81 protein-coding genes, 1 tRNA gene and 1 pseudogene are annotated in these 88,095 nt (G+C 43.2%); 45 read left to right on the top strand and 38 right to left on the bottom strand.

The annotated features are described in order from the left end of the window. Nucleotides 1-747 precede the first annotated feature (747 nt). Nucleotides 748-1,863 carry a sensor domain-containing diguanylate cyclase gene (locus RMY16_RS15060; protein WP_322737021.1) on the top strand — a complete coding sequence of 372 codons (1,116 nt, stop codon included), beginning with the start codon at nt 748-750 and terminating at the stop codon, nt 1,861-1,863. A 74-nt stretch (nt 1,864-1,937) separates the two neighbouring features. Here RMY16_RS15060 and RMY16_RS15055 read toward each other — a convergent pair whose 3' ends face one another. Together RMY16_RS15055 and RMY16_RS15050 are read right to left on the bottom strand one after the other, a co-directional pair. Then, nucleotides 1,938-2,528 carry a thioredoxin family protein gene (locus tag RMY16_RS15055; protein ID WP_322737020.1) on the bottom strand — a complete coding sequence of 197 codons (591 nt, stop codon included), beginning with the start codon at nt 2,526-2,528 and terminating at the stop codon, nt 1,938-1,940. Between the two features lie 226 nt (nt 2,529-2,754). Continuing rightward, nucleotides 2,755-4,674, bottom strand: coding sequence for an acetate--CoA ligase family protein (locus tag RMY16_RS15050; RefSeq protein ID WP_322737019.1), 1,920 nt, complete (start codon nt 4,672-4,674; stop codon nt 2,755-2,757). Nucleotides 4,675-5,004: 330 nt separating this feature from the next. Here RMY16_RS15050 and RMY16_RS15045 point away from each other — a divergent pair, with 330 nt between their 5' ends. Then, nucleotides 5,005-5,208, top strand: coding sequence for a hypothetical protein (locus RMY16_RS15045; protein WP_322666665.1), 204 nt, complete (start codon nt 5,005-5,007; stop codon nt 5,206-5,208). Between the two features lie 402 nt (nt 5,209-5,610). Then, nucleotides 5,611-6,465, top strand: a complete 855-nt coding sequence (locus tag RMY16_RS15040; RefSeq protein WP_322737018.1) for a cyanophycinase — start codon at nt 5,611-5,613, stop codon at nt 6,463-6,465. A gap of 275 nt (nt 6,466-6,740) precedes the next feature. On the opposite strand, the gene RMY16_RS15035 is transcribed toward RMY16_RS15040, so the two are convergent. After that, nucleotides 6,741-7,658 carry a M23 family metallopeptidase gene (locus tag RMY16_RS15035; RefSeq protein ID WP_322737017.1) on the bottom strand — a complete coding sequence of 306 codons (918 nt, stop codon included), beginning with the start codon at nt 7,656-7,658 and terminating at the stop codon, nt 6,741-6,743. Nucleotides 7,659-7,792: 134 nt separating this feature from the next. Here RMY16_RS15035 and RMY16_RS15030 point away from each other — a divergent pair, with 134 nt between their 5' ends. Then, nucleotides 7,793-8,461, top strand: coding sequence for a glutathione S-transferase family protein (locus tag RMY16_RS15030; RefSeq protein ID WP_322737016.1), 669 nt, complete (start codon nt 7,793-7,795; stop codon nt 8,459-8,461). 320 nt (nt 8,462-8,781) lie between these two features. Here RMY16_RS15030 and RMY16_RS15025 read toward each other — a convergent pair whose 3' ends face one another. The 7 genes from RMY16_RS15025 to RMY16_RS14995 form a co-directional block, all read right to left on the bottom strand. Next, nucleotides 8,782-9,789 (bottom strand): phycobilisome rod-core linker polypeptide, encoded by a 1,008-nt coding sequence (locus RMY16_RS15025; RefSeq protein ID WP_322737015.1) that lies wholly within the window; start codon nt 9,787-9,789, stop codon nt 8,782-8,784. 550 nt (nt 9,790-10,339) lie between these two features. Further along, nucleotides 10,340-10,678, bottom strand: a complete 339-nt coding sequence (locus RMY16_RS15020) for a CpeR family transcriptional regulator (RefSeq protein ID WP_099102916.1) — start codon at nt 10,676-10,678, stop codon at nt 10,340-10,342. Then, complete coding sequence (locus RMY16_RS15015; RefSeq protein ID WP_322682891.1) at nt 10,672-11,301, bottom strand: chromophore lyase CpcT/CpeT; 630 nt, start codon at nt 11,299-11,301, stop codon at nt 10,672-10,674. The genes RMY16_RS15020 and RMY16_RS15015 overlap by 7 nt, the downstream gene beginning before the upstream one ends. 122 nt (nt 11,302-11,423) lie before the next feature. After that, nucleotides 11,424-11,960 (bottom strand): phycobiliprotein lyase, encoded by a 537-nt coding sequence (locus RMY16_RS15010; protein ID WP_322737014.1) that lies wholly within the window; start codon nt 11,958-11,960, stop codon nt 11,424-11,426. 266 nt (nt 11,961-12,226) lie between these two features. Continuing rightward, nucleotides 12,227-12,985 carry a phycobilisome rod-core linker polypeptide gene (locus RMY16_RS15005; protein ID WP_322666651.1) on the bottom strand — a complete coding sequence of 253 codons (759 nt, stop codon included), beginning with the start codon at nt 12,983-12,985 and terminating at the stop codon, nt 12,227-12,229. A 476-nt stretch (nt 12,986-13,461) separates the two neighbouring features. Continuing rightward, the gene (locus RMY16_RS15000) at nt 13,462-14,325 is read right to left on the bottom strand and encodes a phycobilisome linker polypeptide (RefSeq protein ID WP_322737012.1); all 864 of its coding nucleotides are present in this window, start codon (nt 14,323-14,325) and stop codon (nt 13,462-13,464) included. Nucleotides 14,326-14,770: 445 nt separating this feature from the next. Further along, on the bottom strand, nt 14,771-15,352 hold the full coding sequence (locus tag RMY16_RS14995; RefSeq protein WP_322737011.1) for a phycobilisome protein: 582 nt from the start codon (nt 15,350-15,352) through the stop codon (nt 14,771-14,773). 236 nt (nt 15,353-15,588) lie between these two features. Between RMY16_RS14995 and RMY16_RS14990 the strand changes: the two genes are divergently transcribed. Both RMY16_RS14990 and RMY16_RS14985 read left to right on the top strand, forming a co-directional pair. Next, on the top strand, nt 15,589-16,251 hold the full coding sequence (locus tag RMY16_RS14990) for a HEAT repeat domain-containing protein (protein ID WP_322737010.1): 663 nt from the start codon (nt 15,589-15,591) through the stop codon (nt 16,249-16,251). A gap of 151 nt (nt 16,252-16,402) precedes the next feature. Beyond that, nucleotides 16,403-16,603: a hypothetical protein gene (locus RMY16_RS14985; RefSeq protein WP_292753803.1), complete on the top strand. Its 201-nt coding sequence runs from the start codon at nt 16,403-16,405 to the stop codon at nt 16,601-16,603. 89 nt (nt 16,604-16,692) lie between these two features. On the opposite strand, the gene RMY16_RS14980 is transcribed toward RMY16_RS14985, so the two are convergent. Beyond that, entirely contained in the window at nt 16,693-17,541 is an 849-nt protein-coding gene (locus RMY16_RS14980; protein WP_322737009.1) for a pentapeptide repeat-containing protein, read from the bottom strand. Nucleotides 17,542-17,656: 115 nt separating this feature from the next. Here RMY16_RS14980 and RMY16_RS14975 point away from each other — a divergent pair, with 115 nt between their 5' ends. The 4 genes from RMY16_RS14975 (at nt 17,657) to RMY16_RS14960 (ending at nt 21,404) form a co-directional block, all read left to right on the top strand. Then, entirely contained in the window at nt 17,657-18,235 is a 579-nt protein-coding gene (locus RMY16_RS14975) for a phycobiliprotein lyase (protein WP_322737008.1), read from the top strand. Nucleotides 18,236-18,412: 177 nt separating this feature from the next. Beyond that, complete coding sequence (locus RMY16_RS14970) at nt 18,413-19,147, top strand: 15,16-dihydrobiliverdin:ferredoxin oxidoreductase (protein WP_194042363.1); 735 nt, start codon at nt 18,413-18,415, stop codon at nt 19,145-19,147. Nucleotides 19,148-19,152: 5 nt separating this feature from the next. Then, entirely contained in the window at nt 19,153-19,896 is a 744-nt protein-coding gene (locus RMY16_RS14965) for a phycoerythrobilin:ferredoxin oxidoreductase (protein WP_322666679.1), read from the top strand. Between the two features lie 242 nt (nt 19,897-20,138). Next, nucleotides 20,139-21,404 (top strand): M20 family metallopeptidase, encoded by a 1,266-nt coding sequence (locus tag RMY16_RS14960; RefSeq protein ID WP_322737007.1) that lies wholly within the window; start codon nt 20,139-20,141, stop codon nt 21,402-21,404. A 116-nt stretch (nt 21,405-21,520) separates the two neighbouring features. Here the strand turns inward: RMY16_RS14960 and RMY16_RS14955 are convergent, their stop codons facing one another. Both RMY16_RS14955 and RMY16_RS14950 read right to left on the bottom strand, forming a co-directional pair. Beyond that, the gene (locus RMY16_RS14955; RefSeq protein WP_322737006.1) at nt 21,521-23,068 is read right to left on the bottom strand and encodes a HAMP domain-containing sensor histidine kinase; all 1,548 of its coding nucleotides are present in this window, start codon (nt 23,066-23,068) and stop codon (nt 21,521-21,523) included. A 198-nt stretch (nt 23,069-23,266) separates the two neighbouring features. Then, nucleotides 23,267-24,982, bottom strand: a complete 1,716-nt coding sequence (locus tag RMY16_RS14950; RefSeq protein ID WP_322737005.1) for an ATP-binding protein — start codon at nt 24,980-24,982, stop codon at nt 23,267-23,269. Nucleotides 24,983-26,015: 1,033 nt separating this feature from the next. Between RMY16_RS14950 and RMY16_RS14945 the strand changes: the two genes are divergently transcribed. The 3 genes from RMY16_RS14945 to RMY16_RS14935 all read left to right on the top strand — a co-directional run bounded on the left by RMY16_RS14945 (nt 26,016) and on the right by RMY16_RS14935 (nt 30,241). Then, the gene (locus RMY16_RS14945; protein WP_322737004.1) at nt 26,016-26,834 is read left to right on the top strand and encodes an SDR family oxidoreductase; all 819 of its coding nucleotides are present in this window, start codon (nt 26,016-26,018) and stop codon (nt 26,832-26,834) included. Between the two features lie 571 nt (nt 26,835-27,405). Further along, the gene (gene dnaK, locus RMY16_RS14940) at nt 27,406-29,325 is read left to right on the top strand and encodes a molecular chaperone DnaK (protein ID WP_322666626.1); all 1,920 of its coding nucleotides are present in this window, start codon (nt 27,406-27,408) and stop codon (nt 29,323-29,325) included. A 214-nt stretch (nt 29,326-29,539) separates the two neighbouring features. Beyond that, complete coding sequence (locus RMY16_RS14935) at nt 29,540-30,241, top strand: acetoacetate decarboxylase family protein (RefSeq protein WP_322737003.1); 702 nt, start codon at nt 29,540-29,542, stop codon at nt 30,239-30,241. Nucleotides 30,242-30,494: 253 nt separating this feature from the next. Here RMY16_RS14935 and RMY16_RS14930 read toward each other — a convergent pair whose 3' ends face one another. Further along, on the bottom strand, nt 30,495-32,375 hold the full coding sequence (locus tag RMY16_RS14930) for an ABC transporter ATP-binding protein (RefSeq protein ID WP_322737002.1): 1,881 nt from the start codon (nt 32,373-32,375) through the stop codon (nt 30,495-30,497). A gap of 722 nt (nt 32,376-33,097) precedes the next feature. Here RMY16_RS14930 and RMY16_RS14925 point away from each other — a divergent pair. Both RMY16_RS14925 and RMY16_RS14920 read left to right on the top strand, forming a co-directional pair. Continuing rightward, nucleotides 33,098-34,120, top strand: coding sequence for a tetratricopeptide repeat protein (locus RMY16_RS14925; protein ID WP_322737001.1), 1,023 nt, complete (start codon nt 33,098-33,100; stop codon nt 34,118-34,120). Nucleotides 34,121-34,451: 331 nt separating this feature from the next. After that, complete coding sequence (locus RMY16_RS14920) at nt 34,452-35,489, top strand: NAD(P)-dependent alcohol dehydrogenase (RefSeq protein WP_322737000.1); 1,038 nt, start codon at nt 34,452-34,454, stop codon at nt 35,487-35,489. A gap of 71 nt (nt 35,490-35,560) precedes the next feature. Here the strand turns inward: RMY16_RS14920 and RMY16_RS14915 are convergent, their stop codons facing one another. From RMY16_RS14915 to RMY16_RS14905, 3 genes are all read right to left on the bottom strand, one after another. Next, nucleotides 35,561-36,232: a glutathione S-transferase family protein gene (locus tag RMY16_RS14915; protein ID WP_322736999.1), complete on the bottom strand. Its 672-nt coding sequence runs from the start codon at nt 36,230-36,232 to the stop codon at nt 35,561-35,563. Nucleotides 36,233-36,434: 202 nt separating this feature from the next. Continuing rightward, complete coding sequence (locus RMY16_RS14910; protein WP_322736998.1) at nt 36,435-37,562, bottom strand: aryl-sulfate sulfotransferase; 1,128 nt, start codon at nt 37,560-37,562, stop codon at nt 36,435-36,437. Between the two features lie 159 nt (nt 37,563-37,721). Then, on the bottom strand, nt 37,722-38,759 hold the full coding sequence (locus RMY16_RS14905; RefSeq protein ID WP_322736997.1) for an NADP(H)-dependent aldo-keto reductase: 1,038 nt from the start codon (nt 38,757-38,759) through the stop codon (nt 37,722-37,724). A 951-nt stretch (nt 38,760-39,710) separates the two neighbouring features. Between RMY16_RS14905 and RMY16_RS14900 the strand changes: the two genes are divergently transcribed. The 5 genes from RMY16_RS14900 to RMY16_RS14880 all read left to right on the top strand — a co-directional run bounded on the left by RMY16_RS14900 (nt 39,711) and on the right by RMY16_RS14880 (nt 43,643). Continuing rightward, nucleotides 39,711-40,448: a Crp/Fnr family transcriptional regulator gene (locus RMY16_RS14900; protein ID WP_322736996.1), complete on the top strand. Its 738-nt coding sequence runs from the start codon at nt 39,711-39,713 to the stop codon at nt 40,446-40,448. 189 nt (nt 40,449-40,637) lie between these two features. Next, the gene (locus RMY16_RS14895; protein ID WP_322736994.1) at nt 40,638-41,384 is read left to right on the top strand and encodes a Crp/Fnr family transcriptional regulator; all 747 of its coding nucleotides are present in this window, start codon (nt 40,638-40,640) and stop codon (nt 41,382-41,384) included. Nucleotides 41,385-41,464: 80 nt separating this feature from the next. After that, a complete protein-coding gene (locus RMY16_RS14890; RefSeq protein ID WP_322736993.1) occupies nt 41,465-42,175 on the top strand; it encodes a Crp/Fnr family transcriptional regulator in 711 nt (236 codons plus the stop codon). A gap of 195 nt (nt 42,176-42,370) precedes the next feature. Beyond that, nucleotides 42,371-42,781 (top strand): response regulator, encoded by a 411-nt coding sequence (locus tag RMY16_RS14885; protein ID WP_322736992.1) that lies wholly within the window; start codon nt 42,371-42,373, stop codon nt 42,779-42,781. Nucleotides 42,782-43,052: 271 nt separating this feature from the next. Next, nucleotides 43,053-43,643, top strand: a complete 591-nt coding sequence (locus tag RMY16_RS14880; protein ID WP_322736991.1) for a peptidoglycan-binding protein — start codon at nt 43,053-43,055, stop codon at nt 43,641-43,643. A 121-nt stretch (nt 43,644-43,764) separates the two neighbouring features. Here the strand turns inward: RMY16_RS14880 and wecB are convergent, their stop codons facing one another. From wecB to RMY16_RS14840, 7 genes are all read right to left on the bottom strand, one after another. Beyond that, entirely contained in the window at nt 43,765-44,877 is a 1,113-nt protein-coding gene (gene wecB / locus RMY16_RS14875) for a non-hydrolyzing UDP-N-acetylglucosamine 2-epimerase (protein ID WP_322736990.1), read from the bottom strand. A 703-nt stretch (nt 44,878-45,580) separates the two neighbouring features. After that, a complete protein-coding gene (locus RMY16_RS14865) occupies nt 45,581-45,838 on the bottom strand; it encodes a hypothetical protein (protein WP_322736989.1) in 258 nt (85 codons plus the stop codon). Further along, complete coding sequence (locus RMY16_RS14860; protein ID WP_322736988.1) at nt 45,792-46,007, bottom strand: hypothetical protein; 216 nt, start codon at nt 46,005-46,007, stop codon at nt 45,792-45,794. The genes RMY16_RS14865 and RMY16_RS14860 overlap by 47 nt, the downstream gene beginning before the upstream one ends. Then, a complete protein-coding gene (locus tag RMY16_RS14855; protein ID WP_322737023.1) occupies nt 46,000-46,725 on the bottom strand; it encodes an AAA-like domain-containing protein in 726 nt (241 codons plus the stop codon). Before RMY16_RS14855 ends, RMY16_RS14860 begins: the two co-directional genes overlap by 8 nt. 50 nt (nt 46,726-46,775) lie before the next feature. Next, the gene (locus RMY16_RS14850) at nt 46,776-46,907 is read right to left on the bottom strand and encodes an AAA-like domain-containing protein (protein ID WP_322736987.1); all 132 of its coding nucleotides are present in this window, start codon (nt 46,905-46,907) and stop codon (nt 46,776-46,778) included. A gap of 162 nt (nt 46,908-47,069) precedes the next feature. After that, nucleotides 47,070-47,630, bottom strand: a complete 561-nt coding sequence (locus RMY16_RS14845; RefSeq protein WP_322736986.1) for a hypothetical protein — start codon at nt 47,628-47,630, stop codon at nt 47,070-47,072. Nucleotides 47,631-47,729: 99 nt separating this feature from the next. Beyond that, nucleotides 47,730-48,296 (bottom strand): DUF6658 family protein, encoded by a 567-nt coding sequence (locus RMY16_RS14840; RefSeq protein ID WP_322736985.1) that lies wholly within the window; start codon nt 48,294-48,296, stop codon nt 47,730-47,732. 342 nt (nt 48,297-48,638) lie between these two features. Here RMY16_RS14840 and RMY16_RS14835 point away from each other — a divergent pair, with 342 nt between their 5' ends. Further along, complete coding sequence (locus tag RMY16_RS14835) at nt 48,639-49,559, top strand: lysylphosphatidylglycerol synthase domain-containing protein (RefSeq protein ID WP_322736984.1); 921 nt, start codon at nt 48,639-48,641, stop codon at nt 49,557-49,559. 12 nt (nt 49,560-49,571) lie between these two features. Here the strand turns inward: RMY16_RS14835 and RMY16_RS14830 are convergent, their stop codons facing one another. Continuing rightward, nucleotides 49,572-50,891 carry a hypothetical protein gene (locus tag RMY16_RS14830; RefSeq protein ID WP_322736983.1) on the bottom strand — a complete coding sequence of 440 codons (1,320 nt, stop codon included), beginning with the start codon at nt 50,889-50,891 and terminating at the stop codon, nt 49,572-49,574. 340 nt (nt 50,892-51,231) lie between these two features. On the opposite strand from RMY16_RS14830, the gene RMY16_RS14825 reads away from it, so the two are divergent. Continuing rightward, on the top strand, nt 51,232-51,471 hold the full coding sequence (locus tag RMY16_RS14825; RefSeq protein WP_322736982.1) for a hypothetical protein: 240 nt from the start codon (nt 51,232-51,234) through the stop codon (nt 51,469-51,471). Between the two features lie 99 nt (nt 51,472-51,570). On the opposite strand, the gene RMY16_RS14820 is transcribed toward RMY16_RS14825, so the two are convergent. After that, nucleotides 51,571-52,554: an AraC family transcriptional regulator gene (locus RMY16_RS14820; protein WP_322736981.1), complete on the bottom strand. Its 984-nt coding sequence runs from the start codon at nt 52,552-52,554 to the stop codon at nt 51,571-51,573. Nucleotides 52,555-52,638: 84 nt separating this feature from the next. On the opposite strand from RMY16_RS14820, the gene RMY16_RS14815 reads away from it, so the two are divergent. The 9 genes and pseudogenes from RMY16_RS14815 to RMY16_RS14780 all read left to right on the top strand — a co-directional run bounded on the left by RMY16_RS14815 (nt 52,639) and on the right by RMY16_RS14780 (nt 59,768). Next, complete coding sequence (locus RMY16_RS14815) at nt 52,639-52,782, top strand: hypothetical protein (protein WP_322736980.1); 144 nt, start codon at nt 52,639-52,641, stop codon at nt 52,780-52,782. A gap of 37 nt (nt 52,783-52,819) precedes the next feature. After that, nucleotides 52,820-53,245, top strand: coding sequence for a cupin domain-containing protein (locus tag RMY16_RS14810; protein WP_322736979.1), 426 nt, complete (start codon nt 52,820-52,822; stop codon nt 53,243-53,245). A 57-nt stretch (nt 53,246-53,302) separates the two neighbouring features. Further along, a pseudogene (locus RMY16_RS14805) lies at nt 53,303-53,849 on the top strand (SDR family oxidoreductase). Next, nucleotides 53,827-54,063, top strand: coding sequence for a hypothetical protein (locus tag RMY16_RS14800; protein ID WP_322736978.1), 237 nt, complete (start codon nt 53,827-53,829; stop codon nt 54,061-54,063). Before RMY16_RS14805 ends, RMY16_RS14800 begins: the two are co-directional and overlap by 23 nt. Nucleotides 54,064-54,074: 11 nt before the next feature. Beyond that, nucleotides 54,075-55,124, top strand: a complete 1,050-nt coding sequence (locus RMY16_RS14795) for an NAD(P)-dependent alcohol dehydrogenase (protein ID WP_322736977.1) — start codon at nt 54,075-54,077, stop codon at nt 55,122-55,124. 220 nt (nt 55,125-55,344) lie between these two features. Further along, nucleotides 55,345-55,605 (top strand): carboxymuconolactone decarboxylase family protein, encoded by a 261-nt coding sequence (locus tag RMY16_RS33040; protein WP_416211672.1) that lies wholly within the window; start codon nt 55,345-55,347, stop codon nt 55,603-55,605. A gap of 112 nt (nt 55,606-55,717) precedes the next feature. Beyond that, nucleotides 55,718-56,536 carry a 2Fe-2S iron-sulfur cluster-binding protein gene (locus tag RMY16_RS14790; protein WP_322736976.1) on the top strand — a complete coding sequence of 273 codons (819 nt, stop codon included), beginning with the start codon at nt 55,718-55,720 and terminating at the stop codon, nt 56,534-56,536. Continuing rightward, on the top strand, nt 56,523-57,515 hold the full coding sequence (locus RMY16_RS14785) for a xanthine dehydrogenase family protein subunit M (RefSeq protein ID WP_322736975.1): 993 nt from the start codon (nt 56,523-56,525) through the stop codon (nt 57,513-57,515). Before RMY16_RS14790 ends, RMY16_RS14785 begins: the two co-directional genes overlap by 14 nt. Nucleotides 57,516-57,533: 18 nt before the next feature. Beyond that, nucleotides 57,534-59,768 (top strand): xanthine dehydrogenase family protein molybdopterin-binding subunit, encoded by a 2,235-nt coding sequence (locus tag RMY16_RS14780; RefSeq protein WP_322736974.1) that lies wholly within the window; start codon nt 57,534-57,536, stop codon nt 59,766-59,768. Nucleotides 59,769-60,449: 681 nt separating this feature from the next. On the opposite strand, the gene RMY16_RS14775 is transcribed toward RMY16_RS14780, so the two are convergent. Next, complete coding sequence (locus RMY16_RS14775) at nt 60,450-60,653, bottom strand: hypothetical protein (protein WP_322669246.1); 204 nt, start codon at nt 60,651-60,653, stop codon at nt 60,450-60,452. Nucleotides 60,654-60,781: 128 nt separating this feature from the next. On the opposite strand from RMY16_RS14775, the gene ndhL reads away from it, so the two are divergent. The 4 genes from ndhL (at nt 60,782) to RMY16_RS14755 (ending at nt 63,177) form a co-directional block, all read left to right on the top strand. Further along, the gene (gene ndhL / locus RMY16_RS14770) at nt 60,782-60,994 is read left to right on the top strand and encodes an NAD(P)H-quinone oxidoreductase subunit L (RefSeq protein ID WP_181930688.1); all 213 of its coding nucleotides are present in this window, start codon (nt 60,782-60,784) and stop codon (nt 60,992-60,994) included. A gap of 24 nt (nt 60,995-61,018) precedes the next feature. Next, the gene (locus tag RMY16_RS14765; protein WP_322669247.1) at nt 61,019-61,330 is read left to right on the top strand and encodes a DUF3007 family protein; all 312 of its coding nucleotides are present in this window, start codon (nt 61,019-61,021) and stop codon (nt 61,328-61,330) included. A 114-nt stretch (nt 61,331-61,444) separates the two neighbouring features. Next, a complete protein-coding gene (gene trpA, locus RMY16_RS14760) occupies nt 61,445-62,272 on the top strand; it encodes a tryptophan synthase subunit alpha (RefSeq protein WP_322736973.1) in 828 nt (275 codons plus the stop codon). Nucleotides 62,273-62,508: 236 nt separating this feature from the next. After that, complete coding sequence (locus tag RMY16_RS14755; protein WP_322736972.1) at nt 62,509-63,177, top strand: heterocyst differentiation related protein; 669 nt, start codon at nt 62,509-62,511, stop codon at nt 63,175-63,177. Between the two features lie 571 nt (nt 63,178-63,748). Here RMY16_RS14755 and RMY16_RS14750 read toward each other — a convergent pair. Further along, the gene (locus RMY16_RS14750; RefSeq protein WP_322736971.1) at nt 63,749-65,677 is read right to left on the bottom strand and encodes a serine/threonine protein kinase; all 1,929 of its coding nucleotides are present in this window, start codon (nt 65,675-65,677) and stop codon (nt 63,749-63,751) included. Nucleotides 65,678-65,840: 163 nt separating this feature from the next. Between RMY16_RS14750 and RMY16_RS14745 the strand changes: the two genes are divergently transcribed. Beyond that, nucleotides 65,841-66,329 (top strand): hypothetical protein, encoded by a 489-nt coding sequence (locus RMY16_RS14745; protein ID WP_322736970.1) that lies wholly within the window; start codon nt 65,841-65,843, stop codon nt 66,327-66,329. 108 nt (nt 66,330-66,437) lie between these two features. On the opposite strand, the gene RMY16_RS14740 is transcribed toward RMY16_RS14745, so the two are convergent. After that, nucleotides 66,438-68,687: a dynamin family protein gene (locus tag RMY16_RS14740; protein ID WP_322736969.1), complete on the bottom strand. Its 2,250-nt coding sequence runs from the start codon at nt 68,685-68,687 to the stop codon at nt 66,438-66,440. A 274-nt stretch (nt 68,688-68,961) separates the two neighbouring features. Between RMY16_RS14740 and RMY16_RS14735 the strand changes: the two genes are divergently transcribed. Both RMY16_RS14735 and RMY16_RS14730 read left to right on the top strand, forming a co-directional pair. Then, nucleotides 68,962-69,126 (top strand): hypothetical protein, encoded by a 165-nt coding sequence (locus RMY16_RS14735; RefSeq protein ID WP_322666019.1) that lies wholly within the window; start codon nt 68,962-68,964, stop codon nt 69,124-69,126. A gap of 262 nt (nt 69,127-69,388) precedes the next feature. After that, complete coding sequence (locus RMY16_RS14730; RefSeq protein ID WP_322736968.1) at nt 69,389-70,384, top strand: folate-binding protein; 996 nt, start codon at nt 69,389-69,391, stop codon at nt 70,382-70,384. A gap of 5 nt (nt 70,385-70,389) precedes the next feature. Here the strand turns inward: RMY16_RS14730 and RMY16_RS14725 are convergent, their stop codons facing one another. The 4 genes from RMY16_RS14725 to RMY16_RS14710 form a co-directional block, all read right to left on the bottom strand. Beyond that, nucleotides 70,390-71,319, bottom strand: coding sequence for a DUF5331 domain-containing protein (locus RMY16_RS14725; RefSeq protein WP_322736967.1), 930 nt, complete (start codon nt 71,317-71,319; stop codon nt 70,390-70,392). A gap of 48 nt (nt 71,320-71,367) precedes the next feature. Further along, the gene (locus tag RMY16_RS14720; RefSeq protein WP_322666125.1) at nt 71,368-71,706 is read right to left on the bottom strand and encodes a (2Fe-2S) ferredoxin domain-containing protein; all 339 of its coding nucleotides are present in this window, start codon (nt 71,704-71,706) and stop codon (nt 71,368-71,370) included. An 80-nt stretch (nt 71,707-71,786) separates the two neighbouring features. Beyond that, on the bottom strand, nt 71,787-72,761 hold the full coding sequence (locus tag RMY16_RS14715) for a cysteine synthase A (protein WP_322666025.1): 975 nt from the start codon (nt 72,759-72,761) through the stop codon (nt 71,787-71,789). A gap of 147 nt (nt 72,762-72,908) precedes the next feature. Beyond that, the gene (locus RMY16_RS14710; RefSeq protein WP_322736966.1) at nt 72,909-73,871 is read right to left on the bottom strand and encodes a hypothetical protein; all 963 of its coding nucleotides are present in this window, start codon (nt 73,869-73,871) and stop codon (nt 72,909-72,911) included. A gap of 320 nt (nt 73,872-74,191) precedes the next feature. Here RMY16_RS14710 and mnmA point away from each other — a divergent pair, with 320 nt between their 5' ends. Continuing rightward, nucleotides 74,192-75,247 (top strand): tRNA 2-thiouridine(34) synthase MnmA, encoded by a 1,056-nt coding sequence (gene mnmA / locus RMY16_RS14705; protein ID WP_322737022.1) that lies wholly within the window; start codon nt 74,192-74,194, stop codon nt 75,245-75,247. A 403-nt stretch (nt 75,248-75,650) separates the two neighbouring features. On the opposite strand, the gene RMY16_RS14700 is transcribed toward mnmA, so the two are convergent. From RMY16_RS14700 to RMY16_RS14690, 3 genes are all read right to left on the bottom strand, one after another. Next, nucleotides 75,651-75,986, bottom strand: coding sequence for a type II toxin-antitoxin system RelE/ParE family toxin (locus RMY16_RS14700; protein WP_322736964.1), 336 nt, complete (start codon nt 75,984-75,986; stop codon nt 75,651-75,653). A 5-nt stretch (nt 75,987-75,991) separates the two neighbouring features. After that, entirely contained in the window at nt 75,992-76,255 is a 264-nt protein-coding gene (locus tag RMY16_RS14695) for a type II toxin-antitoxin system ParD family antitoxin (RefSeq protein ID WP_322736963.1), read from the bottom strand. Nucleotides 76,256-76,435: 180 nt separating this feature from the next. Then, entirely contained in the window at nt 76,436-76,663 is a 228-nt protein-coding gene (locus RMY16_RS14690) for a hypothetical protein (RefSeq protein ID WP_322736962.1), read from the bottom strand. A gap of 190 nt (nt 76,664-76,853) precedes the next feature. Here RMY16_RS14690 and sat point away from each other — a divergent pair, with 190 nt between their 5' ends. After that, nucleotides 76,854-78,032 carry a sulfate adenylyltransferase gene (gene sat, locus RMY16_RS14685; protein ID WP_322736961.1) on the top strand — a complete coding sequence of 393 codons (1,179 nt, stop codon included), beginning with the start codon at nt 76,854-76,856 and terminating at the stop codon, nt 78,030-78,032. Between the two features lie 183 nt (nt 78,033-78,215). After that, entirely contained in the window at nt 78,216-80,324 is a 2,109-nt protein-coding gene (locus RMY16_RS14680; RefSeq protein WP_322736960.1) for a caspase family protein, read from the top strand. Between the two features lie 184 nt (nt 80,325-80,508). Here the strand turns inward: RMY16_RS14680 and hisC are convergent, their stop codons facing one another. Further along, a complete protein-coding gene (gene hisC, locus RMY16_RS14675) occupies nt 80,509-81,558 on the bottom strand; it encodes a histidinol-phosphate transaminase (protein ID WP_322736959.1) in 1,050 nt (349 codons plus the stop codon). Nucleotides 81,559-81,721: 163 nt separating this feature from the next. Here hisC and RMY16_RS14670 point away from each other — a divergent pair, with 163 nt between their 5' ends. Beyond that, entirely contained in the window at nt 81,722-82,486 is a 765-nt protein-coding gene (locus RMY16_RS14670; protein WP_322666041.1) for a methyltransferase domain-containing protein, read from the top strand. A gap of 123 nt (nt 82,487-82,609) precedes the next feature. On the opposite strand, the gene RMY16_RS14665 is transcribed toward RMY16_RS14670, so the two are convergent. After that, nucleotides 82,610-82,682, bottom strand: a tRNA-Ala gene (locus RMY16_RS14665). An 855-nt stretch (nt 82,683-83,537) separates the two neighbouring features. Between RMY16_RS14665 and RMY16_RS14660 the strand changes: the two genes are divergently transcribed. From RMY16_RS14660 to RMY16_RS14650, 3 genes are all read left to right on the top strand, one after another. Further along, complete coding sequence (locus RMY16_RS14660; RefSeq protein ID WP_322736958.1) at nt 83,538-83,918, top strand: hypothetical protein; 381 nt, start codon at nt 83,538-83,540, stop codon at nt 83,916-83,918. A 7-nt stretch (nt 83,919-83,925) separates the two neighbouring features. Continuing rightward, complete coding sequence (locus RMY16_RS14655) at nt 83,926-84,846, top strand: hypothetical protein (protein WP_322736957.1); 921 nt, start codon at nt 83,926-83,928, stop codon at nt 84,844-84,846. Between the two features lie 127 nt (nt 84,847-84,973). Next, nucleotides 84,974-88,095: caspase family protein (locus tag RMY16_RS14650; protein ID WP_322736955.1), on the top strand; the 3,122-nt coding region annotated here is incomplete at its 3' end.

The raw sequence follows: 88,095 nt of genomic DNA, 5'->3' as shown, positions 1-88,095 counted from the left end.
TTCAATAAACGACTACCCGAATTCAATAAACGACCACCCGAATTCAATAAACGACCACCCGAATTCAATATATTTATTGCATAAATTCTCAAAACCTCACCTGAAACCTGATTTACTAAGGTTTTAGCTTTAGTTTTACCCCACTCAACCATCACTGCGATTAAGTAGGTAATCTTTGGAATTTAAGAAGAAATTCGGCTTGTGTGTACACGATAGCCTTTATAAAGGGAGGTTTAGGGTGAGGTAAAATCCCAGTTAATCAGTTATTTCAGACTTGTCTGTACACCGTAGCCGTATGTATTGGGTAGGGGTGCAATGACTGTGGATAATCATAACTAATTACCCGGACTTGATATGTATTATCTCTGCATAGATATGCTGAGATGAGCAAAAGTGTGCTGCAAAGTTAAGCGATCGCTCAAGCAAATTATGAGAAGAAGTTCCCCTAATCGGTTTCTAACTCTCGGAACTTATGTAGATATAAACAAATTAGTGGTATCAAAAACATTAATCCATGATTAAGAACTCTAACAATATAATAAGTTTTGATAATTTTTAGCTAATATTGATATTTTTTAAGTCCGCTTTGGGCAAAAGACCTTGTAAGTATCTAGATACTTAGGGAATTTGCACAGGGAAAGTTAGGGTGACATGAACAACAGAGCAAACCAAAGGCATGAAGCGCATCATGTAATAGAATATTTCTGTATATTCAACCGAATGTTGATTTTTGTTGCAGAGATGTTAATGTCACGCAGTCTTGTTGCTGGAGAGGTAATGCTGCGGCTGTTCCAAAATTTACAATGTCCCAGACTTTCCTGCCTAAAGCTTAGACACTCATCGGTGAAAACTCAAGCTATTCCTCTACCTGACAATGAAGCAGAAAGGCTCAAAGCGCTGGCGAACTACAACATTCTAGATACCCTACCCGAACAAGCATTTGATGACCTAACTGCGATCGCTGCCTACATTTGTAAGACTCCAATTGCTTTAATTAGCTTAATTGATAGCGATCGCCAATGGTTTAAATCTAAGGTTGGACTAAAAAGTAGCGAAACACCCAGAGATGGGTCTTTTTGCTCCCACGCCATTCTTCAACCAGAGGATATATTGGTGGTTCCCAACGCCATTAAAGACGATCGCTTTAATAACAATCCCTTAGTCAAAGGTAATCTCAAAATTCGTTTTTATGCTGGTGTCCCTCTAATTACGCCTGATGGTTTTCCAATTGGGACGTTGTGTGTTCTAGATACTATTCCTCATCACCTAAGTTATCAGCAGTTAGATGCACTGCGCCGCCTAAGTCGTCAGGCGATCGCTCAAATAGAACTCATTCAGGAAGTTCGCAACCGCAAACAAGCAGAGATCGAAGGAAGACAGTTATTGGTGACTGATGAACTAACAGGTTTGTATAACCGACGTGGTTTCTTCCTAATGGCTACACAGCAGTTGAAAATTGCTCACCGCATAAAAGTGTTTTGCTGGGTTATGTTCATTGATTTAGATGGACTAAAACAGATTAACGACACCCTCGGTCATGACATGGGAGATGCCTTGATTATTGATGCTGCTCGATTACTTAAGCAAACTTTTCGGAACTCAGATATTATTGCCCGCTTAGGTGGGGACGAGTTCATTGTTTTCATCTCTAGCTACTTTAAGGACGCTGATAGTATCCAAGCGCGTCTACAAACAAATATCATCAACTTTAATCAACAGCAAAACTGTAGGTATAAACTTTCGATGAGTATCGGCATAGAGCGTTACTCACCAGAAAGTAATATGTCACTAGAACAACTAATCGCCAAGTCTGACGAATTAATGTATGCTCAAAAGCGGCTCAAGCGGCAATCTCTTACATAGAATATCCCATTACACAACAGTCTTTAACTACGAATTACGAATTACGAATTACGAATTACGAATTACGAATTATTTTAATTTACCACCTGGCTGCCATGACTGCGGGGATCATCTTGATTCGCCGTTGGTGCTACTGGGGCTGAAAACTTAGAAACTTTACCGCTAGCTTGAGCATAAGGGAGAGGCGAAGCAGTAACCAAAGCTTCTAAATTGCTAGCCATAATCGTCCGGGGTTGATCGCCAATTGCTTGGGCGATGGTTTCCCCTTGCTGACTCAAAAATACAAAATGGGGAATTCCGTCTACCCGATATCTCAGCATTTCCGGCAGCCACTTGGTATTATCTACATTCAGCATGACAAAATTCATCTTGTCAGCATACTCTGTTTCTAGTTGAGTGATATCTGGTGCCATTTTTTGACAGACAGTACACCAATCTGCATAAAACTCTACTAGAGATGGTTTGCCGTTGCTGATTGCTACTTCTAAAGGTGTGGAAGTCTCGCTCAACTTGGCTAGAGTTGCCGAGGTTGTTTCAGTTCGCAATCCTAAAACGAGGGAAACACTAAGTGCGATCGCTACCATTACAATTAAGAAATTTCTCAGACGCTTCCCGAATGTGGCTTCGGGTTTTTCGGGAGAATTAACAGGTGAATCAGTACTCATAACAAAATTATTAATACTTATTAAGCCATTTCTTCTTTAGTTTAGCCGACTCCAGCCACTCTTTAATTTCTCCAGCTTTGGAAGCTTGAACTAGGAATTGGGCATGGGGCACAAAAGGCAGAGATGCGGAGGGGCAGAGCAAAAAGAAAGACTTACAGTTACTTCTCCCCTGCTCCCCTGCTCCTCGGTCACTGAGCGTAGCCGAAGTGAAATCCTGCTCCCCTATTTACTTAACTTCCAAAATCGCTCCAGTTTCCTTCAAATAAACCCGCGTAAATGGTTCATCTTCACCCAAAGTATAGTCTTCAATTAACCCTTTGCGACGAATAGAAATATCGTTGCCTTTTCTAATCACCACAGTCGAACTATCGAAAACATTCCGCACCAAAATCATCTCAGTTTCGGTAGGATTATCCAAAACTACAATATTACTATGCTGGTAAAATATGCCCTGTTCTTCGAGGATCTCTTCAGAATACTCAGCAATCAGCAAATCAAGTTTGGGATGACGCAGCAAAGTTTGGACATTACTGTTGTAATCTTTGCTTAATACTTTTTTCGAGCGATTCACAAAAACCCCATCACGACAAACAGCACCTATTGTCCAGTTGGGATGTTGCAAAAGGATATGGTCAATCGTCGCTTGCAGTTCTTCAACTGAGATTTTGTTGAAGGTAATAATTGGTATCCTGGCATCTGTACCCGACTCAAAAAAGGTTTCTAAAATATGAGAAGGCACATCAACACTTTCACCAACAGAAGGTTTAAGATGCATTAAAACGCCTGGTGCAGCATTGATTTCCAAGATGGCAAAGTTACTAGACTTCCAAGATTCTGCAAGACTTTTGGTAATGACATCAATTCCCAGACAAGTCAGTTGGAAATGTTGGGCAATATCTTGTGCCAAGATAATATTGTCATCATGAACTGTCGGGGTTGCATCGATACTCATACCTCCGGCTGAAAGATTGGCAACTTTACGCAGGTAGACAGTGCGTCCTTTCTCAATCACGCTGTCTAATGATAAACGCTGTTCGTCTAGGTAGAGTTCCATCGCTTCATCAATCTGAATTTTACTCATCGGCGAAGTTGGCGTATCTAAACGTGCAGGTTTGCGGTTTTCTTCGCGAATTAACTCTGCAAGCGTTAAATACCCATCACCTACAACCGATGCTGGACGGCGTTCTGTGGCGGCGACGAATCGACCATTGACACACAACAAACGAAAATCCGATCCTGTAATGCTTTTCTCAACAATTATTCGAGTTTGCTGATTTTCGGGAATCGCTGCCACTGAGCGATTATAAGCAGATATCAGTTCTTTTGAGTCTTGCACATCAGCCGTAACGCCAATTCCTTTGTGACCTACCACTGGCTTAACTGCCACTGGGTAGCCAATTTCTCTTGCTGCTGCCAAGGCTTCTTTTTCAGAAAAGACAATACTGCCTTCAGGCACTGGAAAACCTAAGGTTTTCAAAAATGCCTTACAATCATCCTTGCGGGTAGTAAACTCTGAATCTAGATGGCTATCACAGTTAAATGTTGTTGCTACCCCCCGCACATGTTTTTTTCCTAAGCCGTACTGCATCAATCCTTCTTCCCACAAATAAAAGGCGGGAATACCTTTCTCGTAGGCTGTTCGCAATAGGGCGTAAACTGTAGGACCACCGTAGACAGATGCGCGAAATCTATCTTGTAACTTCACCAGCTGTTCATCAAAGGCAAAATCTTCGTCTTGGGTAATGGCTTCAAACCAATCCCAAACAAAGTAAACTACCTCTCTAGATGTGCGTTCATGTAGTGATTGGACGCTAATTCGCGTGAGATTTGGATATGGCTTCACACTCCAGCGGTTAAGGTGTAAATCCATGTCCAATTTTCCGACTTCGGACACAACTTGGGCAAATAGATGGGCATAAGATTCGTAGGTTTGATCGCGAAAATTTGGATAGCGATCGCCAATCTTGGCAATATAATCTTCAATGGGTAAAGGTTCTCTAGAGTCAATTGGAGTAAAATCAAATACTAGCGCCCCTACATCTAAATAAGGGTTAGGGCCAAGGTAATGCTTGAAGTTGAAAATATCGAATACATCTGTTCTTCTAGCATTAATGCGGACTAATTCACTGCTTTTTTGTAGAACCATTGATTACGAACCTTCGGCTAAACACCCTGAAATTTTTTAATGCTGAATTCTGGTTACTCAGACTTATTGATTGTAGATTGGCTCATGTTAATTTTGGAGAGTGATGGCTTTGCCACTGAGCTAATCCGAACCCAACTTAACTCTATTACTAAGCATTTTTAACTATCTAAAGGCATAATTAAATCCCCAATCTTCTGCCAGGAATCAAGAACAGTCAATTCATCCTCATGAATAATCAAAGATATAACCTTTGAAAGGTGCAACACTTATCCAAAAATTGTATAAGTAAATATGAGGCATTAAAAAGACAGTATAAAAAGACAGCAAAGTATGAATAACACACAAGCTGCTCTAAGAGATGAAATTCGAGAACTAGCTGACGAAGCTTTTCACCAAAAGCTCATTTCTGGACATGGAGATGGCGCAGACGTGAATGAGTATCAAATCGTCTACCAAGGCAAACCCAGGCATCTCCCGCTAGAACAAGCACGTTTTTTCTTAACTAACTTGCTTTACAGAAGTCGGGTTCATTAGGACTTGTCATCATAGATATAAATCCCATCTAGCTAGAGTCAATAGCAATTACTCACATCACACAAGAAACTCCAATAGACCATTAGCAATATAGCAAAAAATGCCTTTAGAAGTATTTTCTAGAGGCAGTTGATGTTGTAGATTTTATTTAGTAACAGGAAAATTAGATAATGTTTCAGAAAAGTATTTTGGTCTAATTGCGATATCTAACGACAAGCTGCTTCTCTACGTTCGTGCAGCGTGTCGTAGACAGACGGTTTGCGTAACTTGCTTCCCCGTAGGGGTATGCGTCTACGCAAATGTTAACCCTACTTTTATCAAGTAATCTATCAAAGGGATGATTTGATACATTGAATTGTCATGTTTTAGTGAAATTTATTAACTCAAATCCAGGGGAGCATCATGGTAGAAAGTAATATCAAAAAGCAATTGGTAATTATTGGGGGAGCCGAAGATAAAGAGGGAGATTCTGTAATTTTGCGGGACTTTGTACGACGCGCTGGAGGTACAAAGGCGTATATTGTAATTATGACAGCAGCCACAGAACTACCAAGAGAAGTGGGAGAAAATTATATCAGAGTGTTTGAGCGCCTGGGAGCCGAAACTGTTCGCATCATTGATACAGAAACCCGTGAAGATGCATCTTCATCTACCGCACTGGAAGCTATTAGTAAAGCAACTGGGGTATTTTTTACAGGGGGAGATCAAGCTCGTATTACCAGTATCCTCAAGGACACCGAAATCGATGTGGCAATTCACCAGCGCTTTTCTGAAGGTGTAGTTATCGCAGGCACAAGTGCCGGAGCTGCTGTGATGCCAGACGTAATGATTGTGGAAGGCGACTCAGAAACACATCCTCGGATTGAAACTGTCGATATGGGCCCAGGTATGGGATTTTTACCAGGGGTAGTAATCGACCAGCATTTTTCCCAACGGGGACGCTTGGGACGTTTAATATCAGCTTTGGTACTACAGCCTGCTGTCTTGGGATTTGGTATTGACGAAAATACCGCTATGGTAGTGATAGATAACCAAATTGAAGTAATTGGTGAAGGTGCGGTTACGATTGTTGATGAATCAGAAGCTACATATAACAATGTGGACGAAATTTTGAAGGATGAGTCTTTGGCGATTTGTGGAGCAAAGCTTCATATTTTGCCACACGGCTTCAAATTTGACCTGAAAACTCGTCAGCCTATCCTAAATAATGGCTCTGTACCAAATGGCTCTCAATCACTTGCTTCAATTAACACTTAATTTTTAGCAAGTGTATTTAAACTGAAAGTTTTATTGAACAGAATTCAGGAGTCAGAATTCTGAATTCTGCATTCTTCATTCTTCTTCAACTAATTGCTGTAATACCCCCTGTCTGAACCTTTGATAGACAGGGGATATTAAAGCGGTTCAAAACCTGAATTTAAGCGAAATAAAGTCTGCGTAGTAGTTAAGTTTTTAACAATCTGGTATAGAAAAGAGTAATATTTAAAATAACCTAAAATAACCATCTTCACCAAAGTAAAGTAGAAAGAGTATCAAGGCGATTTCGTTAAACTATAAAAACTGTCAGAACGAATCTGAATGCCATTTCGCCAAACTTCAACTTTTTGTGGAGTGACTAAATAATAAAAACTCCCATTATCTGCTCGATATCTGTCTTTACCAATATTTAAAGCTACTATCTTTATAGGCTTGCTTGGGGCTTGCTTCAATTGCCCAATATAAAATAATTGACCATTTTCTTCACAGACTTTTACACGAGAGCTTATAGTCTCACCTTCAATAAGACTAATTCCATTACATTTCGTATCAGTACTTATAGGTACAAAATCTATAGGAATTGGCTGCTGTGAGGGTAAAACTTGATTTGCTACTGGGAGCGACGAAACTGGGCGGTTCTGGTTATCCACTTGCTGAATTTTAGAACCGGAGCCAACACTTGCAGTTACGGATGTCAACAAACGAAGGGGGTCAACTGCTATTCGACCATTTGGATGAACTTCAAAGTGCAGATGAGGTGCTGTACTATTGCCTGTAGATCCCATCTCGGCAATCATTTGACCTTGAATGACCTGTTGACCCTTGCTCACCAACAAACGGCGATTGTGGCCATAGATAGTAGTGCTGCCGTCGAGATGTTTAATAGTTATGGCATTTCCTAATCCCCAATTATCCCAACCTGCTTTGACAACTGTACCGGATGCAGCAGCAACAACAGGAGTTCCAGACGCTCCTGCAATATCAATTCCTTCATGTTGATATTTGCGGAAGCCCTGAGAAATAAACCCTTGAGTTGGCCAGATTAAGTTAGAAGTAGGGATAGGAGTTTGCCCAACTGGGGAATCGTCTGCCAATTGTGTTAAGGCAGATGTAGGTGTACTTAATACAGCGCTTAAGGATATTAACCCAACTAATCCATAAGTACGGTATCGATAAATTCTCGCTTTTTTCATAAGTTAGTAAGTCTATTAGAACAATAATTCAGACACTTTCTGATTATTTGTTGTTTCAAGCTTACTCAGAAAATATCAGGAAATCTTTAGTGACTGGAGTTTAGACTAAAGCAGAACTGAAAGGAGAAATCACCATGACCCTGACAATGACACCCACTATTACCGCCTTTGAACGGTCGCCTGATGGCGGTAAGGGACTGGCGCGTGATATGCGCGTTCGCTGGGCGCTTGAAGAAGTAGGCCAACCTTACAACGTTCGTCTTGTTTCGTTCAGTGAGATGAAGCAACCCGCGCACCGTGCGCTTCATCCTTTCGGGCAAATTCCAACCTATGAGGAAGGTGATCTCGTCCTGTTCGAGTCGGGGGCGATCGTGTTCCATATCGCGGAGCGTCATATAGGGCTGTTGCCAGACGATGCGAATAGTCGAGCGCGAGCGATCGCATGGATGTTTGCCGCACTTAATACGATGGAGCCGCCAATCGTTGATCGGGAAATCGCCACGTACTTAGAGCGTGATCAGACCTGGTACGAGCAGCGCCTGTGTGTCGTTGAAGGTCGCATCCGTAACCGGCTCTTAGAACTTTCCAGTCACCTTGGAGATGCCGACTGGCTCAATGGCGCATTCAGCGCAGGCGACCTGATGATGGTGGAAGTGCTGCTCAGATTGAAAGACTCGGGTATGGTGGACGACTATCCAAATCTTTCTACCTATGTCGCCCGTGGCGAAGCGCGGCCCGCCTTCAAGCGTGCTTTCGCCGCTCAATTAGCGGTTTTCACTCTTCAGCAACCGACTGAGGAATGAAAAGCCGTTAGGCAGTATTTTTAGATACTTTCTTGGGCTTGGTAAAGGCTTTTTAACAATGGGATAATGAGTTCGTGGCACTCTAGGTCTACCAGGAGTCCAACCAGGGGACTTTCCTCGCTTGTTTGGGGTCAGATGCAGGTGTTCCAATCCGAGACTTATTAAACCTGAAGAACCCCACCCCGTTAAAGCTACGCTTTGTCTTCCTGTCCTGCAAGCAACTTCTCGAATTAGGGTTAAAGTAGTTTATTTGTTCGTAGTGAAAAAATGCGTGAGTTAAACTTGCCTAACCCAGCCGATAAAACTAAACATTAGAGAAATTAGCCATTAAAAACGCGACTGCGCCACTTATTCAACCGAGCTTCCCCAATTGTGGCAGACCGCCGAGCATCAGCAATTTGCTCTTGCAAAGCTGCAATCTGTTTTTCTTGGGCGTCAGCTTGCTGTTGCAAAGATGTGTATTCACCTGTGCTAGTGGGCAAACTAGAAGACTGCCAACTACTACTAAATTTTGTTGTCCCAATGTTGGCAAATGGTCGTAAGTCTGCTAATTGTTCTTGCAAAGTTGCAATCTGGCTTTCTTGCTCTTGAATCTTTTGTCGCAAGCTTTCCTCGGCTGCTGTGGAAGCTGCAATAAAGGTATTAACTGGAGCAGCAGTTTCTGGCTTGGGCTTGAATATTTCAGCCAGCAATGCACTAATATCCGTGAGTTTCTGTCTACCGTAAGGAGCGTTGGTAATTAGCGATCGCACCAGTTGAGGTTCATTATTAGTTGCTAAGTTTTTATCACTGCTAGAGTTGCTCCGTAACAATTGTAACATATTGGTAAATTCCAATATCTTTTTGCCCGTTTGAGTTTTATAACCCCGGTAATATGGTACTATGTTCTCGCCAAAGGCATCTAGATACTCGTCGCTATCAAGATAAGAATCAATATCCGCTTCAAAACCTTTCTCATCTAGAATGTTGCTGTGATGTATCGTCTCGGAGTAGTCATCGGGAGCGCGTCCGAGTAGGTGCTTGAAGTTAAGTTCAATTGCTCGGTAACGGTAAACGTTATCAAAAAATCTGGAGCGATATAACTCTGATTTGGCAACTTGACGCACAAACTCACGCACATCGATTATACCTTGCTTGAGTTGGGATTCTGGAACTACGAGCCGCTCACTTTCCATGATGTAAGCATTACCCAACACTTGCCGATAAACTGCCCGAATTACAATTTCAATGTCATCAACTGAAGCAGTATTCCACAGTTCGATCGGTTCTGTTTGGGGCAATGCTTGATATTGGCGTCGTCTGGTTTCTTCGTCTAAGAAGGTCTGCATAGTTGGATTAGTGTGGGTAGAAGTGACTAATTTTGGAAACTAAGAATAAACCTGAAGGGCGTTGTATTAAGGGGATATTTGAGATGATTTGTCACAAAAAATATAAATCAAAGCACCTAACACACCCAATACGGTTTGGTTAAGGGGGAAAGGGTAAAAGGAAAAGGGTAAATTCAAACATACACCTCTTTACCCCTTACCTTTTCCCAAACCACAAGGAAGGTTAAGAATGCTTATCCCAACCTTATTGCTAAAACACCTCTCGATAACATGGTGCGTTAGGCTAAAGTCATAACACACCCTACTTAAGATTTACTAATTACTGGTTATTGATATTAATTTATCAACTTTTTGGGATTTTTTTAGTTACATTTTCTAACAAACTTAGACGGCTAATTACTAATAACTAACAGCTAATCACGATGAGAAATTAGCAATTAGACATTAACAATTAGCCGTCAACCCTCTTGGGGAGTATTTAAAATTCAAAACTTAATTTTGAATTGGAGTATAAACGCCTGTCAAAAGAATTTCTACAGGATAGTAACTCTCAAGCACGCTCATCAAATCTAGTGTAGAAACCACCGTATTTGATCCAGTATTGTTTCAAAGTATGATGAGGTGTATGTAAACTAGCTTTTGCCTGATATAAAATTACTTGGCGATGATCGCCCATCCAGATTTTATTAACTGGGTCAACGGATATTACTGTCCCTCCTAAAGATGCAACGCACTCAGAAAATCTCTCAATCGTTGTATATTCTAATGTCTCGAATATAAAAAAGTTACCCGAACATATCAAGTGGCGGCTGCGAATCCAGCAGCGCATCTTTTTTTCAGCCAGTGGAGGCAACATTTTGGTTTTAACAGATTCAAGCTGAATCAACATAATGCGCTCACCGCACGTAATTCATCAGCAAAACTTTCCCGTTTTTCAAATTGTAATGGGCCAGCAGTAGATCCCCATATTTGCTCGTGGGTTTCAATATCCATACCTTTATCTAGACTTATCCAAGTACGCTCAGTTATTTCTACTTCGCTGACAAGATATGTCTGGCATCCATTGCGTTTAATCAGACATTGATTGCCTGGTTCCACACTACCTCGAAACATTTCACCTTCTCGTTGGAAAACCATTGAACAGTGATAACGCCGTTCGATGCTTTCTGGAGTGATGGTTTTGAGGATATCTAATTCACGAGCTGCGCCTGCATAAAGCATCTGATCTTTCAAGCTGTAATTTTCGATATAAATGCGATCGCCCAAATCAACTAGTCGATGTACTCCTTGACGATAGGGTGTCCATAAATCGTGGTCATAAGCTTGTTCAGAATAGAAACCGATACCAGAAAAAAATTCAATCGGTAAAGGACGAAAATAAATGTGAATGTGGGCGTAAAGTTGCGGATTTGCAAAAGATTGCTTGTAGTTGCTAAAATCTCCTGCCATCCAACAGGCTAAGGTGAGCAAATCGCTAGCGTTGGTGCTAGATTCGCTGGGCGCTATCGTCACGTCGCTTCGCTCCAAATTCAAAATTCAAAACTTGTACTGAGCTTGTCGAAGTATTCACACATTACAATCCCCATAAATAAATTAGGAGCTTGTATCCTTATTATGTTTTAACCTGATATTTGCTAGTTGATTGAACTTGACAAAGAGCGAATCTCTGAAGAAAAGGAAGCTGTTGTCACGCCTTTCCCATCACTGGTTTTAATCGTCGCTACCCGAAATCGGAGATTTGGGTTAGCAAACCAAATTCGCTCCTCAGCAGCAGCAAGTTCATACTGTGTTAACAGGGTAAAAATACCATCATTGCTCAGATGATATTTAGCCACTGCTGGAATTGTTTCAGCGTACCCCTTGTCCCGCAGGAGTTTTCCTCTAGAAGGATTTTCGACATCGGGAATTGGTACTAGTACAGTACTGCCAGAGATTGGTTTATCGTCCCAATCTGACTCACCTTCCCAAGTCATCCGAAAAGGGTGGGTGATACTACTGGGTTCAGTGTCATACAATTGACAGATTGCTACCACTGCTGGATCGTTGGTGGATAGAGACTCAATGTCAATGTTAGATAATACCTCTTCAAAGTGGGCGAATGCTAAATGATGAGCGCTACGCTGCGATCGCCATCGTCCAATTGAAAGTTCAAAAAATTCAGTAATTTCCATTAGAAAAGCGATTTTAAAAAAGTAGCTTAAAATCCAAGAGATATCTTGGTAAAAAAGAAAGTTATTCTCCTAGTCTATATGTTAGCCTCCTTGACTACAACTGAATTTGGGAGTGCTGAGTGTCGAGTGCTGAGTGTCGAGTGCTGAGTGCTGAGTTAGGAGTTAGGAGTACAGACGCGATTAATCGCGTCTGTACAAGAGTTAGAAGTTAGGAGTTTTCTTTTGTCCGCTTGTCTCCTTGTCCCTACTCCCTTACTTAGACAAATCTAAGCAACTTCAGTGATACTGATAATTTTGCCGCCTGTGCGATGAATGTTTTGCACTTGTCCAGACAGTTGGTTGTAGTTAACTACGTATTCCAGATTGCCCAGACGAGTACGGAGATTACCTGCACCTTTGACAGCTTTAATCAAAAAGCGTTTGTCGGTGCTGCTGACACTAGAACCAGCCGCGGGAGCTTTGATGGATGTGGGTAAATTGGAACCGATATCACCAATCAGTTTGGCTTTGCGATCGCTATCGCTGCTAGCGAATCCTCTGACTAAGCTAAAGGTGCGGTTAAAGGTAACATTCTTAATTCCGACTTGGGAGCTGGTGCTGCGAACATAGGGAACAATATTCTCGCCAAAATTCTGCTGATATTCGTTGCTATCGATATAGGATTCGATCTCAGCATCATAACCCTGTTCGTTATAGATACGCACGTGTTCGGAAATTTCTGCTTGATCGGCAGGAGGACGCCCTAGCAGGTGTTTGAAGTTCAGTTCAATGAACCGATACTGAGAAGAAGAGTTGAAAAACAGGGATTGATAAAGTTCTGATTTTGCAACTATGTTGACGAATTCGCGGACGCTGATTTTGCGATCGCGCAATTGCGATTCAGCAGTCGCTAGTCGCTCACTTGACAACAAGTGAGCATTACCCAAAACCTGTTTGTAAACTGCCCGAATCAGTGTTTGTAATTCACTTTCGCTGGTGTTCGGACGGAGTTCAACAGTAGGTGAATCAATAGCCCAAAGTGACATTGAAGTATCTCCTGAAAAACGCTAATTAAATTAAATTTCCGAGCATCCTACCCCTTGTAAAGGTAGAATTTCCCATCAGTTGTCAGTTATTTTTGCTACTGACTAGCTTTTGTAAAACTTTAGTTTGTGAAAGTGTGTTAAATGTCTTCGTATATCACAACTGACGGCGGAATTGGTCAAACCCCAGATTAGCGATCGCTTTGGCTAACTGTTGCTCAATCAGGATTTACGCAAAAAATAGCCGAAAATCATTCTTTTCAGGTAAGGGCAATTTTATGTAGACGCATACTTCCAGGTGGAAGCTAGCTACGCGGAGTGTCTCGCTCAGAAGCGACTTTCCGCAAGGTATTGCCCTTGAACGCGTTTAGTTTTGCGTAAATCCCAGAACGAGTAACACTAGGGATTGAAAGATTAGAGACTGAGTACAGCGGAATTATTTCCCAATTGCTAATCACTAAATCCCCAATTTCTATTCTTTAGTTGACAGGGGTAATACTGGCGATCGCACCGCCCTGCTTGTGAATCCGCTGATACTCTTGTGAAAGCTTATTGTATGGCACGAAAAAGACTTGGTTACTGCGGCGAAACTTGGAAATGCTATTTACCACATTTGCCTTGTAACCAGTGACTTCAATCCGGTATACCTTACCATCATCACCAGATCCCACACCTTGACGAGTGCGAGGAGTAGATGTTGGGTTGCGAAATGCAGCACCCTTGCTGGCTGGTGAAACCACAGGGGTAGGCGTGTTTTGAATTAGCAGACTGTTTAATTTTGGTTGTTTGCCAGCTAAGTCACCTTTCAAGCTGCTGCTAGAGGAACCACGTACCAGTTGGAACAAGTGGGTAAATTGAACCAAACCCTGGATAGCTTCGGTTTTGTAGCCTCGAATATAAGGCACAATGTTTTCCCCAAAAGTTTCTTGGTATTCGTCGCTGTCTAGATAAGAATCAATCTCACCCTCAAAGCCTTTTGTATCCAGAATAGTGCTGTGTATACGCGTTTCTTCTAGATCCAATGGCGCACGGCCAAGGAAATGTCTGAAATTTAATTCAATCGCCCGATAGCGAGGGGTGCTATCAAAAAACCGCGAACGGTAAAGTTCCGACTTCCCGACTTGACGCACAAACCCGCGAACACTAATTTCACCCCGTTTGAGTTGGGATTCAGCAACGGAAAGTCTCTCACTGTCCATTACATAAGCATTTCCTAGAACTTGCTTGTAGACAGCTCTAATTACGGTTTCAACTTCCTCATTAGAGCGACTTGGCCACAGATCAATGGGATCGGTGTCTTCAAACAGAGCGACCCCTAATCGTGATGCTGGTCCAAAAGTCATTCAAACTATCTCCCAGTTAACAACTAAATTTTATGAGAAGGATATTCAGCAGATGTTAAAAAACTTTACATCATAGTGACAAAGTAGGGGACATAGAGACTTTAAATCCTTATTAGTCGTGATGATTTTAAGTTTTTGCATCGTTTGCCTTTACACATTGTGATACGATGCCGAAACCATATTTATTAAAATTTATTAAGTTAGATAATACTTTAGAAAAAATTTAGCTTTTTTTAGTATTTGATTTGCAATTGGGATGCAAATGATGGTGTTGTGCCATTCCCTTGAGCCAAAGTATTAATAATGCTGATTCACCCAAGTTTATCTCAATAACTGGGCATGAATAAATTCAACTATATTACGCAATGTAAAATTAATTAAGATTGTCTTTTAGCAAGAGTTTCAACCCTGAATAGCAACCTTTAATTATTCATGCCCAGTTAATTTATCGAATTTGGAAAGTAGCCAATTGACTGATTAAATGGTCAAAATAGGGAGCAAGAATTTGCTGGCGCTCGGCTTGGCAGCGTTTCAAACTCGCAGTCTTGATGCTTTTTAAGCCTAAAATCATTGCATCCAATGGAACTTGTAATTCCTGATAGAGCAAATTCATATAATGCAGCCCTGTGGGGCTTGTATATTTAGTGTGGCCACCTGCTATGCCATAGGTAATACAGCGAAGAAAATGCCAAAAATCTCGCCAGCAAGCTTGGGCACGTTCAGGTGGATAAAGACTGCCTCCAGGCTGGATAATTTCGGGATAAGTTGCCAACACTTGTTCTCTAGATTCATCAACGATTTCGGCGGCGCGATCGCGTAACAATTGAGCAACAGGAATCAACTCAGAATTATCGGGTGACAAGGTTTTAATCTGCAATAAATCTTCATCGCTTAAGTAGCGAAAAGCATCATCCGCAGCTTGAAATATAGCGATCGCTGCTTTTGGATGAGACTGTTCCCACTCAGTAAAGCTGACAATTCTAGCTTTAGCGATTAATTCTTTAACGGTTTCGCTTAATTGAGTCATTGATTTAGGGGATAGGGCATGGGGAATGGGGCATTGGGGTGGGGAGCAGGGGAGCAGAGGAGCAAGGGAGCAGGGGAGAAGTTGCAGTAAGTTTTACCCCTCTGTTTCTCTGCCCCTTTGCATCTCTGCCTTTTGTACCCAATGCCCTATGCCCATGATTCAATCTTCTTAGAATGCGATCGCCATTTGGTGACATCTGTAAAATAAAGTAAAGAATAGCTGTACCAAATGCACTTATGGAAATCCATAAAATCCAAGCTGAATTGAAGAACCCAGATTTTCATCATCGTTTGAAGGCGATCGCTGCTCTCAATGATTATGAATCAGAAGTTGCAGTTCCTCTGCTCACAAGTAAACTTCGTGACTCAGAATTTCTAGTGCGTTCTTTTGTGGCTAGGGGTTTGGGTAATCAACAATCAGCGGAATCTTTTGCAGCTTTGATGCAAATTATGAAATTTGATGATACTCCCAACGTGCGGGCGGAGGCGGCAAATTCTTTATCGCTATTTGGCAGAGTCGCAGTTTCTCATCTAGTTTTGGCATATTATCAGGATGACCACTGGCTAGTTAGACGGAGCATTTTGGCTGCGATCGCTGAAATGGATTGCCCTGAAGAACTATTTGATATATGCGTTCAGGGTTTAAAAGATGAAGATTTCACTGTTCAGGAATCTTCTGTTGATGCACTTGGCTTACTGGCTTATTCTAGTCAACATGCTGCCGCATTATCCCAAATACTAACGTTGGTGAATGATGAATCTTGGCGGATGCGCGTGCGAGTTAGCTATGCTCTGAAACGATTTGATGAACCGGAAGCCAAAGCAGCCCTGAATCAACTCAGACAGGATGAAGATCACCGAGTTGTCGGCGCCGCTTTAGAAGACCTGTTGCCACAATAGCAGTGTGGGTTTGTCTGCAATGCAATATTGTGAGAAAACTTATTAGATAAATAGTAAATATTTCATTTTACCTTAAATTTGACCAAAATATCCGGTTAATCTGCCAAAATCTGGAATAAAAGATCAACTTTTTCGAGATGAGGAGGCATTTGTGACTGATATACAAACTGGTCAAATGACTTGGCGATTACCAGGTTCCTCAGAATGTGCCTTACATTTGCGGCATAATGCTTCGGAACCTTGGCGATCGTATAAAGAATTTCCCCAATATGTTCTACCCGATCCACCCGGTTTTTCCGAAGGATACGCGACATTTTTAGCACTTCTAAAAAAGAACTGGCAATCATTATGAAGAGTGCAGAGTTAAAAGTGATGAGTGCCTATAAATTACTTTTTAATTCCTACTCACAACTCAGCACTCGTTACTCAGCACTGTATTGGTCAAGCATTCAAACTTTCACGAGTTGTTGTGCGGGTATAGGCGTTCCAAACATCGAGTTCTGAATGTGGACGACTGGAAAGCATGGCTTTAGTTGCTTCTGTGAGTCCTTGAGCAAGAGTAAAATCTGCCCCAGCAATACTTTGAAGATGCTCCATCTCTGCATCACTGAGATCGGTTGCTCGCAGGTCTGTATCCCGCAAATCGGCTCCTGTCAATCGAGCATTCCGTAAGCAAGCCCCTGTCAAATAAGCTTTTGTCAAATCGGCACCACTCAAAGAAGCACCTTGCAAATTGGCTCCTGTCAAATCAGCGCCACTCAGGTAGGCTCCACGCAGATTAGTACCTTGTAAATCTGCATTTCGTAAAGAAGCTGTATTCAGAAAAGCACCATTAAGATTAGCGCCCGGCCCTACCGCTCCCGAAGTTTTGTAGTTATATTCTTCGGGCCATTTCGTTTGTGAATCATAACGTGCTACTTGGAGTTTGGCTCCCTCCAAATTTGCGCCACTGAGATTTGCTTGTTGGAGGTCAGCACGGTTTAAATAGGCTCCCTGCAAATTAGCCCCACTCAAATCGGCTCCTTGCAGATTAGCGCCTCGCAAATCTGCCCCACTCAAATCGAGATTACTTAATACCACCTTGCTCAGGTCGGCTCCTAATAGCTTGGCTTTACTCAAGTTAGCTTGTCGGAAATCGATTTCCTTTAGATTGAATTGGTACAAATCTATCGAATCCACAGGGATTCCGGCTTTCAGGGCTGTTAAAATTTCTGGAGTTGGACTAAGGCGTTCGGCAAAGCCGTTGCCGTAGGCATCGCTAGTAATAAGTTGAATTTCACTATTTGTCATCAGCTGATTAAAATATCACTTTTGGAGTTATTCTACACTTTAGCTAAATCGGGACTTCATCTCATCACTCAGTATTAATAACGCCAAAATTTGATAAAACGAGGTTTCAAAACAGATGCATATAATACCGCCTTTGACAATGATCGACTTCTTCCGTAAAAGTGAAGGTACATGGTTTACAGAACGTGCCGTTCATCATTTTGACTCGGCGGCCGATGAGTCGGGGGAGTCAAATTTGATTATAAAAGTCATGGAAAAGGACGATCCAAAAGTCCAAGAAGTTTGTAAAGCCCAAGGGATAGATCCTAGTAAAGCAACAAGCGGTGCTAGCTTTGCATGGCAAGCTAACCTAGATACCAGGCTACCAAATACCGATAATGCTGCGATTTTGGTTGATGTTCCCGACGAAACGAGGCGTTCTGGAAAACTGATTCGCAACCAAGGCTATGTTGAGAGTATTCCAGTTGTGAGCCGATATCGGTTTGCTGATGATGGAGTGCTGACGATTGATACTGACTATGACAACAATCAAGGTCAGGAACGTTGTTGGTTTGTTACGGATGATTTTCGTGTCAGAGTCAGTACAGTACGAATGATGAACGGAATCAACTTGATGACTTATTGTTCCGAGCGTCGCTGTGTTTCCCAAGAAGTCTTAGAGCAAATGATTAGTCGCAATCATGCTAGGCGTTAGTGCGGAGCAGGGGAGCAGGGGAGCAGGGGAGCAGTTGTAGTAAGTTTTTCCCCTCTGCCCCTTTGCCTCTTTCCCATACCCAATTCCCCATTAAGGAATGTTGCTTTGTTTCTCATAAATGAGACGTGCATGATTGCCATAACTTATTTTCATGCAAGGGTTAACAAATCATGCTCCATGTATAAACCTTTCCTGGAATTTTTAGAAAAAGAGCTATTTCAGCGGTTTGATTTACAAAGTAGGGTCATTCCCCCTGGTTTGGAATTCAAAGTTAGCGATCGCGGCAGAAACCCAGCAACTATTCGCAGTTGGTGTTACCAATCTCAAGAGTTGCGGAAAATTCGCTATACCTACATTGATGCCGGGGAAAGCGCTCAAATTTTTAACAGCGTGATTTATCCCAGTCATCACTACGATTTACCTCTGTTAGGGATTGATTTTTTATCCTTTGGGAAAGTCAAAAACCTGATTGTGCTTGATTTCCAGCCTTTGTTTCAGGATGAAGATTATCAAAAAAAATATATAGTTCCGCTGAAATCTCTGCATGATAAATACCCGGATTTGGCGCAAAACTTAGAAATGAAGTTTTACGATGCCAACCAGTATTTTTCTAAATACCTATTGTTTGCCAAAACCGACCCGGAAACAGTGGCAACACGAGTTTTTGAAGCTTTTCAGGATTATTTAAACTTGTATTGGCAAATGTTAGCAGATGCCAAACCGCTCCAAGACCCTGAAGATATCCAGCGGATTGTCAAAGCCCAAAAAGACTATGACCAATATAGTGCAGACCGTGATCCCGCATCTGGTTTGTTTAGCAGTTACTTTGGTCATGAATGGGCAGAACGCTTTCTCCATGAATTCTTATTTGAAGATGCTGTTCCCCTAGCAGTCGGTGCCGGCAAAAGATGACCGAAGTGACGCTTTATCAACCATTTCTCGATTATGCGATCGCCTATATGCGATCGCGTTTGGATTTACAGCCCTATCCTATCCCCACTGGATTTGAGTCCAAGAGTGCTGTTGTGGGCAAGGGAAAGAATCAGGAAGAGGTTGTCACCACCAGTTATGCCTTTCAAACTTCAAAATTGCGGCAAATTCGGGCAGCTCACGTACAGGGTGGCAATTCGCTGCAAGTATTGAATTTTGTGATTTTTCCTCGCCTCAACTACGATTTGCCCTTTTTTGGGGCAGATTTAGTGACATTGCCAGGAGGACATCTAATTGCTTTGGATATGCAGCCCCTATTTCGGGATGATTCAGCATATCAGGCGAAATATACCGAACCAATTTTGCCCATTTTCCACGCCCACCAGCAACATTTGTCTTGGGGAGGAGATTTTCCCGAAGAAGCACAGCCATTTTTCTCTCCCGCTTTTCTGTGGACTCGTCCTCAAGAAACGTCTGTAGTAGAAACTCAGGTGTTTGCCGCTTTCAAAGACTATTTGAAAGCTTATCTCGATTTCGTAGAACAGGCAGAACCTGTAACAGATTCACAAAATTTAGTAGCCATTGAGCAAGCCCAACTACGATACCTGCGATATCGGGCTGAAAAAGACCCAGCGCGAGGAATGTTTAAACGCTTCTATGGTGCCGAATGGACTGAGGAGTATATCCACGGCTTTTTATTTGACCTAGAGAGAAAATTAACAACTATATAATTAGAGGCTCTTTGACTGCACTCAGTGCTGAGTACCTCGTTACTGAAGACTCATCCAAGTCACGTTAAACTAGGAAAATAATCTCAGTTATACCAATTCAAAAAATTTTTGCGACATGATCCGCTGACGCGCACCTTTCCCGATGCCTTGGAACGGATTGGGGAGGAATGTTATCTATATGTTATGTGTTGCATTCGTTTTCAAATTGGTATTAGCTGTACTTAAACTAGTTTGGCTTCATAATGGTTTCCACCTTTCCCAATCCCTCTTCTGTTGATCTATCTCGCATCCGACTTTCGATCCGCTCATTGCAACCGCAATTAGTAGAGTGGCGGCGACGATTGCATCAACAACCAGAGTTGGGTTTTCAAGAAAAACTGACTGCTGAGTTTGTATCAAAAAAGCTGCAAGAATGGGGAATTGAGCATCAAACTGGCATTGCCCACACTGGCATTGTTGCCACCATCAAAGGCAACAAACTTCCTGACTCCCATTCGGCTACGCTCACGGCAAGCCGACTTCCGACTCCGCAAGTTTTAGCGATTCGTGCGGATATGGATGCTTTGCCAATCCAAGAACTCAACGAAGTGCCGTACAAATCGCAGCATGATGGAGTGATGCACGCTTGTGGACATGATGGACATACAGCGATCGCTTTAGGTACAGCTTATTATCTCCAGCAGCATCGCCAAGACTTCTCTGGTGTTGTAAAAATTATCTTTCAGCCAGCGGAAGAATCACCAGGAGGCGCAAAACCAATGATTGAAGCTGGAGTTTTGAAAAATCCTGATGTTGAAGCGATTATTGGTTTGCACTTATGGAATAATTTGCCTTTAGGAACAGTGGGTGTGCGTGCTGGTGCATTGATGGCAGCTGTGGAATGCTTTAACTGCACAATTTTGGGTAAAGGTGGACATGGCGCACTACCTCATCAAACTGTTGACTCCGTTGTTGTTGCTGCTCAAATCGTCAATGCTTTGCAAACCATTGTCGCTCGGAATGTTAATCCCATTGATTCAGCAGTAGTGACAGTGGGAGAACTTCACGCTGGAACCAAACGCAATGTAATTGCTGATACAGCGAGAATGAGTGCTACTGTCAGGTATTTTAATCCTAGTTTGAAAGGCTTTTTTAACCAGCGCGTCGAGCAGATTATTGCTGGAATTTGTCAGAGTCATGGTGCAAATTATGACTTAGAATATTGGTCACTTTATCCACCAGTAATTAATGATATTAAAATAGCAGAACTAGTGCGATCTGTAGCAGAAGAAGTGGTAGAAACTCCTGTGGGTATTGTGCCAGAATGCCAAACTATGGCTGCTGAGGATATGTCATTCTTCTTAGAAGAGGTTCCTGGTTGTTATTTCTTTCTCGGTTCTGCTAATCCCGCGAAAGACTTAGCATATCCTCATCATCATCCCCGGTTTGATTTTGACGAAACCGCCTTGGCAATGGGTGTGGAAATATTTGTTAGATGCGTGGAAAAGTACTTTGTTTCATCTCATTAGTCATTAGTCATTAGTCATTAGTCCGTTGTAGTCACAAATGACAAAGGACAAAGGACAAATGACCAAGGACGACCATAATAAAAATGTTCGCAATCTCATTTAGGATGGCTATATCTCTAATTCGTGACTATCGGTTTCTGTTTATTGCTTTCTAAAGGTAGGAAAATCGTCATCACTTCCCCATAGTGTGGACGCTGGCGCACAATTAGTTTGCCACCGATCGCCTGAAACAAATGCTTGGTTGCAGCGATATTCAAACTAATCGTACCTGTTTCTGGTTGAAACATCAACAGTTGACCGAGAGCCTTGCGGATTGGTGGTGTTGCAGGTATGGCGGCTTTATTTGAATCTTTGCACCTTAATTGCGGCGATAATTGTAACTTCAGTTGATCTCCAGCGGGGATAACTTGTACTTGAATATGGCTACCAGCCGGTAAGCTGCGAGTAAAGTTTTCCATCAAACCAGTGAGAACCCGATCCAACATGGTGGGATTGCTTACCACTGTCGGTAATTGCTGGGGTAAAACAACATTCAAAGTTAAGTTACGCCGATGCGCTGCTTGTTCCCAACGGGGAATGCTCTGCTGCAACACTTGATCTAAAGACATCGGTGTGAGTTGAGTTTTTGACGATTTTGCTGAGGCAGTAGTTTCTAGTTCTGCGGCCTTAAACAGCAATTCCATACGGTCAATTTGCTCTGTACACTCGTGATCGATAATTTTTAAGCGATTGATCGCGCTAGCATCTAAGTCTCGCCGCTTCAACAGCAGACGAGTCATGGTGCGAATAGTTGTTAAAGGTGTGCGGACTTCGTGAGCAAAAGCTTGGAGCAATTCTACATCAGGATTTGAGGATTGGACATTGGGCATCACTTCGGCTTTGCTCAGGGTAAGTGGACATTGAGCATTGGGGAAAACTTTTCTCCCCTGCTCCCCTGCTCCTCTGCTCCCCCGGTTACTGAGCGCAGTCGAAGTATGCTCTCCTGCTTCTTCCCCAGTCCCTAATAAAGAGTCTCTATTCTCTTCTGGTTCTGTTAATTCCTGAAGCAATAACTGACTAAAGTGAATCATCATACGGTAGTCTGGTGCTACCGGAGAATACTGTTCTACTAATGCGTCCAAGCGCGCGAAAAATTCTGGATTAGCCAGCATTACCCGTGCCCCTAGCGATCGCCAAGCCTGCTGCACTATCTCTGGCTCAAAAGAAAATGAAAAAGTTTTTTTACCGTCTTTGTGGGTTGCTAAAATTAGTACTAATCTGAATTTATCTGTAAAAACCAAGCAAAACTGTTCTGCTCCGAGCGGATCGGCAGGTAGTAAAGGAAGTACTGATTCATTGGGAGCAATATCTTCATTGATAGACGCAATTGCACCTGGCATCTGAAATGGCATCAGCGCCAAAGGGTTAAATGGTTTTGCTGTAAAAGTTACTGTTTGTAAACTTTGAGTCAATTTTGGTTGACTAAACAAGGGTGCTGGTGCAGCTAAAACTAATCCTTGGGTTGTGTCAACTGAAGGGTCTGCTAAAGTATTTAATAGCAAATGTTCTGTCGCTGCGAGGCTGATTCGCCACTGCTGCTCTGCTTTAGCAGGTGAACATTCTGCCACACTTGATTGATTTTGGGCCAAGATTTCGCTCAGGCTTGGCAATATCCATTGGTACACAGGCTTTCACCCCTTAATTCAAGAGCGACTAACAGCGTCTAGGTTAGACATTTCACTACTATCTAAGAGGTTATAGCTATTTGTATACTGATGACAGTGGTAGAACCGAACAATTCAGGGGCAATTACCCTCTAACTGCAATGTCTACGACGGGCTATGCTTACGCACTTAGAGGTTGAAAAACATTGGCACTGACTTTTACCGATAGGCGTGGCGATCGCCAATTAATAATTGTGCTGGTTTCCCTACTCGAATTGGGATTGTAATTACAAACTCTGCACCTTGTCCCGGTGATGAAATACATTGCAAAGATCCACCATGCTTGTCAGTAATTATCTGGTAACTTATTGATAAACCCATACCAGTTCCCTTCCCAACTGGTTTCGTGGTAAAAAAAGGGTCAAATAAACGCAACTGGATTTCTTTTGGGATTCCTATCCCATTATCAGCAATCCGAATAATTACATTTTCATTTACCTGTTCAGAAGAAATGCTAATCAAGGGATTTGGACAAAGTTCTTTTTGGAAACAATCTTCTAAGGCATCGATCGCATTTGCCAAGATGTTCATAAATACCTGATTCATTTGCCCTGCAAAACACTGGATTTGAGGTATTTCACCATATTCTTTAATCACTTTAATTTCAGGGCGATTATTTTGTAGTTTCAGACGGTGTTGCAAAATTAATAGAGTACTGTCGATTCCTTCATGGAGATCAGCCGTTTTGAACTCAGCTTCATCCAAACGAGAGAAAATTCGGAGACTGAGAACAATTTCCCGAATGCGTTTAGCTCCCATCTTCATTGAGGTTAACATCTTAGGCAAATCTTCTATTAGGTACTCAATATCTGCTTCTTCGTTAGCATTTTTAATTTCTGGCTCTGGGTTGGGATAATGATTTTGATAAAGCTTAATTAACAGCAGCAGTTGTTGAGTGTAATCATCAGTATGTTGCAGATTGCCGTAGATAAAATTAACTGGATTGTTGATTTCATGGGCAACTCCTGCTACTAGTTGACCCAGACTCGACATTTTTTCAGATTGAATTAATTGGATTTGGGTTTTTTGCAGGTCTTTCAGAGCTTGCTGAAGTTCTGCTTCTGTCTGCTGACGCTCAACAATCTCGTCTCGTAATTGTTCGTTGGCATTGACCAACTCATCTCTGGAATGTTGCAAATCGTCCGCCATTTTGTTGAACGAGGTAGCTAACTCGCCAATCTCATCCTGGGAGCAAATATTAACTCTGGTATCCAGCTTACCTTCAGTCAGATTTACCACTGCTTGCTGGAGTTGTTTAATCGGTTTTGAAATGCTTCTAGAGATCAAATAGCCTAGTAATAGTGCCAGTATGCCACATACCAAACTGATAACTGACGTAGCAACAATATTTTTTTTGGCTGTTGCTAGGGCAACTTCATAAAGCGGTGTATATTCTAAAATTACTGCACCAACTGTTTCACCCTTGGCTGTCTTAAAAGGAACAGCAATCAATCGAATCCCATTTGGGTACTCAGGACTGAACTCAATATATATTCTTGGTATACCATCTTGAATAGTTTTCCCAACTTCATTATTGCGATCGCGATCTAATCGCGTACCAATGTCTTCTGGAACTACATCTGCCAGAATGATTTTATTGCGGTCTACAATCTCCAGAGCGTGCTGACGTTTCTTGTGTAGCGAGATAACATGGTCTTGCAATTCCGCTAACATCTTATCTCGCGATCCGATTTCGTGGTATTCATCAAGTTCATGACTTACGAAATATGCCACTAGTCCAGCAACTTCTTCAGCCTCTTGTTGAGCAATATACTTAGCTATTTTCAATTGTTGATGGGCATTAATCGCACCAGTAATTACTGAGAGAGTCGCTATTCCTAGAATTCCCGAAATTAATTTCTGACTAATTTTCATCCCTTGCTCGAAACCTCAAGTACTGGCTACTGCGCTAATTCAGTTCTAGGGAATTTGCCCTTTTCCTAAAATTCCCAGATGTGTGCCTGAAAGCTACAGAGTCAACAGCCATTAGCCAAATCTTTAATCTGGTTCCTTTTTGATGATGTGGATTACCGATAGCGTACCCCTGCGGCGAAACGACGCGTAGCGTCTTTGACAGGAGAAGCGGGAACGCACTAAAGGTAGCCTTATCCAGTACAATCTTGTCACCTTCAGAACTATTGAAGTCAGTAATAGTATCAACACCAACAACAGTAGACATATCCGCAAATTAGCAAATGTATGCTAGGAATAGGTTTTAACCATTATTTGGGGCTGGCGATCGCTGACAATAGTTTGACGATAGAATCAGGGTTTCAAGGCGAAGAGTCACATTTTTCTCAAAATTTTTATCCCAAATACAATTAAATATATTTAATTTTAAATAGCTCTTTTTAACTATTAAAACATAATAAAAATACCTAGTTAATTCGTAGGTCTTTCTATAGGCTGTTCTGCGCTATCTACAATTAATTTGTATTCTAATAAACCTCTTGCATAAGTCGAATAAACCCCCTTTATCCCCCCGATATATTGGCGGTAAACTTGAAGTCTTGCCCCCTCCCCTTCACAAGCTACGGTGTACACACAAGTCAAATTACCTCCCTCAATCCCCCCGATGCATTGGGGGGAAGCCGGAAATCTAATTCCCTCCCCAATACATACGGGGAGGGTTAGGGTGGGGTAAAAACCAGATTCGTAAACGACTCCAGACTTGTGTGTACACCGTAGCCTTCACAAGGGGAGGGTTGGGGAGGGGTGATTCAAGGATTTTTGCAAAAGACTCCATGAGCTACGCTCACAAGGAACAATGAAAATGTCTTTTCCTCCTGCCTCCTGCCTCCTGCCTTCTGCCTTATTTTCAAGGCAGGTCTAATAATGATTGGCACAGCCTTTCGTAGACATCGTATTTTTTAGGTAGATTAGCAATAGACTATCTCAAGGGCACTTTATGACTTCTTTTGATTCAGCTAAAGATTTGGTACTAGTTGCTGGTGCTACAGGTGGAGTCGGGCAATTAGTAGTAGGCAAGTTACTCGAAAAGGGTTTAAAAGTTCGTGTTCTGACACGCAATGCCGCAAAAGCTGAAGAGATGTTTAACCAAAAAGTAGAAATTGCCGTTGGTGATATCCGCCAGCCAGCTACACTGCCAGCTGCAATGCCAGGTGTTACCCACATCATAAATTGTACTGGAACTACTGCCTTTCCCTCTGCGCGATGGGAGTTTGACGAAACCCCGAACTTGATTGAATGGGGAATTATTTTCCTTAATCCCAAATCTAGTGAAGCAAAAGCAAAGAATAGTCCAGCAAAAATCGATGCTCAAGGTACCAGAAACCTAGTAGCAGCAGCACCCCAGAATTTGAAGCGATTCGTTTTCGTCTCTTCTTGTGGAATTCTCCGTAAAAATCAGTTTCCTTTTAGTATTCTTAATGGTTTTGGCGTGTTGGATGCCAAACAAAAAGGCGAAGAGTCCATTATTAATTCCGGATTACCCTACACCATTATCCGCCCAGGACGCCTCATTGACGGGCCCTATACCTCATACGACCTCAACACCCTCCTTAAGGCAAAAACTGGGGGTAAATACGGTGTCGTTATAGGTACTGGGGATACACTTTCGGGTGATGCCAGCCGGATTGATGTCGCAAACGCTTGTGTAGAATGCCTTTTTCAACCAAGTAGTTCTAAGAAAATTTTTGAAATAGTCAACCAAGGACAAAGACCACCTGTGATCAACTGGGAAACTCTTTTTTCTGGGATTGAGTAAGTACTGAGTGCTGAGTGTTGAGTGCTGAGTGCTGAGTTGTGAGTGCTGAGTGTTGAGTGCTGAGTGCTGAGTTATTATTCTCTCCCATACTCTATACTTCTCTACGAGAGGCTGCGCCAACGGCTTTTCTACGAGACACTGTTCGCGTTCGCGGTTCCTGAGCGTAGTCGAAGGGCAGTACAGGTGCCCAATCCCGAATACTTACTGCTTCTGTAGTTTATTGCCTCAAAAGACGGCAAACACCACTCGGACGTTACGGTTCACCCTAATTACTGAAAGTATTAATTCTTCTACATTAGACAGAGTGAAGACAAATTAATCCATGAACCAACTAAAAACACAATTTAGTTAGTTTAACCGTCCCAAGCAAGGTTCGGGAAACCACCCTTCATGGACTGGCTACCACTAAGCTTCAGTATATATATCAGCATAGTCTGGAGTTTTAACCCCAGGAAAGCCAAATCAAAGGTATTCATGCTGAACTGGCTGATTTATTGACCCTGTTGGTTCAAAATTTAGTGCTTTATATTCTCATTCATTCATTTGTAGTTATACGGAGCCAGCACCTAAAATGGCAAAAGTAGTTGGAATTGACTTAGGAACAACGAACTCCTGCGTGGCAGTGATGGAAGGTGGTAAACCCACAGTAATTGCTAATGCTGAAGGTTTTCGGACAACGCCATCAGTAGTCGCATTTGCGAAAAATGGCGACAACTTGGTTGGCCAAATCGCCAAACGCCAAGCGGTGATGAACCCCGAAAATACGTTTTACTCAGTCAAGCGCTTTATCGGTCGCCGCTACGATGAAGTGGGTAACGAAGCTACGGAAGTTTCTTACAAAGTTCTCAGCAGCAACGGCAATGTCAAATTAGATTGTCCAATCGCTGGTAAACCGTTCGCTCCTGAAGAAATTTCTGCAAAAGTTCTTCGCAAACTAGTTGAAGATGCGAGTAAATACCTGGGTGAAACCGTAACCCAAGCTGTAATCACCGTTCCCGCTTACTTCAACGACTCGCAACGGCAAGCGACAAAAGACGCTGGGAAAATTGCCGGGATTGAAGTTCTGCGGATTATCAACGAGCCTACCGCTGCTTCTCTGGCTTATGGATTTGACAAGAAGAGTAACGAAACCATCCTAGTATTTGACCTTGGTGGTGGTACTTTCGACGTATCCGTGCTGGAAGTAGGAGACGGAGTTTTTGAAGTACTAGCTACATCTGGTGATACTCACCTTGGTGGTGACGACTTTGACAAAAAAATAGTTGACTTCTTAGCTGAGAAGTTCAAGAAAGCCGAAGGTATTGACCTGCGGAAAGACAAACAAGCTTTACAACGTCTGACGGAAGCCGCAGAAAAAGCCAAAATTGAGCTTTCTAGCGTCACTCAAGCAGAAATTAACCTACCATTTATCACCGCTACCCAGGATGGGCCTAAGCACCTGGATACAACCCTGACTCGCGCTCAGTTTGAAGAACTTTGCTCTGACTTAATCGACCGTTGTCGTATTCCTGTAGAAAACGCCCTCCGCGATGCCAAGTTAACCAAAGGCGATATTGATGAAGTGGTGTTAGTTGGTGGTTCTACCCGGATTCCCGCAGTTCACCAAGTTGTGAAGCAGGTATTGGGTAAAGACCCCAACCAAAGCGTTAACCCTGATGAAGTCGTAGCAGTTGGTGCAGCCATTCAAGCCGGAGTACTAGCTGGTGATGTAACTGGCATCTTGCTGTTAGACGTGACACCTCTATCTTTGGGTGTGGAAACATTGGGCGGCGTGATGACCAAAATTATCCCCCGCAACACCACAATTCCCACCAAGAAATCGGAAGTCTTCTCCACCGCTGTGGATGGACAAACCAACGTAGAAATTCACGTTCTCCAAGGTGAACGCGAATTCTCTAACGATAATAAGAGCTTGGGAACCTTCCGCCTCGATGGTATTCCTCCTGCACCACGTGGCGTCCCTCAAATTGAAGTGGTCTTCGACATTGACGCTAACGGTATCCTTAACGTCACCGCTAAGGACAAAGGTACTGGTAAAGAACAGTCCATCAGCATAACTGGCGCTTCCACTCTGGATAAAAATGACGTTGACCGGATGGTGAGAGAAGCTGAACAGAACGCTTCATCTGACAAAGAGCGGCGTGAAAAGATTGAACGCAAGAACCAAGCTGACTCTTTGGCATACCAAGCTGAGAAGCAGTTACAAGAATTGGGCGATAAAGTTCCCGATGCTGACAAGACTAAAGTCGAAGGTTTGGTGAAAGAACTGCGGGAAGCTGTTGCTAAAGAAGACGATGAGCAAATCAAGAAGCTCACCCCAGAATTGCAACAAGCGTTATTCGCTGTTGGTAGCAACATCTATCAACAAGCTGGTGCTAGTGCTAGTGCGGGTGCGGGTGCTACATCTGGCGGTGAACCTCAAGATAGTAGTTCTTCTAGTTCTAGTAATGGCGACGATGTAATTGACGCTGATTTTACAGAGAGCAAATAATTCCTTTACTTCTTTTGGGAAGATTGTTTAGTTCGACCTCATATTACCCACTCAGACAAATGCCTGAGTGGGGATTTTTTTTTAGGAGTTAGAGGTTAGAAGTTAGGAGTTAGGAGTTTGAAGTTTAGAGTTAGAGTAGAACTAATATTAGTAACTCTTGCTCTTAATTCTTAACTTTATTCCTAACTCCTCACTCTCAATTCCTAACTCCCTTATGCCATATCCACAAGCGCCTTGGATACTTCAAGGCTATGCTATCCAAACTCTGCATTTGGTAAATATTGACCAGGTGCGCCCTTTGATTCCTTTAGAGTTAGAAATTATTTCTATATGGCCTGGTAAAACTCTCGCTAGCGTGTATTTATCTCATTATGGGTCAGGCTCAGTACTGGAGTATAGTGAGTTAATTGTTGTTCCAGCTTTGGTGAATTACCAAAGAAAAATCGGTGGTTGGGTTTCGCACATTTATGTAGATAATGCTGATTCGGTGGCTGGTGGTCGAGAAATTTGGGCACTACCAAAGGAACTAGCTAAGTTTACCTGGGAACAGGGGAAGTATGTTACTGTACATCAGGAAAATCGGAAGTTGTGTAGTCTTAGATATGATCGGCAAAGCTTGGCATGGAAACAGTGGTTAAGTGCCTCTGCTTTCAGTGCCAAGGGTACTGATTTGCTGATATTCCCTGCTGAAGTTGAGTCTGTGTTGGGTTTGATTGGTTCTAAATTAGAAATCCCCGCTGAAAGTCCTTTTTCTGGAATAGGTTTAGGTCAGCCTTGGTTAACTGTGCGTTGTGAGCAGATGAGTTTGCGGGTTGATGCCCCAAAAGTGGTAGGCCAGATGGGTATTAATACTTCCCGGTCAGACATTTTTAATTCGGAATCGGGTTTTGGAAAAAGGGAAAAGGGGAAGGTTTAAAGGTTTTTTCTTTCCTCTTTCTCCTTAACCGAAATGGATTCTTGAGAAATTTATACCAATTCAATTAATGATTGCAATACATCCTTGGGTAAAGACGCGATGAATCGCGTCTCTACAAATGCTCTATTTGTCGCATTCTTTTTTCAAATTGCTATTATTTTATGCGATCGCACTTTCAATAACAGCATCATTTTAGGCAATGCCTGCGGCAAAGGTAGCGATCGCTCTTTTCCACCTTGGATTATAAAATATACTAACTTCCCAACATCTGCAAGTTATGCAAAGTGGCATAAAGCCCTCCTTGTTGCAGTAGTTGTTCATGACTTCCCTGTTCGATTAATTCGCCGCGCTTGAGAACAAAAATCCGGTCTACATTACGAATTGTAGACAAGCGGTGAGCGATAATAATGGCGGTACGTCTGAGCAAAAGCTGGTTTAATGCCTCTTGAACTGAAGCTTCTGTACCAACATCCAAACTAGCGGTAGCCTCATCTAGTACCAAAATTTGTGGATTGCGAATCGCAGCCCGCGCAAAGGCTAAAAGTTGCTTTTGACCACTAGAAATATTTGTGCCCCGTTCTCGAAGTTGAGTATCATAACCTTGGGGTAATTCTTCTATAAACTGGGCAATGTTGGTTTCTTCTGCTGCTTGTTGAATCTGTTCAATGGTGTAGCCATCTCCTAAAGAAATGTTGCTTTTCACATCGCCAGCAAACAAAAAGCCTTCTTGTAAAATTACTGCCATGTAGCGCCGCAGTTCTGCTTGTGGTACTTCCCGTATGTCTACGCCATCTATGAGAATGCGTCCTTGGGTGGGTTCGTAAAGGCGGCACAAAAGCCGGATGATCGAAGTTTTACCCGCACCTGTAGGGCCGACTAACGCCACTTTTTCACCAGGATGAATGGTAAAATCTAAGTCTTTAATTACGTAATCATCATTTTTGTAAGCAAACCAGACATGATCGAAACGAATCTCTCCCAGTTCTGGAGGAGAAGTGAGGTCTGGAGATTCTAGATTAGCCACGATCTCATCTATGTAGCCAAATTTCGCATCAAATATTGAGAAGCGGACATTGGCGCGATCGCGAATTTCTATCGGTTCATCTAATATATCGCCTACCCGTTCTATGGCAGTGAAACCAGCTTGAATTACTGTAAATTTTTCGGCAAAAGCCCTTAAAGGGTCAAATAATCGCTGGGCATACAATACAAATGTCGATAAAGTCCCGAAAGTCAAGCTTTTTTCCAACAGCAACCAACCACCTACGCACAAAACACCTGCGATCGCAATCAGTCCAATCCATTCTAAGGTTGCTGAAACAAATGAATCATAAAAGATGGTTTTATCCATTTGCTGAGTGTAGTTGCTGTTTGTCGCACGAAACAATTCGGCATTAAATTTTTCTCTACGGAACAACTGCACGACGTTAATACCAAGTACATTTTCTTGTAGCTGTGAATTCAGAATAGAGAGTTCTTCTCGCCCTTTGTAATTGGCTTTGCGGTACTGTTTTTGAATGTAAACAATTACCCAGCTAGTTGGTAACAGCATCAATACTAGCAAGCAAGAAAGTTGCCACTGGATGGAAAACATTAAACCCAAAGTCACTAGCATTAAAAACAAATCGGATATAATGCCAACTGCCCCAGTCGAAAAGACATCGCCTAACACTTCCACATCGCTGGTGATTCTGGTAATTAATTTACCTACGGGTGTGCGGTCAAAAAAGCGCACTGCTAGAGATGTTACATGCTGAAATAAGTCTTGGCGAATTGCTGCGGTGATTTGTTGCCCTAGCTTTTGGACTATATAACCTTGGAAACCTGTCAACATCAATTGGATTGCGATCGCAATTACCAATAATCCCTCTAGGATATTTAGCCCTTGCGAGAAGGGACGATTCCGGAAAAGTTCGTAAGTGCTTGGTTCATTACGAATCAGAGAGATTACTTGGCCAATCAAGAAAGGTTGTACGGCATTAGCTAGTGCGATCGGTACGAGTAGGCACATCGACAGCACCAGTAGCCGTCCGTTACGACGGGCATAAGGCACCAAACGCAAAAATAACCGCCAGTCATTTTCACGCCGACGCTCTGGTGTATAAGATTTTTTGAGAGATTGGTAGATGCTCATAGTAAGAGCATTATATTAATGTTTGGAAAAAAACACGCTTGTTTAAAGTAGCGTTTATCTTCCTACTCTGATACCATGCCTGAGATAGAAACTGCAAGACTACTACTAAGACCCTATACAGAATGGCACTAAGTTAAGACACAGCCCCTGCCCTGACTGGTTCCCAGCCTGGAGGCTGGGAACCCATTCTGGGAAGCTCTGCCTCCTCTTTCTTGACGAGAGGCAGAGCCTCTCTGAATACATTCCCAGTCTTAAGACTGGGAACGAGACTAAACAAGCCTTTGGGCTTTTCTTAGTGCCATTCGACCCTATACACCCGACACCCGCCTCAAGGGAACTTGGTAACAACAAGATTCCCAACTTTTGAAATAAATCGGGAATCTGAGGCCGCACTGCTATGTCATTGGTGTCAACTTAAGCTGAAGCCTTTTCAAATTTCGTTTCCAGCCTCTGGGCTGGAAACGAGACAACGAGACAATATGTAAAAGCTGGTTCTAGGCTGGCTTTGACGTTAAATTGACACCAATGACTGCTATGCGCCCCTACAGCATTTGTATTAATTGCTTCATAAATATTCCTGTAAGTATGAAAAAACAGCATACTTATCTGTTTAAGTCTTATATCTAAAGATAGAAGATTAAGGTTAAAATTTGGGAAACCTAAGAGGGGTTCATTCCCAAGAGATGTTCTACCTACTTATCGCAGAATGCAACTGAGGTCAGATGACGCAACCTTTAAATCAAGTCAGAGAATGGGAACTACGTCGTGACGAAGCAAACCGTTATTACCAACGAGGGAAATTCCAAGAGTCTCTCGATCTTGCAACCAAAAATTTATATTTGGCTAGAGCAATTCCAGACCGAGCCAGAGAAGGTTATACATTAAACGACCTCGGTTTAGCTCACCTCAGTTGCTGGCAACCTCAAAAAGCATTGGAGCGCTTTTATCAGGCGCTTTCGGTTGCTGTTGAAATTGGCAACGCGCCAGCAGAGGCAACTGCACTTAGCAATCTGGGTTCTACCTACAGCCGTCTTGGACGCTTTTCGCAAGCGTTGGAATATTTTGACAAAGCACTGCCAATCTTTAGGCGATCGCAAGATACTCAAAGTGAAGTTTCTATTCTTAATGATGTCGCGCTAATTTATACGCGTTTAGGAGAACCAAAACGGGCACTGTTGCTACAACACCAAATTTTGAGGATGCGGCGATTGTTAGGTGACTTTTCTGGTGAAGCAACAACGCTCAATGGCATTGGATTTGCCTACAATGTTTTAGGCAAGTTTGAGCAAGCGCTAGAATTTTTTCAAGCAGCACTACCAATTCAACGAGCTGTCAAGAATTTGCTTGGAGAAGCAACCACCTTAAATAATATTGCTTCTGTCTATCATGATTTAGGACAACCGAAACAAGCGCTGTTGCTCTACTATCAAGTTCTTTTGACACGTCGAGCAATCAGCGATCGCGCAGGTGAAGCAACAACCCTTCACAACATTGGTTTTACCTACAGCACCCTGGCAGAGCATCGCCAAGCAATGAAGTTCTACAAGCAAGCTATTGTGATTTATCAAGAACTGGGCGATAATCTCGGAGAAATTTCAACCTTGCTAAATATGGGAAGCGTTTACGCCAGCACGAAACGCAAAAAAATGGCGCGATCGTGCTACCAAAATGCCCAAGAGTTAGCAGAGCAAATTGAATATCAGCCACTTTTAGAAAAAGTACAGCAGTTCATAGATTCTCTGTAGCTTCCAGTTCCCCTTCTCCCATATTGGGCTAAGGTGTACACACAAGTCCTTCTGACCCCCTCTAACTCCCCCTTGCCAAGGGGGAGAACCGGATATTTCCCCCTTTTACAAGGGGGGATTAAGGGGGGTAAATCCAGGATTGGGGCTTCATTATCAAGATGTATGTACACTGTAGCCCATATTGGGAGAAGGGGTTAGGGGATGAGGGCAACCCTGTGAAATTAAATATGCGTTATGCAGAACTTTTGTAGAGACGTAGCACTTGCTACGTCTCTAAATTCTTTTTTACCCTAGCTACAATACCAAAGTTGTAGCTAGAAGAAGGACATCTATGAAAGCTTACGAAATTCAAAGCAATGCCGGGATTGATGCTTTGGCATTAGTCGATCGCCCCCAAGCAAAACCCGCACCTGGACAAGTTCTGATTCAAGTTAAAGCAACATCTTTAAATTATCGCGATCTGCTGGTGATTGAAGGAGCTTACGGTGCTGGACAGAAATATCCGTTAATTCCCATGTCTGACGGTGCGGGAGAAGTTGTGGCGGTGGGGGAAGGTGTGACACGGGTGAAAATAGGCGATCGCGTCGCTGGTATTTTCTTCCAAGACTGGATTTATGGCTCTTTAACCAAAGAGAAAATGAAATCCGATCTCGGAGGCGGTATTGATGGAATGCTAGCTGAGTATGTCGTATTACACCAAGATGGTTTAGTGATATTACCTGACCACCTATCCTATATTGAAGGTGCAACTTTACCCTGTGCAGCAGTCACAGCTTGGCACGGACTTGTAACAAAAGGCAATATTGGTGCAGGTGATAGTGTTTTATTACTCGGTACTGGAGGAGTTTCAATTTTTGCTCTCCAGTTTGCCAAGATACATGGTGCTAGAGCGATTATTACTTCTAGCAGTGATGAAAAGTTGGCACGAGCCAAACAGCTTGGTGCTGACGAGACAATCAACTACAAAACAACACCAGATTGGGAAAAGCAAGTTTATCAATTAACCAATCGCACAGGTGTAGATCATGTGGTTGAGGTAGGCGGTGCAGGTACTCTGCCAAAATCGCTACAAGCAGTCCGCATTGGGGGACGTATTAGTTTGATTGGCGTATTGTCAGGTAGAGGAAATGAAATTGACCCCATGCCAATACTTTTTAAGAGTTTAACAGTTCAGGGGATTTATGTTGGCAGTCGGGAAATGTTTGAGGCGATGAATCAGGCGATGCAACAGCATCAAATCAAACCAATTATCGATCGAGTTTTCCCCTTTACTGAAGCGCGAGAAGCTTATCATTACCTCAAAAGTGCGGCTCACTTCGGTAAAGTCGTAATTCGTAATACTTCGGCTACGCTCAGTACAAGTTCGTAATTTTAAAAAGTTTAATTTTATGTCTCAAGTGGGGTTTAAATTCCCACTTGAAACATAATTATTAATTATGTTTAAACAGCAGCGAGAGTAGGCGCAGCGAATTTAGCATATCGCTCGATGTAGAATTCTTTAGAGTGAGCGATCGCTTTTACAGATTCACGCTCTTTCAAAGCATGTTTCCACTGACGTACACGAGTAAATTGCTCTGGTATTCCAAAACCGCGATACTGCTTCAGTGCAGCCCAGCGCTCAAACCAAGGAAAATAGGTAAAATCTACCAAACTGATGGATTCACCAAACCAGTAAGGGCCTTCACCAGATAACTTTGCTAAACCTTCGTTTTCAATGAATTCCAGATGTTTATATAGTTCCTGTTTCGCTTCTTCTTGTTTTTCGGGATCTGAACTCCGCAGCAGGGTAGAAAAAGCGGGAACGAATCTGGTGTTAGCAAAATCGATCCAGATGCGAGCTTGTGCCCTATCAATGGGGTTGCTGGGTAACAATGGTGGATTGGGAAATACCTCATCAAGATATTCGTTAATTACCGCTGACTCCCAAACTCGGTTATCGTCATGAGTTATTGCAGGCACTTTACCATAAGGGGAAACTTTGGTAAATCCTTCAGGCTTATTCTGCAAATCAATCTCAATCAAATCGAAGTCGATGCCTTTCTCTTGGAGTACCAAGCGGGTACGGTGAGCATAAGGACAAACAACTGCACTGTATACTTTAATTTCAGCCATGTTTAAGTTCCTTGGTAAATAGGACTTGTTAATCGCCATTGAGAATTGAATTTTCATCCAAAATCCCAAATCTTAAATGGGCATTGGGCATGGGGAATAGGGGATGAGCCTTTAATAGTCGTGAATGAGTCTTTGAACTCCACTCCCCTGCTCCTCTGCTCCTCTGCCCCCCTGCCCCCTGCCTCCTGCCCCCTGCCTTCTCCTAAAGCCAGGGCACTTCTTCAGGTGCATAACGGAAGGCGCGGAAGACTGTATTTTGCTCCCCACGAGTTACCGGCGATTTTTCACCTGGGATATTCCGAGTTGCAAAATAGGGATTGATGTATTCCCAAACAATCTCTCCTGCAACTGTCACCTCGAATATCCGACCATAAGCACCTTCTGTAATTAAGGTATTGCCATTGGCCAAACGTTGCGCTCCTGATATGTATGAACTGAAGAAATTTTGGGGCGGATTGTCGGTGTATTCCCAAACTATTTCTTTGGTTTGACGGTTCACCTCAATCACACGAGAAAAATTGAGAGCAATGTTACGGCGATGTGCGCCATTATCGAAAATCAAGATATTACCGTTAGCTAGTTCGTTCGGGAAGTGCTGCTGTGCTAGCACGTCATCGCCCAGCGTCCAGATGATTTCTCCAGTTTTGCGATCGACAATGACAACTGTGGAGATATTACGAAAGCTCACTATAATGTTGCCATCAGCGAGTTCACCCACAGTATTCCCATGAGTCCATTCATGTCGATGATCCTGGGGTGTAATCGTAAATATATCTGGATCGAGGTGTTCGTGAGCGTGCCAAGTCCAAACGATTTCACCTGCTGGAGTCACCTCATAAAGCACATCAGCATAGATATCACCATTTGGTTCTGTACCTGGTACGCCACCTTTGATGCGGGGAACCAAAGACTGAGGTATCTTTTCAATGGCGAGTAGAATTGTGTTGCCATTAGCTAGTCTGCGTCCATCATGATGATGATCTGGATGCTTATATTCCCAGATAATATTTCCCTTGGGATCTGCTTCTAAAACAACGCCACTTTTGAATGCAGCCCATAAAGCAAAACGTAGGGGTTCTTCTGGTGGAGTCTTACCATTATAAAAAAGGTTGCCATTGGGCAATAGATAACCGTATAACCCTGGTGGATAAGGCAGATTCCATTGGTGTACTACTTCTCCTTCCAAGTTCAGAAGGTAGACTTCACCTTGACCTGTCAAAGGTGTGAAAAGAGTGTATCCTTTAAATACTTTTTCAGGATTGTAAGCTCTTAAACCAGTACCCCGACGACGAATAGTATTCTGGTCAACTAATGTTGCTGTAAAAGTCATATCCTACCTGCTAAATATCTAGTTTTGCATCTAAGAACTGGGACATAGTGTATCGAAGACCTTTACTTGTTTCTGAACAATTCACACTCACTACTCAGCACCCAGCACCCAGCACTCACTACTCAGCACCCAGCACTCACTACTCACTACTCAGCACTCTTATGGTGCTGGATTTGGCGACTGAGCATGAACTATATCCAACTCTTCCAAAATGTCTTTATCGAGAACTACATTCACACTTTCTAAATTTTCTTTAAGTTGTTCCAATGTGGTAGCACCAATAATTGTGCTAGGCACAAACCAACGACTCCGCACAAATGCTAAGGCCAGATGCGCTGGACTTAGTTGATGGTGCTTGGCAATTTCTACATAAGCTGATACGGCTTGACTGACTTTTGGTTTGAGATAGCGCTGACCAAAATTTTCAAACAAACTGACTCTTGCTTTCTCTGGTTTGCCGTTTAGATATTTGCCAGTCAAGAAGCCAAATGCTAAAGGACTATAAGCTAGTAAGCCAATTTCTTCGTGATAAACTGCTTCTGCTAAAGCTCCCTCAAATACTCGATTTAACAAGTTGTAAGCATTTTGAATCGAAACAACTTTGGGCAAGCCTAATTGTTTAGCAGTGTTACTAAATTGGGCAACTCCCCAAGGGGTTTCGTTACTCAAACCGATATAGCGAATTTTACCAGCTTTAATTACATCGTCAAAAACTGCTAGCTGTTCAGCAATGGGAACCGTTTCTCCCACCTGAGTCGGATCGAACACTGTTTGCCCAAACCTTGGCACGTAGCGATCTGGCCAGTGGATTTGATACAGATCAATATAGTCTGTCTGTAATCTTTTTAAACTATCATCTACAGCTTGTTTAATATTATCACGATCGATTGCTTTGGCTCCTCCACGTACCCATTTAAAGCCTCGACCAGGGCCAGCAATTTTAGTAGCTATAATAAGTTGATCTCTTTGTTGACGCTTTAACCATTCCCCAATATAAGTTTCAGTTAATCCATAAGTTTCAGGACTTGTTGGGACAGGGTACATCTCTGCTGCATCAATAAAATTGACTCCTTGGGTAATAGAATAATCTAGCTGCTCGTGGGCTTCTTCAATAGTATTTTGCTGTCCATAAGTCATAGTGCCCAGGCAAATTTCAGAAACTTTTAAGTCACTCTTGCCAAGTTGGTTATACTTCATGTTTCCGCGTTATTATTCGGTTGGTTTAACAGTGATATTTTTGTTGAAAGTTCCGCACCTTGTCAAGCATGTTATTGTTTTTAATTAACTTAGCTTTAAACACCAACAGGTTTGTACTAACTCAGTATAAATCTCTCAGCAAATTAATATTTTTTTGAAATTACTAAAAACCGACAGCTAAACCGTATAACATAAGCGCGATTGTTTATTATTTCATAGATGAACCATATAAGTAAGCTAGTTGTAAGTAATAAAAATCTAAAGTTGGATAAGAAAATACTTGCTTTTATTGAGTATTTGTGAAATGCGCTGTTTTAGCCTCTATTATAGATACTACGATAAATCAACTGATTTACAGTAGTATATCAGAGAATCCTTAGGTTTTTCTAGAATTAAGTTTTAATAAATGTTAATATTGAGCTATTGAGTCCTAAATAGCTCGTCTTCATGGTAGTCAAATATACCCAATCTATCTGAGAGAGTTTACAACGCCTAGTAGCAATGACAAAAAGTTAGGCTTAGGATTTTTTACTGCGATCGCTTCCACCGATGCTCATATACACATCAATGTAATTGAAATAACAAAATAAGTTAAACTTTATGCTTAAAAGTCATAACCTTTGCTGAGATGATTATGATACTTTTGATGTATTAAAGTTAAAGTTATAAACTAGCATACTAATAGTTGTCAGGAGTCACACAACCAATAGCTAAAACCCTTATTTTTTAGAAACCGCTAGCAAGTGGGTTGCTCAAAATCTGGTGTTTTTGCTACTAGAAACAACTAGTTGATTTATGTTATGCTAGATATGATATGTTTAGAAAAGTATCAATATTTATTAAAACTTTTTTAGAAAATACATCTTTTGACGTTAGGATTCAGATTATTGATTTTTCTCCTCATGCCGATAGTTGCCTTTTCTATAAATGGCTACATTTAGGAGAATCGCAATGTCATTAAACAAAAATGTTTTTGAGCAACCAGCAAATAATTTGCTGGCAGCTTTGCCAGCCAGTGATTATGAGCGTCTTGTTCCCCATCTAAAGCTAGTTAAGCTTCCACTTCGGAAACTCCTTTACGAACCAGGCGAACTAATCACACAGGTCTATTTTCCTAATAAAGCAGTGGTTTCTATAATTACCACTATGGAAGATGGCTCGACTGTAGAAGCCGGTTTAGTCAGCAATGAAGGCATGGTGGGTATCCCAGTAGTTTTAGGAGATAACATCACAACCACAACAGCATCTGTGCAGGTTCCAGACAGTGCTATGCAGATGGATGCAAATATACTCAGAAGCGAGTTCAATCGGGGTACAGCCCTTCAAAGCTTGCTGCTGCGCTACGTGCAAAGTATGTATACTCAAATAGCACAAGGATCTGCCTGCAACCGTCTTCATAGCTTAGAGAAGCGGCTGGCTCGCTGGCTGCTAACAGTTTCTGATCGTCTGGAATCAGAAGAATTTCCACTCACCCAAGAATTTATCTCACAGATGCTGGGTGTACGTCGTAGCGGTGTCACCGAAGCAGCTAACATCCTGAGCGCAGCCGGAATCATCACTTACCACCGTGGTCAGATTAACATCCTGAATCGAGAGGCTTTAGAAAAAACCTCCTGCGAATGTTATCAGATTATAGAAGATGAATATGTCCGTTTATTGGGCAATAAGCCCAATAAACGGACAAAATAATTTTTTTGGATCTGCTATGTACGAAACCGTACAGACTCTAGCAAGTGTGTTTATTTAATATTGTTGATATTGTCCCCGTGTTTCTTTAGCGAATACACCTTTCGACATTAGGAGCAGAACCTTAAATCCTTTCCTTGTGCCCTTAGTTGGCTTTTCTAAAGTCACCTACTTTAAGGAGAGTGACTTTTAATGTTATTAGATAAAAGCCTTTTTCAGCAACCATTAAATAAGCTGCTGGCAAGTTTGCCAGCCAGTGATTATGAACGTCTTGTCCCCCATTTAAAGCTAGTTCCGCTCCCAGTTGGTCAAATCCTTTACCAAGCAGCCGAGCCGATAGCACAGGTCTATTTTCCTGATAAGGCAGTGGTTTCTATTGTCACCACTATGGAAGATGGCTCAACGGCGGAAGTTGGGATAGTAAGCAATGAAGGTATGGTGGGTATCCCGGTAATTTTAGGAGACAACACCACAACCACAACAGGCTTTGTGCAAATTTCGGGCACTGCTATGCAAATCAATGCAGATGTACTTAAAGCCGAGTTCAATCGGGGCGGAGCTATTCAAAGCGTGCTGCTGCGCTACGTACAAGCTGTATACTCTGAACTGGCGCAAGGAGCAGCCTGTAACCGTCTCCATACACTGGAAGAACGGCTGGCTCGCTGGCTACTGACAGTTTCTGACCGTTTGGAATCAGAAGATTTTCCACTCACGCAAGAATTTATCTCTCAGATGCTAGGTGTACGTCGTTCCGGCGTGACAGTAGCGGCTAGCACCCTCAGCCGAGCCGGAATGATCAGCTACCAACGTGGTCATATTAGCATCCTGAACCGAGAGGATTTGGAAGCAACTTCTTGTGAGTGTTATCAAGTCATCCAAAAGGAAATTGCTCGGTTACTGGGCAAAAAGCCCAGTAACCGAGCCAGAAAATTTTTTTGAGTTATGTGTGCGAAACCGAACAGACTCGCAAAACTAATTTGATTTAAAGTATTATGATCAAATTTCTCATTTAATATTCAGTGAGCGACAACCCTCTTAAGCCGCAAGTAAATAAGTTACTCGCGGCTTTGCCAACTAGTGATTATGAGCGCCTTATTCCGCACCTGAAGTTAGTTCCGCTTCCCACTCGGCAAGTCATTTACGAACCAGGAGAACCTATCACACACGTCTATTTTCCCCAACACGCAGTGATTTCTATAGTGACTAGTATGAAAGATGGATCGACGGTGGAAGTTGGGATAGTGAGTAATGAAGGCATGGTGGGTATCCCAGTAATTTTAGGAGGCAAGACAACAACCACAAAAGCGTTTGTCCAAGTTGCGGGCGCTGGAATGCAAATGGATGCAGATATTCTGAGAACCGAGTTCAATCGGGGTGGAGCTATTCGAAACCTGCTGCTGCGCTATATACGAGCTATATATACCGAACTTACACAATCATGTGCTTGTAACCGTCTTCATTCACTAGAAGAACGGCTGGCTCGTTGGCTTCTGACAGTATCTGACCGTTTGGAATCAGAAGAATTTCCATTGACCCAGGAATTTATTGCCCAGATGCTGGGTGTACGGCGCTCCGGTGTGACAGTAGCGGCTAGCAGCCTCAGCCGAGCCGGAATGATTCGCTATCAACGTGGTCAAATTAACATCCTGAACCGAGAGGATTTAGAAGCAACTTCCTGTGAGTGTTATCGAGTCATCCAAAAAGAATATGCTCGGTTGCTGGGGAATTAGCCAAGGCACGTAGGCGTAACCCGTCGTAGACATCGCCAATGAACAATATTAAGTTACTATGTCTGAAACCGGACAGACGCTTGCTAATCACTTCCTTTAAGATTTTGTAAAGTATGCATCATATAGCGTTAACAAACGCCTGCCTTTTGATGTAATTACTACTTCAAATCTTTAAGCTACGGAGCGGTGAGAATAATGCCTAATCCATCGATGTCTTTTCAAGGTCTGCGATTGCTCCTTGTTGATGATGACGCTGATACGAGAATATTACTTACTTTTCTGTTTGAATTAGAGGGAGCAGAGGTGATTGCAGCTGCTTCAGCAAACGAGGCTCTAAAAATAATGTCATCTTTTAAACCAGACATCCTAATTAGTGACATTTGCTTGCCTGATGAAGATGGCTACTCACTGCTCTTAAAAGTCAAAAATTTGGAAGCAAATCGAGGTAGAAAAATTCCAGCGATCGCTCTGACTGCATCTATTTTGGAGGGCGATCGTAAACGTGCATTATTAGCAGGTTATGATATATACCAATGTAAGCCGATAGACTTAGACGAGTTAACTTCTATGGTTGCTACTTTAACTAGAACCGAACAATACGTTTGACATATTTAGATGCAATAAGAGATAAGCCATTAAGCAAGAAAACTTTAACTAAATTTTATTTATTTTAAAAATGCGATGTCAACGACGGGTTAGCTCGTTGTTGACATCGCATTTTTATCAGGAATATTTTGACTAATTTTATTTTTTCTTAATTTAGCTATTAAGAAAAAACTTTGAAAGTACAGTGATATAAAATATACTAAGAATAAATACAGAGAACGACCGAGTAATTCTCTGCGAGTACTCATTTTTTCATATCAAGGAGTGCATTATGGAATATCTTGCTTATTCTCAGATGTTTATTGCTCAAGAAGAGGCATCTGGAAACACTAAGTATCATCTTCCTCAACCTCAATTCAATTGGAAAAAACTGCTTAAATCTTCTGCTTGGTTAGCTTTAGCTGGTGTTGGTGTATTATTTGCTGCTCTAACCCAAATTCAAATGAGTTCGGCTGCCTATGTAAAGACTAACGGCAGTTGTTTACGTGTCCGTACCGGCCCAAGCAGCAACTACTCGTATGTGGACTGTGTACCAAATGGCGCAACACTTCCAGCCATTGAACGATATGAAAACGGTTTTGCCAGACTTTCTACAGGTAGATACGTTTTTGCGCGATGGATTGGTGATAGACCTAACAATCGTCCTGTAACTAGACCCGGTGGTGTTGGCGGTACAGTGATTCTTACCCCTGGTTCAAAAGGCCAGCTCGTCAGAGACCTGCAAACAGCTTTAGGTAATCTTAGAGTTGATGGAATTTACGGTCAAGAAACTGTTAGCCGAGTCCGAAGCTTTCAGCAAAGTAAAGGTCTACTTGTAGATGGTGTTGTCGGCCCCGAAACTCGAGCAGCTCTGGGTATTTAACAAGAAGCCACCCTTAAAAAATCTTGTGATTTGGTAAATATTGTCAAACTAGTTTTGAGGGTTTGTAGTAAGGACTTTAGTGCTTGATAAATAAGGACTAAAGTCCTTACTACGAACTTTTTTACCCATGAATGTAATTTTGGACAATCTGCAAAATGCGTTCTGCTGCATGACCATCCCCAAAGGGATTGATTGCGTTTGCCATCGCTTCATAAGCATCTGAGTCACTGAGTAACTCAGCAGCAGCTGCAAAAATGTTCTCAGTTGTAGTGCCGACAAGTTTGGCTGTACCAGCTACAACAGCCTCTGGTCTTTCGGTAGTATCTCTCAAAACTAGTACTGGTTTTCCCAAGCTGGGGGCTTCTTCTTGCAAGCCACCAGAGTCAGTGAGCAAAAGATGCGATCGCCCAATTGCTGCTACCAATTCCCCATAATCTAGAGGATCTGTCAAGAAAATTCGGGGATGATTCCCTAAAAGTTCCTGCAACGGGACTCGCACTGTCGGATTGCGGTGCAATGGTAAGAGCAAAGCTGTATCAGGAAACTTGTCTAAAATTTGTAAAAAGCCCTGAGCGATCGCTAACAGAGGTTCTCCCCAATTCTCCCGACGATGCACTGTTGCTAACAAAACCCGATATGAATCCCAGTCTAAGCCTGGGACATCGCAAACTACTTGGGTTGCAGCGACATTTAACAATGCATCAATTACGGTGTTACCCGTCATGTGAATTTCACCCAAAACACCAGAACGATGCAAGTTTTCCACAGCCCAAGGAGTCGGCGCAAAGTGCAACTGAGTAATTTGAGAAATCAACCGCCGATTAGCTTCTTCTGGGTAAGGATTGAAGATATCATCAGTTCTTAACCCTGCTTCTACATGACCAACAGGGATTTTTTGATAAAAAGCTGCCAAAGCTGCGGCGAAAGCAGTGGTAGTGTCTCCCTGCACGATTACAAAATCTGGCTTTTCCGCCTTAAATAATGCTTCTAACCCTTGTAAACTACGGCAAGTAATATCATTTAGAGATTGCTGAACCTGCATAATTTCCAAGTTATAATCAGCTTTGATATTAAACAGTTGCATAACTTGCTCAACCATCTCCCGATGTTGTCCAGTTAGAATTACTTGCAACTGAAATTTTGAAGACTTCTGGAAAACCTGAATTACTGGAGCGAGTTTAATCGCTTCCGGGCGAGTACCTAAGATAATGCAAACGCGTTTTTGATTAGTCATTAGTCATCTGTAATTTGCCATGTATAGTTAATCGTCTATAGTCAATGCTCTATGGTCAATAGTCGGCAGTTAATACTTATCCCTCTTTTGTTACTTTAGGAAAAGAAAAATTAGCAAGAAATTCAACCAGCTATAGGGAAACTGACTGGACTCGCCCGAAAATTATTCCTGAAGTTAATTAATTTCAAAAAGCAACGTTTCAGGCTAGGAATATTAAATACTGTGAGCCAAGGTTGAATCAAGCAGTAAAAAATATAGGGTTGAATAATCAATCTCAGGTTATTTAAGGCACTCTTCCATGTAGTGCCAGACTCCCAATAAGGATGTTGGCTATAGTGAAGAAGATTAGATTCAGTGTGTGACGAAAATTCTGAAGTAGATGTTGTGCTTGATTGTTGATTAAACTGAAAGTATTCCCAAATGTAAAAATTTGAAAGCTTCAAAATGCCTCACATCCTCAAATACTGAATAATAGTGTTGGCAATAGTTATCTATGAAAGCAACTGTGTTTACTGCCTGTCTACGCGGTGTAACCATTCCTGTTACTTACTTTTTCCAGCTTGCCTCCTGATTATACTCTCCCCGTAGTAACAAAAGAGGGATTAGCTATACCTATTTGAAAAATGATTGCGACAGATGGATTCACACCAAGCCAGACGCACCAAGGCAATTCCCAATCCAAAATCTAAAATCTAAAATCGTATCACCTGCGTGTGCCAATATCATCATCATCACATAGATGCTTATCGCTCTCACTCACATTGGGATTATTTTGCAAATAATCGCGTACCCAGGCACAACCTTTAACCATTAAGTCATCCAAATTCAGATTCCACAGCTTCATCGTCCTGTCATCAGTGGCAGAGGCAATGGTTTGACCGTTGGGGCTAAATGCCACGCCCAAAACCGAACTACTATGACCTTTGAGAGTTTGTAACAGTTGCCCGTTGCGATTCCACAACTTCACCAATCGCCCGCTTACCCCAGCGAATCTGGCGGTAAATAGTCAAAACCTCCGAGTCTGGTGAGCGTTTAGTCAGCATATCCCGCACAAACTGCAAGTGGGGAATGTAAATGCCACCGCCAGCCTGTACTGTCCCGCCTACAGTGTAAATGCTTGGATTAGCCACGCAGATGCTCCCGGAAATAATCGGTGTAAAGTTGACAACAGGGAAACACTACACGCCCTTCACGACGCACTAAACCTGCACCCCGCAAACGGAAAAAGATGCGCTCATCTTCACAGGTGTTCTGGTGAATCACTTGGAACATACCCTGAACCAACTCCTGTTTGTTATGCAACTGAAAGAGGTGGTTACGCAAATGATTGCCAAAGGGGCCCTTATCTGCGATCGCACTGGCAAATAATTCGGTAGGATAGAGGCGATCGCTAGCAACTAAATAGAGTGCAAGGCGTACTAAATAAGGATGTCCACCTAGCAACGCCATTAACTGCTTTTCTTCGCTAGCGTTAAAAGGTGAACCATGACGGCGGTTTAAATCAGCAACCTGTGCTGCTGTAAAATCTTCTAAATCAATTACTAGCCCAACATTAAAGGGGGATTGGTTGTGATTATCAATTAGCTGGTAGGGTTCGGTGGAAGTAACCAGCGCTAAATCCAGTTGCTTCCAGATGGGATTAGTGGCACGGCTATTGTGCCAGCTTCGCAGCATTCCAAAGAAATCAGAGCGAAAATCAGTATCAAAGACCCTTTCCACTTCATCCATTGCTAAGACAATGGGATTGCCAAACTCCTTCAGCAAATAGCGGCCGACATAGCGGGTGCAACGCTGACTATTGCCCAAAGGCATATTCCAATACTCATCAACTTTGTCAGCCATTTCCAGTTCATCAGTTAACCAAGTACAGAACTGGTGAAAGAAAAGGTCAGCATTAGTTAAGGCGGCTTATCAAACAATTGGAAATCCAGCAAAGCAACCCGCTTAAGAGCATTCACAGCAGTATGAATTGTGCGGATTAACAGCGAACTTTTGCCCATTTGCCGGGGGCCTTTAATTGTAATTGTCACACCCTGCCGCTCAATAGTCTGCAAGGTAAGTGATAAAGTTTAAGGGAATTAAACCCCATCTCAAACTAAAACAAAGCCTGCATAGACAGGCTTTGTTTTAGTAGCACCAGACTATAAGTCTGTGGGCGCTTTCAAATTTTTACAAGAATTAAATGACTAATTTCAATCAACTGCCTTCTTTACTGCATTGCCTGCATCATCAGCTGTACGCTGAACATTTGTTGTCACATCTTCGGCAGCATTCTGGGTATTACCCTTAATATTTTCAATTCCTCGCTGAGTTCCCTTAACAACACCTTTGCGAACTTCTTCAGCTGAACTGCCGATATCTTCACCCAAGTTTTTCACTCTTTCACCAAAAGGTGTACCTTGTTTGTAATTTTCGCCATACTGCTCTGGGCTGTCAATTCCCTTGCGATCAATATTTTTTTGAGCATTTTTCGCTAGCGCATCAGCTCTGTCGTTCGCTGCTTTCTCGTCTAAACTCCCTCTGGGTTCTACATCACTAAAGTTATTAATTCCACCAGCAGGAGAAGAGAGAGGATAATCTTTTGTGGGATCGTATCGTTTAGTATAAGCTGGTTGATCGTCAGGCTGTGGTGGCTGTGTTGCTATTCCTGGGGCTCCACAAGCTTGTATCAGAAATAAGAATATCCCTGCCAAAAAAACTGTTACAACTTTTAAGGGACGAATATTTTTCAGCCAAGTCATTGCTTTTTTCATACTTCTAAGTCCTTGCTTTTTTGTGACTAAGTTAAACTTCAACCAAGATGGCATTTGCAATCTCTTTCAAATCTCAGACATTGAGGCAAGATAAGGGTTCTATCTGCCTAGTGCGGGATTTTTTTGTGATTCCGGTCTAGCACCTGCTTCATCTGCTTTATCTTTCAAAAAGCCGGAAGCTTCTTCAATAGCGCCTTTTACAGTATCAAGCCGATCTTTAACCCGATCTCCTACATTTGATTCATTCTGAATCAAACCACCCGGTTCAGGCTGACGGAAGTCCTTATCTGTAATCAATGGCAGTTCTGCTTCTTTCTGGATTCGACCTGCAGGTGTCTCGCCCCCAGGATAAAGTATCTCAGATTCTCTATTTGTAGCAATCAACAATTGCGAACTTGGTTGTAAGCTAGCTTGGTCGCGTCCCTGATTGGCTTTTGGGTTCGCTATTTTCGGATCGGTAGACATTCTGTAGTTGCTATACTTGTCTCCACCATTCTTATAAGGGTTGTTTGCTCCACCAGCTTGTACAGCAGGATTTTGTGGATTTGCACCTTGAGCATTTGCCCCACTACAAGCAGTGCTAACTATCAACAATAGTCCAGCTAAAAAGATAGTTAATATCTGACGCAATCTTATTTTTTTCAAGAATAGTCTCACAGTGTTCACGTAGTCCTCCTTACCAAAATATTAATAAATTAAGAGTTTGCTGAATCTTTGCAATGGTCAGCAAGTTATTGTGCTTGTTTTGGTTCGCTCAGTTTCGATAACCTCTATTTCAGGATATGAATAATAAAATGCTCTTTACCTCTAGCGCAGGCTACATTTTAATAAGTATAAAAATAATATTTTTATCTAACTCTAGAGAGATATAAAATAAAGTAATATGCTTTCGTAAAAAGAACTACATCAAGCTGTTTGATACTTCAAAAGGTTTGGATATATACCTGATACACCATAAGATTTGAGGTATTCAGCCCTTGTTGCTTTCAACGTTAAATAACTAAATTCATGAAGCAATTTCTACGCTGGATAATTTTGGGGGGAACGCTGTTCTTTTTAGGAAAAGCTCTGAAGGATAATTGGATTGAGGTGACAGCTATCCGCATTGATGATGTAGGATGGGCAATTATGGCGATCGCTACAGGGGTAACTTTACTAGCTCATACTTGGGCAGGCTGGATCTGGACTTGGATTTTGCAAGAGTTAAATCAACCTGTATCATCTCCTCAATTCATCCAAGCTTACTTAAAAACTAACATCGCTAAGTATTTACCAGGTAATATCTGGCATCACTACGGGCGAATTGTCGCTGCCAAAAATGCCAATATTCCTACAGGTGCAGCCACCTTAAGCGTTTTGCTAGAACCTCTACTCATGTTAGCGGCTGCTTTAATCATCATTGTCCTATGCAGTAGCCAGTTCGCAGCAGCTAATACTACCCTTGTTATACAAATACTACAATTTCTAAGTTTAGCTGTAGTCCTTGGTGCGATTCATCCCTGGTTTCTGAACCCTGTTATTCGCTTTTTGTACAAATTAAAAGCAAAAAAATCTGCTGCTTCGACTCAACCAGCTGTTCCCTTCAATGTTAAAAGCTATCCCCTGCGGCCTTTGTTAGGAGAAGTGGGCTTTATGGGACTACGCGCCACTGGGTTTATACTAACTATGTTCGCCTTGGGTTCGTTGAATGCGAATCAAATTCCTTTGTTGTTAGGGGCTTTCAGTTGCGCTTGGTTGTTAGGGTTTGTGATACCGGGTGCGCCTGGTGGGTTAGGTGTCTTTGAAGCGACTGCGTATGAACTTTTACGACACCACTTTCCATCTGCTCTAGTATTTAGTGCGATCGCTCTATATCGTCTCATTAGTATTCTAGCTGAAACTGCGGGTGCTGCCCTCGCTTGGTTAGATGAACGCCTTGCAAAATCATGAATCAGGTAAAACTCATTTTTGTCTATCTACCTTCATCTGTGAAAACACACGATAACCATCCAGATTTAACTGCTGATTACTGGTTTGTTCTTCTTGCATCCTAATCAAGTTATATTCTACATTTTCTGCATAGATGGCGAACGTAATATTAAAAATTTCGATAAAATGTATTACCCCTTTGCATTCCTCTTCGGAATAGTTTTCGTAAAAACGAATCAAATGAGCAATCCGAGTTTCTAAATGTCTCCGGGAATTTTTACAAATCAAAATAATCTTTAATAATATAATTACCAAGGTTAGAGCATTACCTTGGTTAGTTAATAAAATAAATAATTGCGAAGGCTCTTTAGAATTTTCTGTTGTAAAGTAATCAATCACTCGATTACAGGTTCTCAAAAAAAATTCTTTAGTGATAATTTCTTGATTATAATCCGTTTTCCATAATGATAAACTATGTGTAAACTGCTGCCGCCAAATTTCGACTGATTCTTGATTTTCTACAGAAAAAAACAGATATTTTTCTAGGTTAATTTTAAATTCCTTCAGAGTTTGATTTTCAGTTTGCTTGATAAATATATGGGCAATATTATCATGACTAAATACGCCTCTTTTTAAGACAATTGCTTTTATTAAGCGCAGAGCTTGGTCTCCTAAAATACTAGGATTTTTATAGCGTGTGGTGCTTGAGACAGTAGATTGCGAACGAGCAATATACATTGCTAGTTCAAACTTAAATTTGTCTTTTATCTGTTTAGAAAGCTTTCTAGCAGCCTCTTGTTGCTCTTTAGGGTTCTTATTATTAACAGATTGATCGATCAATAAATAGGAAGTGTAGCGATTAGCCCAATGACCTTTAGATGATTCTTCATATTTAGTAGCAAATAGTTTCAGATCCTTGTAGTCTTTGCTGTTGACAAAATTCTCTAACCAGATTTTACAAGTTTTTACTACTGGAGAGTTATTGTCCTTAATTTTTAGATTTTTATTAACAAATAAATTAACTAATTCTTGGATATATTTGTCTTTTCGGTTAGTTTTCCAATTATTAACTATGATGTAGCAGCATCGCTTAAGTGTATTATAGAATTCCTGTTCATGCTCATCTAAAAAAACACTATATATTCCAGGTATATAATCAGCATATTCGGAATCAAGACCGTCTATAAATAAACCTTTAAATTCTCGTAAAACATCCTCTGGTGGCAATTGATTGACAATTTCCACAAAGAAGCTATAAACCTCATCTTGGGCAGATTGCACATCTAGTTGGCTAGAGTTAGACGTAACACAATAGGGATTTTCCTGACTAATTGATAAACGATTAGTGGTCATTTCAGTTATCAGGACAAAAAGGCTTCCTGTTCATATTATTACCAGCTTAACCTTGGTGAACAAGAGCATCAATCTATTCTTCAGAGATTCAGCCATCTTTTTACACAAATTTGATTAACTAGGACTATAAATAAAGTATTAAAGAGAATTTGTTCAATACTTCATCAAATAGTTAAGTAAAATTACTTACTTGTAACCAGAAAAGACCATAAATACAAAATATATGGGCGAGTTAATCTCTAATTAGATATAACCCGCCCATAGAGTCCCAAAACCAGAGCTTGTGCAGTGTGCGGATGAAAAAGAAGAGGCAAAGCATATTGCTAGCTAGGTAAAAGAATTGATTCAAGATGGGTTTGCTTCCCACGAAATCTGTGTAACACCTTATAAACCAGCAATTCGCACAGCACTAGAAGCAGAGGGTATTCAAACTTTTGAACTCAAGCCCAGAGAAGAAGATCCAGTTCCAGAAGAGTCAGGAGTTCGCATGGGGACAATGAAGGGAATTAAGGGATTAGAATTTCGAGCGATCGCAATGGGCTGTAGCAATGAATCTGATGCAATAAATAATCAGAACTAGTTGAACGCTGCGAGCGATATGTTGCTGCTACACGCGCTAGGGAACGTCTTCTAGTTTGTTGGAAACGATTTCTGGCAAGATGAGGACATCTTGAGGAGATCATATTGAACTAGCAGTCTCCCTAGCAGTTTCTCGCAGCCGCTCCACATCGCGCATCGGTGGTGCACCAAAGAGCCGTTTGTACTCCCGATTGAAGTGCGAGGCATCGTCGTACCCCACTCGGTAGGCAGCACTGCTAGCGTCAAGGCTTTCCCCCAGCATCAGACGGCGAGCCTCCTGAAGCCGCAGTTGCTTCTGGAACTGCAAGGGACTCATTGCAGTGACAGACTTGAAGTGATGGTGAAAACCCGAAACACTCATTCCCATCTCTCGTGCGATGCTTTCAATCCGCAGTGGCTCCTTAAAGTCTTTACGAAGCCGCGCGACGGCAAGAGCGATATGATGGGTGTAGCCACCTAGAACGGCAATCTGGCGGAGCCGATTACCTTGCTCTCCTATCAGGAGTCGGTAAATGATTTCCCGCTTAATCAGTGGTGCGAGAACATGAGCCTCAGCCGGAGAATCTAGAAGCCTGACGAGTCGGACTACAGCGTCCAAGAGATTTGCATCTAACGGACTTACGTCAATCGCTTTCACATCAGCACTGTTGCGTGATGAGGCATACCCTGCCTCGACCATTACTGAACCGACAAGGGTAGGGTCGAGATCAAAGCGAAGGCTAAGGTACGGTTGCTCCTTAGACGCTTCTAGAATTTGGCTGACAACAGGTAGTTCAGCCGTCGCCAGTAGATAACGCATTGGGTCGTACTGATAGCGATCGCTGCCCAGAAGAACTTCTTTGCTGCCTTGAGCGATCGCACAAAAGGCAGGGATAGAGACACTATGAACGCATTCCGAAGGTGAAGAGGAGCGGTTGAAGTGCAATCCTTTGAGCAGCTCAATCGTCTCATCATGACGAATAGCCTGGGCAATCCTTTCACTCAGTTCGTCTCTGTTGGCTTGCGCTCTGCCTGCCTCGCGTTTTGCCTGCGAGTCGTTCATTAAATCGATATCAGACTTTTCACTCGTTTTGGCAGCGTTCATTTCTAAGTTTGCAGGATTGTACAACAATCTTAGACGATCGTTTTATTACTTGTCCTTCAAAATGCCTAAGATAAAGCTAAAGCAATGAAAAACGATTCCGGCTTCTTGCAAGCGTCTGGATTTTTATTCAAGAAAAAACTCAGTTTTGATTGGGCAAGAGACTCGCCTGCTAGCAACCAAAATGCCATCAAGGCTTTAAAAAATCCATCCCTATTGATAGAGAAGTGATAAATGCTCAATCTCTACGATTGGGACAGCCACCGAAATGGCATCAAGTGAAGGAATTAAGGAAATGGACATCAAAACAAGTGGCTCACAGCCTTCCGCCAAAGGATCGGCTGAGTATTTTATCGGCACTGTCCGCATTGACCCCCTATTAGAGGCGCACGATCCAGCACGTACACTTGGTGCCAGTGTCACGTTCGAGCCTGGTGCTCGGACAGCATGGCACACCCACCCGTTAGGACAAACCCTGCTGATCGTGACGGCTGGTTGCGGTTTCGTACAACGTTGGGGCGGCTTGATCGAACAAATTCGACCGGGGGACGTAATCTGGTTCTCGCCAGGTGAGAAGCATTGGCATGGTGCCACGGCAACCACAGCTATGACGCACATAGCCATTCAGGAACAGCTCGACGGCAAGACCGTGGACTGGATGGAAAAGGTCAGCGACGAGCAATACTCCAGCTAATCACCACATCCGGTGGTTTTAAGACCTTGTTAGGCGAAGAATCGAAGGAGAAAAATAGTGACGACGAACGAGAATGGAAACTACAGAGGAAAGGTTGCGTTTGTGACGGGAGCAGCAAACGGCATCGGTCGAGCTACAGCGCTGGCGTTTGCACGCGAAGGCGCTAATGTGGTGGTCACTGACGTTTCAGAACAGGGCAATCAGGAAACGGCCCGCAAGATCGAGGAACTTGGTGGGCGGGCGATCGCCGTCAAGTATAACGTAACGCAAGCCGAGGACGTGAAGGCAGCTCTTTCCAAAACCATCGAAACCTTCGGACGGTTGGACTTTGCTTTTAATAACGCTGGTGTAGAGCAGAAGAATGCAGCAACAGCCCAAATCGAAGCAAAAGAGTGGGATCGGATCGTAGACATCAACCTGCGCGGCGTTTTTCTGTGCATGAAGTATGAAATAAGGACGCGAACAGGTAATCTCGGAGGAGCCGATCGGACGGATGGGTAAGCCCGAAGAGATCGCCAATGCTGTCGTCTGGCTGTGTTCGGACGCGGCTGCCTTCGTCGTCGGGCACGCCCTGGTCATCGATGGCGGTCAAACGGTGCAGTGATGTTCGTCGCCAATCCGCTCAAACTCTAAACGCACGACAACAAAACATTGTCGCCATCGCTACCTTCACCACCAACGGCGATGACTCATATCGCCACTCAGGAAGTACTCGACGGCAAGCCCGTGGACTGAATGGAAAAGGCCAGCAACGAATAATAAGTAATCGGACAGATTCAAGACCGAGTAGAAAAAAACCAGCTTATCTTCCAGATTAGAGCATCAATTTATGTACAACACCAAAGCTTACTCCGCAGTCAGTGCGACTGCACCGCTCGCTTCCGACACGATCGCGCGGCGCGATCTAACTGAACACGATGTACAGATCGAAATCCTCTTCTGCGGCATCTGTCACTCCGACCTCCATTCAGTGCGGAACGAGTGGGGCGGCACGGTCTACCCGATCGTTCCCGGTCATGAGATCGTGGGTCGTGTCACGGAGGTTGGCTCGGCAGTTACGAAGTACAAACCCGGCGATCTGGCGGCGATCGGCTGTATGGTTGATTCGGATTTGACCTGTCCCTATTGCAAGGCTGGACTTGAGCAGTTTTGCCAAAATGTGATCCTCACCTACAACTCCCCAGACAAGCACCTGGGAGGAGTCACTTATGGCGGCTACTCCAATAGCATTGTCGCCGATGAACGTTTCGTTCTGCGCGTCCCAGACAATCTCGACCTGGCTGGAGTTGCACCACTTGTTTGCGCTGGGATTACAACCTATTCACCCTTGCGCCACTGGAGAGTTACCGAGGGCAAAAAGGTTGGTGTGGTTGGTCTTGGTGGGCTGGGTCACATGGCTGTGAAATTTGCCCATGCATTTGGTGCTCACGTCGTTGTTTTCACCACCTCGCCTGACAAGACAGAAGACGCGCTTCGCCTCGGTGCTGATGAAGTGGTCGTCTCCCGCAATGCCGACGAAATGCAGAAGCACGCGGGCAGCTTCGATTTCATCCTTGACACCGTTTCCGCCAAACACGACATCAATGCCTACCTCAACCTGCTTTGCCTCGATGGCAACATCACGCTGGTTGGCGCACCTGAAAAGCCCCTGGATGTTGCAGCATTTAGCCTGATCGTGGCTCGTCGCAGTCTCTCTGGCTCTAGCATCGGTGGCATTGCCGAAACCCAGGAGATGCTCGACTTTTGCGGTCAGCACAACATCACTGCGGATGTTGAAGTGATTCCCATGCAGAAGATCAACGAAGCCTACGATCGCCTGCTCAAGTCTGATGTGAAGTACCGCTTCGTGATTGATATGGCATCCCTGAAATCTGAATAACCGAGCGGAATCTCGAAGGAGTACCAATGCAAAAGCGCAAACTTGGAAACAGCAATCTGGAAGTCTCAGCGATTGGCCTGGGCTGCATTAAGTTCAATTGTAGTCTCTGGGTCTGGCATAACCGCCCCTTAAACCAGATCCAAATCTGCGATCAGATGACGGAGATCAACCCCGAACCATAACAGAGTTACTGACTGCTCACTGAAAGAAAAAGCACAACTTGGAGGGAAACAATGCAAAAGGTACTGATGTTTGGGCACGTCCTGAGCTATCAAAGCGCGATCGCAGCCTGGCAACTGTCAGTGCGCTAATTGCCTTGAACCGTCCCGACCAGCTTCGCTCTCACTTCGCCCTAGCGCGCCAAAACGGTGTAACGCAGGAGGAGTTGATCGAGACCATTACCCACCTGGCGTTTTACGCGGGCTGGCCGAACGCAGTAACCGCGATTTCTGTGGCAAAGGAAGTCTTCGAGAACAAATGATGCCCAAGCGCCTTCGCTTGTGCACCTTCGATGGATGCAGACCCTTAAAATAGTCGGCGCGAAAAACAAATACTTGTCCAGGGCTTGTTCTTTGAATGTTGCAAGGAGAATCATGGATGATAATCAAGAACAGAAAGATTTGAGTAGGGACGAAGAAACACTGCTCGACGAACTCGGTATTGTCGGTGCTGCTCGCCGCAAATTCTTGGGGCAAAGTATGGCTGCTGCACTCGGCACCTTCGCCTTCCACCTGCTGGCTAAAGAGGAGGTCTTTGCCACACTTGCCGCTTCGCCCGACGCCATGTTCGCCCCGACTGCTGGCGTTGAAAACGCTGTTAAGGTTCTTTTGAAAATCAACGGCTCGACTCAACGCCTGGAAGTGGATTCGCGCACGGCGCTGCTCGATGTCCTGCGCGAAAGACTTGGATTGACCGGCACTAAAAAAGGGTGCGATCAAGGACAGTGCGGCGCTTGTACGGTGATCGTTGACGGTCGCCGCGTACTTTCGTGTCTGACACTTACCGCGAGCTGCGAGGGGAAAGAGGTGACGACCATCGAAGGGCTAGCTGACGGCGATAATCTTCATCCGATGCAGGCGGCGTTCATCAAACATGATGGCTTCCAGTGTGGCTACTGCACGCCAGGGCAGATCTGTTCGGCGGTGGCGCTTCTGCAAGAAGCGAAAAACGGTGACGCGAGTCACGTCACTAACAATTTGCGAACGAGCGCCCAGAATTTAAGACTCTCTGATGAAGAAATCAGAGAACGCATGAGTGGCAACATTTGCCGTTGCGGCGCGTATCCGGGAATCGTTGCGGCAATCAGAGAAGTTCATTCCGGGCGCGAAACAGCCCAGGCCTGGCATTTCGCGAGTGATGAAGAAATTGCCGTGGCCTTAAATCAGGAGGGCAAAGCCGATGAAATCGTTTAAATATTCAAGCGCAACTGACGCGACAAGTGCCGTTCGCACTGTTTCTGCTAATCAAACGGCAAAGTTTCTGGCAGGCGGGACAAATCTAATTGATTTGATGAAAGAATACGTTGAACGTCCCAGCGAACTTGTTGACATCTCACGTTTGAATCTGGCGCAGATTAGATCGACCTCGAACGGAATTTCTATCGGTGCGTTAGCCAAAAATACTGATACGGCTAACCATGCACTCGTCCGACAAAATTACCCGCTGCTGTCAATGGCGATTTTAGCCGGTGCCTCCGCGCAGCTTCGTAATATGGCGACCAACGGGGGAAATTTGATGCAACGCACCCGTTGCCAGTATTTTTACGACATCGCTATGCCGTGCAACAAACGCGAACCCGGCAGCGGATGTGGAGCGCTTCAGGGGCTTAATCGCATTCATGCCATTTTTGGCTACAGCGATAAATGCGTAGCGACTTACCCAGGCGATATGGCGAATGCGCTTTATGCGCTTGATGCAGTAGTGAGGATTCGCGGTACGAACGGGCAAGAACGCACAATCTCGATCCAAGATTTCCATCGCTTGCCGGGCAACACGCCGGAAAAAGATAACAATCTTGGGCACGGGGAATTGATCGTTGGCATCGAAATGCCGAAGAATAACTTTGCCAACAAGTCTTATTATCTAAAAGTTCGCGATCGCGCTTCCTATGCTTTCGCACTGCTTGCCGTGGCTACTGCTTTAGAAACAAGAGGCAACAACATCAACCAGGCACGCGTTGTTTTGGGAAGCGTCGCGCATAAGCCCTGGCGTTCAGCCGAAGCGGAAAAGGCTCTGATCGGAAAACCTGCGACGGAAGAAACTTTTCGGGCTGCTGCTGAAGCGGCTCTCAAAGATGCGAAACCGCTCGAACATAACGGTTATAAAGTCGAACTGGGCAAACGCGCCATTGCTCTGGCTTTGCAACGAGCGATGACGGGTGGTGCGGCGTAATTAGGGAGGATAAAAGAAATGGCAAGATACATCGGAAAAGAAATGAGCCGCGTGGACGGCATCGCAAAAGTTACGGGCAAGGCTAAATACGCTGCGGAATTCAAGGTTCCCAATCTTGCTTACGGTTTTATCGTGACGAGCAGTATCGGCAAAGGCACGATCAAATCAATTGATACGAAGGAGGCGAGCCGTGCGCCCGGCGTAATTCACATCCTCACCCACGAAAATTACCCGAAACCTGCGCCGTCGGCTGCTCCAGAACTAAAGCCGGAGACTAACACGGATGTGCCTGATAAATCTTTTCGCGCGCTGCAATCGAATCAAATTTTCTTTAATATGCAGCCGATAGCGCTCGTGCTGGCTGAAACATTCGAGCAGGCGCGTTATGCCGCGCGTCTCGTAAAGGCGACTTACAACGAAGAAAAACCGATGACCAATTTGGAGAGTTCGCTGGGTAAGGCTGTTGCTATTGAGCCGCAGCGTGCTGTCAATCCACGGGGTGCCTTAAAACCGCGTGGAAATCCCGCGCAGGCTTTTCAATCTGCGCCCGTTAAAATTGAAGCCGAATACACGATTCCCATCGAACATCACAACCCGATGGAGCCGCACGCTGCGATCGCTTTCTGGGAAAACGATAAGCTGACGATCTTCGATAAAACGCAGGGTGTTTATGTCGTTCGCCAGCATTTAGCGACAAGCTTTAACATGCCCGTTGAAAACGTGCAGGTGATTTCGCCGTTCGTCGGCGGAGCGTTCGGCTCGTCTCTAAGACCGAATTATTACCCGGCGCTGACGGCGATGGCGGCGCGCGTCATCAAGCGTCCCGTGAAAGTGGTTTATACCAGGCAGCAGATGTATACGGGACATGGCTATCGCCCGCATACCTGGCAGAAAATTTCGCTTGGAGCCGAAAGCAATGGAAAGCTCACGGCAATCATTCACGACTCAAGGAATAATTCCTCAACTTTCCAAGATTGGGTAGAAAATACTACGGAATTTCCGCGCACGCTTTATGCTTGTCCAAATGCAGATACGCCGCAAAGAATCGTGAGAACCGACTTGCCAACTCCTGCTTCGATGCGCGCTCCGGGTGCTGTTTCAGGAATGTTCGCGCTCGAATGCGCGATGGATGAGCTGGCCTACGCGCTCAAAATAGACCCACTCGAATTACGGCTGATAAATTACACTGAAGTCGATCCAGATAGCGGGAAACTATACTCAAGCAAGGCTCTGCGGGAATGTTACCGGCTTGGCGCACAAAAGTTCGGCTGGAAAAATCGCAAATTCGAGCCGCGTTCGATGCGGGACGGACGCTTTCTGGTCGGATGGGGAATGGCGACCGGAGTTTGGGGCGCGTGGCAGCGACCGGCATCGGCGAAAATCACTTTGAAGTCCGACGGCACCGCGCACGTAGCGAGTGCCACCTCAGACATCGGGCCAGGAACTTACACGGTGATGACGTTGATTGCCGCCGAATACCTCGGTTTGCCCGCCGAAAAGGTCAAGTTTGAACTCGGGGACACCAAATTTCCGGAAGCGCCGGTGCAGGGCGGTTCATTTACCACAGCGAGCGTCGGCACAGCGATTTACGAATCGGCACAAAACATCAGACGGAAGCTGCTAGAGTTGGCTAACAAAGATGCGGCTTCGCCTTTCAAGATGGCAAAAATCGCAGATGTCGAGATGCTCAATGGAAAGCTGCAAATCAAAAACAATTCGTCGCAATCGGTAGATATTTCCGAGTTAATGCGACGGAACAATCTGACCGAACTAGTTGATGTCCACCAAGCCAAACCTTCGCCGGAAAGAGAAAAATACGCGACCGGCGCACATGGCGCGCAATTTGTGGAAGTCAAAGTTGACCCGGATGTGGGGACTGTCCACGTCACGCGCGCAATTGAAGTGACCGCCTGCGGCAAGATCATGAATCCGAAAACTTCGCACAGTCAGGAAATTGGCGGCGTTGTGTGGGGCATTGGTATGGCGCTGCAAGAGGCGACTGAAATCGACCATCGTTACGGGCGGATCATGAACCCGAATTTGCAGCACTATCATGTGCCGGTTAATGCCGATATTCTCGAGATCGAAACGATATTCGTTGAGGAGGACGATAAAATCGTCAATCCGCTCGGTGTTAAAGGCATGGGCGAACTCGGCATGGTCGGCATCCCGGCAGCGATCGCCAACGCCGTCTTCCATGCCACAGGCAAGCGCATCAGGGAGTTGCCGATTACGCCAGAGAAGTTGCTGTGAGTGAGGTCATTTGATGAACGAAGTGTGAGCGGTACTCGAAGCGTTTGATGCAGCGAACGTCAGGGGGAACGGTGCGCGCTGGCAACGGCTCATCGCAAAAATTATCGAATCCTGTACAGTGACTAATTATTTGTTATTGTGACAAATAGTTAGTCACTGTACAAAAGTCACATACCAAGCCTTTCGGTATTTTAAATTTTTAGTGGGGGTGGAGGGACTTGAACCCACACGACCTTTTACGGTCAACGGATTTTCATTCTCCCGCAGTTTTCACTGCTATCTGACGACAATAGCCAGCTCAGATTTTGAGAATTGGACTCTCCCTTTACCCTCGACTTAACGTTAGGGTAGCTCCCGTCGGGTCTCTGCACCTTCCGAACAGTTATGAGTTAGGAGTTAGGAGTTAAGAGTTTTAAATTTACTCAGCACTCAGCACTCATGACTCAGGACTTTCTTCGGCTTGGCTCAGGATTGCCATGTCTGTCACCAGATTTAGGTTTCCCTGAGTTTGAGAGCTTCCACTTGAGGGATTTCTCCTTCAAGGCTCAATTATTTAAGTCCGTAGCGTCTACCATTCCGCCACACCCCCAAAGGTGTTTGGCAACTAGTATAACTAGTTATTTTTTAGAGGTAGCAAATACCTCCTTATCTATTCCACCATCAATTGTGTCTTTTGTCCAACTAGATTGAAAATATTTTTTCCAGATTGTGCGATCGCTTCAGAGATTTGGAAGTTTTCTTAGTTCTCTCGTAATCATCTGGATGAGTTTTCGATTTTGTCTGACTAGAGCTTTGTTTGCTAGTGGATTCACATAATAGCATGATATTAGCTTTTGTCATGATATCCGTTGAATCGCCCACCGTAAAAGTACTCCAGCCTGCCAAAGCTGCACCTCCCCGTTAGCGGTTTCGAGGAATTCTGACGCAGTTATGTTGAAAGCATTATGACTATACTTCTCTGAGTCTGTCTCTTCAGCCTATGATGGAAAACAGATGCTTAAGACTTGAAAGTTATGATTGTCGCCCTGCTATATCTGATTTTGGCTGGAGCTTACCTTTTGGTAATCCCCATTGCTGTTTTGCTATACCTGAAGCAGCGTTGGTATGTAGCTAGCTCTATTGAGCGTGTCTTTATGTACTTTTTGGTGTTTTTCTTCTTTCCGGGTCTGTTGGTTCTATCGCCGTTTGTAAATTTCCGACCCCAACGGCGACAAGTTCAAGTTTAACGAGATTGGTAGGTCATAACTCTCATGCGACGGATTGACGCGATTGGAATTGGCTTGGGTGTTTTTATTGCCGGCGGCTTGGCATACTTAGGATTGCAGCTAATCGGCTTGGATAATCAAAAAGCTGGGATATGGAGCCAAGTCTTGCTAGTCAGTGCCTTAGTTGGCTGGTTAGCCACCTATTTTTTCCGTGCGGTGGGACAAAAAATGACCTACCACCAACAGCGGGAACAGTATGAGCAAGACTTTCTGCAAAAGCGGCTAGACGAGCTTACTCCCGAAGAACTAGCACGAATTCAAGCCGAAATAGAACAAGAAAAGCAATCTCAGGTGTAAAGTTATCATTGGTCAGTTGTTATTTGTCCTTTGTCATTAGTCATTTGTCCTTTACTAATGACCAATGACCAATGACCAATGACCAATGACTATTGACACTTGACACTTGACTAAATGACTGCGATTTCTGATTGCTTTAAAACCCTTGGGCACAATGGTGAGTGCGCTCTGATTCCGTTTATCACTGCTGGCGATCCAGATTTAGAAACAACTGCAAAAGCCTTGCAGGTTCTAGATCGTAGTGGAGCCGACATTATTGAACTGGGCATACCCTATTCCGATCCTCTAGCTGATGGGCCAGTCATTCAAGCTGCTGCTACCCGCGCCCTGCAAAGGGGAACAAAATTGGAGCAGGTGCTAGAAATGCTGCAAGGGATTACTCCCAAATTGCGATCGCCCATTGTTCTGTTTATCTATTACAACTCAATTTTGCATCGGGGAATTGAAAAATTTCTTCAGCAAATTGCAGCCGCTGGGGTTGCAGGATTGGTAGTACCTGATTTGCCCTTAGAGGAAGCAGCAGGCTTGCTCCAAGCAGCTAGTGAGAAGGGAATTGACGTCATCTTGTTGATCGCTCCCACCAGTTCTGCTAAACGGATCGAAGCGATCGCTCGTTCATCCCTTGGATTTATTTATTTAGTCAGCGTGACTGGGGTTACAGGAGTGCGATCGCAACTGGAAAACCGCGTGTCCGATTTACTCCAACAGATTCGTAGTGTTACTGATAAACCCATTGGGGTAGGTTTTGGTATCTCCGAAGCTACACAAGCTTGTCAGGTAAAGGAATGGGGCGCAGATGCAGCGATCGTAGGTAGCGCTTTTGTGAAACGGTTAGCAGAAGGTACACCAGACCAGGGACTTTCGGCGATCGCCCAGTTTTGCCAAAGTCTCAAGGCAGCCATCAAGATGACCAACACCAGCATAAATACTTCTCTTGATTAGACGGAGAAAGTAGATTAAAAAAGTATAACAGTGTAGTTTTTCTATCCTTACTTGGTAGACAATTTGACCATTATGGTCTTGAATATTAACATCAGATATGATCGTGTAAAAAAACTAGCTGATAGAGTCGCTTATAGTTTGAGTATTATGTGAAATTAAGTAGGCATAATTTATGAGTGTGAGAGTGAGTCAGTCACAAATGATTATAGTTACGTCGCAATCAAGGAGCAAAGGCGATGAGTGAGAGTATGGCGTTTATCGGCGGGGTTGCCGTAGCTGGGCTGGCGGCTCTCGTATTGCTCAAAGGAACAAATACCCCTCTACAACCTAACTTTGCTGTTGCTCCACAAATGCCAGGTGTAGTAGCGCCCCAAGGAATGCAGCCACAAATGTATCCTTACGGTCCTTATGGGCAACCAATGTATCCTGGTCAGGTTCAGCCACCGACTGGTACTAATAATGACCAGCGCCTAGAGATGGAGAAGCTGAACACGCAGATGCAACTGGAGCGTTTAAAAAACGACAATGAACAGCTAAAGTTGCAAAATCAACAACTCCAGGGCCAAGTTCAAAATTTCAATACTCAGCAGCAGTGGCAATTAGCCCAGCAAAATAACCAACCAAAATCAGCAGCAACATTCCAGCCGCAAAATAATTGGTGGTCTTCACCCGTGCTTTGGGCTGTGGGAGGCGCAACTCTTACTATTGGTGGTGGTGTTGTTGTTGCTGGGGTATTGGCTTTGTTCTCACCACGGCAGCGTCCAGCCCGTACTGTACAAGTTATTCACCCTTACCAAGGAAATACGCCGCCCTTGGTTCCAGTCCGTCGTGCTGAGTTTCTGCCTGCTTCGCGGATGGAAGCAAGACGAGTTGAAGCTCAAGAATACGACGAAATGCACGGATAGGAAAAATAAAATCATAGATAAATACCGTTTCCAGATTATACGTGGAAACGATTTTTATTGGGCTGCTGCGAATTCGGGAGGCAGCAGTCCTAACTTAACGTGAGTTCGACGAGTGCTATTTTGACCTCTCCCCCAGCCCCTCTCCTTGTAGGCTACGGTGTACACACAAGTCCTTCTCACCCCCTCTAACTCCCCCTTGGTAAGGGGGAGAACCGGATTTCCCCCCTTACCAAGGGGGGATTAAGGGGGGTAAATCCAAGGTTTGGGTTTAATTGCCAGGATGTGTGTACACCGTAGCCTTGTAGGAGAGGGGAGCAAAAACCCTATTTTTTCGTTACTCTTCCCTATCCTTACGGAGACGCTTCGCGAACGTTTTTTAGGAGAGGGAGGCTGGGAGGGAGAGGTCTGTCGAACTCACGTTAATTTAGCTGTTCCCAGTTGGGAGCATCTCAATGAGTGTAAAAACACGCCTACCCTGGCGAATCGAAATCGCCTGGTATATTTGCAAAGGTGAGATGCTCCCTCCCAGTTTCTGGCTGGGAACAATATAAACTGTGTTTACTGATAACTGTTAAAAGTCAGTTTTAGGAGTTTCTGTGCTATTAGGACTCTCTGTGGTTGCAGGTTGGTTAGTATCAGGAAGTTTCTGTTGGGTATTTTTCTGATTACCTTGATTTTTTAGCTTAGTTAGTGTCTGTTTCGCTAGATTTTCGGCTGCTTGTTTAAATAATGGTTCTATTCTATTTCGCCAATATTGAGTATTAGGCAATTTTTCTGGATGGTTTCTATAATCTAAAACTTTATCCCATTTACCATCATCTATTGCTTTGTTGATCTCATTAGATAATGCCTCCGCCTTCGCCCAATCTTCCTGCCACTGGTCAATCATTTTGCCTGTTTCTTGGATACCAGAAGCAGCATTTTCCGGAACCGATCTTAAAAGTGCGATCGCACCAATTATATCCCCTGAATCATACTTCTTTTTTGCTTGTTCTATAGTATTGGCACTGTTATCATTAGGCTGCGATCGTTCTGATTTCCCAGCATCGTCAGTTGACCCCTTTGGCTTTTCTGATAATGGACTTACTACATCCTTAGATTTTGGTTTTGCCTTGGGAATTGTTCGAGTCGCAATTAAGCTACTATCATCTACAATCCTAGTTGCAATGCCCTTTTGACGCAGGCAAGAACCCGATTCCTGATTATTAGTTATCACATCCGAGTGTGCCCAAGCCGAACCACCAGATTTAAGCTTAACTTCTATCCAACCTCGTTTTGTCCGCTTGCCAGTCACCTCGAAATTGGTGTTATTAGCAACAGTTTGCACAATATTATTAGAATTTATCGAACTAGGTTCAGAACGGATATTAGAATTTCCGACAACAACGGCCGAGCATTTATTTGCTAAGACGGTATCCTTACCTGTAAGATTTAAAGCTAAATTTTTCACATTTGGATATACATTCGCTACCAAGGCAGCCGCACCACCTGCCAGTAATATGCCAATTAATATCGGCCAGGGGTCGGATTTACTAGAGTCTTTACGCGCAGGTTTAGCAGGGACAGGATTTGCTGGTGCTACTGCAATAGTTTGCAACCGAGATACTTGAGGCTGGGATTTGGCTACTTGGTAACTGGGATTTTTGGCGGCTTCTTGAGGTATGAAAAGTGCAGGTACAGGATTAATCACGTCTTTACACGCTTGCAGTGCTTCCGTAGCGTTTTGGTAGCGGTCTTTGAAGTGATAACGCACCATCTTGGACAACACTTCTGCCAGTCGATAATTTACAGTTACTGAATGCCGCCAGATAATTTCCCCCGTTTCCGGGTCTTCTTGCAATTCTGTTGGCTGTAATCCTGTTAATGCTTGAATGGCGATGATGCCAAGGGAATAGATATCGCTGTTGGGACGAGGTTTACCTTGCCCTTGTTCTGTGGGCATATAGCCAGGAGTGCCGATAACCACTGTAGCAGAGGCTTGTCCGCCCACTGTCACTAGTTGTGTACGCAGTTGCTTCACTGCCCCAAAGTCTACTAAAACTAACTTATTATCTGAGGCGCGGCGGATGATATTATCCGGTTTGATATCGCGGTGAATCACGCCTTGGCGATGGACAAATTCGAGAATCTCTAGAACTTCCTGCAACAGTTGAACTACCTGGCTTTCACTCCAGCGCTTACCAGGTATCAGTTCTTCAGCTAGGGTATGTCCTTCAATATATTCTTGTACTAGATAAAATTCTTGGTTTTCGTCAAAATACGCTAGCAACCTGGGTATTTGGTCATGATTGCCCAGTTTTTCCAATGTTTCGGCTTCGCTGTTGAACAGACGTTTAGCAGTATCAAAAACTCTGGGGTCAGTTCCGGGTTTGAGGTGTTTAACAACGCAAATGGGATTGCCGGGTCGCCTAGTATCTTGGGCAATGTAAGTTTGACCAAATCCTCCCATCGCGAGGACTCGAATTACTTGGTAACGATGGTCTAGTAGCTTGCCTATCATGTTCACTCCCCAGAGTTATTACCTAATTTTCCAGCTGGTAATAAATATCTCCAAATTTTCTTCAATGAAATCCGCTATCTTGAGAAAAGATTTAGATTAAAAACGCAGCTTTTTAATAAACGCAGACTGTTTATTTTTCTTTTAGTGCCCCTGTTTATTACCAATGCCACCTAAAATAACAAATCCAGTTGCATGGCAGCAGGCTGAAATCCTCATGCAGCCTGCTTTCATTCGCGTTATCGACAACATCCGCAAGCAGCTTGATGAATCTTCCTGGACAGGAACTTACCATGATGTCCTGATTTGGCCGCCTAGCACCACTGATGAAATCAAAGCATTGGTGACTGAACTGTTGCGAGCAATGGAAACTGCAACGCCCCAAGAAGCAGATGAAATCAGAGGAACTCTCGCTCGTCTGCCGATGCCCCATCCAGGATATCATCTACGTTTGCAGCGTCAACAGCAAGAAGCGAGTATCGATTTGTGGGAACTGTGTTATGAAGTGTGTTTTCTTGAATACACACCACAGAAGGAAGTTGCTGATATTGATACTAGTTTAATCGATGAATTCGGTGAAGTGGATTGGCTGCGTTTGGATGCTAAGTCAAAGGAGTTGGTTGAGCAGGCGTTTGCTAAATTGCCAGAAGCGTAACAAATAGCCCTCAGAATAGAATTCTAGGGCTATACAAACGAAACCCAACTGCGTAGGTTAATGAGCTTTTTCAGGCTGTCTGGGTTGGGGAGTCGTCTAATTAATTGCCTATCTGATTCTTTGCAATGGCTTCCAACTATCCAAAGATACTCTAATAGCGGTTAATTCACGGAGATATTCATTCAGATTTTCTTTGTGAACATTAAGAGTTTCACGAATTTGTTCAGCTTCGGCTTCTCTCGTCTCCCGTTCTTTCAACAAGCGGTCAAATTCATCTTGAAACCTTTTGATGTAGTTGTTGATTTGCTGTTCTGCACTCTTAAAGTCATCTGAGACTTGCTTGTGAATGATTTGTTGTAGAACTACTTGACTTCTTGATACCTGAGTGTCTATTTTCTGCTTGATTAGTTTGCTTGTTTCATGCAAATCAACTTCGTAAAAGGAGTATTTATCTTCAACTTGAATAGTAGTTTGATATGGAACTTGCTCTGTGGATATTTTATCACTTTTACATAAACTACCTGATTTTTCTGTTTTAGTTTCTGCTCGGTATTTGGTTTCCGTTTTAGCCCTTGTAAATACTTCTACCTGATGTTTAACTTGTGCATCTATTCCTTGAAATTCAAAACGGGGAAACTGAATAGGATTAATATTTAGCTTAACCTGTAACGACTCTCCGATATATTTAGACAGTTCATTAGATATTTCTTGAATATCTGCTTGAATTTCCCTAACTAACTGTTCTCTAATTAAAGTTCCGTTTCTGACAAGCTGATCTTGTGTATCTATCCACCAATTTTGAATAAGTGGACTACAAAACTCATTGATAGTACGGCCAATCTCTTGAGCCTCTTTTTCAGTATCTACTCTAATTTTGTATGGATCATCAATTTTCAACTGAGTAGAACGGTGGCTATTAAATCGTGCTGGATTAACTTTACTTAATACTTCTACTAAAGGACGCTGCACTCCAAAAGAGAACGCAAAACCACCAAAAATAGGAATAGAATTAGGTACGGTCAGACCCATATTCATATTATGGCTAGGAATCTCTGGCTGTGGATGCAGTTCAGTGATATCTTGAGTATTAGTTTTCAGGTATTCAGTAGAACTAGACTTGGCAATTCGATCCATTTCCTCTTGTATCTTATTCTTAGCACCACTAGCAAATGAGATCATTGCTTCACTAAATTGAGTGGTTAATATTTTTTCTTGTGCTTTGACTGATTCATTTACATTTTTAACCTTTTTTTTAGCTGATTCTGCTCTAATATGATATTCTTCTACCTTAGTTTTAAGTGAATTGATTTCAAGTTCCCAACCATTAATCTGTAAGTTCAAAGAATCTTCAGATGCTTGAGCCATTTTATCAATTTTTAGCAAAACATCACTCAAAAGATTCCAACCTGCATTTTGAGTAATAGTTTGAATCATGGTTTCTTGAATAGTAAGTAAGCCACTATCTTTTAACGCTTGCGGCGCAATTTTATGTGGTGCAGGTATAATTTGATTACCTTCTTCGTCTTCTATGGCATACCTGGCACTGAAAAACTTTTTGAAGTCTTTTATTTGACTGTCTGTGGCCTTACCTTGTTGAATTAATTTTGCCAAAACTCCTTGTCTAGAACTCGCAGGATAAATAATTGGATTTTGGAAACCAAAGCTAGTTAACTCTCGTTTCAAGTCTTCTATAACATCAGCAATTTCTCTGTCTTTTTCTGTTTTCTGATCTACTTTGTTAAGAATGAAGTAAATTTTACCTGTATTCTCAGATAAAATTTCCTTACGATTTTCTATAATGTCCTTAAACAAATCTGAAATAGCATTATCTTTGTAAGAGGCGTAATTTAAAACAAATAGAATTGCATTGCAAGTTCGTAGCGCCTCTAGAGCAGTTTGTTTCAGTGCCGTGTTGAAATTGCCAGACTCCCATTCATTTGGGCCAGGAGTATCAACCAAAGTGAAACCAGCTAAAGAAGAAAGTCTGCTAATAGCTTCGATAGAATGTTCTATCTCAAAGCGTATAGTCTTATCAGGATTGCCTTTCTCTCGAATCTCGCGGGTACGCATCAGAAATTTTTGTTGAATCTCTCCAGCTTCACCCTCAGTAATAACAAGAGGTCGTCTTTTTCCATCTCGATATTCCAGAAGTCTGGGAATTTGCCCAGATGGAATATGTCGGACATCTGTACGGCATATTGTACATGCTGCTGTCTCACTTGCCAGAACATCAGCACCAATCACGGCATTCAAAAAGGTACTTTTACCAGCTTTCATCGCTGCAATTACAGCCACTTGATACTTCTGCTCTTTCAATGCGTGTAGGGCTTTGTTGATCTCATCCTCAACATTCTGCAAACTTTTTGTATCGTCTCCTTCGCTGAGACGGCCTTGGCGAATTTCCTGAAGGTACTGTAAGAGACGTGTGCCAGTGTTGTATATGCTGTCGTGTGCTGCTTGAAACTGTTCAGAGGACATAATTAATTATGTGAGGGAAAGTTTAGCTAAAGCACGTACAGCTTAAATTACTAATGAAAATACTTGCCTCAGTGATTGCACTGCCATACTAAAGGCGATCGCACTCCATCCCAATCAACAAATCATCCAGGTACTCGCATTCAAAGAAAGCTATATGAAGAATCTTGAAAAACTAGAAATACACTTAAGACCCCGTGCGACAGAAACAGTATCAATAAAGATACCAACAGATACATTGCGATCGCTCGAAAAAGTTGCAGATAATCGAGATATATCACTTCAAGCCTTGCTAAAGTTAAGTAAGTCGCGACAGCTTTAATATTTTCCACAAAATAACGATTTTCATTAACAAAAGAATGATTTTACTAACCACAGCTTAAATGTTTTTTACAAAATAACGATTTTCATCAACAAAATAATGATTTTGCTAACCACAGCTTTAATATTCTTCACAAAATCGCGATATTGATAAGATTTTGATTAGACGTTAGAAGAAAACCGGAGGTAGATTGAAGCCACAAACGCTTATTTGTTAAGATTTCCAGTGCGACAACATTGAAACAGGGCAACTTCTCATCGCTATGCCAACATCTACACTTGACGATAAAGACGCAGCAGCTATTGAAGCCGCCAGAGTTGGGGTTGCAATCTGCGATCGCACCGCCTGGGGACGTATCAAAGTAGCCGGCGACGATCGCCTGAATTTCTTACATAACCAAAGTACTAATAATTTCCAAATACTCAAGCCAGGACAAGGTTGTGATACGGTTTTTGTCACTTCCACAGCCAGAACAATTGATTTAGTAACCGCCTACGTTAGAGAAGATGCGGTCATCTTGCTGGTTTCACCTAACCGTCGCCAGTTTTTGATGGAATGGCTGGATAAATATATTTTCTACGCAGATAAGGTGGAATTATCTGATATTACACAATACACCAATACCTTCAGCCTCATTGGCCCAGGAAGCGACGCTGTTTTAGAAAAGTTGGGTATTGGCGAACTTATTGGACAACCTTACGGTAGTCACCAAGTATACACAATCGCTCCAGCTGAGGGAGTGCGGATTGCTGTAGGTAGCGGGTTAGCTGCGCCCGGATACACCTTAACTTTCCCTTATACTGACAAAGAAACAGTGTGGAACAAACTGTTAGAAGCAGGAGCGGTAGAAATGAGCGATCGCGCTTGGGATGCTTTGCGAATCTTACAAGGCCGCCCCGCCCCAGATGCAGAACTCACAGATGATTACAATCCTCTGGAAGTTGGTTTGTGGCAAACAATTTCTTTTACTAAAGGTTGCTATATTGGGCAAGAAACTATTGCGCGGTTAAATACATATAAAGGTGTAAAACAACACCTGCTTGGTGTTCGCCTCAGCGCCCCTGTGGAAGTTGGAAGTGCGATCGCAGTTGGAGATGAAAAGGTCGGCAAACTTACCAGTTACATCCAAACTGCTGATGGTTACTTTGGACTAGGTTACATTCGCACCAAAGCTGGTGGTGTAGGTTTAAAAGTCAAAGTGGGAGAAACTGAGGGTGAAATAGTAGAAATTCCGTTTGTTTCGCACGAGTACCCGTAAGTAGTTCAAATAAAAATATCTTTTTCTTTCTCCCTAGCACCGTAACAAAATTCATCTACCCAAGAAGCTATACTACGGGCATTTGTGGTTGGTAAATTCACTTTGCTTTTAACTTCTTGTGGTTGAATATTCGGTTCTTTGCCGTTGCTTTTAACTTCAGTAGTAATTGCTAGCGATCGCCCTGGTTTACCATTACTATTAATCTCAGTGGTAATTGCCAATGATGCGCCCACAGAGATTCGGACAGGTGGTGCGTTGCTTTTAACCTCAGTAGCTAATGCCACAGATGGCATAGTTTTGGCTTTGCTGTTAACCTCACTGGTCATTGTCGCCGATCCTCGTGAAGGTAACTGGCCAGAGTGCCAGCGTACTGGTTGATATTCTCTTGGCAAACCAGAGGATGGCGTTTTTACCGGAGTGTCTGGAGCAATTTTAGTTGCAGCTACTACCAACTCCGGTTTGCGTGTGCGAACTACTTCAGTACTAGCTGTAATCGATGGCATAAGTTCATCGGCGCGTGACAAGTTGGAATCTAGAGTATTGGCAAGAGAATGAGAGGCAATCTTGCTGGCACTTACAACCGATGACAGATGTTTATCGTCAGAATGCTTCTCATCTGCCAACTCGCTTTCAACTTGGCTTGTAGCCATAGAATGCTCTGATTTTATTAAACGTAACTCTTGATCAGGATTAAAGTTAAGACCTAAAGCGGCGACTATTTTATCTGGATCGTTATTCAGCTCCAACATAAAAGCAAGTATTTCATCAAACTGGGGTTCTAAAACAGACAGTGTTGCCAAAATAAAACCGGACAAAGGACGGCGCAGACCATCGTAAGTGGCCCAAATTCGCATTTTGACCAGCCAGGAAGTATTTTGCTTGTAGTAAATAAGCCACTTTTGTTTTAAGGATTGACGCAGCTGCTGGATATTCATTGGATGCCTCACTTCAGTCAACAAGATTGCAGACCTTGATATTTTTAATTAGCTTGATTTCTGGGGATGAAACCGATAATAGAGCATCTGTTTAACTCTTTGACCACCTAGCAAATGATTTTCTATCAGTAGAGATACTTCATCCGGTTGCACACCGCTATACCAGACCATATCGGGTAATATCAGCACCATTGGCCCATTACCACATTGTCCCAAACAGCTGCTAGCCGTTACAGTTACACCAGGGATTGGCAAAGCTGTAAAAGCTGCTAAAACCTTAGTTGCACCTTGCTTTTTACAAGTACGATTTTGACAGACTCGCACACATTTAGGAACAGAGTCCCGATCTATTTTTGAGAAGTCTGGTGGTTGAATGATGTTGGTCATTTGTTCTTTGTCATTTGTCATTTGTCATTTGCCAAAAGTCAGAAGTTGGAAGCTAATGACCAATGACTAATGACTAATGACTAATCTATTGCAAGTCCTTTTGAGGCTAGCCATTCAGAGTTGAATATCCGCGATTGATACCGGGAACCACTATCACACAGGATGGTGACGATGGTATGTCCTGGTCCTAATTGCTTTGCTAAGGCAACAGCTGCCCCAACATTAATACCCGTTGAGCCGCCCATTAACAAACCATCTTTCCTCAGCAGTTGGTAAACTACTCGCAAAGCTTCTTGATCATCGATTTGGATGGCATCATCAGCAGGTGCGCCTTCCATATTGGCTGTGACACGACCGTTACCGATGCCTTCAGTGATTGAATTTCCTTCTATGTTGATTTCGCCAGTTTTGACATAGCTATAAAGTCCACTACCCAGCGGATCGGCAACAACACATTTAATTGCTGGATTTTGTTCTTTTAAGTACAATGCTACACCAGCATAAGTACCACCAGTACCTGTTGCAGTTGTCCATACATCTATTTTACCATCTGTCTGCGTCCAAATTTCCGGCCCTGTGGTTTCGTAGTGGGCGAGGCGGTTGGCTAAATTATCAAACTGATTTGCCCAAATGGCATTTTCCAACTCAGCTGCGACTCTGCCAGATAGCTTGACGTAGTTGTTCGGGTCTTTGTAGGGTACGGCGGGGACGGGACGAACTTCTGCTCCTAGTGCTGTCAGCGCGTCTATCTTTTCTTGTGACTGGGTATCGGGAATAATAATTAGGCATTTGTAGCCTTTGGCGTTGCAAATATGTGCTAGTCCAATGCCAGTATTACCAGCAGTTCCTTCTACAACGGTACCACCAGGTTTGAGTAGACCTTTCTTTTCTGCATCTTCGATGATGTAAAGTGCGGCGCGGTCTTTGACAGAACCCCCAGGATTGAGAAATTCTGCTTTTGCAAGGATTTCACACCCTGTTTCTTCGCTAAAACTGTTTAAGCGAATTAAAGGGGTGTTGCCAACAGCGCCAACGAAGCCATTCTTTATATCCATTTTGACTGTACTTGTGTGAGTCCCTATAAAATTTTGGCTTATAGCTGTAGCATGATTTACAACTGATTTGCCTAAAATTCTATGATACTTACATTAGGCACCTTGCCGTTGGTGTACTCCCTATCTCACTCCTAACTCCCCACTAATTCACTTTCCGTAGTAAACCCTGGCATTACCGTATCCGAGCTTTCGCATATACTTGTTCCATTCCTCAGCTTGGAATCGATTGGGGAAAGGCCCGACTGCTACGTGTGGACCCCGTGGTTGCGTTCTTTCGAGGACTCCGCCAGATCGTCCTAAATCTTGGGTCAATCCGCCTAGATTCTGCCTAACTTGTGCTGCGATCGCAGGTAACTGTTCAGAAGTGGTGGGAATGGCGACATAATATCTAGAGACTCGCCTATTAGCATTTATATTATTGCGATCGTCTCTATAGTTATAGTTATAATTGCTATTGTCTGCATTTATTTCCTGTCCGTTACCAAAGCTGATAATTCGGGCGTTATATATGCCTCGTGACTGTAGCTCATTCACCCGTTGTTGGGCGTTGGCTACTCTGTTAAAAACTCCTGACTGAATTACAGTCCGACCTTGGAACTGGCGAATGTAAGCACTGGGTTCAATCTGACGTATGGCTTGTAGTGTTTGGAAATCACTACCATCAACATAAACTAAATAGCGCTCAAAGTTCTGGTTATATTGACTAAACTGTGAACGTTGAGAGGGCTGAAAGTTCTGCTCAAATTGATTGTTCGGTAATGGTTGGGAAGGCTGAAAGTTCTGCTCGAATTGATTGTTCTGTAGTGGTTGGGAAGGCTGAAAATTCTGCTCAAATTGAGTGTCTTGTACTGGTTGGGTGGGCTGAAAGTTCACTTCCGGTTGATTGAAGTCCTCTGCTTGACTTGGTTGTAACTGCGGTGATGGCTGTTGACCAAAAGGAATTGGCGGTGGCGGTAAAATCTCACCAGTTTCTTGAGCCAGTAGCACGTTGCTGTTGGAAATTTGTGCTTGCGCTGGGGTAAAGTCGGGAATCAGTACTAACCATCCTCCTACTAGCAAAAAAAGAAGTCTGCTCGTAGGCTTCCAACCCTCAGAACTTCGGCGCCACATCTGAAATGGGATAAATTTACTTGATATTCCTCTCGACATAATAGTTAGAAAGTAGTCACAGTATTTTTTAGGTAATTTCCATCAGGAACTAATTAGTTCACCGTTGTAGCAACTATATAGCGTTAACGTAAAGTTACCTCATCTGCGTGGTAAAAAATACATCTGTAATTAATCTTAGATGAAGGAGTGAATAGCGATGTCTAGGATGGGCTACGCCGATACTAATTCAGAGACTTGAAAACTGAAGTGCTTTAGTAGCAAGGCTTTGAAGAGTGTATGCTACAATTGGACAACCACGCAGCTATCGTGTCGTGCTTTGTATGAAAAAAGTCGTCGTTGGTCTTTCTGGTGGCGTTGACAGTTCCACCGCCGCAGCTATCCTGCACCATCAGGGCTATGAAGTGATTGGTTTGACTCTTTGGCTAATGAAAGGCAAAGGTCAATGTTGCTCTGAAGGCATGATCGACGCGGCTGAACTCTGTGAACAACTGGGCGTTCCCCATCAGGTTGTAGATATTCGGGATGTCTTTCAAACGCATATTGTCGATTACTTGGTGACTGGTTACAGTGCGGGGATTACACCTTTGCCTTGCTCCCAATGCAATAAAACGGTGAAGTTTGGCCCAATGGTGCAGTATGCTCGTGAAGAATTGGGATGCGATCGCATCGCCACCGGTCATTATGCCCGCATTAGCTATGACGAAGCAACTGGACGTTATCAATTATTAAGGGCTGTTGACCGCAACAAAGACCAGTCATACTTTCTCTATGATTTGTCTCAAGATTTACTTGCAGCAACGATATTTCCTTTGGGCGAACTAGAAAAAACTGACACGCGCCGGATTGCAACTGAATACGGACTGAAAACTGCTGACAAGCCAGAAAGTCAAGACTTATGCTTAGTGGAAAGTAACGGTTCCATGCGGGCATTTTTGGATAAATATTTAGCTCCCAAAACAGGCGATATTGTCGATGTCACAGGCAAAGTTTTGGGACAGCATGATGGTGTCCATCACTACACCATTGGCCAGCGCAAAGGCTTGGGGGTGGCTGCTGCTGAACCGTTGTATGTAATTGAATTAGATGCGGAAAATAATAAAGTAGTAGTAGGCGATCGCACTAAGGTAACTCAGCCAGAATGCACTGTAAATCGGGTAAATTGGGTTTCCATTGCTGAACCATCCACCCCAATTCATGCCGAAGTGCAAATTCGCTATCGTTCAACGGCTACACCAGTGACGGTGATTCCGTTGGAAAACTCCCGTGTGCGTTTGGTGTTTGATGAACCCCAATTTAGCATCACCCCCGGACAAGCAGCGGTGTGGTACGACGGGGAAAAAGTCTTAGGTGGCGGAATAATTGAACAGTTTAGTTGAATTATTAGCCCAGTCTTGATAGAAGCCAAAACTGCCCCTCCTGTGAACTTCAGGTAGGCAAAAGCTGCCCTGAGTTTTGGAGGGGTATTTTTATGTTTAAATTGGAAAATAATGCCAGAAACAGAGCTAATCACTGATACTTTTCAGGTTTCAAAAACTACTTCTATCTAATGCCTCTTCAAACTCTTTCAAAACTTGTACAGTTCCTACTTGCCAAGCTCGTTCAACCGTAGCGGCAATAATTTGAGTTAGAGGGATATTTGGAAAGTTAGGACTGTTATCTGATTCGATGTAATGTCCATCCCTGAGTAGATAAATCCTTAGCTTTTCACTATCGTAAATCCATAGTTCTGGAACTGCGATCGCTTATCCTAAGACTGACATAGTAAAATACTCGTAATTATTATTCCAAGTCATTCTCTCCTAAATCTTCATCCAAGATTGTTTCAATATCTCGTCCACCATAAATGACTCTAAGAATCTCTACACCGGAATCCGAAGGAAGATAAAAAATAAGATAATTTTTAAATCCTTTTATTGCTTGCTGTCGAACACTAGCTAAATTAGGATGAGAGAATTGACAAGATTTTCCCATTCCTGGCATTTTACCCAGTTGTTTGAAAGTTGTTTCTGCTGCTGCAAGAAACCTATCTGAAGCTTCCAAGTTATCTTCTGCAATATAAGTCGCCAATTCTATCAAGTCGCGGATGACTTGCGGCCGTTTGCTTACGTCGCTCATTAATCTTAGTTTGACTCTTTATGCTTGGCGATTCTTTCGCGCACAGCTTGGCGAATATCTTCCCAATCATCAGGAGTCATCTCGGTTGCATTTCCAGAATTTAGACCTTCTAAAAGCATCGCTTCCAAACGTTCAGCCGCTTGACGCTTTTGGTCTTGGCGCACTAACTCGCGGAAATATTCACTGACACTACTATAGCCACCAGTCGCCACTTTCTCTTCTATATAAGTCCGCATCGCGTCAGGGAGAGATATATTTATACTTTTCACTGGCACTACTTCCCTAATTTTTCCTTGATAATATTATTCTATGGCAATTTATGCCATTTATTGCCATATAAGAAGCAATTAGCAAAATCTATACCTGCGGTAAGCTACATCTACGCACTCTCTATTAAAAACGACTTCTCTCTAATGTTTCTTCAAATTCTTTCAAAGCTTGTACAGTTCCTACTTGCCAAGCTCGTTCATTAAGTCCTTTGATTTTTCATGTTCGGGTAGAGGAACCATAATTTCTAACGTAGACTTGCTGTAAGCAACTCGTAGCGATCGCTTTTCCCCCAGTTCTTGCAAGATCGACTCAAATTCTTCCCAGCTGACATCTTGAATAGACACTGTACTACCAGGCGCTAGCCGCATTTGGCTAACAGGTTTAACAACGGGGGGTACAGCAGTCATAAGCATTTTCCTTATAAAGGAACTATTCTGATTGAGGCTGGATTAGCTTTAGAGTAACCTAATCAGCTCGCTTACAGGCTAGTTGCAAAATTTTCCTCCATTCCCTAAACTCTTTTTCTCTACGTACCAGCATTTGATAAGTTAGTACATAATCTGAAACAATAACAGTTAATACAAAGAGGGGATTACGTTGAGTCAAAATCCAGATGCTATAGCCCCGCACGGTGGACAGTTGGTTAACCGTATCGCCACACCAGAACAAAGAGCAGAGTTTCTCTCAAAAGCTGACTTTTTGCCGCGAGTACAACTTGACGCTCGCGCCGTTTCTGATCTAGAAATGATTGCGATCGGTGCTTTTAGTCCGCTGACGGGTTTTATGAACCAAGAAGACTACGATCGCACTGTTACAGAAATGCGACTAGCTAACGGTCTTGTGTGGTCAATCCCGATTACACTATCGGTAAGCGAAGAAGTAGCTTCCCCGTTACAAGAAGGCGGCTTAATCCGTCTGGATAACTCCAGAGGCGAATTTATCGGAGTTTTGCAACTCACGCAAAAGTATAACTATGACAAAACCCGCGAAGCAATAAAAGTCTACCGCACTGATGATGTCAAACATCCTGGTGTGCAGGTACTCTATAACCAAGGTACTGTACATCTGGCGGGTGATATTTGGTTGTTGCAACGCGAACCTCATCCCCAGTTTCCCACTTATCAAATCGATCCAGCTGCCTCACGGCAACTATTTAAAGACAAGGGTTGGAAAACCATCGTCGGCTTTCAAACTCGCAACCCCATTCACCGCGCCCATGAATACATTCAAAAGTGCGCTTTAGAAATTGTTGATGGTTTATTTTTGCACCCATTAGTTGGGGCGACAAAAGAAGATGATATCGCCGCTGACGTGCGGATGCGCTGCTATGAAATTTTGCTGGAACATTACTACCCCTTAGAGCGGGTAGCTCTGGCAATCAATCCAGCCGCAATGCGCTATGCTGGGCCTCGTGAGGCTATATTCCATGCTTTAGTCCGCAAAAACTACGGCTGTACTCACTTTATCGTCGGACGGGATCATGCTGGTGTCGGTGACTATTACGGCACTTACGACGCTCAATATATCTTTGATGAATTTGAACCAAGTGAATTAGGCATTGTGCCGATGAAATTTGAACACGCTTTTTACTGCACGCGCACTAAGCAGATGGCAACATCTAAAACCAGTCCCAGCAGGCCAGAAGAACGCATTCACCTATCAGGGACAAAAGTTCGGGAAATGCTGCGGCGCGGTGAATTACCTCCACCAGAATTTTCTCGTCCAGAGGTAGCGGCTGAGTTGGCGCGGGCAATGCGGATAGAAGTACTAGCATAATTCGTAATTCGTAATTCGTAATTCGTAATTAGACCCGACTACTTGGTTACTCTACTACCAAAAATTATGAATTATGAATTAACAATTACTTGATTAACAAGCAAACACTATCCACTGTAACTTTACAATACAGAGTTCAGCCCTGTAAGCTGCTAACTGGTAGCTGAGGGCTGATAGCTAATTATGAAACGTCGCGCGTTTTTAGAGAAAATTGGCTCAATACTCGCGGTATTGGGGATCGCTGAAGCTGAGTGGTTGTCTTTAGGAAATCGCTATTATCAGGCTTTGGCACAACCCAGTCCGCGTAAGTTGGCATTGTTGATAGGTATTAACCAATACCCCAAAATTTCAGCCCTCAGTGGTTGTCTGACGGATGTGGAACTACAAAGAGAACTTTTGATTCACCGCTTTGGTTTCCAAGGGTCGGATATTTTAACTTTAACTGAGGAACAAGCTAGCAGGCAATTCATTGAGGCGGCTTTTTTGGATCACCTGGGTAAGCAAGCTAAACCTGATGATGTGGTCGTCTTCCACTTTAGCGGTTATGGCAGCCGTGTCAAATTAGAAACATCGCCAGATACAATGCAAAATGCTCTGGTGACAGCTAATGTGATTCAATATTCACAAGATGATAAAATAGTCAACTATATATTAGAAGAAACTCTACTGCTATTATTGCGATCGCTTTCCACAGACAGAGTAACAGCAGTATTGGATACTAGCTATGATGCTCCTAGCACAGTAATAGGATTAAAAATTCGCGCCCTTCAGGAATCGGTAGCAAAGCTAGCAACAGAGGAACTTGACTTTCTCAAACAACTTAAAACTCACACGTTATCCAGCACTCCGATTGTTTTAGCAGCTACCTCAGAATCAAACCAGTCAGCAAGGGAAGGACTCTTTTCTGGATTTAGTGCAGGGTTATTTACCTACGCCTTGACGCAGTATTTGTGGGAATTCACCCCAACTACCAGAATTCAAGTCGCTCTCTCTTATATGGAAAATTCTCTATCCAAATTGGGTAGTAAACAGCAACCAGCGTTATTAAGTAGTCAGAAAAATCCAGATGTAACGTCTCTAGCGTCAGACAGTATTATTGGTGCAGAAGGCGCGGTGACAGCGATTGAACAAGACGGCAAAACAGTCCAGCTGTGGTTAGCAGGATTACCGCCACAAGTGCTGCTATACTACGGAGTTAATTCTCGATTTACCCTGGCAACAACAACAGAAGAATTAGTATTGCGATCGCGGACTGGGCTAACAGCAAAAGCGCAAATTTCCCAAATTGAAAGTGCAAATCCTCTACAAGTCGGGCAACTTGTCCAAGAAGCAGTCCGGGTTTTAGCCGGAAATATTCATTTAATAATTGCTTTAGATACTGGATTGGAAAGAATTGAGCGGGTAGACGCCACAAGTGCCTTCGCTGCCTTTCCCCATGTCTCCACCGTAGTCGTAGGGGAAAAACCAGCTGATTATTTATTTGCCAAACTACAGGAAATTCCCAGTCGTTATGGTCTATTTTCTCTTGGTGGCGAGGTTATTCTCAATACCACTGGAGAAGTAGGAGAAGCAGTGAAATTAACAGTGCAAAGGTTAGCACCAAAATTATCAACTCTGCTTGCAGCCAAGTTATGGCGACTTACAGAAAATCAAGGTTCTTCCCGCTTGGCTCTCAAGGCTACTTTAGAAATAATTAGTGGTATATCACCACAGGTGGTGATGCAGCGTGAAACAATACGAACTTTAAAACCTGAAACTTCGATAAAAAAATCACTCCCCACTCCGATTGTGCCTATCGGTAGTCGAATGCAATATCGGCTAGAAAACCAGAGCGATCGCCCAGTATATTTAATCTTGCTGGGATTAAATAATAATCATACAGCGATCGCTTTCTATTCTTGGGAAACTCCCCAAGAACCAAACGCTGTGGACACCAAACCCCTGCTTAAAGAAGTCGTCATTGCGCCAGGTGAAACCCTCACTCTACCCCAAACTAATGCTGCTTCTGAATGGGTGATTTCCGGGCCAGCTTGCTTTTGCGAACACCAACTAATTTTTAGTACTGCCTCCTTTAGCGAAACTCTCGCCGCCTTGAACACTACCAAGTATTCCACAGCCGAACAAGGGCCAATTAGCCCATTGTTGAATTCCCTAGACGTTGTACAAGCCTTGCTACAAGACTTACATAACGCTAGTGCCCTCAAAACGGAGATGAACGGCACAACAGCCGATTCACATAGCTTGGATGTGAATCATTGGGCAAGCCTTAGCTTTAGTTTTCAAGCGCTGTAAGTTAATCTGATTAAAGAAGAATGCAGAATTCAGAATTCAGAATCAAGACACTTTCTACAAGATACTGCGCTATTCGCTTTTTCGATCAGAATTCCTACTCCTGACTCACTTCTCTACGAGAGGCTGCGCCAACGACTACGCTCAGTGACCACCTGCCTCCTGCCTTATTCCTAACGACAAATATTTACGCCCACCTACTTAATGCCTCTACTAAAGCCTGATTTTGATCATCTGTCCCAACAGTGATGCGTAATTTATCATCTAATCCAGGCTGCTTGAAGTAGCGGATTAAAATTCTCTGTTCCTTGAGTTTTTGATAAAGGTATTCTGCGTTTCCTTCTCTTGGCTGTGCCAGCAAAAAGTTAGCTTGAGAATCCCAGATATGAAAACCTAATTGTTTCAAGTCTGTTGCTAACTTAGTCCGTGATGCTTTAATCTTGGCTACACAAGCATTTTTATAAGCTTGGTCAGTGATGGCAGCCGTGCCAATTGCACAAGCAATCGCATCAATGTTATAGCTATCTTTAACCTTAAACAATCCCTGCAACAGTTTGGGATTCGCCACCCCAAAGCCCAATCGCAATCCTGCCAACGAGTACCCTTTAGATAGTGTCCGAAGCACAATGACGTTTTGGTATTCCTTAACCAAAGCCAATGCATTCTCTTCGGTAAAATCTATGTATGCTTCATCAATCACTAAAACTCCAGATAACTGGCTGGCTAATTTTCGCAAATGATTTGTTGCCACCACATGCCCCGACGGACTATTGGGCGACGCAATAAATGTCACCGCTCCATCGGCAGCAACTAATTCTTCCAAAGGGAAACCGTAGTCTTTGCTGTAGGGAATCTCAATAATTTCCGCCGCTTGCATTTCTGTTAATGTGCGATATAGCACGTAAGTAGGTATCGGATAAACTACCTTTTTCCCAGGTTCAGCACAGGCTCGAATCACCACACTCAACAATTCGTCACTGCCATTTCCGACAATTATCCAATCACTAGGAATTCCTAACACTTTACTTGCAGCTTGCCGGAACTCCCCCCCGAAAGGTTCTGGATACCGCCGCAACCACTCACCATCAATATTTCGTAGTACAGCTAATGCCGCAGGAGAAGGAGGATAGGGATTCTCGTTGCTGTTAAGTTTAATAATCTGTGTACCACGTTGAGGCTGCTCACCAGGAATATAGCTAGCCATTGCATCAACATTAGAACGAAAGTAGTTGGTCATAGGGCATGGTAAATTGGGTGGGATGTCTACGACGGGCGTAGCTGCAACACCTTATGGCGTATCTTAAGCAAATTTCAACCCGCAATTTTTGACGATATCGTTTTTTTGTCGCTTACATCAGAAAATACGGCTTTATAAATTACGAATTACTAATTGTAAAAATATGTTAGATAAATGGAATCCAGAACTATACGAACGATTTCAAGCTGAAAGAAGTCGTCCATTCTACGACTTGGTAGACATGGTACATCGGCAAGAAAACTTACGAGTTCTCGATTTAGGGTGTGGAACTGGAAAGTTAACGAAATATCTGCATGAAACCTTAGCAGCACAGGAGACTTTAGGGATAGATGCTTCTGAGAAAATGCTGGAAAAGGCGCGTCAGTTTCAAGGCAATGGACTACGGTTTGAGCAAAGACGGATTGAGGAAAACCCAGGAGATGAAGAATTTGATGTGGTATTTTCTAATGCGGCATTGCAGTGGTTGACGGGACATGAGGTTTTATTTGAGAAATTGCGGGCAAAACTGCGACCTGGTGGGCAGCTTGCCGTACAAATACCAACGATGGATAATGAGCCAGTGCATCAAATAGCAGTTGAGACTGCACAGGAATTCAGTCAAGAATTAAGAGGATATGTGCGGCGTTTAGAGGTACTTCCTCCAGAAACATACGCCCGAATGCTTTATAAATTGGGGTTTGTCAACCAGGAAGTCAAGCTGCAAATTTATGGGCATGTCTTGCCTTCACGAGAAGCCGTAGTAGAGTGGTATCGCGGGACATTGCTAACGGCTTATGAGTCCCAATTGGATGCCCAAACCTATGAACGATTTGTGGAACGCTATCAGCAGAAGCTATTCGAGTTGTTAGAGGATGAGCGCCCGTTCTTTTTTCCCTACAAGCGCATCTTAATGTGGGGGCGTATTTAAGAAACTGAAGCTAGTTGTGATTTTAAGCATAATCTTGCTTGATTTAGAAGTTAAAGTTGCACAACCTGTCCAACTTCTCCTTCAAGTCACATAAACAGGTTTTGAGTAGCTATGTTTTAATAGTGGAGCTAAGCGGATTCGAACCGCTGACCCCCTCAATGCCATTGAGGTGCGCTACCAACTGCGCTATAACCCCAAAACCACTAGTAGATAAGCTTAAAAAGCTTACTAATTAGTTTTATAAATTCTATTAGCTTTATTATTATGCAAGTTTATGTAATTTAAGTCAAGACACCTATATTAAGTTATGTAAGTTATGTGGATGCGATCGCCATCAGTTACGCTTGTTATCAAAATGCACTGTCTGTGAAAAACCCTTTCCTATTCTGACTTTATGGATAAACAGACAATGCCAGCGATGTTTTACATCCTTTGCAGAAATGGCAGAATATCAAAAGCGCCACTCTGTTCTCAACAGCGTCAGCTAAATTTAATGATAAGTATTTCTGATTTCCATTCAATAAAATTCTAGGAAATCTTAATCTAAAATAACCTTTAAATACTTTTATACCAACTTTCATGGTAATGCAATGACTATTTTGGATAGTCAAAGGAGAGTTAAAACAAAGATTCAGCTTTCGTGACCATCAATGTACAAGTGTACATTCACAAATTAGATGTCGTAGCTTAACGAATTAATGTCGCTATTTTTGTCCGGCGAAACCCTTATATAGCAAGGATTTTATTAATTTATATGATTATTCAAAAGTGACTAGAGATTTTCAATGTTTTCACAAATTGAGGTCGCAAAACCAAAAGTTTCACATTTTAATGGTCGTTTATTTTCTTCTCTGAAAAAGTCTGCTATTAAAGGACTTCACAAATTAGATGTCGCCTTCTTGATAGCGGCAATGTATTTATTTATGTAAGGGGTAAAACCTCAGTAATAGTGGTATAGACTGCATCAGTGTTGGAAAATTAACTACGCTAGTCTGTTTCAGTGTATAACTAAAAAAATTAGCTATTAATCTTACATAATGAGGTTTCAGTTGTGACGTTTGAACCTGACGACATTCTGGAGGCTGGCCGTTCGATTCGTCCTTTTCTTCCAGAACTTTTAGGAAATGATGCGGTTCAAGTAGACAAACAATTGGCTGAACTATTAGCACAAGCTAAAGCTGGACAGGAAGTCGATAAGCAGATTTTAGAAATCTTGAAAAGTCAGTCAGACACTCGCAATTGGATAGCGGAGTTTCTTAGTGAGAAGCAGGTATCAAAAGGTTTTGAGCCACTTCCAGGTAAAGGTCAAGCAATATCTGCTCAAAAATATATATGTCCTCAAGGAGACTATGTTTGGTATCGCCGCATTGTCGGAGCGACAATACCAATCTGTCCTACTCATAATGTCGTGCTAATACCTGCTGCTCAGTAATAAATATATGCCAACCAAATTTTTAGAAAGTCTGGGTGGAAAACTTGCAGAAAACTGGGCTGCAAACATACTGACACCAGCTTTTGTCTTTTGGATGGGGGGACTATTAGCTTGGATCTTGCGTTTTGGTCGAAAACCTTTGGAAGATTGGCTCAAACAGCAACCAGAATCTTTGCTAATTGCTGTTATGGTAACAGGTTTGCTCATGATTGCTGTCTCAGCTTTTGTGGTTCAAAAGTTTGATTTATCTGTTTTAAGATTCTTAGAAGGCTATTGGTCTCGCTGGTTACAGCCTTTACGACGCTGGATGATACAACAACAAGAGCATGACTTTAAACGAAAAGATAAGCGTTGGCAAACTCTGGCTGATAAAAAAGAGAAACAAGTTATAACTAACGAAGAATTAGAGGAATATGTGACGCTAGATGGACAGCTTATGGAGTTTCCATCTCAATTTAATAGGTTAATGCCTACAAAGTTAGGCAATATCCTTAGAGCAGCTGAAAGCCGCCCTTATGATAAGTATGGCTTGGATGCTGTAATTTGCTGGTCTCGCCTCTGGCTAGTATTACCAGATGGAGTGAAGAAAGAATTACAGGAAGCACGGTCAAGCCTGAACACAGCAGCCCGTTTTTGGCTCTGGAGTTTGCTGTTTATTGTATGGACTGTTTGGGCTTGGTGGGCTGTTCCTACTGCGTTACTGGGCTTAATATTTGCTTACTACTGGACAGTTGATGCGGCAGGTGTCTACTGTAGCTTGTTGGAATCTGCTTTTGATTTGTATCGCTTAGAACTTTATAAATCTCTTCGCTGGCCAATACCTATCAACCCTAAGCAAGAACAAGAGTCCGGTAAGCAATTGACAATTTATTTGTTGCGAGGGTCTGATCAGGACAGACCAATATTTACACCGTTAAAGGACAAGTGACTGTCACAAGGGGCAATCAATATTTAGTAAAAAAATTTACTTGGTTATTGTCTTGGAAAAGATGAGTAGAATTAAACGCTAGCTTATTGATGAATTTTCCAGAATTTTTATAAAAAGTCGCATATTAATGAGTAGAGATGCTTTAGTAGTTGGCATTAATAAGTACAATTTTTCAGGATTGTCAGCGTTACGATCGCCTGCTAACGATGCAGAAGCGATCGCCAAGCGACTCAGTGAAGCTGGAAATTTTCATGTCAAGCGATTGCCAGGATTCCTAGATCCGTTTGAAGATGATGCACCACGGATAGCACAAAATCAGGAAGTCAAGCTAGCAGATTTAAAGGATGTTTTAGAAGAGCTATTTTATCCTGAAGGTAGGAGCATCCCGGATACAGCCCTGTTCTATTTCTCAGGCCATGGTCTTCGCACAGGTCGGCGCATTAAAGAAGGTTTTCTAGCTACCAGTGATACCGATTGTGATGGGAACTGGGGACTGCAATTAAAGTGGCTGCGTGAGTTATTGCAAGAAAGCCCAGTACGGCAGCAAATTATCTGGTTGGACTGTTGTTACAGTGGGGAACTACTCAATTTTACAGACGCTGATCCAGGCGATCGCGGAAATACACGCGATCGCTGTTTTATTGCCGCTTGCAGAGAATTTGAGCTAGCCCATGAAAACGTGAGCGGAGCCAGCAGCGTACTAACTAGCGCGATTTTGCGCGGATTTGACTCGGCTGATGTATCTAACCAATGGGTGACAAACGAAACACTAGTAACATTCTTGCGGCAGGAATTAGAAACAGCACCCCAAAAATTCATCTCTAACAATTTGGGGTGTATTAATCTCTTTTTTAGGAAAGAAACAACAAATAAACAACCTGTTCAATCTACTGTACAAACTCCGAGTCAACCAAATCAGACAGATAAATTAGCAGAGCAATTACGGGCTTGGTTCACTGCCCTACGTTATGGCTTTGAAAAAGGTGAAATTAGCAATGAAAATTATTTTGAGTGGATTATTAATGTCAATAACCCTATAGAGAAAAAGGGGTATAACCGAGTTTTGGTGCGCGGCATTACAGGAGAAGCCGGAATGGCAGATGTTGCTGCCTTGCGACAGTCAGTAAATGCTCGAAAAACAGATATAGGTTGGCTAATCACCAATCGCCGTGTCAGTCGCGCTGCTAAAGATGAGGTGAGCAAGCAAGAAAATCAAAATTTATTTTGCTACACCCTTGATGAGTTGCTGGATAGGGATGCCGATTTTAATGTCTACCTCAACTGGTTAGAAAATGAAATCAAGGAACGGGGAATTGAGCGCACTTATGTACCCTTAGCTTGTACCAAAGAGGAATTTGATCCCAAATCAAAGCAGAAAATGGGTATTAGCCGTTACGCTCAAGCTGATGGTTGGATTGATGGTTATGTTGAACGTTGGCTTGACGATCCTGCCAAAGAACACCTTTCCATTTTGGGTGAATTTGGCACTGGCAAAACCTGGTTTGGGTTGCATTATGCCTGGACTGCCCTACAACGCTATCGGGATGCTCAACGCCGGGGAGTAGAACGCCCACGTCTACCATTAGTCATTCCTTTACGGGACTATGCCAAAGCAGTCAGTGTAGAATCGCTATTTTCGGAATTCTTTTTCCGCAAGCATGAAATCCCACTGCCTGGTTATTCTGCCTTTGAGCAACTCAACCGCATGGGTAAAGTGCTGTTGATTTTTGATGGCTTTGATGAAATGGCAGCTAGAGTCAATCGCCAAGAGATGATCAACAACTTCTGGGAACTAGCCAAAGTAGTAGTACCAGGGGCAAAGGTAATTCTCACCTGTCGCACCGAACATTTCCCCGAAGCAAAAGAAGGAAGGGCTTTGCTAAGTGCAGAGTTGCAAGCTTCTACTATTGACTTGCCTCTAGAGACACCGCGCTTTGAAGTGCTGGAATTAGAAAAATTTGATGATGAGCAAATTCGGCAGGTACTAGCGTTTCGTTCTGAACCAGAGACAGTAGAACGGATAATGAGTAATTCGACATTGCGGGATTTGGCACGTCGTCCGGTAATGACGGAACTGATTATAGAAGCTTTGCCAGAGATTGAGGCGGGCAAGCCAGTTGATATATCGCGGGTATATTTATATGCTGTGCGGCACAAGATGGAGAGAGATATCAAAACCAACCGTACCTTTACCTCATTAGCAGATAAGCTCTATTTTTTGTGTGAGTTGTCCTGGGAAATGCTCTCAACAGACCAGATGAGCATGAACTACAAAGAATTTCCCGACCGGATTCGGCGTTTATTTCCTGCTGTAGTCCAAGAAGAAAAAGATTTAGACCACTGGCATTACGACATGATGGGGCAAACAATGCTAATTCGTAATGCAGAAGGAGACTACAGTCCTGCCCATCGTTCGTTATTGGAATTTTTTGCTGCCTATAAGCTGGTGGCAGAGCTAGGCGTTTTAGCTCCCGATTTCACAGAACTGGCTCAAGCACAGTCTCATTTAGATACTGTTCCACCACAAGATTACACTTGGACAGAATACTTTCAACGACAATGTGGGGAAGATAAGCAACCGCTCCCAATAGCACCGCTAAATTCATTCTCCAAAGCATCTTTAGAAAAATTATCTAATTATTTTGGTACGGCTCCCTTGGCAAAAGCTGTGCTGGAATTAGCTGTGCCAATGTTAGATGAGCAAGTATTTAAACAAGGCTTGCTCGCACTAATTCAGTCAACCCGTGGCCAAACCCAAACTCAGGTGGATTATATAGGTGGCAACCTGGTGAAAATACTACTAGGAAGAAATCCCTATAGTCTGGAAAAATCTGATATCAGCCATACTTTTATTAAAGACGTAAACTTTGCTAATGCCAGCTTGCGGTGGATGAATTTGATGGGAGCGGATCTCACAAACTCGATCTTTACGCCAGTTCTGGGAGTGGTCTTGTCGGTGGCATTTAGTGCTGATGGCAAAAAATTGGTGATTGGAGATAGTAAGGGTACTGTACAGGTTTGGGAAGCATCCTCTGGTAGGGTCTTATTGTTCCTTCAAGGTCATGAAGATTGGGTCAATTCAGTGGCATTTTCCCCCAATGGTCAGCGGATTGTCAGTGGCAGTAATGACAAGACAGTACGGTTGTGGGATGTGAATGGTCAGCCCATTGGTCAACCCTTTGTCGGGCATGAAAATGAGGTCAATTCAGTGGCGTTTTCCCCCGACGGTCAGCGGATTGTCAGTGGCAG

Source organism: Nostoc sp. DedQUE12b (assembly GCF_034530835.1).
GTDB lineage: Bacteria > Cyanobacteriota > Cyanobacteriia > Cyanobacteriales > Nostocaceae > Nostoc.
The sequence above is the reverse complement of the archived record's forward strand: the minus strand, read 5'-3'. Positions and strand labels throughout refer to the sequence as shown.

What these genes read in the sequence shown, in the direction of transcription:
- RMY16_RS14815 (WP_322736980.1), top strand. Translation starts at nt 52,639, where the DNA reads ATGAAAAACGATTCCGGCTTCTTGCAAGCGTCTGGATTTTTATTCAAG.
- RMY16_RS14835 (WP_322736984.1), top strand. Translation starts at nt 48,639, where the DNA reads ATGAAGCAATTTCTACGCTGGATAATTTTGGGGGGAACGCTGTTCTTT.
- RMY16_RS14780 (WP_322736974.1), top strand. Translation starts at nt 57,534, where the DNA reads ATGGCAAGATACATCGGAAAAGAAATGAGCCGCGTGGACGGCATCGCA.
- RMY16_RS15010 (WP_322737014.1), bottom strand. Translation starts at nt 11,960, where the DNA reads ATGGAAATTACTGAATTTTTTGAACTTTCAATTGGACGATGGCGATCG.
- RMY16_RS15030 (WP_322737016.1), top strand. Translation starts at nt 7,793, where the DNA reads ATGACCCTGACAATGACACCCACTATTACCGCCTTTGAACGGTCGCCT.
- RMY16_RS14975 (WP_322737008.1), top strand. Translation starts at nt 17,657, where the DNA reads ATGCATATAATACCGCCTTTGACAATGATCGACTTCTTCCGTAAAAGT.
- RMY16_RS14730 (WP_322736968.1), top strand. Translation starts at nt 69,389, where the DNA reads ATGCCAACATCTACACTTGACGATAAAGACGCAGCAGCTATTGAAGCC.
- RMY16_RS14905 (WP_322736997.1), bottom strand. Translation starts at nt 38,759, where the DNA reads ATGAAGTATAACCAACTTGGCAAGAGTGACTTAAAAGTTTCTGAAATT.
- RMY16_RS14895 (WP_322736994.1), top strand. Translation starts at nt 40,638, where the DNA reads ATGTTATTAGATAAAAGCCTTTTTCAGCAACCATTAAATAAGCTGCTG.
- RMY16_RS14820 (WP_322736981.1), bottom strand. Translation starts at nt 52,554, where the DNA reads ATGAACGCTGCCAAAACGAGTGAAAAGTCTGATATCGATTTAATGAAC.
- RMY16_RS14670 (WP_322666041.1), top strand. Translation starts at nt 81,722, where the DNA reads ATGTTAGATAAATGGAATCCAGAACTATACGAACGATTTCAAGCTGAA.
- RMY16_RS14765 (WP_322669247.1), top strand. Translation starts at nt 61,019, where the DNA reads ATGCGACGGATTGACGCGATTGGAATTGGCTTGGGTGTTTTTATTGCC.
- RMY16_RS14995 (WP_322737011.1), bottom strand. Translation starts at nt 15,352, where the DNA reads ATGACTCAATTAAGCGAAACCGTTAAAGAATTAATCGCTAAAGCTAGA.
- RMY16_RS14950 (WP_322737005.1), bottom strand. Translation starts at nt 24,982, where the DNA reads ATGAAAATTAGTCAGAAATTAATTTCGGGAATTCTAGGAATAGCGACT.
- RMY16_RS14800 (WP_322736978.1), top strand. Translation starts at nt 53,827, where the DNA reads ATGGCGGTCAAACGGTGCAGTGATGTTCGTCGCCAATCCGCTCAAACT.
- RMY16_RS14720 (WP_322666125.1), bottom strand. Translation starts at nt 71,706, where the DNA reads ATGACCAACATCATTCAACCACCAGACTTCTCAAAAATAGATCGGGAC.
- RMY16_RS15040 (WP_322737018.1), top strand. Translation starts at nt 5,611, where the DNA reads ATGGTAGAAAGTAATATCAAAAAGCAATTGGTAATTATTGGGGGAGCC.
- RMY16_RS14900 (WP_322736996.1), top strand. Translation starts at nt 39,711, where the DNA reads ATGTCATTAAACAAAAATGTTTTTGAGCAACCAGCAAATAATTTGCTG.
- RMY16_RS15020 (WP_099102916.1), bottom strand. Translation starts at nt 10,678, where the DNA reads ATGTTGATTCAGCTTGAATCTGTTAAAACCAAAATGTTGCCTCCACTG.
- RMY16_RS14680 (WP_322736960.1), top strand. Translation starts at nt 78,216, where the DNA reads ATGAAACGTCGCGCGTTTTTAGAGAAAATTGGCTCAATACTCGCGGTA.
- RMY16_RS14935 (WP_322737003.1), top strand. Translation starts at nt 29,540, where the DNA reads ATGCCATATCCACAAGCGCCTTGGATACTTCAAGGCTATGCTATCCAA.
- RMY16_RS14725 (WP_322736967.1), bottom strand. Translation starts at nt 71,319, where the DNA reads ATGAATATCCAGCAGCTGCGTCAATCCTTAAAACAAAAGTGGCTTATT.
- RMY16_RS14885 (WP_322736992.1), top strand. Translation starts at nt 42,371, where the DNA reads ATGCCTAATCCATCGATGTCTTTTCAAGGTCTGCGATTGCTCCTTGTT.
- RMY16_RS14700 (WP_322736964.1), bottom strand. Translation starts at nt 75,986, where the DNA reads ATGAGCGACGTAAGCAAACGGCCGCAAGTCATCCGCGACTTGATAGAA.
- RMY16_RS14690 (WP_322736962.1), bottom strand. Translation starts at nt 76,663, where the DNA reads ATGACTGCTGTACCCCCCGTTGTTAAACCTGTTAGCCAAATGCGGCTA.
- RMY16_RS14785 (WP_322736975.1), top strand. Translation starts at nt 56,523, where the DNA reads ATGAAATCGTTTAAATATTCAAGCGCAACTGACGCGACAAGTGCCGTT.
- RMY16_RS14795 (WP_322736977.1), top strand. Translation starts at nt 54,075, where the DNA reads ATGTACAACACCAAAGCTTACTCCGCAGTCAGTGCGACTGCACCGCTC.
- RMY16_RS14925 (WP_322737001.1), top strand. Translation starts at nt 33,098, where the DNA reads ATGACGCAACCTTTAAATCAAGTCAGAGAATGGGAACTACGTCGTGAC.
- RMY16_RS14930 (WP_322737002.1), bottom strand. Translation starts at nt 32,375, where the DNA reads ATGAGCATCTACCAATCTCTCAAAAAATCTTATACACCAGAGCGTCGG.
- RMY16_RS14960 (WP_322737007.1), top strand. Translation starts at nt 20,139, where the DNA reads ATGGTTTCCACCTTTCCCAATCCCTCTTCTGTTGATCTATCTCGCATC.
- RMY16_RS15050 (WP_322737019.1), bottom strand. Translation starts at nt 4,674, where the DNA reads ATGGTTCTACAAAAAAGCAGTGAATTAGTCCGCATTAATGCTAGAAGA.
- RMY16_RS14915 (WP_322736999.1), bottom strand. Translation starts at nt 36,232, where the DNA reads ATGGCTGAAATTAAAGTATACAGTGCAGTTGTTTGTCCTTATGCTCAC.
- RMY16_RS14750 (WP_322736971.1), bottom strand. Translation starts at nt 65,677, where the DNA reads ATGATAGGCAAGCTACTAGACCATCGTTACCAAGTAATTCGAGTCCTC.
- RMY16_RS15045 (WP_322666665.1), top strand. Translation starts at nt 5,005, where the DNA reads ATGAATAACACACAAGCTGCTCTAAGAGATGAAATTCGAGAACTAGCT.
- hisC (WP_322736959.1), bottom strand. Translation starts at nt 81,558, where the DNA reads ATGACCAACTACTTTCGTTCTAATGTTGATGCAATGGCTAGCTATATT.
- RMY16_RS14735 (WP_322666019.1), top strand. Translation starts at nt 68,962, where the DNA reads ATGAAGAATCTTGAAAAACTAGAAATACACTTAAGACCCCGTGCGACA.
- RMY16_RS14715 (WP_322666025.1), bottom strand. Translation starts at nt 72,761, where the DNA reads ATGGATATAAAGAATGGCTTCGTTGGCGCTGTTGGCAACACCCCTTTA.
- ndhL (WP_181930688.1), top strand. Translation starts at nt 60,782, where the DNA reads ATGATTGTCGCCCTGCTATATCTGATTTTGGCTGGAGCTTACCTTTTG.
- RMY16_RS14810 (WP_322736979.1), top strand. Translation starts at nt 52,820, where the DNA reads ATGGCATCAAGTGAAGGAATTAAGGAAATGGACATCAAAACAAGTGGC.
- RMY16_RS15025 (WP_322737015.1), bottom strand. Translation starts at nt 9,789, where the DNA reads ATGCAGACCTTCTTAGACGAAGAAACCAGACGACGCCAATATCAAGCA.
- dnaK (WP_322666626.1), top strand. Translation starts at nt 27,406, where the DNA reads ATGGCAAAAGTAGTTGGAATTGACTTAGGAACAACGAACTCCTGCGTG.
- RMY16_RS15055 (WP_322737020.1), bottom strand. Translation starts at nt 2,528, where the DNA reads ATGAGTACTGATTCACCTGTTAATTCTCCCGAAAAACCCGAAGCCACA.
- RMY16_RS15000 (WP_322737012.1), bottom strand. Translation starts at nt 14,325, where the DNA reads ATGACTTTTGGACCAGCATCACGATTAGGGGTCGCTCTGTTTGAAGAC.
- trpA (WP_322736973.1), top strand. Translation starts at nt 61,445, where the DNA reads ATGACTGCGATTTCTGATTGCTTTAAAACCCTTGGGCACAATGGTGAG.
- RMY16_RS14655 (WP_322736957.1), top strand. Translation starts at nt 83,926, where the DNA reads ATGCCAACCAAATTTTTAGAAAGTCTGGGTGGAAAACTTGCAGAAAAC.
- RMY16_RS14880 (WP_322736991.1), top strand. Translation starts at nt 43,053, where the DNA reads ATGGAATATCTTGCTTATTCTCAGATGTTTATTGCTCAAGAAGAGGCA.
- RMY16_RS14980 (WP_322737009.1), bottom strand. Translation starts at nt 17,541, where the DNA reads ATGACAAATAGTGAAATTCAACTTATTACTAGCGATGCCTACGGCAAC.
- RMY16_RS15005 (WP_322666651.1), bottom strand. Translation starts at nt 12,985, where the DNA reads ATGTCACTTTGGGCTATTGATTCACCTACTGTTGAACTCCGTCCGAAC.
- RMY16_RS14920 (WP_322737000.1), top strand. Translation starts at nt 34,452, where the DNA reads ATGAAAGCTTACGAAATTCAAAGCAATGCCGGGATTGATGCTTTGGCA.
- RMY16_RS14710 (WP_322736966.1), bottom strand. Translation starts at nt 73,871, where the DNA reads ATGTGGCGCCGAAGTTCTGAGGGTTGGAAGCCTACGAGCAGACTTCTT.
- RMY16_RS14845 (WP_322736986.1), bottom strand. Translation starts at nt 47,630, where the DNA reads ATGAAAAAAGCAATGACTTGGCTGAAAAATATTCGTCCCTTAAAAGTT.
- RMY16_RS14970 (WP_194042363.1), top strand. Translation starts at nt 18,413, where the DNA reads ATGTATAAACCTTTCCTGGAATTTTTAGAAAAAGAGCTATTTCAGCGG.
- RMY16_RS14745 (WP_322736970.1), top strand. Translation starts at nt 65,841, where the DNA reads ATGCCACCTAAAATAACAAATCCAGTTGCATGGCAGCAGGCTGAAATC.
- RMY16_RS14945 (WP_322737004.1), top strand. Translation starts at nt 26,016, where the DNA reads ATGACTTCTTTTGATTCAGCTAAAGATTTGGTACTAGTTGCTGGTGCT.
- RMY16_RS14990 (WP_322737010.1), top strand. Translation starts at nt 15,589, where the DNA reads ATGGAAATCCATAAAATCCAAGCTGAATTGAAGAACCCAGATTTTCAT.
- RMY16_RS15060 (WP_322737021.1), top strand. Translation starts at nt 748, where the DNA reads ATGTCACGCAGTCTTGTTGCTGGAGAGGTAATGCTGCGGCTGTTCCAA.
- RMY16_RS15035 (WP_322737017.1), bottom strand. Translation starts at nt 7,658, where the DNA reads ATGAAAAAAGCGAGAATTTATCGATACCGTACTTATGGATTAGTTGGG.
- wecB (WP_322736990.1), bottom strand. Translation starts at nt 44,877, where the DNA reads ATGACTAATCAAAAACGCGTTTGCATTATCTTAGGTACTCGCCCGGAA.
- mnmA (WP_322737022.1), top strand. Translation starts at nt 74,192, where the DNA reads ATGAAAAAAGTCGTCGTTGGTCTTTCTGGTGGCGTTGACAGTTCCACC.
- RMY16_RS14830 (WP_322736983.1), bottom strand. Translation starts at nt 50,891, where the DNA reads ATGACCACTAATCGTTTATCAATTAGTCAGGAAAATCCCTATTGTGTT.
- RMY16_RS14790 (WP_322736976.1), top strand. Translation starts at nt 55,718, where the DNA reads ATGGATGATAATCAAGAACAGAAAGATTTGAGTAGGGACGAAGAAACA.
- RMY16_RS14910 (WP_322736998.1), bottom strand. Translation starts at nt 37,562, where the DNA reads ATGACTTTTACAGCAACATTAGTTGACCAGAATACTATTCGTCGTCGG.
- RMY16_RS14755 (WP_322736972.1), top strand. Translation starts at nt 62,509, where the DNA reads ATGAGTGAGAGTATGGCGTTTATCGGCGGGGTTGCCGTAGCTGGGCTG.